This is a genomic window from Microbacterium sp. bgisy189 (genome assembly GCF_057707225.1).
In genome coordinates this window covers 222,413-334,655 of the sequence record NZ_JBYIPT010000001.1, presented here as the reverse complement: position 1 = coordinate 334,655, position 112,243 = coordinate 222,413, and the positions used below count along the sequence as shown (strand labels likewise).

Annotated in this window: 108 protein-coding genes, 4 tRNA genes, 1 other RNA gene, 1 pseudogene and 1 riboswitch (2 of these 115 cut by a window edge); of the genes and pseudogenes, 44 read left to right on the top strand and 70 right to left on the bottom strand. The window is 69.2% G+C overall.

Annotated elements, in window-relative coordinates; all coding sequences use genetic code 11:
- The 5 genes from AC3ENX_RS01705 to AC3ENX_RS01685 all read right to left on the bottom strand — a co-directional run.
- A protein-coding gene (locus AC3ENX_RS01705) for a DNA polymerase Y family protein (protein WP_434810111.1) crosses the window boundary here: on the bottom strand, nt 1–448 show its start. Its footprint begins 1,118 nt before the window's first position; only the first 448 of its 1,566 coding nucleotides appear in the window; it begins with the start codon at nt 446–448; the stop codon falls past the left edge of the window.
- Between the two features lie 5 nt (nt 449–453).
- The gene (locus AC3ENX_RS01700) at nt 454–1,146 is read right to left on the bottom strand and encodes a hypothetical protein (protein WP_434810110.1); all 693 of its coding nucleotides are present in this window, start codon (nt 1,144–1,146) and stop codon (nt 454–456) included.
- Nucleotides 1,147–1,394: 248 nt separating this feature from the next.
- Nucleotides 1,395–1,892 carry an HNH endonuclease gene (locus AC3ENX_RS01695; protein WP_434810109.1) on the bottom strand — a complete coding sequence of 166 codons (498 nt, stop codon included), beginning with the start codon at nt 1,890–1,892 and terminating at the stop codon, nt 1,395–1,397.
- 327 nt (nt 1,893–2,219) lie between these two features.
- On the bottom strand, nt 2,220–3,104 hold the full coding sequence (locus AC3ENX_RS01690) for a M23 family metallopeptidase (protein ID WP_434810108.1): 885 nt from the start codon (nt 3,102–3,104) through the stop codon (nt 2,220–2,222).
- Between the two features lie 248 nt (nt 3,105–3,352).
- Complete coding sequence (locus AC3ENX_RS01685; RefSeq protein ID WP_434810107.1) at nt 3,353–4,051, bottom strand: iron-dependent transcriptional repressor DtxR; 699 nt, start codon at nt 4,049–4,051, stop codon at nt 3,353–3,355.
- Between the two features lie 100 nt (nt 4,052–4,151).
- Here AC3ENX_RS01685 and serC point away from each other — a divergent pair, with 100 nt between their 5' ends.
- Nucleotides 4,152–5,270, top strand: coding sequence for a phosphoserine transaminase (serC, locus tag AC3ENX_RS01680; protein ID WP_434810106.1), 1,119 nt, complete (start codon nt 4,152–4,154; stop codon nt 5,268–5,270).
- Nucleotides 5,271–5,272: 2 nt separating this feature from the next.
- On the opposite strand, the gene AC3ENX_RS01675 is transcribed toward serC, so the two are convergent.
- Nucleotides 5,273–5,815 (bottom strand): DUF3027 domain-containing protein, encoded by a 543-nt coding sequence (locus tag AC3ENX_RS01675; protein WP_434810105.1) that lies wholly within the window; start codon nt 5,813–5,815, stop codon nt 5,273–5,275.
- Entirely contained in the window at nt 5,799–6,182 is a 384-nt protein-coding gene (locus AC3ENX_RS01670) for a cold-shock protein (RefSeq protein ID WP_434810104.1), read from the bottom strand. Before AC3ENX_RS01670 ends, AC3ENX_RS01675 begins: the two co-directional genes overlap by 17 nt.
- Nucleotides 6,183–6,304: 122 nt before the next feature.
- Between AC3ENX_RS01670 and AC3ENX_RS01665 the strand changes: the two genes are divergently transcribed.
- From AC3ENX_RS01665 to AC3ENX_RS01655, 3 genes are read left to right on the top strand one after another with little or no spacing between them, the layout of a single operon-like run.
- Nucleotides 6,305–6,580 carry a multidrug ABC transporter ATPase gene (locus tag AC3ENX_RS01665; RefSeq protein WP_434810103.1) on the top strand — a complete coding sequence of 92 codons (276 nt, stop codon included), beginning with the start codon at nt 6,305–6,307 and terminating at the stop codon, nt 6,578–6,580.
- A 1-nt stretch (nt 6,581) separates the two neighbouring features.
- Complete coding sequence (locus AC3ENX_RS01660; RefSeq protein ID WP_434810102.1) at nt 6,582–8,258, top strand: helicase-associated domain-containing protein; 1,677 nt, start codon at nt 6,582–6,584, stop codon at nt 8,256–8,258.
- A 51-nt stretch (nt 8,259–8,309) separates the two neighbouring features.
- Nucleotides 8,310–9,950, top strand: a complete 1,641-nt coding sequence (locus AC3ENX_RS01655; RefSeq protein WP_434810101.1) for a DNA repair helicase XPB — start codon at nt 8,310–8,312, stop codon at nt 9,948–9,950.
- 15 nt (nt 9,951–9,965) lie between these two features.
- Here the strand turns inward: AC3ENX_RS01655 and AC3ENX_RS01650 are convergent, their stop codons facing one another.
- A complete protein-coding gene (locus AC3ENX_RS01650; protein WP_434810372.1) occupies nt 9,966–10,811 on the bottom strand; it encodes an alpha/beta fold hydrolase in 846 nt (281 codons plus the stop codon).
- Nucleotides 10,812–10,930: 119 nt separating this feature from the next.
- Here AC3ENX_RS01650 and AC3ENX_RS01645 point away from each other — a divergent pair, with 119 nt between their 5' ends.
- Entirely contained in the window at nt 10,931–11,479 is a 549-nt protein-coding gene (locus tag AC3ENX_RS01645; protein WP_434810100.1) for a TetR/AcrR family transcriptional regulator, read from the top strand.
- 189 nt (nt 11,480–11,668) lie between these two features.
- Here AC3ENX_RS01645 and AC3ENX_RS01640 read toward each other — a convergent pair.
- Nucleotides 11,669–12,061 (bottom strand): annotated as a pseudogene (locus AC3ENX_RS01640) (CPBP family intramembrane glutamic endopeptidase); the annotation flags it as partial.
- 489 nt (nt 12,062–12,550) lie between these two features.
- Here AC3ENX_RS01640 and AC3ENX_RS01635 point away from each other — a divergent pair.
- The 3 genes from AC3ENX_RS01635 (at nt 12,551) to AC3ENX_RS01625 (ending at nt 15,400) form a co-directional block, all read left to right on the top strand.
- Entirely contained in the window at nt 12,551–13,237 is a 687-nt protein-coding gene (locus AC3ENX_RS01635; protein ID WP_434810099.1) for a response regulator transcription factor, read from the top strand.
- A 147-nt stretch (nt 13,238–13,384) separates the two neighbouring features.
- Nucleotides 13,385–15,001, top strand: a complete 1,617-nt coding sequence (locus tag AC3ENX_RS01630) for a sensor histidine kinase (protein WP_434810371.1) — start codon at nt 13,385–13,387, stop codon at nt 14,999–15,001.
- Nucleotides 15,002–15,112: 111 nt separating this feature from the next.
- A complete protein-coding gene (locus AC3ENX_RS01625) occupies nt 15,113–15,400 on the top strand; it encodes a WXG100 family type VII secretion target (RefSeq protein WP_434810098.1) in 288 nt (95 codons plus the stop codon).
- Nucleotides 15,401–15,469: 69 nt separating this feature from the next.
- Here AC3ENX_RS01625 and groL read toward each other — a convergent pair whose 3' ends face one another.
- The 5 genes from groL to AC3ENX_RS01600 all read right to left on the bottom strand — a co-directional run bounded on the left by groL (nt 15,470) and on the right by AC3ENX_RS01600 (nt 19,452).
- On the bottom strand, nt 15,470–17,089 hold the full coding sequence (gene groL, locus AC3ENX_RS01620; RefSeq protein WP_434810097.1) for a chaperonin GroEL: 1,620 nt from the start codon (nt 17,087–17,089) through the stop codon (nt 15,470–15,472).
- Nucleotides 17,090–17,258: 169 nt separating this feature from the next.
- Nucleotides 17,259–17,462, bottom strand: a complete 204-nt coding sequence (locus tag AC3ENX_RS01615; protein WP_434810096.1) for a cold-shock protein — start codon at nt 17,460–17,462, stop codon at nt 17,259–17,261.
- Nucleotides 17,463–17,592: 130 nt separating this feature from the next.
- Nucleotides 17,593–18,171 (bottom strand): LytR C-terminal domain-containing protein, encoded by a 579-nt coding sequence (locus AC3ENX_RS01610; protein WP_434810095.1) that lies wholly within the window; start codon nt 18,169–18,171, stop codon nt 17,593–17,595.
- A gap of 9 nt (nt 18,172–18,180) precedes the next feature.
- Nucleotides 18,181–18,441: a DUF3263 domain-containing protein gene (locus AC3ENX_RS01605; protein WP_434810094.1), complete on the bottom strand. Its 261-nt coding sequence runs from the start codon at nt 18,439–18,441 to the stop codon at nt 18,181–18,183.
- Nucleotides 18,442–18,450: 9 nt separating this feature from the next.
- Nucleotides 18,451–19,452 (bottom strand): DUF2332 domain-containing protein, encoded by a 1,002-nt coding sequence (locus AC3ENX_RS01600; RefSeq protein ID WP_434810093.1) that lies wholly within the window; start codon nt 19,450–19,452, stop codon nt 18,451–18,453.
- A gap of 66 nt (nt 19,453–19,518) precedes the next feature.
- Here AC3ENX_RS01600 and msrB point away from each other — a divergent pair, with 66 nt between their 5' ends.
- Both msrB and AC3ENX_RS01590 read left to right on the top strand, forming a co-directional pair.
- On the top strand, nt 19,519–19,923 hold the full coding sequence (msrB, locus tag AC3ENX_RS01595) for a peptide-methionine (R)-S-oxide reductase MsrB (protein ID WP_434810092.1): 405 nt from the start codon (nt 19,519–19,521) through the stop codon (nt 19,921–19,923).
- Nucleotides 19,920–20,468, top strand: a complete 549-nt coding sequence (locus tag AC3ENX_RS01590) for a nitroreductase family protein (protein WP_434810091.1) — start codon at nt 19,920–19,922, stop codon at nt 20,466–20,468. The genes msrB and AC3ENX_RS01590 overlap by 4 nt, the downstream gene beginning before the upstream one ends.
- 6 nt (nt 20,469–20,474) lie before the next feature.
- Here AC3ENX_RS01590 and AC3ENX_RS01585 read toward each other — a convergent pair whose 3' ends face one another.
- The 3 genes from AC3ENX_RS01585 to AC3ENX_RS01575 form a co-directional block, all read right to left on the bottom strand.
- The gene (locus tag AC3ENX_RS01585; RefSeq protein ID WP_434810370.1) at nt 20,475–21,413 is read right to left on the bottom strand and encodes a DMT family transporter; all 939 of its coding nucleotides are present in this window, start codon (nt 21,411–21,413) and stop codon (nt 20,475–20,477) included.
- Nucleotides 21,414–21,477: 64 nt separating this feature from the next.
- Nucleotides 21,478–21,550 (bottom strand) — tRNA-Thr (locus tag AC3ENX_RS01580).
- 32 nt (nt 21,551–21,582) lie between these two features.
- Entirely contained in the window at nt 21,583–22,545 is a 963-nt protein-coding gene (locus AC3ENX_RS01575; RefSeq protein ID WP_434810090.1) for a DsbA family protein, read from the bottom strand.
- Between the two features lie 224 nt (nt 22,546–22,769).
- Between AC3ENX_RS01575 and AC3ENX_RS01570 the strand changes: the two genes are divergently transcribed.
- Entirely contained in the window at nt 22,770–23,873 is a 1,104-nt protein-coding gene (locus AC3ENX_RS01570; protein WP_434810089.1) for an ABC transporter ATP-binding protein, read from the top strand.
- An 85-nt stretch (nt 23,874–23,958) separates the two neighbouring features.
- On the top strand, nt 23,959–25,272 hold the full coding sequence (locus AC3ENX_RS01565) for a DUF4032 domain-containing protein (RefSeq protein ID WP_434810088.1): 1,314 nt from the start codon (nt 23,959–23,961) through the stop codon (nt 25,270–25,272).
- On the opposite strand, the gene AC3ENX_RS01560 is transcribed toward AC3ENX_RS01565, so the two are convergent.
- The 3 genes from AC3ENX_RS01560 to cysS all read right to left on the bottom strand — a co-directional run bounded on the left by AC3ENX_RS01560 (nt 25,273) and on the right by cysS (nt 28,401).
- The gene (locus AC3ENX_RS01560; RefSeq protein WP_434810087.1) at nt 25,273–25,911 is read right to left on the bottom strand and encodes an NAD(P)-dependent oxidoreductase; all 639 of its coding nucleotides are present in this window, start codon (nt 25,909–25,911) and stop codon (nt 25,273–25,275) included.
- A 74-nt stretch (nt 25,912–25,985) separates the two neighbouring features.
- Nucleotides 25,986–26,975, bottom strand: a complete 990-nt coding sequence (rlmB, locus tag AC3ENX_RS01555) for a 23S rRNA (guanosine(2251)-2'-O)-methyltransferase RlmB (RefSeq protein ID WP_434810086.1) — start codon at nt 26,973–26,975, stop codon at nt 25,986–25,988.
- A complete protein-coding gene (gene cysS, locus AC3ENX_RS01550; protein WP_434810085.1) occupies nt 26,959–28,401 on the bottom strand; it encodes a cysteine--tRNA ligase in 1,443 nt (480 codons plus the stop codon). Before cysS ends, rlmB begins: the two co-directional genes overlap by 17 nt.
- A gap of 174 nt (nt 28,402–28,575) precedes the next feature.
- Between cysS and AC3ENX_RS01545 the strand changes: the two genes are divergently transcribed.
- A complete protein-coding gene (locus AC3ENX_RS01545; protein ID WP_434810084.1) occupies nt 28,576–29,493 on the top strand; it encodes a DMT family transporter in 918 nt (305 codons plus the stop codon).
- Nucleotides 29,494–29,527: 34 nt separating this feature from the next.
- On the top strand, nt 29,528–30,010 hold the full coding sequence (locus tag AC3ENX_RS01540; RefSeq protein ID WP_434810083.1) for a GNAT family N-acetyltransferase: 483 nt from the start codon (nt 29,528–29,530) through the stop codon (nt 30,008–30,010).
- A gap of 12 nt (nt 30,011–30,022) precedes the next feature.
- Here AC3ENX_RS01540 and ispD read toward each other — a convergent pair whose 3' ends face one another.
- Both ispD and AC3ENX_RS01530 read right to left on the bottom strand, forming a co-directional pair.
- On the bottom strand, nt 30,023–31,213 hold the full coding sequence (gene ispD, locus AC3ENX_RS01535; protein ID WP_434810082.1) for a 2-C-methyl-D-erythritol 4-phosphate cytidylyltransferase: 1,191 nt from the start codon (nt 31,211–31,213) through the stop codon (nt 30,023–30,025).
- 39 nt (nt 31,214–31,252) lie between these two features.
- Nucleotides 31,253–31,735 carry a CarD family transcriptional regulator gene (locus AC3ENX_RS01530; protein ID WP_434810081.1) on the bottom strand — a complete coding sequence of 161 codons (483 nt, stop codon included), beginning with the start codon at nt 31,733–31,735 and terminating at the stop codon, nt 31,253–31,255.
- 144 nt (nt 31,736–31,879) lie between these two features.
- On the opposite strand from AC3ENX_RS01530, the gene AC3ENX_RS01525 reads away from it, so the two are divergent.
- On the top strand, nt 31,880–32,350 hold the full coding sequence (locus AC3ENX_RS01525) for a DNA modification methylase (RefSeq protein WP_434810080.1): 471 nt from the start codon (nt 31,880–31,882) through the stop codon (nt 32,348–32,350).
- 8 nt (nt 32,351–32,358) lie between these two features.
- Here AC3ENX_RS01525 and AC3ENX_RS01520 read toward each other — a convergent pair whose 3' ends face one another.
- Together AC3ENX_RS01520 and AC3ENX_RS01515 are read right to left on the bottom strand one after the other, a co-directional pair.
- On the bottom strand, nt 32,359–33,042 hold the full coding sequence (locus AC3ENX_RS01520; protein ID WP_434810079.1) for a response regulator: 684 nt from the start codon (nt 33,040–33,042) through the stop codon (nt 32,359–32,361).
- Nucleotides 33,039–34,238 carry a sensor histidine kinase gene (locus AC3ENX_RS01515; protein WP_434810078.1) on the bottom strand — a complete coding sequence of 400 codons (1,200 nt, stop codon included), beginning with the start codon at nt 34,236–34,238 and terminating at the stop codon, nt 33,039–33,041. The genes AC3ENX_RS01520 and AC3ENX_RS01515 overlap by 4 nt, the downstream gene beginning before the upstream one ends.
- Before the next feature lie 177 nt (nt 34,239–34,415).
- Here AC3ENX_RS01515 and phoU point away from each other — a divergent pair, with 177 nt between their 5' ends.
- A complete protein-coding gene (gene phoU / locus AC3ENX_RS01510) occupies nt 34,416–35,099 on the top strand; it encodes a phosphate signaling complex protein PhoU (RefSeq protein WP_434810077.1) in 684 nt (227 codons plus the stop codon).
- A 68-nt stretch (nt 35,100–35,167) separates the two neighbouring features.
- On the opposite strand, the gene AC3ENX_RS01505 is transcribed toward phoU, so the two are convergent.
- Complete coding sequence (locus tag AC3ENX_RS01505) at nt 35,168–35,917, bottom strand: phosphoglyceromutase (protein ID WP_434810076.1); 750 nt, start codon at nt 35,915–35,917, stop codon at nt 35,168–35,170.
- Between the two features lie 40 nt (nt 35,918–35,957).
- Between AC3ENX_RS01505 and AC3ENX_RS01500 the strand changes: the two genes are divergently transcribed.
- Nucleotides 35,958–36,770 (top strand): class I SAM-dependent methyltransferase, encoded by an 813-nt coding sequence (locus AC3ENX_RS01500; protein WP_434810075.1) that lies wholly within the window; start codon nt 35,958–35,960, stop codon nt 36,768–36,770.
- Between the two features lie 22 nt (nt 36,771–36,792).
- On the opposite strand, the gene AC3ENX_RS01495 is transcribed toward AC3ENX_RS01500, so the two are convergent.
- From AC3ENX_RS01495 to AC3ENX_RS01480, 4 genes are all read right to left on the bottom strand, one after another.
- Entirely contained in the window at nt 36,793–37,884 is a 1,092-nt protein-coding gene (locus AC3ENX_RS01495) for an FUSC family protein (RefSeq protein ID WP_434810369.1), read from the bottom strand.
- A 2-nt stretch (nt 37,885–37,886) separates the two neighbouring features.
- Nucleotides 37,887–38,963 (bottom strand): CAF17-like 4Fe-4S cluster assembly/insertion protein YgfZ, encoded by a 1,077-nt coding sequence (gene ygfZ / locus AC3ENX_RS01490; RefSeq protein ID WP_434810074.1) that lies wholly within the window; start codon nt 38,961–38,963, stop codon nt 37,887–37,889.
- Between the two features lie 5 nt (nt 38,964–38,968).
- Nucleotides 38,969–39,574, bottom strand: coding sequence for a nitrobindin family protein (locus tag AC3ENX_RS01485; RefSeq protein ID WP_434810073.1), 606 nt, complete (start codon nt 39,572–39,574; stop codon nt 38,969–38,971).
- A gap of 169 nt (nt 39,575–39,743) precedes the next feature.
- Nucleotides 39,744–40,034, bottom strand: a complete 291-nt coding sequence (locus AC3ENX_RS01480) for a hypothetical protein (RefSeq protein ID WP_434810072.1) — start codon at nt 40,032–40,034, stop codon at nt 39,744–39,746.
- A 101-nt stretch (nt 40,035–40,135) separates the two neighbouring features.
- On the opposite strand from AC3ENX_RS01480, the gene AC3ENX_RS01475 reads away from it, so the two are divergent.
- The 8 genes from AC3ENX_RS01475 to AC3ENX_RS01440 all read left to right on the top strand — a co-directional run bounded on the left by AC3ENX_RS01475 (nt 40,136) and on the right by AC3ENX_RS01440 (nt 49,662).
- Complete coding sequence (locus AC3ENX_RS01475) at nt 40,136–40,846, top strand: response regulator transcription factor (RefSeq protein WP_434810071.1); 711 nt, start codon at nt 40,136–40,138, stop codon at nt 40,844–40,846.
- A 43-nt stretch (nt 40,847–40,889) separates the two neighbouring features.
- On the top strand, nt 40,890–43,058 hold the full coding sequence (locus tag AC3ENX_RS01470) for an RNA degradosome polyphosphate kinase (protein ID WP_434810070.1): 2,169 nt from the start codon (nt 40,890–40,892) through the stop codon (nt 43,056–43,058).
- On the top strand, nt 43,055–43,993 hold the full coding sequence (locus AC3ENX_RS01465) for an NUDIX hydrolase (RefSeq protein ID WP_434810069.1): 939 nt from the start codon (nt 43,055–43,057) through the stop codon (nt 43,991–43,993). Before AC3ENX_RS01470 ends, AC3ENX_RS01465 begins: the two co-directional genes overlap by 4 nt.
- A 138-nt stretch (nt 43,994–44,131) precedes the next feature.
- Nucleotides 44,132–45,247 (top strand): phosphate ABC transporter substrate-binding protein PstS, encoded by a 1,116-nt coding sequence (gene pstS, locus AC3ENX_RS01460; RefSeq protein WP_434810068.1) that lies wholly within the window; start codon nt 44,132–44,134, stop codon nt 45,245–45,247.
- Nucleotides 45,248–45,320: 73 nt separating this feature from the next.
- A complete protein-coding gene (gene pstC / locus AC3ENX_RS01455) occupies nt 45,321–46,280 on the top strand; it encodes a phosphate ABC transporter permease subunit PstC (protein WP_434810067.1) in 960 nt (319 codons plus the stop codon).
- Nucleotides 46,280–47,374 carry a phosphate ABC transporter permease PstA gene (gene pstA / locus AC3ENX_RS01450; RefSeq protein ID WP_434810066.1) on the top strand — a complete coding sequence of 365 codons (1,095 nt, stop codon included), beginning with the start codon at nt 46,280–46,282 and terminating at the stop codon, nt 47,372–47,374. Before pstC ends, pstA begins: the two co-directional genes overlap by 1 nt.
- A gap of 43 nt (nt 47,375–47,417) precedes the next feature.
- Nucleotides 47,418–48,197 (top strand): phosphate ABC transporter ATP-binding protein PstB, encoded by a 780-nt coding sequence (gene pstB, locus AC3ENX_RS01445; protein ID WP_434810065.1) that lies wholly within the window; start codon nt 47,418–47,420, stop codon nt 48,195–48,197.
- A gap of 370 nt (nt 48,198–48,567) precedes the next feature.
- Nucleotides 48,568–49,662: a TerC family protein gene (locus AC3ENX_RS01440; protein ID WP_434810064.1), complete on the top strand. Its 1,095-nt coding sequence runs from the start codon at nt 48,568–48,570 to the stop codon at nt 49,660–49,662.
- A 48-nt stretch (nt 49,663–49,710) separates the two neighbouring features.
- Here the strand turns inward: AC3ENX_RS01440 and AC3ENX_RS01435 are convergent, their stop codons facing one another.
- Entirely contained in the window at nt 49,711–50,244 is a 534-nt protein-coding gene (locus AC3ENX_RS01435) for a hypothetical protein (protein WP_488184903.1), read from the bottom strand.
- Between AC3ENX_RS01435 and AC3ENX_RS01430 the strand changes: the two genes are divergently transcribed.
- A complete protein-coding gene (locus AC3ENX_RS01430; RefSeq protein WP_488184902.1) occupies nt 50,218–50,958 on the top strand; it encodes a hypothetical protein in 741 nt (246 codons plus the stop codon). The two genes, AC3ENX_RS01435 and AC3ENX_RS01430, sit on opposite strands and share 27 nt — an antisense overlap.
- 156 nt (nt 50,959–51,114) lie before the next feature.
- On the opposite strand, the gene AC3ENX_RS01425 is transcribed toward AC3ENX_RS01430, so the two are convergent.
- The 5 genes from AC3ENX_RS01425 to sigK form a co-directional block, all read right to left on the bottom strand.
- Complete coding sequence (locus AC3ENX_RS01425; RefSeq protein WP_434810061.1) at nt 51,115–51,999, bottom strand: aminodeoxychorismate lyase; 885 nt, start codon at nt 51,997–51,999, stop codon at nt 51,115–51,117.
- 181 nt (nt 52,000–52,180) lie between these two features.
- A complete protein-coding gene (locus tag AC3ENX_RS01420; RefSeq protein WP_434810060.1) occupies nt 52,181–52,819 on the bottom strand; it encodes a DNA-directed RNA polymerase subunit beta in 639 nt (212 codons plus the stop codon).
- Complete coding sequence (locus tag AC3ENX_RS01415; protein ID WP_434810059.1) at nt 52,816–53,397, bottom strand: anti-sigma factor; 582 nt, start codon at nt 53,395–53,397, stop codon at nt 52,816–52,818. Before AC3ENX_RS01415 ends, AC3ENX_RS01420 begins: the two co-directional genes overlap by 4 nt.
- A gap of 113 nt (nt 53,398–53,510) precedes the next feature.
- Nucleotides 53,511–54,242, bottom strand: a complete 732-nt coding sequence (locus AC3ENX_RS01410; RefSeq protein WP_434810058.1) for an anti-sigma factor — start codon at nt 54,240–54,242, stop codon at nt 53,511–53,513.
- Entirely contained in the window at nt 54,239–54,838 is a 600-nt protein-coding gene (sigK, locus tag AC3ENX_RS01405) for an ECF RNA polymerase sigma factor SigK (RefSeq protein ID WP_434810057.1), read from the bottom strand. The genes AC3ENX_RS01410 and sigK overlap by 4 nt, the downstream gene beginning before the upstream one ends.
- A gap of 111 nt (nt 54,839–54,949) precedes the next feature.
- Here sigK and AC3ENX_RS01400 point away from each other — a divergent pair, with 111 nt between their 5' ends.
- Both AC3ENX_RS01400 and AC3ENX_RS01395 read left to right on the top strand, forming a co-directional pair.
- Nucleotides 54,950–55,609 carry a fasciclin domain-containing protein gene (locus AC3ENX_RS01400; protein ID WP_434810056.1) on the top strand — a complete coding sequence of 220 codons (660 nt, stop codon included), beginning with the start codon at nt 54,950–54,952 and terminating at the stop codon, nt 55,607–55,609.
- A 114-nt stretch (nt 55,610–55,723) separates the two neighbouring features.
- Nucleotides 55,724–55,796, top strand: a tRNA-Lys gene (locus tag AC3ENX_RS01395).
- A gap of 8 nt (nt 55,797–55,804) precedes the next feature.
- On the opposite strand, the gene AC3ENX_RS01390 is transcribed toward AC3ENX_RS01395, so the two are convergent.
- Entirely contained in the window at nt 55,805–56,554 is a 750-nt protein-coding gene (locus AC3ENX_RS01390) for an EI24 domain-containing protein (protein WP_434810055.1), read from the bottom strand.
- A 113-nt stretch (nt 56,555–56,667) separates the two neighbouring features.
- On the opposite strand from AC3ENX_RS01390, the gene AC3ENX_RS01385 reads away from it, so the two are divergent.
- Together AC3ENX_RS01385 and AC3ENX_RS01380 are read left to right on the top strand one after the other, a co-directional pair.
- Nucleotides 56,668–57,951 carry a S1C family serine protease gene (locus tag AC3ENX_RS01385; RefSeq protein ID WP_434810054.1) on the top strand — a complete coding sequence of 428 codons (1,284 nt, stop codon included), beginning with the start codon at nt 56,668–56,670 and terminating at the stop codon, nt 57,949–57,951.
- 98 nt (nt 57,952–58,049) lie between these two features.
- Nucleotides 58,050–59,570 carry a serine/threonine-protein kinase gene (locus AC3ENX_RS01380; protein ID WP_434810053.1) on the top strand — a complete coding sequence of 507 codons (1,521 nt, stop codon included), beginning with the start codon at nt 58,050–58,052 and terminating at the stop codon, nt 59,568–59,570.
- Here the strand turns inward: AC3ENX_RS01380 and AC3ENX_RS01375 are convergent.
- Together AC3ENX_RS01375 and AC3ENX_RS01370 are read right to left on the bottom strand one after the other, a co-directional pair.
- Nucleotides 59,479–60,054, bottom strand: coding sequence for an isochorismatase family protein (locus AC3ENX_RS01375; protein WP_434810052.1), 576 nt, complete (start codon nt 60,052–60,054; stop codon nt 59,479–59,481). The two genes, AC3ENX_RS01380 and AC3ENX_RS01375, sit on opposite strands and share 92 nt — an antisense overlap.
- A complete protein-coding gene (locus AC3ENX_RS01370) occupies nt 60,051–62,300 on the bottom strand; it encodes an MMPL family transporter (protein ID WP_434810051.1) in 2,250 nt (749 codons plus the stop codon). The genes AC3ENX_RS01375 and AC3ENX_RS01370 overlap by 4 nt, the downstream gene beginning before the upstream one ends.
- Nucleotides 62,301–62,359: 59 nt before the next feature.
- On the opposite strand from AC3ENX_RS01370, the gene AC3ENX_RS01365 reads away from it, so the two are divergent.
- A complete protein-coding gene (locus tag AC3ENX_RS01365) occupies nt 62,360–63,325 on the top strand; it encodes an EamA family transporter (protein ID WP_434810050.1) in 966 nt (321 codons plus the stop codon).
- 4 nt (nt 63,326–63,329) lie between these two features.
- Here the strand turns inward: AC3ENX_RS01365 and AC3ENX_RS01360 are convergent, their stop codons facing one another.
- The 11 genes from AC3ENX_RS01360 to AC3ENX_RS01310 all read right to left on the bottom strand — a co-directional run bounded on the left by AC3ENX_RS01360 (nt 63,330) and on the right by AC3ENX_RS01310 (nt 73,047).
- Entirely contained in the window at nt 63,330–63,725 is a 396-nt protein-coding gene (locus AC3ENX_RS01360) for a hypothetical protein (RefSeq protein ID WP_434810049.1), read from the bottom strand.
- Nucleotides 63,726–63,787: 62 nt separating this feature from the next.
- Nucleotides 63,788–63,860 (bottom strand) — tRNA-Thr (locus AC3ENX_RS01355).
- A 74-nt stretch (nt 63,861–63,934) separates the two neighbouring features.
- A complete protein-coding gene (locus AC3ENX_RS01350; RefSeq protein WP_434810048.1) occupies nt 63,935–65,482 on the bottom strand; it encodes an alpha/beta hydrolase in 1,548 nt (515 codons plus the stop codon).
- A 5-nt stretch (nt 65,483–65,487) separates the two neighbouring features.
- A complete protein-coding gene (locus AC3ENX_RS01345) occupies nt 65,488–66,639 on the bottom strand; it encodes a DNA polymerase III subunit delta' (RefSeq protein WP_434810047.1) in 1,152 nt (383 codons plus the stop codon).
- Between the two features lie 105 nt (nt 66,640–66,744).
- Nucleotides 66,745–67,365, bottom strand: coding sequence for a dTMP kinase (tmk, locus tag AC3ENX_RS01340; protein ID WP_434810046.1), 621 nt, complete (start codon nt 67,363–67,365; stop codon nt 66,745–66,747).
- The gene (gene topA / locus AC3ENX_RS01335; protein ID WP_434810045.1) at nt 67,362–70,052 is read right to left on the bottom strand and encodes a type I DNA topoisomerase; all 2,691 of its coding nucleotides are present in this window, start codon (nt 70,050–70,052) and stop codon (nt 67,362–67,364) included. The genes tmk and topA overlap by 4 nt, the downstream gene beginning before the upstream one ends.
- A 75-nt stretch (nt 70,053–70,127) precedes the next feature.
- Entirely contained in the window at nt 70,128–70,445 is a 318-nt protein-coding gene (locus AC3ENX_RS01330) for an Rv3654c family TadE-like protein (RefSeq protein WP_434810044.1), read from the bottom strand.
- A complete protein-coding gene (locus AC3ENX_RS01325) occupies nt 70,445–70,798 on the bottom strand; it encodes a TadE family type IV pilus minor pilin (protein WP_434810043.1) in 354 nt (117 codons plus the stop codon). Before AC3ENX_RS01325 ends, AC3ENX_RS01330 begins: the two co-directional genes overlap by 1 nt.
- A 34-nt stretch (nt 70,799–70,832) precedes the next feature.
- Complete coding sequence (locus AC3ENX_RS01320; RefSeq protein ID WP_434810042.1) at nt 70,833–71,048, bottom strand: DUF4244 domain-containing protein; 216 nt, start codon at nt 71,046–71,048, stop codon at nt 70,833–70,835.
- Between the two features lie 77 nt (nt 71,049–71,125).
- The gene (locus AC3ENX_RS01315) at nt 71,126–72,034 is read right to left on the bottom strand and encodes a type II secretion system F family protein (protein ID WP_434810041.1); all 909 of its coding nucleotides are present in this window, start codon (nt 72,032–72,034) and stop codon (nt 71,126–71,128) included.
- A complete protein-coding gene (locus tag AC3ENX_RS01310) occupies nt 72,031–73,047 on the bottom strand; it encodes a TadA family conjugal transfer-associated ATPase (protein ID WP_434810040.1) in 1,017 nt (338 codons plus the stop codon). Before AC3ENX_RS01310 ends, AC3ENX_RS01315 begins: the two co-directional genes overlap by 4 nt.
- A 414-nt stretch (nt 73,048–73,461) precedes the next feature.
- Between AC3ENX_RS01310 and acs the strand changes: the two genes are divergently transcribed.
- Nucleotides 73,462–75,426: an acetate--CoA ligase gene (acs, locus tag AC3ENX_RS01305; RefSeq protein WP_434810039.1), complete on the top strand. Its 1,965-nt coding sequence runs from the start codon at nt 73,462–73,464 to the stop codon at nt 75,424–75,426.
- 4 nt (nt 75,427–75,430) lie between these two features.
- On the opposite strand, the gene AC3ENX_RS01300 is transcribed toward acs, so the two are convergent.
- Both AC3ENX_RS01300 and sp36 read right to left on the bottom strand, forming a co-directional pair.
- A complete protein-coding gene (locus tag AC3ENX_RS01300) occupies nt 75,431–75,898 on the bottom strand; it encodes a RidA family protein (RefSeq protein WP_434810038.1) in 468 nt (155 codons plus the stop codon).
- Nucleotides 75,898–76,113 carry a Sp36 family protein gene (gene sp36, locus AC3ENX_RS01295; protein WP_434810037.1) on the bottom strand — a complete coding sequence of 72 codons (216 nt, stop codon included), beginning with the start codon at nt 76,111–76,113 and terminating at the stop codon, nt 75,898–75,900. Before sp36 ends, AC3ENX_RS01300 begins: the two co-directional genes overlap by 1 nt.
- A 78-nt stretch (nt 76,114–76,191) precedes the next feature.
- Between sp36 and AC3ENX_RS01290 the strand changes: the two genes are divergently transcribed.
- From AC3ENX_RS01290 to AC3ENX_RS01275, 4 genes are all read left to right on the top strand, one after another.
- Nucleotides 76,192–78,756, top strand: a complete 2,565-nt coding sequence (locus AC3ENX_RS01290) for a transglycosylase domain-containing protein (RefSeq protein ID WP_434810036.1) — start codon at nt 76,192–76,194, stop codon at nt 78,754–78,756.
- 32 nt (nt 78,757–78,788) lie between these two features.
- Nucleotides 78,789–79,715, top strand: coding sequence for a metallophosphoesterase (locus AC3ENX_RS01285; RefSeq protein ID WP_434810035.1), 927 nt, complete (start codon nt 78,789–78,791; stop codon nt 79,713–79,715).
- A gap of 49 nt (nt 79,716–79,764) precedes the next feature.
- Nucleotides 79,765–79,841, top strand: a tRNA-Pro gene (locus AC3ENX_RS01280).
- Between the two features lie 71 nt (nt 79,842–79,912).
- The gene (locus tag AC3ENX_RS01275; protein ID WP_434810034.1) at nt 79,913–80,677 is read left to right on the top strand and encodes an HAD-IIB family hydrolase; all 765 of its coding nucleotides are present in this window, start codon (nt 79,913–79,915) and stop codon (nt 80,675–80,677) included.
- A gap of 107 nt (nt 80,678–80,784) precedes the next feature.
- On the opposite strand, the gene AC3ENX_RS01270 is transcribed toward AC3ENX_RS01275, so the two are convergent.
- The 7 genes from AC3ENX_RS01270 to AC3ENX_RS01240 form a co-directional block, all read right to left on the bottom strand.
- Nucleotides 80,785–82,035 (bottom strand): alpha-hydroxy acid oxidase, encoded by a 1,251-nt coding sequence (locus AC3ENX_RS01270; protein WP_434810033.1) that lies wholly within the window; start codon nt 82,033–82,035, stop codon nt 80,785–80,787.
- 24 nt (nt 82,036–82,059) lie between these two features.
- Nucleotides 82,060–82,764 carry a FadR/GntR family transcriptional regulator gene (locus tag AC3ENX_RS01265; protein ID WP_434810032.1) on the bottom strand — a complete coding sequence of 235 codons (705 nt, stop codon included), beginning with the start codon at nt 82,762–82,764 and terminating at the stop codon, nt 82,060–82,062.
- Nucleotides 82,765–82,826: 62 nt separating this feature from the next.
- A complete protein-coding gene (locus AC3ENX_RS01260; protein WP_434810031.1) occupies nt 82,827–83,480 on the bottom strand; it encodes a thymidine kinase in 654 nt (217 codons plus the stop codon).
- Nucleotides 83,481–83,497: 17 nt separating this feature from the next.
- Nucleotides 83,498–85,411 carry a DUF2207 family protein gene (locus AC3ENX_RS01255; protein WP_488184901.1) on the bottom strand — a complete coding sequence of 638 codons (1,914 nt, stop codon included), beginning with the start codon at nt 85,409–85,411 and terminating at the stop codon, nt 83,498–83,500.
- A 23-nt stretch (nt 85,412–85,434) separates the two neighbouring features.
- A complete protein-coding gene (locus AC3ENX_RS01250; protein ID WP_434810029.1) occupies nt 85,435–86,910 on the bottom strand; it encodes a malate:quinone oxidoreductase in 1,476 nt (491 codons plus the stop codon).
- A 91-nt stretch (nt 86,911–87,001) separates the two neighbouring features.
- A complete protein-coding gene (locus AC3ENX_RS01245; protein WP_434810028.1) occupies nt 87,002–88,075 on the bottom strand; it encodes an aspartate-semialdehyde dehydrogenase in 1,074 nt (357 codons plus the stop codon).
- Nucleotides 88,076–88,252: 177 nt separating this feature from the next.
- Nucleotides 88,253–89,539 carry an aspartate kinase gene (locus tag AC3ENX_RS01240; protein WP_434810027.1) on the bottom strand — a complete coding sequence of 429 codons (1,287 nt, stop codon included), beginning with the start codon at nt 89,537–89,539 and terminating at the stop codon, nt 88,253–88,255.
- Nucleotides 89,540–89,670: 131 nt separating this feature from the next.
- Here AC3ENX_RS01240 and AC3ENX_RS01235 point away from each other — a divergent pair, with 131 nt between their 5' ends.
- Both AC3ENX_RS01235 and AC3ENX_RS01230 read left to right on the top strand, forming a co-directional pair.
- Nucleotides 89,671–90,072, top strand: a complete 402-nt coding sequence (locus AC3ENX_RS01235; RefSeq protein ID WP_434810026.1) for a DMP19 family protein — start codon at nt 89,671–89,673, stop codon at nt 90,070–90,072.
- Nucleotides 90,072–91,466, top strand: a complete 1,395-nt coding sequence (locus tag AC3ENX_RS01230; protein ID WP_434810025.1) for a threonine/serine exporter family protein — start codon at nt 90,072–90,074, stop codon at nt 91,464–91,466. The genes AC3ENX_RS01235 and AC3ENX_RS01230 overlap by 1 nt, the downstream gene beginning before the upstream one ends.
- A gap of 11 nt (nt 91,467–91,477) precedes the next feature.
- On the opposite strand, the gene AC3ENX_RS01225 is transcribed toward AC3ENX_RS01230, so the two are convergent.
- The 3 genes from AC3ENX_RS01225 to AC3ENX_RS01215 are packed head-to-tail and all read right to left on the bottom strand — an operon-like array spanning nt 91,478 to nt 95,198.
- Nucleotides 91,478–92,395 carry a DMT family transporter gene (locus AC3ENX_RS01225; RefSeq protein WP_434810024.1) on the bottom strand — a complete coding sequence of 306 codons (918 nt, stop codon included), beginning with the start codon at nt 92,393–92,395 and terminating at the stop codon, nt 91,478–91,480.
- Nucleotides 92,396–92,423: 28 nt separating this feature from the next.
- The gene (gene recR / locus AC3ENX_RS01220) at nt 92,424–93,017 is read right to left on the bottom strand and encodes a recombination mediator RecR (RefSeq protein WP_434810023.1); all 594 of its coding nucleotides are present in this window, start codon (nt 93,015–93,017) and stop codon (nt 92,424–92,426) included.
- A 3-nt stretch (nt 93,018–93,020) separates the two neighbouring features.
- Entirely contained in the window at nt 93,021–95,198 is a 2,178-nt protein-coding gene (locus tag AC3ENX_RS01215) for a DNA polymerase III subunit gamma and tau (protein ID WP_434810022.1), read from the bottom strand.
- A gap of 87 nt (nt 95,199–95,285) precedes the next feature.
- Nucleotides 95,286–95,380: riboswitch (TPP riboswitch) on the top strand.
- On the opposite strand from AC3ENX_RS01215, the gene thiM reads away from it, so the two are divergent.
- From thiM to thiD, 3 genes are all read left to right on the top strand, one after another.
- A complete protein-coding gene (thiM, locus tag AC3ENX_RS01210) occupies nt 95,372–96,187 on the top strand; it encodes a hydroxyethylthiazole kinase (RefSeq protein ID WP_434810021.1) in 816 nt (271 codons plus the stop codon). (Overlaps the previous riboswitch by 9 nt.)
- On the top strand, nt 96,184–96,849 hold the full coding sequence (gene thiE, locus AC3ENX_RS01205; protein WP_434810020.1) for a thiamine phosphate synthase: 666 nt from the start codon (nt 96,184–96,186) through the stop codon (nt 96,847–96,849). Before thiM ends, thiE begins: the two co-directional genes overlap by 4 nt.
- Nucleotides 96,846–98,291, top strand: a complete 1,446-nt coding sequence (gene thiD, locus AC3ENX_RS01200; RefSeq protein ID WP_434810019.1) for a bifunctional hydroxymethylpyrimidine kinase/phosphomethylpyrimidine kinase — start codon at nt 96,846–96,848, stop codon at nt 98,289–98,291. The genes thiE and thiD overlap by 4 nt, the downstream gene beginning before the upstream one ends.
- Before the next feature lie 12 nt (nt 98,292–98,303).
- On the opposite strand, the gene AC3ENX_RS01195 is transcribed toward thiD, so the two are convergent.
- The 9 genes from AC3ENX_RS01195 to ffs all read right to left on the bottom strand — a co-directional run bounded on the left by AC3ENX_RS01195 (nt 98,304) and on the right by ffs (nt 108,159).
- Complete coding sequence (locus tag AC3ENX_RS01195; protein WP_434810018.1) at nt 98,304–100,859, bottom strand: glycoside hydrolase family 65 protein; 2,556 nt, start codon at nt 100,857–100,859, stop codon at nt 98,304–98,306.
- Between the two features lie 31 nt (nt 100,860–100,890).
- Nucleotides 100,891–101,628, bottom strand: a complete 738-nt coding sequence (locus tag AC3ENX_RS01190; RefSeq protein ID WP_434810017.1) for an HAD family hydrolase — start codon at nt 101,626–101,628, stop codon at nt 100,891–100,893.
- 66 nt (nt 101,629–101,694) lie between these two features.
- Entirely contained in the window at nt 101,695–102,939 is a 1,245-nt protein-coding gene (locus AC3ENX_RS01185) for an acetate/propionate family kinase (RefSeq protein ID WP_434810016.1), read from the bottom strand.
- A complete protein-coding gene (pta, locus tag AC3ENX_RS01180; protein WP_434810015.1) occupies nt 102,936–105,050 on the bottom strand; it encodes a phosphate acetyltransferase in 2,115 nt (704 codons plus the stop codon). The genes AC3ENX_RS01185 and pta overlap by 4 nt, the downstream gene beginning before the upstream one ends.
- A 40-nt stretch (nt 105,051–105,090) precedes the next feature.
- On the bottom strand, nt 105,091–105,954 hold the full coding sequence (gene panB / locus AC3ENX_RS01175; protein WP_434810014.1) for a 3-methyl-2-oxobutanoate hydroxymethyltransferase: 864 nt from the start codon (nt 105,952–105,954) through the stop codon (nt 105,091–105,093).
- Nucleotides 105,951–106,343, bottom strand: coding sequence for an aspartate 1-decarboxylase (gene panD, locus AC3ENX_RS01170; RefSeq protein WP_434810013.1), 393 nt, complete (start codon nt 106,341–106,343; stop codon nt 105,951–105,953). Before panD ends, panB begins: the two co-directional genes overlap by 4 nt.
- 33 nt (nt 106,344–106,376) lie before the next feature.
- Nucleotides 106,377–107,225, bottom strand: coding sequence for a pantoate--beta-alanine ligase (gene panC, locus AC3ENX_RS01165; RefSeq protein WP_434810012.1), 849 nt, complete (start codon nt 107,223–107,225; stop codon nt 106,377–106,379).
- A complete protein-coding gene (locus AC3ENX_RS01160; RefSeq protein WP_434810011.1) occupies nt 107,222–107,974 on the bottom strand; it encodes a DUF2520 domain-containing protein in 753 nt (250 codons plus the stop codon). The genes panC and AC3ENX_RS01160 overlap by 4 nt, the downstream gene beginning before the upstream one ends.
- An 88-nt stretch (nt 107,975–108,062) precedes the next feature.
- An RNA gene (gene ffs, locus AC3ENX_RS01155) (signal recognition particle sRNA small type) lies at nt 108,063–108,159 on the bottom strand.
- A 146-nt stretch (nt 108,160–108,305) separates the two neighbouring features.
- Between ffs and AC3ENX_RS01150 the strand changes: the two genes are divergently transcribed.
- The 3 genes in view from AC3ENX_RS01150 to AC3ENX_RS01140 are tightly spaced (at most 45 nt apart) and all read left to right on the top strand, a layout consistent with a single transcriptional unit that may run on beyond the window.
- Complete coding sequence (locus AC3ENX_RS01150) at nt 108,306–109,295, top strand: AAA family ATPase (RefSeq protein ID WP_434810010.1); 990 nt, start codon at nt 108,306–108,308, stop codon at nt 109,293–109,295.
- A gap of 45 nt (nt 109,296–109,340) precedes the next feature.
- Nucleotides 109,341–110,588 carry a DUF58 domain-containing protein gene (locus AC3ENX_RS01145; RefSeq protein WP_434810009.1) on the top strand — a complete coding sequence of 416 codons (1,248 nt, stop codon included), beginning with the start codon at nt 109,341–109,343 and terminating at the stop codon, nt 110,586–110,588.
- Nucleotides 110,578–112,243, top strand: partial view of a transglutaminase TgpA family protein gene (locus AC3ENX_RS01140; protein WP_434810008.1) — the 5' portion only. The gene runs 605 nt beyond the window's last position; 1,666 of the gene's 2,271 nt are visible here — the first part of the coding sequence; it begins with the start codon at nt 110,578–110,580; the stop codon falls past the right edge of the window. Before AC3ENX_RS01145 ends, AC3ENX_RS01140 begins: the two co-directional genes overlap by 11 nt.

The window sequence follows — 112,243 nt, the reverse complement described above, 5'->3', positions numbered from 1 at the left end:
ACGGACCGTCTGCGACACCGGCACGCACATCGACGATCCCGGCATCTTGCAACGCACCGGTCAGCACCGTCACCGCGGCCGCCTCGCCACCGTAATAGCGGGCGGGACCCTTGGCGTGCAGCACGCACAGCCCCGGTTCGACCAGTTGCACGCCCGGTGCGAGTTCTTCGAGGCGGGCGATCAACGGTGCGAACACCCGGTTGTCCCGCACCTCATCGGCATCGGCGACGACTACCTGCGGGCACCGCGACTGCGCATCACGGCGACGCTGCCCCACCCGCACCCCCTCGGCGCGGGCGGCCGGCGAGCACGCGATGACCGTGCCCTTCGAGAACACCGCGATCGGCAGCGCCGGATCGGGCGGATCATCACCGTCGCGAGTGAGCGCGACGACCGGCCAATCCGGCATCCACACCACGAGACTGCGGGTGAGTGCTGCGGCATCCATCGCCATCAGCCCACCGCCCGCATCGGCACCGGCTCAATCGGCACCGGCTCAACCGACCGGCGCTCCCGCACCGCCGGCATCCGCGCCACGACGCCACCGTCGGGTGCGGGCAGCAGCATCCGCTCGCTGCGCGGCACTGGAAAGCGGCGACTGGTCACGGTGACCGTCAGCTCGCGCTCCGACAGCACACCGTGTCCGTGCCCCAGCCCATCCCACCGAGGATCGGCGACGTCGATCATCGCCTCGGTCTGCGGCCACGGCCCCTGCACGAGCAGCACGGCACCACGGTCACGCAGGTGTGCCGCCAGGCGCGAGATGTCGGCATGCTTCGCACGCGCAGGCGGGCGCACCGCCACCACCGGCAGCACGTCGGCGATCGTCGCGGTCACCGCCAGCCAGCGCTCCCCCGGATCGGGGATCAGCACGAGCCGCGAGAGATCGACGCCGATCTTCTCGGCCGCCTCGACCCCGAGCCCCGGCATGCCGACCACACCGCACCACGACCCCGCCTGCGACGGCTGGGCGAGCAACGCCAGCAGCAGCGACATCGACCGACCGAGCGAGTACGCCGCACCGGGCCGCAGTCCACGCCCCGGCAGCAGCCCCGCCAGCGCCGGATGGGTCGGCAGCACGGGCGCATCCATCCGCCGCCCCTGCACGCGCTCGAGCTGCGCGCGCAGTCGCTGCACCTCTGCCATGGTGGTGGACCTGGCAGAGGATGCGTCGGCAGCATTCCGCACGATCGACCTCACTTCAACAGATTAGAACAGATGTTCTATTCTCTCAATGTCAGGTTCGAAGATACAGACGACCTCCGACATGCGGTGAGTCCGCGATTTCAGACTGAGTCAACACACCACAGCATCCGATTCAGCCTCGAATCACGGACTCACCGAAAGGGGTGGATGCCAGGGCGCCAAGAAGCGCGAGCACAGCGCGAGAGCGATCAGGCGGCGAGGGCCAGATAGGGCTCCCACGTCGGGTCGGTGCGGTCGGTTCCCCGCACCGTCCACTGCGCGCCGCGCGGCGGCTGGGGCAACCAGCGCAGCTCCCAGTTCATCTCCTGCGGCGTGCGGTCGCCCTTGATGTTGTTGCACCGCAGGCAGCACGCGACGAGGTTCTCCCACGAGTCGGCACCACCGCGGGAGCGGGGCAACACGTGGTCGATCGTCGTGGCGCCCTTCTCGCAGTACGCGCAACGGTGCCCGTCGCGGCGCAGCACGCCGCGTCTGGTCACCGGAACACGGCGCCCGCCGGGCACGCGCACGTAGCGGCTGAGCAGGATGACGGCGGGGCGGTCGTACACGTCGCTCGTGCCCCAAACCGGATCCCCCTCCACATGCTCGATGACGGTGGCCTTGTCGTTCATCACGAGCACGAGGGCTCGCTTGAACGACACGATGGCCAATGGTTCGTATCCTGCATTCAGCACCAAGGTGCGCATCGAGTGTCCTCTCGAACGGCCGGTGACGGCTTCAGCGGTTGTTCGGCTGTGACGACGTGCGCGAAGAGGCGGGATGCGGGCACGAAAAAAGGCGCTGTCATGAAGACAGCGCCTTGATTCCACGACCGAAGACGTGGCATTCGTGCACACGATGCCGCAGGACGTAACGACCGCACACCGTGCGGCCCCTGGCATTCACGGATTGAATGCGGGGTGTGACATCCATGGGCTCTCCCCCTCAGCTCGAACGAGCGTCGGGATCAGGCTAATGCACGCCACGGCACACGAGGCGGAACGAGACGTGAACGTTGTCGCGTGTCCAGGCGATCAGCCGGCGTTGGCGACGAGCCAGCCCTCGGCGTTCTGGTACGTGCCGCCCACGACGATCTCGAGGTGCAGGTGCTTGCCGAAGGCACGGCCGGTGTCACCGACCTGACCGATGAGCTGACCGGCCGAGACCGTGTCGCCCACCGAGACACGACGCGTGCCGTAGGTCATGTGCGCGTACAGCGAGGTGACGCTCTGACCGCCGATGTTGTGGGCGATCTTGACGTAGACGCCCCAGCCCGGGCCGCTCTCGGTCGAGGCGACGACGACACCGTCGGCCATGGCGTAGATGGGCGTGCCGCCCTCGACCATGTAGTCGGTGCCCTTGTGGCCCGCGTACGGGGTTCCGAAGTTGTTGAAGTACGGGAGCGGGCGCACGACGTCGCCGGCTGCGGCGATCGAGCTGGGCACCGACATGCTCACCGATGCCGAACTGCCACTGGATGCCGAGGCCGCCAGACGGGCCGCGAGTGCAGCCTTGGCCGCCTCTTCGTCCTTCTTCTTCTGGATCTCTTCGGGCGTCGTGGCCGAATAGCTGCCGCGCTCGAGGGAGTCGGTCTCGGCTTCGGAGGCGACGACGAGTGACTGCGCGTTCTCCTGTGCGACCTGCTCGACGGTCATGGCCTCGGCAGATACACCGCGCGCAGCGGCGAACGCGGGGATCGCGACGGTGGCGACCATGCCGGCGACGGCGGTGACGGTGAGGAAGCTGCGTACCGGGTGCGGCTTTCCTGCGGCGCGGCGCGAGCGCTTCGCGACGGCGGTCGAACGGGTCGAGGGGGTCTTCACCGCCGGGCGACGCAGCGCGAAGCGGCGTCCGCCATCGGCGGGACTCGTCGGGGTGAGATCGGGCGTCTCCGTCGACGAATCGTTGTGTTCAGCCAAGCTATCCTCCGGCGCCTCCGCATCGGGGGATGCTGGTTCGTCGAACGTTCAGTGTCGGGCACAGACGGGCTTCACCGCGCGAACGACGAACCGATGAGGCAATTCGTGCGGCGGTCCGGGGCGGGCTTCTCGCCGTTGGACCATCCGAGGCTACCGGAAGGTAACGAATATGTCACGTAAGGGCGATCGCTCCCAGGCTGTTCCCCGGTGATGTCCAGGGTCGCGGGCCCCTCGACCGGCGCGCCGGATCAGCGCGGATCGACGAGGAAGATGTGCGATGCGACCTCGACGGGCAGCTCCAGCCCCTCGTCGCTTCCGTCCATCTGCACGAGCACGTAGCCCTCGCTGAAGCGGTACGAACCGCTCGCGCCGGGCACGACACCGGCACCGCGCAGCTGCCCGAGCAGCTCGGGATCGACCTGCACCGGCTCGGCCAGGCGACGCACCGTGCCCTCGACCGGAGCGCCCGTCTCATTGAGCAGACGGACGAGTCCGATGACACCCTCGTCGAACGTGCGCGCGGGCACATCGCCGAGCTGGTCGAGCCCGGGAATCGGGTTGCCGTAGGGCGACTCGGTCGGGTGATCGAGCAGTTCGAGCAGGCGTCGCTCGACGAGCTCGCTCATGACGTGCTCCCAGCGGCAGGCCTCTTCGTGCACGTACGCCCAGTCGAGTCCGATGACATCGCTCAGCAGGCGCTCGGCGAGCCGGTGCTTGCGCATGACGTCGACGGCCTTCTGCCGACCCGATCCGGTGAGTTCGAGTGTGCGGTCGTCCGAGACCACGACGAGGCCGTCGCGCTCCATGCGCCCGATCGTCTGCGACACCGTCGGGCCGGAGTGACCGAGGCGCTCCGAGATGCGCGCGCGCAGCGGCGTGATGTCCTCTTCTTCGAGCTCGAGGATCGTGCGCAGGTACATCTCGGTGGTGTCGATCAGATCGGTCATTTCCAGCCTCGGTACGGGGTCTGACAAGTCCTTTCCAGCCTATCTGCTCGCGACGACACACGGACGGGGCCCCTCCCCCCGCCGCCCTACAATCGGACACATGGCCCATGTGACGCTGCCCCGCGAGATCCTGCCCACCGACGGACGCTTCGGATGCGGCCCGTCGAAGGTCCGAGGCGACCAGCTCGCCTCGCTCGTCGGCCCCGGATCGGTGCTGATGGGCACCTCGCACCGCCAGGCCCCGATCAAGAGCCTCGTCGGCGAGGTGCGCAGCGGCCTGTCGGACCTGCTCCGCCTGCCCGATGGATACGAGATCATCGTCGGCAACGGCGGTTCGACCGCCTTCTGGGATGCCGCATCGTTCGGCCTCATCGAAAAGCGCGCGCAGAACCTCGTGTTCGGCGAGTTCGGCGGCAAGTTCGCCGGCGCCGCTGCCGCACCGTGGCTCGAGGCGCCCGACGTGCGCAAGGCAGAGCCGGGTTCGAGCATCGCGGCCGAGCCCGTCGAGGGTGTCGACGTGTACGCGTGGCCCCACAACGAGACCTCCACCGGTGTCGCGACTGCGATCACCCGCGTGGTGGGTGACGAGGGCGCCCTCACGGTGATCGACGCCACAAGCGCGGCCGGCGGCATCAACTTCACGGTCTCGGAGAGCGATGTCTACTACTTCGCGCCGCAGAAGAACCTCGGGTCGGACGGCGGCCTGTGGTTCGCCGCCGTCTCGCCGGCCGCCATCGAGCGCATCGAGCGCGTCGCCGCGTCGGGCCGCTACATCCCCGAGTTCCTGAGCCTGAAGAACGCGCTCGACAACTCGCGCCTCAACCAGACGCTCAACACACCGGCCGTCGCGACCCTGCACCTGCTCGATAAGCAGCTCGAGTGGATCAACGGCAACGGCGGACTCGCCTGGGCCGGCGCCCGCACCGCGGAGTCGTCGAGCGCCCTCTACGAGTGGGCAGACGCATCGTCGTTCGCGACCCCGTTCGTCGCCGACGCCGCAGACCGCTCCCCCGTCGTCGTCACGATCGATTTCGACGAGACGGTGGATGCCGCGGCTGTCGCGAAGAGCCTCCGCGCCAACGGCATCGTCGACACGGAGCCCTACCGCAAGCTCGGCCGCAACCAGCTGCGCATCGCGACGTTCGTGTCGATCGAGCCCGAAGACGTGCGTCAGCTCATCAAGTGCATCGACTTCACGATTGATGGCCTGAAGGGCTGAGGCTAGTCCTCGTCGTCGGCTTCGTCGGCGTCGAGTTCGTCGATGTCGACACCGTCGACGTCGCCTGCGTGCAGGATCGACGAGCCGTCGTCGTCGAAGTCGGCGGCGTCGAGGTCTTCGACGTCACCGAGTTCGTCGGCGTCGTCCTCGGCATCCTCTTCGTCTTCGTCGTCCGCCTCGGCGTCTTCGTCGGCCGCGGCGGCTTGGGCAGCCTGATATTCGGCCAGGCGCACGGCCCACGGCACCCACTCGGGGGCGAGCAGCGACGCCTCGCCGGGCAGCAGTTCGACCTCGAGCACGGTCGGCTCGGCACCCTCGACCACCGCGAGGCTCACCGTCCAGAACCAGCCCGGGTACCCCTCGAGCCGGTTGAGGAACCGCAACGACACCACGCCGTCGGGCTCGACGCTGTGCCCCGCCGGAGCACCCACGGTCGAGGCCGGAGTGATCTCGTGGAGCGCCGCGAGCGCGAGGTCATGCGCGTGGAGCAGCCGCTCGTCGGGGACGACCGCTGCAGCGGACTCGGGCTCAGGCGTCGAGGTCATCGGCCACCTTGCGCAGGATCGCAGCGACCTTCTTGCCGTGCGACGCGCTGGGGTAACGCCCGTGGCGCAGATCGCCGCCGATGCCGTCGAGCAGCTTCACGACGTCTTCGACGATGACGGCCATGTCGTCGGCCTTGGGACGGTTGCGCTTGCTCATCGTGACGGGCGCGTCGAGCACCCTCACCGACAGGGCCTGCAGCCCGCGGCGACCGTCGGCGACGCCGAACTCGAGCCGCGTGCCGGCCTTGACACTCGTCGTGTCGGCGGGGAGGGCCGTGGCGTGCAGGAAGACGTCCTGGCCGTCATCGGTGGTGATGAAGCCGAACCCCTTCTCGTCGTCGTAGAACCTGACCTTGCCGGTGGGCATCGCTATACCTCGCTGATCGGCCCGCGCGCGGGCATGAAAGAACCGGGACCGTACAGCCCCGCAACCAGCCTACGGTACCCGCGCGCCTGTCGAGCGGAGTGCGACACAGTAGGCTGAAGCGGATGAGCACACGCACCCCGGGCGAGGACCTTCCGGTCCGACGGATCGACCGCATCCTCGCATTCATGTCGTTGGGCCTGCTGGCCCTGTCGGTCGTGTGCTTCTTCGCGATCATGATCGGCTCGGCCACCGGCATGGAGCAGGCCGACTTCGGAACGGGCATCTGGCCCGTCGTCGGCGCGACCGTTTACATCGCGCCGATCCTCGCGTTCGCGATGCTGATGACGGTGCTGATCATGACCTTCGTGCGACGGGCCAAGGCGAACAAGGGTCGGTGACGTGGCCGCGTCGGACGCCCGCGCGCTCGCGAACAGCCTCGCCGCGTTCGACGACGCGCAGCTGGCCCGCCTGCTCACCGAGCGACGCGTCCCAGCCTCGGCGACGTGGGGCGACTTCTTCGACGCCGCCGATGCCCTGCTCGACCCCGCCTCCATCCTCCGCGGACTCGCCGCACTGACCCGCGACGAAGTCGACGCCCTTGATGCCGTCGACACCGATCACACCGCCCTTCGCGACCACGGCATGGCCTCGGCCGACGGCGAGCTGCTCGCGGCGGTCGTCGACGTACGACGCACGCTGGATGCCGCCGCCCCGCAGCCCGCGGTGCACACCGAACCCACCGGTGACGAAGTGCTCGCCGAACGCGCATTCGACGCCGCGGCATCCCTCGCCGACATCCTCGATCTGACGACGGTCTCGCCGCTCGGGCGCATCGGTTCGGGTGCGCTGAGCGCAGCCGACCGCCGCCGCCTCATCGATCTGCGCGCGGCCCGCGACCCCGACGACGCCGACGAACTCCTCGCGATCGCACAGCGCGCGGGCCTGCTCGTCGCGCACGAACGCGAGTGGCGCGTCACCGGCGAGGGCGCCGCCTGGCTGCACTCGTCGACCGTGACCAGGTGGCAGGCCGTCGCCCGCAGGCTGCGGGCGACACTTCCCGACGGCGTGCGCGATGGCGCAGGGTGGCTGCATCCCGACCAATGGCCTGACGCCTACCCCCTCGATCCGCAGTGGCCCGCACAGGCGGACCATCTGCGTGCGCTGCTGCGCCGATGGGGCATGATCGGCGCCGACGGCGCGCCGCCCGCGTGGGGCGCGGGCCTCGCCGCGGGAACCGACGCCGACCTCGACGCACTCCAGCTGCTCCTGCCTGCCGAGGTCGACAAGGTCTTCCTGCAGAACGACCTGACCGCCATCGCCCCCGGCCCGCTCGAACCGCAGCTCGACATGCGCCTGCGCTCGATGGCCCGCCGCGAGACGCGCGCACAGGCATCCACCTACCGCTTCACGTCGGACTCGCTCGGCGCGGCGCTGACCGCCGGTGAGACGGCGGCATCCATGCGGGCGTTCCTTGAGACGCTCTCGCTCACCGGGTTGCCGCAGCCGCTCGCCTACGAGATCGATCGCAGCGCGACACGCCACGGCGGCATCCGCATCGGCCCGGACTGGTCGGGCCGCACGCGCATCACGAGCGACGACCACGCCCTGCTCGAGGCCGTCGGCGTCGACCAGGCCCTGCGTCCGCTCGGGCTCGTCCGCGACGGCGACGCCCTCATGACGGGCACCTCGCCCGACACCGCGTTCTGGATGCTCGCCGACGCGCGCTACCCCGTGCTCGCCGTCGACGCCGACGGGCAGCCGCGGCGTCTCGATCGGCAACGCCTGGCCGACCCGCAGCCGGTGGATGCCGGCGGCGACTACGCCCCGCTGATCGCGCGGTTGCGCGCGGCACACGCCCAGGACGCGGACGCCGCCTGGCTGGAACGCGAACTCGAGCAAGCGGTGCGCGCCCGCGCGACGCTCGTCATCACGGTGCAGCTGCCCGACGGCTCGTCCCGCGATGTGACCCTCGAGGCGACCGGTCTCGGCGGCGGCCGTCTGCGCGGACGCGATGCCGCCGCCGACGTCGAGCGCACCCTGCCGGTGCGCAGCATCTCCGCGGTCCGCCCCGCCTGACGCCCACGAAGACAGCGCCCACCGTCCGCGCGCCCGGTAGACTGATCCGCTATGGCTGACGGCCCCCTCATCGTTCAGAGCGACCGCACGGTGCTCCTCGAAGTCGCGCATCCGAAGGCGGAGGACGCGCGGCACGAGCTTGCGATCTTCGCCGAGTTGGAGCGTGCCCCCGAGCACATCCACACGTACCGCATCACGCGGTTGGGGCTCTGGAACGCCCGTGCCGCCGGCCACGACGCCGAAGACATGCTCGCCACTCTCGACCGCTGGTCGCGCTTCCCCGTGCCACCGTCGGTGTCGATGGACATCCGTGAGACGGTCGGCCGCTACGGGCGCCTGGTGATCGAGCGCGATGACGAAGGCACCCTCATCCTGCGATCGACGGATGCCGCGGTGCTCGCCGAAGTGTCGAAGAACAAGCGCATCCAGCCGCTGCTCATCGGCCACCCGGCCCCCGACACCTATGTCGTCGACGCGTGGGCGCGCGGCCACATCAAGCAGGAGCTCCTGAAGATCGGCTGGCCCGCCGAAGACCACGCCGGGTACACGCCCGGCACCCCGCACGAGATCGACCTCGCCGAGGACGGCTGGACGCTGCGCCCGTACCAGCGCAAGGCCGTCGACATCTTCAGCGAGGGCGGATCCGGCGTCGTCGTGCTCCCCTGTGGTGCCGGCAAGACGCTCGTCGGCGCCGCCGCGATGGCCGACACCAAGACCACGACGCTGATCCTGGTGACGAACACCGTCAGCGCCCGCCAGTGGCGCGACGAGTTGCTCAAGCGCACCTCGCTCACGCCCGAAGAGATCGGCGAGTACTCCGGGCAGTCCAAGGAGATCAAGCCCGTCACGATCGCGACCTACCAGATCCTCACCGCGAAGCGGAAGGGCGAATACGCGCACCTGGCGCTGCTCGACGCGCTCGATTGGGGCCTCATCGTCTACGACGAGGTGCACTTGCTGCCCGCACCGGTGTTCAAGCTCACCGCCGACCTGCAGGCCCGCCGTCGCCTCGGCTTGACCGCGACGCTCGTGCGCGAGGACGGGCGCGAGGGCGACGTCTTCAGCCTCATCGGTCCCAAGCGGTTCGACGCGCCGTGGAAGGAAATCGAGGCGCAGGGGTTCATCTCCCCCGCCGTCTGCTACGAAGTGCGCATCGACCTGCCGGCATCCGACCGACTCGAATACGCCGCCGCGACCGACGAGGACCGGTACCGGCTCGCCGCGACCGCGCACGCGAAGATCGGGGTGGTCCGAGATCTGGTCGCCCGCCACAAGGGAGAGCAGATCCTCGTGATCGGGCAGTACCTCGACCAGATCCAGGTGCTCTCCGACGCCCTCGACGCCCCGCAGATCACCGGCGCGACCCCGGTCGACGAACGCGAGGAGCTGTACGGCGCGTTCCGCGAGGGCCGCATCCCGGTGCTCGTGGTCTCGAAGGTCGCGAACTTCTCGATCGACCTGCCCGAGGCATCCGTGGCCATCCAGGTGTCGGGGTCGTTCGGCTCACGCCAGGAAGAGGCGCAGCGCCTCGGACGCCTGCTGCGCCCGAAGCAGTCGAACCACACCGCAAGCTTCTACACGCTCATCGCACGCGACACCGTCGACCAGGACTACGCGCAGAACCGGCAGCGGTTCCTCGCCGAACAGGGCTACAGCTACACGATCTTGGACGCGGACGAACTCGCCGCCTGAGGCGACCCGTGCGGCTCACCCCACCCGATCGAAGAAGTCGCGGACGAGCGCTTCGACGACTTCGGGCGCGTCCTCGGTCATGAAGTGGGCGGCATCCGGCACCGCGGCGATCTCGAGGCGGTCGGCGAAGCGCGAGGTGTCACCACAGTGCCGGCGAACGAAGTCCGGGGTGAGCGGTCGGTCTTGCTCACCGAATGCGTAGAGGCTCGGCACGTGCAACCGCTGCCTGCGGTAGGCGCCGCTCATCAGCCTCGGCACCTCCCCACCAACGAGTCCGCGGTACACCTCCCGCACGGCCGCGTCGACCTCGGGACGCCCCAGCGGCGCGAGATACGTCGCCACCACGTCCGGTGGCAACTCGGACACGACGTACGGCGGGCGGAAGATGAAGGCCAGTGAGGCGCCTCGCCGGTGGAACCGGAATCGCGGCATGTGTCGGAACGCCGGCATCATTCCGACCGTAACCGGCATGAACGGGGGCGGAACGGCGAGCACGACCATCGCGTGCACGCGATCGGGATGCTGATACGCGAGGTGCGAGGCGACGACGGCGCCCATGTCGTGCGCCACGATGCGCACTCGATCGATCCCCAGCGCGTCCAGCAGCCCGATCATGTCCCCGCGAATGGCGTCGTGCGAGATCTGCGGCGAGGCGGCTCGGGTCCAGCCCGATCCGCGCAGATCGGGACAGATGACCCGATAGCTGTCGGCCAGGGCCCCGCCGATCGCCCGCCATTCCCACCAGTGCTGTGGAAACCCGTGCAGCATCAGCACCGGATCGCCTTCGCCGGCCTGCGCGACATGGGTCCGCAGCCCCGGAGTGTCGACGAACTCGTGCGTGAACCCAGCCACCTCGGGCATCGTTATCGCGCTCGTCGGGACCGCATCATTGCTCGTACCGTCCATGGCACGAGAATACTACGCTTATAGTGTTGTGTCACGACCTCTCTCGGAGAGGCGTCCGCGTCTACCGTGGAACCATGGCAGCAACACGCACCCGTGCGCTCGACGCAGCGCTCTCCCTCGTCGGCGAGGAGGGCATCCGCGCGCTCACGCACGGACGCGTCGACGAACGCGCCGATCTGCCGAAGGGGTCGACATCGAACTGGTTCCGCACCAGAGACGCCCTGGTCGCGGGCGTGGTCACGCACTTGGCCGACCGAGAGCGGGCTGACCTGCGCGACGCGCCCGATACGGTGATCGACACACCGGACGATCTGATCGAAGCCTTCACCGGGATGATCGCCGCAGAGACCGAGCGATTCGCGGGGCGCAGCAGGGCACGCTTCGCGCTGTTCTTGGAGGGCGCGCACTCCCCCGATCTGCTCACACCACTGCTGACGCAGCGCGCGGTGTTCCTGACGTGGGTGACCCAACTCCTGCAGCAGGTCGGCGCGACGTCGCCGTCAGAGGCCGCGCGCACCTTCATGGCCGCCGCCGACGGGCTGGTCCTGCACCGCCTGACCGTCGACCCGAACGCCGAGATCCGGCCCGTGCTGGAACGCACCGTGCGCGCGTGCCTGGATTGACGCATCAGCCACGGGCGGAGTGAGCACGAGCGTGCGCGGCAGATTGCGTTTCGGGAACACCCACTCGATCGCCGCGACGTACCCGACGATCATCACCGTCGACACCACGAGCCCCACGATGCTGCTGCCGCTGTCGTTCACATCGACGAGCCCCGCGAGTCCAAGCAGGAAGACAGTGAGGTTGTTGACCACGTGGATGGCGATCGCCGCCTCCAGGCCACCGGTGCGCCAGGTCAGCCACCCGGCCGCCACCGCGAAGATGCCGACACTGATCTGACCGGCCACGTCGTACAGGTGCCCAAGGACGAACAACGGCACCGGCAACAGCATCGCCCACAGCGGATGCCGCAGCCATCGTCCGATCGCCTGCATCAAGTAGCCGCGGAACACGTACTCCTCCGCCGCGGCCTGCACGGGAATCACCAGCACGATCGCCAGCAGGCTCCAGAGCAAGGCCGGGTTGTCGGACGGGCTCAGCACCTCGCCACCGCCGGAGCCACCGCTCCACGCCGGCGGCAGCAGCAACGACAGCCCCTGCACGATGGCGTACACGACGACCGCGATCGCGGTGCACAACAGCATCCAGCGCCACCGCAAACGACCAGCGGCAGACGAGATGTGCCCGACGCGGCGGCCGTTCACGATGCGAGAGGCGGCGAGGTAGGCCGGGAGCATGAGCGCGATCGACCCCAACAGGATGGTCAACATGATCGGATCCGCCAGATCGAACCGAACCGTCGACCCCATCGCGATCATCTCGTCCGCGAACCCGGGCGTGAACAGTGCGATGACCACGAGCGGCACCAGCAAGACGACCAACATCACCGCGTAGAACGCGGCCCCGAGCACCCCGGTCAGCAGGGGGGTCCACCACGCACGGCGCTGCCGAGCGAACACGAGGCGGTGGAAGGCGAGCCCCGTCCGCGCGTCCTCCGGCAGCCGTGCGGGCGTACGCAGCGGGGCTGGAACGGGCTGAGCGATCGCGACTGACGCATCCGAAGTCATGCCTCCATCTTCGCCCGACGCGCCGATATCCAGCGAACCGATCAGAACCGGTGCCAGTATGGGCCTATGACCGCACCGCGCATCCTCGTCGTGGACGACGAACCGAACATCCGTGACCTCCTGGTCACGAGCCTGCGATTCGCCGAATATCAGGTGCGCGCCGTCGCCAACGGCGCCCAGACCATCTCGGCTGTGCTCGAAGAGGAACCCGATCTGATCATCCTCGACGTGATGCTGCCCGACATGAACGGGTTCAGCGTCACCAAGCGTCTCCGCAGCGCCGGCTACACCGCCCCCATCCTGTTCCTCACCGCGAAGGACGAGACCGAGGACAAGATCGAGGGCCTCAACGCCGGCGGCGACGACTACGTCACCAAGCCGTTCAGCCTCGACGAGATCGTCGCCCGCATCCAGGCGATCCTGCGCCGCACGATGCAGGCTGACGAAGAGTCGATCATCAAGGCCGGCGAGCTGACGATGGACCAGGACACCCACGACGTGCTCGTCGGTGACGAATCCATCGACCTCAGCCCCACCGAGTTCAAGCTGCTGCGCTACCTCATGCTCAACCCCAACCGGGTGCTCAGCAAGGCGCAGATCCTCGACCACGTGTGGGAGTACGACTTCAACGGCGACGCCGGCATCGTCGAGAGCTACATCTCCTATCTGCGACGCAAGATCGACCCGCACTCCTCCGAGCCCCTCATCCAGACCAAGCGCGGCTTCGGCTACATGCTCAAGGTCGGCAAGTAACGCAGTCAGGGGGCGACCCTGAACGGCGCAGCGAGCAAGAACGACAAGGTCACCGCGTGGTGGCGCAGCGTCAGCCTGCGCGCGAAGATCACCGGGGTCACCGTCGCCGTGCTCGCGATCGGCCTCGTCGTCGCCGGCGTCGGCACGATGGTGTTCCTGCGAAACGCGCAGCTCGCCGCGATCGACGAGCAACTGCGCGCGATCGTCTCGACCGACCTGGCGAGCACGCTGATGACCGTCGAGGTCGACGACGGCGTGCCGACGTTCACTGTCAACGAGTCGGCCGCACCGACACAGTTCTTCGTCGCCGTGTACGACCCTCAAGGCGAACTGCTCGCGAGCGCCGGCGGCAGCGGTGGGTTGCCGCCCGCGTTCCCCGACTCGTATCCGCTCGAGAAGACCGTGACGCGCGGCATCGACCCCTTCCCGCTGATCGCCGTCGAGGGTTCGAGGCAGTTCGTCGCCAGTGTCGACGTGCTCACCGTGGCGGGCGCGCGCGACAACTACACGCAGATGGTGGCGCTGCCCCTCTCGCCCGTGAACCAGACGGTCACCAACTACGTCGGCATCTACTCGATCCTCGCCGTGCTGACGATCATCGTCGGTGCCCTGCTCACCCGGTGGCTGGTGACGCTCGCCTTCCGCAGTCTCGGTCAGGTCGAGGAGACGGCCATGTCGATCGCGGCGGGCAACCTCAGCCAGCGCATGGGAGAGATCTCACCGGGCACCGAGGTCGGCAAGCTCAAGATCGCCCTCAACGCCATGCTCGACCGTGTCGACCGCGCGCTCGGCCAGCGCGACGCCTCGGTGCAGCAGATGCGGCGGTTCATCGGCGATGCGAGCCATGAGCTTCGTACGCCGCTGGTCACCGTCCGCGGGTACGCCGAGCTGTACCGGATGGGTGCTATCTCGGGCGACGAGCAGACCGCGCAGTCGATGGAGCGCATCGAGAAGGAGGCGATCCGCATGGGGGTGCTCGTCGAAGACCTCCTGGCCCTCGCCCGCCTCGACGAACGGCGTGACATCGCAGTCTCCCCCGTCGATCTGCGTCCGATCGCACGGGATGCCGCCCTCGACGCGCGGGCGACTGCCCCCGACCGCACGGTGACATTCGTCGACACGACGGCCGGCAGCGCGCCACCGGCACGCATCACAGACGACGCGGCGTCGCCCGAGCCGCCCGCAAAGCGCCCGGGTGCCCTCGCCGCCGCAGGTCGGTTCATTCCGCGTCGGCGACGCCCTGTGGCCGACCCGGGTGTCGCGCTGACCGCCCCGATCTCGGTGCCATCAGACGACGACCCGGCCGCCGTCACGTCACCGCCGCTCGTCGTGATCGATCCGGTCGTGCTGGGCGATGAGAACCGCATCCGGCAGGTCATCGCAAACCTCCTCGGCAACGCGCGCCGCTACACGCCCGAGGGATCGCCGATCGAGCTGTCGGTGGGCGTCGACCCGACCATCGGCATGGGGTGGATCGCGGTCATCGACCACGGCGAGGGTGTGCCGGTGCAGATCCGCGACAAGATCTTCCAGCGGTTCTGGCGGGCCGACACCTCACGCACGCGCGAGACCGGTGGTTCGGGGCTCGGCCTGTCAATCGTCGCCTCCGTCGTCGAAGCGCTGCACGGGTCGATCGAGGTCACCGAGACGCCGGGAGGCGGCGCGACCTTCCGGGCGTCGTTCCCGCTCGCCAGGGAGCGGGACGCGGCCGAGCACCTGCTCATCGAGACGCAGCCCATCCCGCGCCTGCAACTTGACGACTGACTCCTCCACAATCGGCCATACCGACCGGTTATCCACCGATGCGGCCTCCTCGCCGATCGTGGGGATGCCGCGTGCGTAGCGTGGCCGACACATCAATCAGAAGGAGTTCTCATGGCCGTCTTCTCCGTCGACAGTGACGCCGTCCTTTCGGCCACCGCCGCGATCCGCGCGACCGGTGACCGCGTGCAGTCCGAGACCGCATCGATGCTCGGACAGCTCACGCAACTGCAGGGCATCTGGACCGGCACGGCGTCGGTCGCGTTCCAGTCGGTCGTCGACCGTTGGCGGGCCGCGCAGCGCGAGCTCGATGCGGCCCTCGCCGACATCAGCACCGCACTGTCGGTCACGGGCCAGCAGTACGCCCAGACCGAGCTCGCCGCCGCCGGGATGTTCCGCTGATCCACCCGGTCGCGGAACGACGAAGGCCCCCAGCAGGTGCTGGGGGCCTTCGTGCGGTTTGGGACTGGATCAGAAGTCCATGCCGCCGGTCGGGTCTGCCGGAGCAGCCGCCGCCTTCTCGGGCTTGTCGGCGACGACGGCCTCGGTGGTGAGGAACAGGCCGGCAATCGACGCAGCGTTCTGCAACGCCGAGCGGGTGACCTTGGCCGGGTCGATGATGCCCGCGGCGAACATGTCGACGTACTCGCCGGTGGCCGCGTTCAGGCCCTGGCCGGCAGGCAGCTCCGAGACCTTGTTTGCGACGACGCCGGGCTCGAGACCCGCGTTCAGCGCGATCTGCTTGAGCGGGGCCTCGATGGCGACCTTGACGATGTTCGCACCGGTGGCCTCGTCGCCGACGAGCTCGAGCGAGCCGAAGGCCTTCTGGCCGGCCTGGATGAGCGCGACGCCACCACCGGGGACGATGCCCTCCTCGACGGCTGCCTTCGCGTTGCGGACGGCGTCCTCGATGCGGTGCTTGCGCTCCTTGAGTTCAACCTCGGTCGCCGCGCCCGCCTTGATGACGGCGACGCCACCGGCGAGCTTGGCGAGGCGCTCCTGGAGCTTCTCGCGGTCGTAGTCGCTGTCGGTGTTCTCGATCTCCCGGCGAATCTGGGTCACGCGACCCTCGATCTGCGCGTGGTCACCGGCACCCTCGACGATGGTGGTCTCGTCCTTGGTGATGATGACCTTGCGAGCACGGCCGAGCAGGTCGGTGGTCGCGTTCTCGAGCTTGAGGCCGACCTCTTCGGTGATGACCTGGCCGCCGGTGAGGATCGCGATGTCCTGCAGCTGCGCCTTGCGACGGTCGCCGAAGCCGGGAGCCTTGACGGCAGCCGACTTGAAGATGCCGCGGATCTTGTTGAGCACCAGCGTCGCGAGGGCTTCACCCTCGACGTCCTCAGCGATGATGAGGAGCTCCTTGCCCTCCTGGATCACCTTGTCGACGATGGGCAGAAGATCCTTGATGTTCGAGATCTTCTGGTTCGCGATGAGGATGTACGGGTCCTCGAAGACGGCCTCCTGGCGCTCCGGGTCCGTGACGAAGTAGGGGTTCAGGTAGCCCTTGTCGAAGCGCATGCCCTCGGTGAGCTCGAGCTCGGTGCCGAAGGTGTTGGACTCCTCGACGGTGACCACACCCTCCTTGCCGACCTTGTCGATGGCCTCGGCGATGAGCGCGCCGATCTCGCCGTCTGCGGCAGAGATCGAAGCGGTCGCGGCGATCTCGTCCTTGGTCTCGACCTCCTTGGCCGAAGCGAGCAACGCGTCGGAGAGGCTCTTGACGGCCTTCTCGATGCCCTTCTTCAGCGAGATGGGGTCGGCGCCGGCGGCGACGTTGCGCAGGCCCTCGCGCACGAGCGCCTGGGCGAGCACGGTGGCGGTGGTGGTGCCGTCACCCGCGACGTCGTCGGTCTTCTTGGCGACCTCCTTGACGAGCTCCGCGCCGATCTTCTCGTACGGGTCGTCGAGCTCGATCTCCTTGGCGATCGAGACACCGTCGTTCGTGATCGTGGGGGCACCCCACTTCTTCTCGAGCACGACGTTGCGACCGCGCGGGCCCAGGGTCACCTTGACGGCGTCGGCCAGCGTGTTCAGGCCGCGCTCGAGGCCACGGCGGGCCTCCTCGTCGAAAGCGATGATCTTTGCCATAAGTGTGTCGTCCCTCCCGGACGTGACGTTCAGTCTTTAGCACTCATCAGTCGTGAGTGCTAACCCATTCTGGCACTCGACCATGGCGAGTGCAAGCCGCGCGAAACGGGTCTCCGAACGGAGACGGCGCGGGCTGCTGGGAGGGAGGCGGCGACAGGCGGCGCAGGCGTCAGGCGACGACGCGGACGGCCTCGGCCTGCGGGCCCTTCTGGCCGGAGCCGACGGTGAACTCGACCGCCTGCCCCTCTTCGAGCACCCGGAATCCGGTCATCTCGATGTTCGAGTAGTGGACGAACACGTCCTGCCCCTCGCCGGAGGTGATGAAGCCGTAGCCCTTCTCCGCGTTGAACCACTTCACGGTGCCCTGGGTCATGTGTTTCTCCTGATGCGTTGGGACGTCGCAATGCTAACCAGCGCACACAGCCGCATTCCGCCGCTCGGAGAAGTATTGACACGCCCGCATCCAAGTGTTCACACGCGTGAAACACGGCGACGAAACGGGGTCAGTCGGTGCCGGCCCGGTCGAGTCCGACCACGATGACGAGCTGCTTCACGTCGGCCTCGTCGGTGTCGGTCGTGTCAGGGTCGTCGAGCGGCTGATAGACGTCGTTGAGCGCCACCTCCGCGCCCCCGATCGTCTCGGCCAGTCCGCGCGCGGCGGCCTCGTCTTCGGGCGCCGCGTAGTAGACCGTCGTCAGCGCGAAGTCGTCGGTGCCGGCTTCTCCCGCCGAGACCGCGTCCTCGGTCCAGTCGGCCGCGACGACCTCTTCGGCCAGGGCGTTCGCAAGGCCGGCGTGGCCGGTCGCGTTGAGCACGAGCACGCTGTACGACGTGTCGACGACCGCCTCCACGGGCGCGAGGGCGCTGCTGCTGGCCACGGCTGCGGGCGTCAGGCTCAGTCGTCCGGTCGCCCAGAGCACCCCGACGATGCCGACCACGACGATCACGACGGTCGCGACGGCGGACCACAGCACGAGACGTCCCATGCGGATGCGGGGGTGCTCGGCGCGGTGGGCTCCGACTCTGCGTCCGTCGTCGGGAAGGTCGTCGAAGCGGTCCTTCGATGCGGGCGGGTTCGGCACCAGAGAATGCTACCGGGCAGAGCCTGAGAGAACCGCGGCGCGACGGCGGCCCTCGGCCTCTCCGGCGTGGCGCGCGCGACGCAGCCGGTGCACGAGCATCGGGTCGTACGCGAGGGCGTCCTCCGAGTCGATGAGTCGCTCGAGCAGCTGGTAGTAGCGGGCGGGGGTCAGGTCGAGCTCGACGCGGACCGCCTCCTCCTTCGCGGCACCGTGGCGCTGCCAGCGGGACTCGAAGTCCAGCAGGGCGAGATCGCGGTCGGAGAGGGGCACGTCCCCACGCTAACGCCCCTTCGGCCGCGTGCCGTCGTGCCACTCCCACCAATGCCCGAGTGGGTCCACGGCCGCGAGCACGTCGCCGTCGAGCGCCAGCGCGAAACCGTCGCGGATGCCGTCGACCGAGCCGTTCCAGCCCGTGTGCAGCCCTGGCGCATCGAGGGTGATCCAGCGGCCCGACGATCGCGCCGTCTCGATGACGCGGGTTCGGTTCGCCGCCGGGATGTGCGCGAGCACCCCGGGTGTCGTCACCACCAGGGTCACGCCGCTCGGCGCCGCCTCGGCGAGCGTGCGCAGCGCGTCGGCCGCGTCGCCTGCGACGAGCAGCGGCGGTTCGGCAGCCGCGATGTCGACGGCGGCTTCGATGCGGGCGGTCCGCCCGGACTCCCCCGGCCAGACCAGCGCCGTCAACCAACGCTTCGTCTCGGGGTCCCGCGGATCGAGCGGATTGAGGTCGATTCCAGCACGCCACACGACTTCAGGAACCCGCACCCGCGGCATCCGCTCCCCTCGCACCCGACACTCCAGCACCACGGTGGACGCTCCGCCGGTCGGGTCGAGCGCAAGCACCCGCCCGTCGTCGTGCGTGTATCGGTAGCTGTACCGGTCGGGAAAGAGGCACAGGCCACCGCTCGCACCCACTTCGAGCAGGGCGATCGGCCCCTCGATCCGACTGAGCGCGGGCAGCAGCGCCGCGCAGCGTTGCGGCTCGTTGGTCTGCAGGGATCGGCGGCCGGTCTCGTCGACGAGCGCGTCGGCGTGCGTCAGCATCCAGTTCGCCCACGCGTCGAGATCGTCGGTCTCGGGCGCGCCGAGCAGCCGCGCCACCGCGAACACGAGCGGTGGCTGCCGTCGCTGTGGGCGCACCCTCGCGAGCACAGCGCACAGCGCCGGGTCGTCCGCGACCCTGCGCGCCCACGCCGCGTACAGGTCGGAGCGTCCGGGCGCCTCGTCGCACGCGAACCTGTCGTAGCGCTCGGCGACTGCCGCAGCCTCGTCGATGTCCATCGGCCTCATTCTCGCGGAACACGCAGCCCGCCGGTCGGGTTGAATAGAAGCGGGAAGGAGTCACCCATGACCTACCACGTCGACAAGACCGAGGCGCAGTGGCGCGAGCAGCTGACGCCCGAGCAGTATGCCGTGCTGCGCGAAGCCGGCACCGAGCGACCCTGGACGGGCGAACTGCTCGATGAAGGGCGCGCGGGCCTCTACACGTGTGCCGCGTGCGGCGCCGAACTGTTCCAGAGCGGCACCAAGTTCGACTCGCACTGCGGGTGGCCGAGCTTCTACGAGTCGGTGCGCCCTGAAGCGGTCGAACTGCTCGAAGACAACTCGCACGGCATGGTGCGAACCGAGGTGCGCTGCGCGAACTGCGGCTCACACTTGGGCCATGTCTTTCCCGACGGGTTCGGCACCCCCACCGGTGACCGTTACTGCATGAACTCGATCTCCCTCGCGTTCACCCCCGAACAGCAGTGACCGCACTCGAGGCCGCACGTACGCGTCGGTCCTATTCGAAGGTGACCGACGACGCACCGACCCGTGAAGAGCTGCTGCGACTCGTGTCCGCCGCGGGCCGCGTCGCCGACCACTCGTCGCTGCGCCCCTGGCGGCTGATCGAGTTGCGGGGAGCCGACCGCGAGACACTCGGCCGCGCCATCAACAAGGCGAACGGCGACAAGGGGGCTTCGTCCAAGCCGCTGCGTGCGCCACTGCTGATCGCCGTCGTCGCGCACTATCGCAAGAGCGACAAGGTGCCCCGCTGGGAGCAGGAGGCCGTCGCATCCGGCGTCGCCCACATGCTGAGCCTGCTGCTGGACGAGGCCGGTTGGGGTGTCATCTGGCGCACCGGCGGCTACACCCGCTCGAAGGCGGTCGCCAAGGCCCACGGGCTCGGCAAGAACGAAGAGCTGCTGGGCTGGCTGTACGTCGGCGGCAAGCCGGCCAAGGCCAAGGGCGGCAGGCGAAAGGCCGTCGACGCGCGTCCCCTGGTCACCCGGATGCCGGGCAAGAAGCCGGCCTGATCCTGCTCAGCCGCGTCGGCGCCGACGGCCCCACGGCACAGCCGCGACGGCCACGGAAGCGAGCGCGACGATCACGGTGAGCAGCTCGACGAGCCAGCCGGGACTCGCCGCGGCAGGCCACAGCAGATCGAGCACGAAGGCCGCGACGAGCTGGCCCGTGACGGCGCCGAGCCCCAGGAGCAGCACACCGGTATGCGCGACGATCGCCGCCGACAGCATGATGTAGGCCACCCCGAGCGCGCCGCCGCTGTACAGCCACAGGTCTGTGGGCGCCGAGTCGGGCATCCCGCGCACCACGACGGACACGACCGCAGCCACGACGAGGATCGCGGTGCCGCCGATGAAGTTGACCAGGGTCGCCGTCAACGGCGTTCCCACGCGCTGCCGCAGCCGGCCGTTGGTGGCCTGCTGCCACGCGATGCCGACACCCGCCACGAACGGCAGCACGAGCATCCACCACGGGATCGTGGCCAGCACATCGCCGGTGCCCACCGAGAAGAAGACGGCGGCCAACATGAGCGCGCCACCGACCACGCGAGGCACCGTCACCGCGACCAGGCCGGACGGCCCGTAGCCGACGCGGTCCAGCACGAGCCCGTTCAAGGTCTGCCCCGCAACGGCCCCGACCGTGTACAGCGAGACGCCGATGATCGCGACGGTCAGGCCCTGCGTCGCCACCGACAGCGCCCCTGCTGCGCCGCCCAGCAGCATCCACCACGGCAGGGTGCGGCCCCGAATGCCGTCGGCCAACCGGCGCGCACCACGGCGCCCGGCAGGGAGCGCGATCGACAGCACGATCAGGATGATCAGCCCCGACCCGAACGAGATGGCCGCCGCGACCAGCCCGTCATCCAGGCGCGCCCCGAGCTGGCCGTTCGCGCGGGCCTGCACGGCCGTCAAGACACCCACGAGCACGGCACTCGACAGCGCCAACCACGCCGGCATCCGTGCAGGAGCGTGGGCGTCGGCGGTCACCAGACGAGCCTACGCGCGCCGGAAGAGGAAACTGTGCCGGCTACAGGACTTGAACCTGCAACCCCCGTATTACAAGTACGGTGCGCTACCAATTGCGCCAAGCCGGCGGGGCTGCCGCAAGTCTAGCCCGCGGCTCCGGTCACTCCGACGGCGTCGGGGTGGCGGTCGGCGTCGGGGTCGCCTCTTCGAGCTGCTGCTTGTAGAAGGCGCCGCTCGCGGTGGTGGAGACGAACTGCGAGAACTCCGCCGGGTCATCGAGTGCACCCACGTACGGCTGCCCATTCACGAGCACCATCGGCGTGCCGGTCAGCGCCAGGTCGTCGGTTCCGTCGATACCGGAGACGGCCCGTTCGGTGACCTCCTTGGCCCACGAGATGTAGTCGCCGTTCTCGATGCACTTGCGCACCGTCTTCGGGTCGTCGACACCGGATGCCTGGGCGAGGTCGGCCAGCTGCACGTCGGTCATGCCGTCCGAGTCGACCTCGGGCTGGTTCGACAGCAGCTCGTTGTTGTACGTGTAGAACGTGTCGGGGGCGTGGGTCGCCACGCACGCGGCCGCGCCGGCGGCACGCAGCGAGTACTTCGTGCCGTTCGACTTCGCGGTGAGCATCGACACCGGGTGGTAGGTGAGCGTCGCGGCGCCCTCGTTGACCCAGCTGGTCAGCTGCGGCGCATTGGCCAGCTGCCACTCCCGCGCGCCCGGCGACAGGTAGTCGACATACACATGGATCTCGACCTGCGGCAGCGCTGACGGCGTCGCCGTGGGGGTCGTGTCGGTCGCGTCGCCCTCTTCGACCGACTGGTTCGCTTCGGCATCCTCGACCGTGCCGGGCGCATTGACGGCACCCGTGATCGAGGCGACCGCGAACCCGTCACCCGACATGTTCGACGGGGACAGTTGCGGACGAGACACCGTCGAGGCGACCGCCCAGGTCACCGCGACCGCGACGACGGCGACCGCGGCGACAGCGCTGAGCGTCAGCAGCGAACGACGCACCACACGCGCGCGGGACTGACGGGCGTGCACCTGCTGCGCCTTCTCGCGGACGGCCTCACGGCGGTCTCGCGCCACCGGCGCGTTCGGGGTCTCGTCGCTGGACATGGAACCTCTCGACAGTCAGGGCGTGCAGATGCACGGATGTCGCACGGGCGTTGCGACCAGACGATGCTAACGACCTCCCCTGAGAAATCCCCAGATACTCGCGCGAACTCGGCGCCGCGCCGTGGCATACTGATCGGTACGCCCAATGGTGGGCGCGCGGGCAGCGTCTCGCATCCATTCACTACGGATCGTCCGGCACGTACCTGCCGGTGAAGGAGAAAATCATGGCGTCAGTCACGTTCGACAACGCAACCCGTCTGTACCCCGGTGGCACTCGCCCCGCGGTCGACAAGCTCAACCTCGAGGTCGGTGACGGGGAATTCCTCGTTCTCGTCGGCCCGTCCGGTTGTGGAAAGTCCACCTCGCTGCGCATGCTGGCCGGCCTCGAAGAGGTCAACTCCGGCGCCATCCGCATCGGCGACCGCGACGTCACCGACGTCCCGCCGAAGGACCGCGACATCGCGATGGTGTTCCAGAACTACGCGCTCTACCCCCACATGACCGTCGCCGAGAACATGGGCTTCGCCCTGAAGATCGCCGGCGTCAACAAGGAAGAGCGTGCGCAGCGCGTGCTCGAGGCCGCCAAGCTGCTCGACCTGGAGCAGTACCTGACCCGCAAGCCGAAGGCCCTCTCGGGTGGTCAGCGTCAGCGTGTCGCCATGGGCCGCGCGATCGTGCGTCAGCCCCAGGTGTTCCTCATGGACGAGCCGCTGTCGAACCTCGACGCCAAGCTCCGTGTGCAGACCCGCACCCAGATCGCGTCGCTCCAGCGCCGCCTCGGCGTCACGACCGTCTACGTCACGCACGACCAGACCGAGGCGCTCACGATGGGTGACCGCATCGCCGTGCTCAAGGACGGCCTGCTGCAGCAGGTCGGCACCCCGCGCGACCTGTACGAGAAGCCGCAGAACGTGTTCGTCGCCGGCTTCATCGGCTCGCCTGCCATGAACCTGTTCCCGGCCGCGCTGGTGGAGGGCGGCGTGCAGTTCGGCAACAAGGTCGTTCGCATCGAGGCCGACACGCTGGGCAAGGCGCACGGCTCCGAGGTCACGGTCGGCATCCGCCCCGAAGACCTCGTGGTCAACCCGGCCGACGGCCAGGGCCTCACGGTCGACGTCGACCTCGTCGAAGAGCTCGGCGCGGACGGCTACCTGTACGGCCACACCGAGATCGAGGGCAAGCGCACCGACATCGTGGCGCGCGTCGACGGCCGCAACCACCCGAACGCCGGCGAGAAGGTCGTGCTGGCTCCGGTTCCGGACCACGTGCACGTCTTCGACCAGGAATCGGGCGAGCGTCTCACCGACAAGGCCATTGCTTCGGCCTGACCGAAATTCCACGCACCGCGGCGCGGGCGGGTCGCAAGACCCCCTGCGCCGCGTTGCATTCCGCCCCCTGCTCCCCGGAGGATTCGTGCCCGCTTCTCTGACGATCACCGCCAGCAGCGTGGATGCCGGGCTGCTGGCGCTGCCCTGGTCGACGCCGCTCGGTGAATGGACCAACGACATCGTGGTGAGCCTGCCGAAGGGCATTTCACGACACCTCGTCCGCTTCGCGAACCTGTCGGGCAGCGTCGTCGCGGTCAAGGAGACGACTGCCGAGATGGCCCGACGCGAGTACGAGATGCTCGGCTCGCTCTCACGCCTCGACGTGCCCTGCGTGAGCCGGGTCGCCGCGATCGACGGACGTCGTGACGCCGCCGGAAACCCGCTGCCTGCGGCGCTCGTCACGTCGCACCTGAAATTCTCACTCCCCTACCGTGCGCTGTTCACGCAGGTGCTGCGTCCCGACACCGCCACCCGTCTCGTCGACGCGCTCGCGGCGCTGCTGGTGCGGCTGCACAACGTCGGGTTCTTCTGGGGTGACGTCTCGCTGTCGAACACCCTGTTCCGTCGTGACGCCGGGGCGTTCGCCGCTTACCTCGTCGACGCCGAGACCGGTGAGTTGCATGAAGGCGGCCTGACCCGCGGGCAGCGCGAGCACGACCTCGACATCGCTCGCACGAACATCGCCGGCGAGATCATGGACCTCGAAGCCGGCGGCAGGCTCGAGGGCGGTGTGGATGCCCTCGCCATCGCGGACGGCATCCTCACGGCGTACTGGTCGCTGTGGAGTGCCCTCAAGGACCAGGAGTCCTTCTCCGCCAACGAGTCGTGGCACATCACCGAACGCGTGCACCGCCTCAACGAGCTGGGCTTCGACATCGGCGAAATGGCGATCCAGACGACCGACGACGGCACGACGCTCTCGATCCAACCGAAGGTCGTGGATGCCGGGCATCACCAGCGCCGCCTCATCCGCCTCACCGGGCTCGACGTCGAAGAGAACCAGGCCCGCCGCCTGCTCAACGACATGGACGAGTTCAAGGCGCGCGTCTCACGCCTCGGCTCCGACGAGGAGATGGTCGCCCACGAGTGGTTGACGCGCATCTTCGAACCGGTGGTGAAGGCGATCCCGTGGGATCTGCGCGCCAAGCTCGAGCCCGCCGAGGTCTTCCACCAGGTGCTGGAGCACCGCTGGTACAAGTCGCAGGCACTCGGCCGATCAGTCCCCCTCGCCGAGGCGCTGGGGTCGTACGTCGAAGAGGTGCTGCGCCACCGCCGTGACGAGGCGACCGTCATGGGCCCGCCCACCGAGACGACCGCGGTGCCGGTCATCGAGTCCGACGACGACGTGCCCGAGCCCGGCACCGAGACCCAGGCGCTGGACTGGCGCGACCTCGTCTGATCAGTAGCCGACGGTGAAGCGCGCGCGGTGGTGCGCGGGCTTCTCGATCTCGTCGAGCACGGCGACGGCCAGGTCGGCGCCGGAGATGAAGGATTCGCCGGCCTCGTCGGTGACGATCACGTCGCCGCCGATGCGGTAGGTGCCGGTGCGCTCGCCGGGCGCCCACGCGCCGAAGCCGCCGGCGGGGTGCACGAAGAACCAATCGCGGCCCGTGGTGTCTGCCTGCAGATCATCGAGGATGCCGATGGCCTCTTCGGCCTCGGGCTTGAACTCGTCGGGGAAACCGCTGTCGATGACGCGCGGGCCGCCCTCGGCGACGAGGCTGCCGCCGGCGCCGCCGATGACGCCGACGCGCACCGACTCCGGCAGCACCGACAGCAGCGCGTGCAGGTTCGGACGAACCTGCCCGAGCATGTCGCCGCGCGGCGCGATCGCCGAGATCAGCACGTCCACGCCCTCGAGCTCAGCAGCCAGCGCCGGAACGTCGAGCAGCGTGCCCTCGATGTACGTCACACCTTCCACCCGTTCACCGGGGATGCTCCGCGCCACCGATACGATCGTGTGCCCGCGCTCTGCGGCCTCCGCGATGATGTGACGGCCGGCGTAGCCGGTGCCTCCGAGTACAGCGATGCGGGTCATGGGGTGTCCTTTCGTAGCGGCTCTGCTGGGACGCAACCGGTCACGCTGCGAGATTCTTCCCGAAACGGCTCAGTTCATTCCGCGGCGGCGCGGATCGTCGAGACCTGATAGAGCGCGACGGACGCCGCGATCCCCGCGTTCAGCGACTCGGTAGCCGACGAGATCGGGATCGAGACGATCTGGTCGCATGTCTCGGTGACCAGGCGCGAGAGGCCCTTGCCTTCCGAGCCGACGACGATCACGACGGGGCGGTCGGCGAGCTCGAGCGCCGGCAGCGAGACGTCGCCGCCTCCGTCCAGGCCGAGCACGAAGACGCCCTGCTTCTTGAACTCCTTGAGCGTCGTCGTGAGGTTCGGCGCGATCGCGACCGGGATGCGGGCGGCTGCGCCCGCGCTCGTCTTCCACGCGGCCGAGTTGACGCCCGCCGAACGACGCTGCGGAACGATGAGGCCCTGCCCGCCGAACGCCGCCGTGGAGCGGATGATCGCACCGAGGTTGCGCGGATCGGTCACGCCGTCGAGGGCCACGAGCAGCGGGGTCTCCCCCGTCTCGATGATCTCCTCGAGCAGGTCCTGCGGGTGCGCGTACTCGTACGGCGGCACCTTGAGCGCGACGCCCTGGTGCACGCCGTCGAACCCGGCCATGCGGTCGAGCTCCTGCCGGGTGACCTCCAGCACCGGGATCTCGCGGTGCGTCGCGATCGACAGCATCTCTTTGACGCGGTCATCCATCTCGACGCGCTGGGCGATGTAGAACGCGGTCGCGGGGATCTTCGCCCGTAGCGCCTCCAGCACGCTGTTGCGCCCGGTGACGTTCTCGGTGTCGTCGCCGGCCTTCGCCTTGGGCGCCCGGTTCACGTTCCCCTGCTTCGGGCGCGGCTTGCCACCGGATGCCACATAGCGCTCCTGGGCGGCCTTGCGCTTGCCGGCCGGATGCCAGGCGCGGTCCTCCGCCTTCGGCGTCGGGCCTTTGCCCTCCAGCGACCGGCGTCCCTTGCCGCCAGAGCCCTTCGTCGGGCCCTTCTTCTTGCCCTTGCCCGCGGACGGGTTACCGAACTTCGCCATGGTTCACACTCCAATGGGTCCCGTCGGGACCGTCTTCAAGGGCGATGCCGGCCGCCGCGATCGCGTCGCGGATGCGGTCGGCCGTCGCCCAATCCTTGCTGGCGCGCGCCTCGGCGCGCTGATCGATCATGGTGCGCACGAGGACGTCGAGGGCGCCCATCCCCCGCTGCACGCCAGCCTTCCAGCGGGTGGTCGAGGTCATCGGGTCGATGCCGAGCACCGCCGTCATCGACGCGACGGCCGTGAGGGCCGCGCGTGCCGCATCGAGGTCGCCGGCATCGAGCGCGATGTTCCCGGCGCGGACCGTCTCGTGCAGGGCGGCGAGCGCCTGCGGTACGCCGAGGTCGTCATCCATTGCCGCGCCGAACGCCGGCGGGTACTCGCTGCCGAAGAATCCGAACGCGCCCTCGTCGGTCGGGAACACAGCGCGCACCGCTCGCTGCTGGAAGGCCGAGATGCGCTCCAGCGACGCCTCCGCCTCAGCGAACGTGCTGTCGCCAATGTCGAGGCTGGACCGGTAGTGCGCCGCGAGCAGCGCATAGCGGACCACGAGCGGGTCCCGGCCCTCGAGCACATCTGCCGCAAGCACGTAGTTGCCGAGCGACTTCGACATCTTCTGGTCGCCGACGGTCACGAGGCCGTTGTGCACCCAGTAGCGCGCGAAGCCGTCACCGGCGGCGGTCGACTGGGCCAGTTCGTTCTCGTGGTGCGGAAAGCGCAGGTCGAGTCCGCCGCCATGGATGTCGAACTCAGCGCCGAGGTAGCGGCGACTCATCGCCGAGCACTCGATGTGCCACCCCGGCCGCCCTTGACCCCACGGCGACGCCCACGTGGCGTCGGCCGGTTCGGACGCCTTCGCGGCCTTCCACAGGGCGAAATCGCGCGGGTCGCGCTTGCCGGCATCCGTGTCGGGCGATGCGTCGAGCGTGCCGGCCCGCTGATTGGTCAGCGCGCCGTACTCAGGCCACGACGGCACGTCGAAGTAGACGCTGCCCGCGGCGGCATACGCGTGCCCCTTCGCGATGAGCGTCTCGATGAGTTCGATCATCTGCGGGATCGAACCCGTCGCGCGCGGTTCGTACGTCGGCGCAAGGATGCCGATGGCGGCATACGCCTGCGTGAACTCCTGCTCGATGCGGTACGCCAGGCCCCACCACGGCTCGTCGAGCCACGGTTCGTCGGGGTGGACGGCGTTCGCGAGCACCTTGTCGTCGATGTCGGTGACATTGCGGACGAACGTGACGGTGCCGAAGCGGTGCTCGAGCCAGCGCCGCATCACGTCGAACGCGAGCGCCGCCCGGAGGTGACCGATGTGCGGACCCGACTGCACCGTCGCCCCACAGACGTACATCGTGACGTTCGACGGGTCGAGCGGCGCGAAATCGCGCAGCGCCTGCGCCTTGGTGTCATAGAGCCGGACCGTCACCAGAACAGCCTACCGGCGGCCCGCGCGCTTCAGCGGGTGGTGACGGTCAGCATTCATGACGTCGGGCCGCTCAGCAGGTCTCGACAGCGGCCAGGCCCGAGCGGGTGACGGGTGCGGGAATCGGCATCCCTCAACCGTACGGGCAGCACGCGGAGGGCGTGTAGAACTGGAAGCGTGATCCCCGTCCTCGCCGTGCTGGCAGCCGCCGTGCTCTTCGGCACGACGGGGACGGCGCAGGCCCTCGGCCCGGGCGACACGACGCCCCTGTCGGTCGGCGTCGCCCGGCTCGTGATCGGCGGCACGGCGCTCGCGGCGATCGGACTCGGAATCGGCCGTCGGCAGCGTGCCCGACAGTCCGCACCGCCCCGGCTGACACGCCGTGCGTTCGCGCTCATGGCCGTCACCGGCGTCTGCCTCGCCGCCTACCAGCCGCTGTTCTTCCTCGGCACCGAACGCAGCGGGGTCGCCGTGGGCACCGTCATCGCGCTCGGGTCGGCGCCGGTGCTGGCGGGACTGCTCGAATGGGCGATGACCCGGCGCCTGCCGAGCCGGGTGTGGATGACCGCGACGGCACTGGCGACGGTCGGGGTCGCGGTGCTCGCCATCAGTGGTGGCGGCGCAGGGGGCGCCGATCCGCTCGGCATCGTCGGGTCGCTGGGCGCCGGGGCGGCGTTCGCCGTGTTCGCGAATGCGCAGCGGCGGCTCATGGATGACGGCTGGGACCCGTTCACCGTCGCGGGCGCGATGGGAGCCGGTTCGGCCATCTGCGGCGCACTCGCGCTGCTGTTCGTGGATCTCGGCTGGCTCGCCTCGCCGGGCGGGCTGACGGTGGCGCTCTGGCTGGGCCTTGCGACCATCGCCGTCGCCTACACCCTGTTCACCTGGGGACTGCAGCGGCTCACGGCCGCGACCGCCGCCACACTGACGCTCGCCGAGCCGCTCACGGCAGGGATGCTGGGGGTGCTCCTGCTCGGCGAGACCCTCACGGGCGGCGCCGTCATCGGCATCCTCGTCCTTGCCGCCGGTCTCGTGCTGCTCGCCGTCTTCTCGCGGCAACCGCGAGACCCCGCGCCGTACGCCGCCGAAGCGTGATGTGCGCGAAACCTGCGCGCGCTACGGTGTGCGCATGACCGGAACCTCCGATGCGCCCGTGCTCGACGTGCGTGCCGACGACCTGTCGGGTGCGGCGACGCGGGCGCTCATCGCCGCCCACCACGCCGACATGCGGGCGACGTCACCGATCGAGAGCTGCCACGTGCTCGACGTCGATGCGCTGCGCGAACCCGGCGTGCGGTTCTGGTCGGCCTGGAGCGATGACCGGCTCGCTGGCATCGGGGCGTTGAAGGATCTCGGCGACGGCAGCGGCGAGATCAAGTCGATGCGGGTGGATGACGCCTTCCGCGGAACCGGTGTCGGCCGCGCCGTGCTCACCCGCATCTTGGACGACGCGCGCGAGCGCGGCATGACGCGGCTCTGGCTCGAGACGGGCAGTCAGGCGTCGTTCGCGCCTGCTCGCGGGCTGTACGCCTCGGCCGGCTTCGAGCTGTGCGAGCCGTTCGGCGACTACCGCCCGGACCGCCACTCGGTCTTCATGACGATGGCGCTCTGACGACGGTCGCGCTCACGCGGGGAGCACGACTGCCACGGCGAACGCCGCTACGCCCTCGCCAGCGCCGGTGAACCCCAGCCCGTCGGTCGTCGTGGCCGACACCGCGACCGGTGCACCGAGCGCCGTCGAGAGCACCTGCTCCGCGTCGACGCGGCGTGCCGCGAACCGCGGACGATTGGCCTGCACTTGCACCGACACGTTGCCGATCCGGTAGCCCGCGGCTTCGACGAGTTCGCGCGTCCGCCCGAGGAACGCGTCGGCGTGCGCACCCGCGTACTCGGGGTGGTCGGTGCCGAAGTGCGTGCCGATGTCACCGAGACCGGCGGCCGCGAGCACCGCGTCGACGATCGCGTGTGCGACGGCGTCGCCGTCGGAATGCCCGTGCAGCGCCACCTCGCCGGGCCACTCCAGCCCGGCGAGCCAGAGCGCGCCCTCACCGCCGAAGGCGTGCACGTCGGTGCCCACCCCGACCCGGGGCGCGGCGACACGAGGGAACGGATGCACCGGCGTGACGGGCGTTGCGAGCAGCGCGGCGCGCTGGAGGTCGGCCGGCGTCGTGATCTTGAACGCGCGCTCGTCGCCCGGGACGGTGAACACCGGAAAGCCCGCGTGCTGCACGAGCGCCGCGTCGTCGGTGAAGTCCGCTCCCGCAGCGCCGTAGGCGGTGTCGAGGATGTCCCGGCGAAACCCCTGCGGGGTCTGCGCAGCGGCGAGGTCGGCGCGGTCGACGGCGGCGACGACGGTGGATGCCGCGACCTTCTTCAGCGTGTCCACGACCGGCAGCACGGGGAGTACAGCATCCTGCCCCGAGCGCACCGCCTCGATCACCCGCGCGAACACGTCGGGTGGCGTCAAGGCGCGCGCCGCATCGTGCACGAGCACGATCTCGACGTCGGGCCACACGGCATGCAGGCCCGCCGCGACCGACGCCTGTCGCGTCGCGCCACCGGCGACCACCGAAACGAGGTCGCGTCTCGAACCAGCAGCCTCGTCGGCGTCGGTGCGGGCGTCACCGAGTCGATCCTCGGGCGCGACGATCACGACTTGCGCCTCCGGGCCCGCGAACACGCCCGCGAGCGCGTGGCGGAGGATCGTGTGCGCACCGAGACCGACGAACGCTTTCGGCATGTCGGCGCCCAGACGCGTTCCGGATCCCGCCGCGACGACGATGACGGCCACGCGCGGTGCGGCGATGATGCTCATGCGTTCGAGGCTACCGATCGCACGGCCCTCCGGGTCGGGTCAGGAAGCGAGGACGTCGTCCAGAACGGAGGACGCGTGCTCCTCGTCGGACTTCAGCGCGAGCGCGATCTCGGAGACGAGGATCTGGCGTGCCTTTGCAAGCATGCGCTTCTCCCCGGCCGACAGGCCGCGGTCCTGGTCACGGCGCCACAGGTCGCGCACGACCTCGCTCACCTTGATGACATCGCCCGAAGCGAGCTTCTCGAGGTTCGCCTTGTAGCGGCGCGACCAGTTGGTCGGCTCCTCGGTGAAGGGAGCACGCAACACATCGAAGACCTTCTCAAGGCCGTCCTTGCCGATGACATCGCGAACGCCGACCAGATCGACATTCTCTGCCGGAACCTCGATGACCAAGTCGCCCTGGGTGACGTTGAGCTTCAGATACTTCTTCGTCTCACCCTTGATGATGCGGTCCTTGACCTCGATGATCGTCGCGGCCCCGTGGTGCGGATAGACGACCGTCTCGCCAACCTCAAAAAGCATGCAGTTATGTCCTTTCGGCAACCTCCAGAATACCACAGGCGACATACGCTAAGGTTCTCCGGCGCAGGGGCCCACCGCATCCCGCACGCACGCGCGCGCCCGTTAGGATGGACACGTCGTCGTCTGCACTTATCTGGAGGATCCGTGAACAAGCGCGCCATCGCCTCGCTCGCCCTGGGACTGGCCGTCGTGCTCGGCGCATCTGGATGCGCCATGATCTCGCCGCAGGCGACCACGATCCCCTACTCTCCCGCCGAAGGCGTCAACGTCGCCGACTCGTCGGGCCCGCTCAAGGTGCGCAACGCACTGATCGTCTCCGACCCCACCGGGGATGTCGGCAACTTCATCGCCGCCGTCGTCAATGACACCGACACGTCCGAGACGCTCATCGTCGGTGTCGCCGGTCAGACGCAGACGGTCAACGTTCCCGCTCGCAGCACCGTGAGCCTCGGCGTCGACGGCGCCGCGCCGCTGCTGTTCGAAGGACTCGGCGCCGAGGTCGGCGGCGGCGTCGACGTGTCATTCCAGTCAGGCGACGGCACCGCCGTCGAGACCGCAGTGCCGGTGCTCGACGGCAAGCTGCCGTACCTCAGCGAGTTCGTCCCCGCTGCCTGAGCGGGCGCTCAACCCTCGAAGCGGTAGCCGAGCCCGCGTACGGTCAGCAGCATGACCGGCTCGCTCGGGCTCTTCTCGATGCGCGATCGTATGCGCTTGATGTGCACGTCGAGCGTCTTTGTGTCACCGAAGTAGTCACTCCCCCACACGCGATCGATCAGCTGGCCGCGGGTCAGCACGCGACCCGCGTTGCGCATCAGCACCTCGAGCAGTTCGAACTCCTTCAACGGCATCGAGATCTCTGCGCCGTCGACGGCGACCGTATGGCGGTCGATGTCGATCGTGACACGGCCGCCCTCCAGCACGCGCTCCTCGACGTCGAGCTCGGGGGCGTCGGATCGGCGCAGTACCGACCGCATCCGCGCGAGCAACTCACGCGACGAGTACGGCTTGGTCACGTAGTCGTCGGCACCGAGTTCGAGTCCCACGACGATGTCGACCTCGGAGTCCTTCGCCGTGAGCATGATGATCGGCACCTTCGAGGTCGTGCGGATGATGCGGCACACCTCGGTGCCTGCCATACCGGGGAGCATGAGGTCGAGCAGCACGATGTCCGGTCCGTGCGCGGCGAACGCCTCGAGTGCGGTGGGCCCGTCCTCGGCGATCTCGACCTCGAACCCTTCGCGACGCAGCAGGTACGCAAGCGGGTCGGCCAGATCAGGCTCGTCCTCGACGATCAGCACGCGGGTCATTGCTTCTCTCCCTTCGCCCGAGTCTTCGACCGGGCGGATTTCTTCTTCTTCTTCGTGGACCCCGCCGAGGGCGGCGCCGGCACGGCAGGCAACCGGACCGTGAACGTGGAACCACGACCGGGGCGGGACCACAGCACAACCTCACCGCCGTGACGCTGGACGGCGTGCTTGACGATCGACAACCCGAGCCCGGTCCCGCCGGTTCGACGGCTGCGGGCCTGATCGGCCCGGTAGAACCGCTCGAACACGCGTTGCTGGTCGCCCTCCGGGATGCCGATGCCGCGATCAGTCACGGCGATCTCCACGGTGCCGTCACCGTCTTTGACGCCGATGCCGACCTGACCACCCTCGGGCGAGTACGCGATCGCATTCGCGATGAGGTTCGCGATCGCATCGGTGAGAATCTGCGCGTCGCCGCGCACGAACAGCCCCTTGGTGCCACCGCGGACGACCGTGATGCCGGCCGCCTCGGCGGAGACGGCCTGCGATTCGATCGCGGAGCCGACGAGCTCGTCGACCGAGATGTCGCGCAGCTCCGACAGCTCGGGCGCCGACTGCAGGCGCGAAAGGTTCATGATGCGGCTCGTGAGCTGACCGAGTCGCCCTGCCTCCGCCGACAGGCGACCGGCGAAATGGCGCACCTGCGCCTCGTCATCAGCCGCCATCTCGATCGCCTCGGCGAGCAGCGTGATGGCGCCGACGGGGGTCTTCAGCTCGTGGCTCGTGTTCGCCACGAAGTCACGCCGCATCTCCTCCACCCGCTCGCGCTCGGTGATGTCACGCAGCAGCAGCAGGATCAGTCGCGGTGTGATGACGTTGGCGCGAGCGGTGACGAGGCGATCATCTGCGGGGAGCGTGCCGCGCGTGAGGCGGAGGGTCTCCGATTCGGCTCGCCCGCTCCCTCGCGCCGCCCGCACCAGCGCCCGTAGTTCGTCGCCGACGAGGGTCTCACCCTCCGTCATGCCGAATGCCGCCGCCGGCCCCGAAGCCGCGACCACCTTGAAGGATCCGTCCACGACGACTGCGGCGTCGTCCATGCCCAGGAGAACGGCGGCAGCACCGTCGGGCACGTCCAGCGACGACTCCTCATGCACGCGGTCGCGCGCACGCAGGGCGATCATCACGAGTCCGACGACGGCCGCTCCGATCACCACGCCAAGCGTGAGCGCCAGCAGCGCCAGCAGCGTCGGTTCCATGGCTCTCAGCGTACGGTGGGTGACGACCTTCGAAACGACCGGTTCGGCCCCGTACGGCCGATCACCGCCCGATGTTCACCGATGCGGCACCGTTCGTTAACCTTCGAGGGGGATGATCTCGGAGGCCGCGCGCGGACAGTGCCGCGCGCCCCGGGACGAGACAAGTTAGGACCATCCATGCGCGAAGTGTTCCACCAGTCGCTCGAGGACGTGCGTTCACGTCTGGTCGAGATCGCCGACCTCGTGACGGTCGCCATCGACAAGGCCACACGCTCGTTCGCGACCAGTGACGTCGGCCTGGCCGAAGAGGTCATCGAAGCCGACCAGATCATCGACGTCAAGGCTGTCGAACTCGACGAACTCGCCATCGAGATCCTCGCCCGCCAGCAGCCGGTCGCCCGCGACCTGCGCATCGTCGTCGCCGCCCTCCGCGTGAGCACGTCGCTCGAGCGCATGGGCGACATCGCCGAGCACATCGCGCAGCTCACGCGGATGCGCTTCCCCGAGCGGGCCATCCCCAAGGGACTCAAGAACACCTTCACAACGATGGGCGAGCTCGACGTCGAGGTGGCTCGCACGCTCAGCGAACTGCTGCGCACTGAGAACCTCGCGCTCGTCGAGACGCTGCGCAACCTCGACGACGAACTCGACGACAAGCACATCTCGGTCTTCGAGAAGGTCCTCAGCGACAACTGGAAGGGCGAGGCCGCCGCAACCGTCGACGCGACGCTCGCCAGCCGCTACCTCGAGCGCTTCGCCGACCACGCCGTGTCGGTGGCCAAGAAGGTCGCCTACCTCGCGACCGGCGACTGGACGCCCGACACCGACGCGATCACCGTCGTCGACGCCGACGCGCGCTGACACCGGCCGCAACGAGCAGCGAGCCCGGATGCCGATCGGCATCCGGGCCCGCTGCTTTGTCGTGCGTGTCAGTGCTTGCCCTGGTTGGCGACGGCGGCGGCACCCGCCGCGGCCGCTGCCGGATCGAGGTACTCGCCGGCGCCGATCGGCGCGAAGTCCGCATCCAGCTTGTATACGAGCGGGATGCCGGTGGGGATGTTCAGCTCTGCGATGTCGGCGTCGCTGATGCCTTCGAGGTGCTTGACGAGGCCGCGCAGCGAGTTGCCGTGGGCCGTGACGAGCACCGTCTTGCCGGCGGCGAGGTCGGGCTTGATGTCGGACTCCCAGTAGGGCAGCATCCGGTCGATCACGATCTTGAGCGACTCGGTCGCGGGCACCTCGCCGTCGATCCCGGCGTAGCGGGGGTCGCCGACCTGGCTGAACTCGGCGTCGGCCGGCAGCGGCGGGGGCGGCACGTCGAACGAGCGACGCCACAGCATGAACTGCTCCTCGCCGAATTCCTCGAGCGTCTGCGCCTTGTCCTTGCCCTGCAGCGCACCGTAGTGGCGCTCGTTGAGGCGCCATGAGCGCTTGACGGGGATCCAGAGGCGGTCGGCGGCGTCGAGCGCGATGTTCGCAGTCTGGATCGCGCGGCTGAGCACCGACGTGTGCAGCACGTCGGGCAGGATGCCCGATTCCTTGAGCAGCTCACCTCCGCGCTGTGCCTCGGACCGGCCCTGCTCGGTCAGGCGCACGTCCACCCATCCGGTGAACTGGTTGGTCTTGTTCCACTCGCTCTGCCCGTGGCGGAGGAGAATCAGCGTGTAGGGGGCACTCATGCCGCCATCCTATCGACGTCACCCCTGGCATCATGGGCTCATGACGCCAGGACCGGTCGGGCAGATCACGCGCGGCACGACCGGCACCAACCGGCTGCGGCGCATCGATCGGTGGATCGCACGGCATCCTGTGCTGCGTCGCACCGATGACCCGCTCGTCGTCGACCTCGGATACGGCGCGAGCGGGGTGACCGCCCTCGAACTCGAGGCCCGGCTGCGGCGGAGCAGGCCCGATGTCGAGGTGCTCGGGTTGGAGATCGACCCCGAGCGGGTCGAGCGCGCCAGGCAGCAGCTCCGGCTGGTGCGCGAGGGCCTCACCGACTTCGCCACAGACGCCCGGGTGCGGTTCGCCCGGGGCGGCTTCGAGGTGCCGAGCGACCGTGCGCCGGCGGTCATCCGCGCCTTCAACGTGCTGCGGCAGTACGACGAGGCGGACGTCGCAGGGGCGTGGCGCCGCATGACGTCGAGACTGCAGCCCGGCGGCATGCTCGTCGAGGGCACGTGCGATGAGCTCGGTCGCATCTGCACCTGGATCGAGGTGGGCGCCGATGCGGCACCGCGCACGCTCACCGTCTCACTGCGGTTGACCGGCCTGGACGCCCCCGCGATCGCGGCCGAGCGACTGCCGAAGGCGCTCATCCATCACAACGTCCACGGCGAACGCGTCCACGCCTTCTTGAGCGCGCTCGATGCTGAATGGACCCGCGCGGTCGCTGCCTCCGCCTTCGGACCGGTCCAGCGGTGGCGCACCGCCCTCGATGCCCTTGCATCGGCGGGGTGGCCGGTGTCGGGGCGGTCCCGCTGGCGGCTGGGTGAAGTCACCGTGCCATGGGATGCCGTCCGCCCGGACTGATCGGCACCGCACAGCGGCGAGGTCACAACGACGGCAGGATGCCGCGGGCGTCGGCGGGCTCCATGCCCGTCGCGACCAGCAGGTCGACCGCGAGCGGACGGAGGGCGGCGACGAGGTTCTGGTCGCCCGAGCCCGCGCCGATCTCGGGGTCGAGTCGTGCCGCGACGGCCCGGATCGCCTCTCGAGCCGCAGGCTGCAGCGAGATGTCGGCGAGCGATCCGCCGAGCAGCGCCGTCCCGACGCGCAACTGGATGAGGAGGTCCGCAGCCACCGGTCGGTGTTCGCCGTCGCCGATGAGGTAGACGCAGCGACGGGCGATGACGCGGAGATTGCGGGTCGCGAAGTCGGCGTGCGTGAGCATGCGCTGCTGCCGGGCCAGCTCTGAGCGCTGCCGCCGGAGGAACGGTGAGATGCGGGCGATCGCCGCACCGGCTTCGACCGATCCGCGCCACTGGTCCAGCGGCGCCTGCAGCGCGCGGGCCTTCTCGAGCGCCCGTTCGGCGCGCACACGGTCACCGCGCAGCAGCGCCTGCGCGACGGTGCCCATCGCGTTGTCGAGGCCCGTGAACAGCGCTTCACCGTCGGCGACGGCCCGTCGCAGCGGACTGCGCGGGATGAGGGCCGTGACGACGAGCGCGACGACGCCGCCGATCGCGCCGTCGACCAGACGCAGCCCCGGCGCGCTGGCGGGCAGGACCATCACGATGAGCGACTGGATGGCCGCCGCGATCGCGAATCCCGACTGCGACGACAGCACGCGAGCGACGAGCAGCGTCGCCGCCAGCGCGACGCCGAGTTGCCACCATCCCGCGCCGAGCAGCACCAGCAGCAGCTCTGCGACGAGGATGCCGACGACCATGCCGACGACCGTCTCGAGCACCCGCAGCGGACGGGCATCACGCGCGAGCCCGAGACTGGAGATCGTCACGGTCGCTGCCAGCAGCGGCGCCTCGTGACCGAGGCCGATGTGGGCGATGAGGTAGGCGAGCGTCGCGGCGACGACCAATTGCGCGATCGCAGGCAGCGAGTCGCGCACGCGGTGCAGGCGCGCGGCGAGGTCGAACCGGGAACGCCATCCCGTCGGAACCGGCGCCGTGGGCGGCACCTCGCTCATGCTCACCGGCGGCGTGAGAGTCGCGGCATCCGTGGGATCGATGCCGTCCGGCCGGCGTCAGGCGGCACGATCTGCTCTTGGGCGGCGGCGACCTCACCCTCGCCGTCCAGGGCAACCGTCAGCGCGGCGTCGACCGGCACGGTGCGCTTGAGCAGTGCAAGCGCGATCGGCCCCTCTTCGAAATGGCGCGCCACCGAGGTGATGGCGCCGACGGCTTCGCCGTCGCGGCGGACTTCTGCACCCGGCGACGGAAGCTCAGCATCACTGCCGTCGAGGTGCAGCGCGGCAAGGCGACGGGGCGGGTGGCCGAGGTTGTGCACCTTGGCGACCGTCTCCTGCCCCCGGTAGCACCCCTTCTCGAGGTGGATGGCCGTTCGCAGCCAGTCAACCTCGTGCGGCAGCGTCCGTTCGTCTGCTTCAGCGGCGACGCGCGGACGCCATGCCGCGATCCGCAGCGCGTCGGCCGCGAGGCGCCCGGCGATCGACTCAGGCGCTCGTGACGCGGCGAGCACCTCATACGCGGATGCCGTGATCACCGCCTCCGACCAGTCGCGCTCGGCACCCGGGTGCGGGTCGGTGGCGGCGTAACCCCACCCTCCGGTGCGCACCGCGGGCCATGGATCCTGCCACACGGCGACCGCGTCGAGTGATGCGGTCGCGTCGGCCGTTCCGCCGATCACGCGATGAGCCGCCGACACGTCCTGCGGGTCGACGCGAAGTCGGAACCGCATGCGGGTGAGGAAGGTCAGCAGGCCCTCGGCGTCCGTCTCATCGACGATGAGCCACGTGCGGGTGCCGTCGTCGACGACGGCCGCGGCGTGCTCGACGTGACCGTGCGGATCGAGGACGAGCAATTCCGAACTCTCACCCGGCTGCAGCCGCGCGACGGCCTGCGACGTGATCGAGTCGAGCCACGTCAACCGGTCTTCACCGGCCACCGTCAGCACGCGTCGGTCGGACAGCGGCGCGACGGCGGTGCCTGCGGCAAGGGCGCGCTGCTCACGCATCGGCGAACCGAGGTGGACGAGCCCCACCTCATCGAAGACAGCGCCGGGGAGCGCGACGAACGCGTCTGCCACGATGCTCACTCCGCCCGGGCCAAGCGCGCAGACGCGTGCGACGCGAGCTCGCCGCCGAGCGCCGCGATGTCCCACGCCCACAACAGGTGCGCGTCGACCAGCCCGAACAACCGCGTCGCCGCTGCGTAGTGCTTGGCACCGGCGGTGCGGACGACCGCATCGGTGGCGAGGTCGATGCGCGGGCCCTTTACCTGACCGAGGTACAACTCGCTCACGCCGTCGGAGTGCACGAGCGAGACCTCGATATCGAACCCGCCGTCGGCGTTGCGCAGTGTCTCGACATCGTCGGCCGTGCGCGGCGCCGAGGCCTCGACCATCGCCGGCAACAGGCCGGGACCCGGGTCGTGGTCGGCGGACGGCCGCGCCAGCCGCCAGAAGCCAGTCTCGGCCACGAGAGGCGTTCGGGCCTCGCCGTCGCCGAGCAGCCAGGCGCCGGCGGAATAGTTCAGGAAGTCACCGCCGTCGTGACTGAAGCTCACACGATGCGCGAACTCGCCCGTGAAATGGTGACCACTGGCCTCGTAGTCGATGACCCCGGTGCCCTCCCAGACGCCCAGCAGCCATGACAGCGGAACGAGGTCCGCCGGCAGATCGGTCGGAATCTCGATCACGGTGCTCAGCGCTGGCCGCGGTAGAGGTTCTTGATCACCACGCCGGAGACGAAGAGGATCGCCAGCGACGCGAGGCCGAGGAGCCCAACGAAGAAGAGTTCGAGCGCGAACAGGTCCATGCCCCCCACTCTACGCCGCCCGCGGCACCCCGCGGCCCAGACCTCGCCGATCAGGCCGGGAACAGCGTGGCCAGCCCGAAGCCGATGCCGATGAACCCCATCACGGCGATCGCGCCGAGCACGCTCGCTGCGACGCGCTGGATGAATCCCTGCGACGTGCCGTAGGACAGCTGGATGCCGAAGGCGAGGAAGAAGCACGCACCCAACCCGAGCGGCATCCAGGCGGCGCGCCAGTCGGCGGGCGCGACCATGCCGATCACCAGCGCGAGCACAGCGGCTGCGACCCAGACGACGACGACACCGATGAAGGTGTTGCGCGGAGCGAGTTCGGGCAGGGCCATGCCTCCATTGTGACGTAAGCGAGCGCCCGCCGCGCGAAGCAGGCCGTCGGCGACGGCCTAGGATAGGGGCACGTTCGGCCATCCCGTGGAGGGATCCCCCTTTGGCGCAGCTCCTCGTTCTCAGTTCCGCTCCCAGCGGCGACTCCGTTCTGCCTGCGCTGGAGCTGCTGAGCCACCGTGTGCGCCAGATTCCCGCAGAGCCCGCGCAACTGGTCAACGCCCCCAACGCCGACGTCATCTTCCTCGACGCCCGCACCGACCTGGTCGGCGCGAAGTCGCTGTGCAAGATCCTCAACACGACCGGACTCGATGCCCCGCTCGTCCTCGTCGTCACCGAGGGCGGGCTCACGGCGGTCTCGACCGACTGGGGCATCGACGATGTCATCCTCGTCGGCGCCGGGCCCGCAGAGGTCGACGCCCGCATCCGTCTCGCGATCGGCCGTCAGAACGCGGAGCAGGTCTCGACCCGCATTCAGACCTCGGGCATCACGATCGACGAATCGTCGTACTCAGCGAAAGTGCACGGCAAGCCCCTCGACCTCACCTACAAGGAGTTCCAGCTGCTGCATTTCTTCGCGACCCACCCCTCCCGGGTGTTCACGCGCGAACAGCTGCTGAGCGAAGTATGGGGCTACGACTACTTCGGCGGCACCCGCACCGTCGACGTGCACGTGCGACGCCTGCGGGCGAAACTCGGCGACCTCGAACAGCTCATCGGCACGGTGCGCAACGTCGGCTATCGCTTCAACGTGTACGAGGACGACCAGGTACCCGAGCCGCAGGGCGCGCCGGCACCGTCGTCGCAGTCCTGACCGCGTTCACACACTCGTCACCTCACCCTGCAATGATGAGGGGATGATCGATACCGATGTCATCGACTCCGGTCTGGGCGACGCGGACGACGACGACTTCGATGAAGCCGTCGAAGCGCCCGACGCCCAGCTTCCCGAACACCGCTACCAGGATCGCGAGCTGAGCTGGCTCGCCTTCAACCAGCGTGTGCTCGAGCTCGCCGAGGACGAGACGCTTCCGGTGCTCGAGCGGGCCAACTTCCTGGCCATCTTCGCGAGCAACCTCGACGAGTTCTTCATGGTGCGCGTCGCGGGCCTCAAGCGTCGCATCGTGACCGGGCTCGCCGTCCCCACGAACGTCGGGCGTGCACCGCTGGACGTCCTCGGCGACATCTCCACCGAGGCGCATCGCCTGCAGCTTCGTCACGCGCGCGCCTGGGCTGACCAGGTGAAGCCCGCCATGACCGAATCCGGCATCGAAGTCGTCGGCTGGGACGATCTCAGCGACGACGAACGCAGCGACCTGTACGACTACTTCCAGGCGCAGGTGTTCCCGGTGCTCATGCCGCTCGCGGTCGACCCGGCGCACCCCTTCCCCTACATCTCGGGGCTGTCGCTGAACCTCGCGATCCGCATCCGCAACGCCAAGACGGGCCGGCAGGAATTCGCCCGCCTCAAAGTGCCGCCCATGCTCCCCCGCTTCGTCGAGGTGCCCGGCGGCGCCGCGCGGTCGCGTTACCTGCCGCTGGAATACCTCATCGCGAACCACCTCGGCGACCTGTTCCCCGGCATGGAGATCCTCGAGCACCACGCGTTCCGGCTCACCCGCAACGAGGACGTCGTGATCGAGGAGGACGAGACCGAGAACCTCATCCAGGCCCTCGAAGCAGAGCTGCTGCGGCGACGGTTCGGCCCGCCGATCCGCCTCGAGGTCACCGAGGACATGGACGACGTGACGCTCGAGCTGCTCATCGACGAGCTCGACATCACCGAGCAGGAGGTCTACCGCCTCCCCGGCCCGCTCGACCTGCGCGGCCTGTTCGACCTCGCCCGCATCGACCGCCCCGAGCTGCACTACCCGGCGCACGTGCCGTCGACCGCGCCGGCGTTCCAGCCCGCCGAGCAGAACGGTCGCGCCGACCTGTTCGCGGCGATCCGCAAGCACGACGTGCTCGTGCACCACCCGTACGAGTCGTTCACCACGAGCGTCGTGGCGTTCCTCGAGCAGGCCGCGAACGACCCGCACGTGCTCGCCATCAAGCAGACCCTCTACCGCACCTCCGGTGACAGCCCCATCGTGCAAGCGCTCATCGACGCGGCCGAGAAGGGCAAGCAGGTGCTCGCCCTCGTCGAGGTGAAAGCCCGGTTCGACGAAGCAGCCAACATCGTGTGGGCGCGCAAGCTCGAAAAGGCGGGTGTGCACGTCGTGTACGGCCTCGTGGGCCTGAAGACCCACTGCAAGCTGCTCCACGTGATCCGCGAAGAAGACGGCATGCTTCGCAGCTACAGCCACATCGGCACCGGCAACTACAACCCCAAGACCAGCCGTCTCTACGAGGACTTCGGCCTGTTCACCGCCGACGAGCAGGTTGGGCGCGACCTCACCCGTCTGTTCAACGAACTGAGCGGCTACGCGATCGAGAAGAAGTTCAAGCGCCTGCTCGTCGCGCCACTGCACCTGCGCAAGGGACTGCTGCGCCACATCGACGCCGAGCGTCGCCACGCACTCGACGGAAAGCCGGCCCACATCCGCATCAAGGTCAACTCGATGGTCGACGAGCAGATCATCGATGCGCTGTACCGTGCCAGCCAGGCGGGCGTCCGGGTCGACGTGTGGGTGCGCGGTATCTGCTCACTGAAGACCGGCATCCCCGGGGTGAGCGAGAACATCACGGTGCGTTCCATTCTCGGGCGCTACCTCGAGCACTCGCGCATCTTCGCGTTCGGAGCCGACGAGGACGCCAACGTCTACATCGGCAGCGCCGACATGATGCACCGCAACCTCGACCGCCGCGTCGAAGCACTGGTGCGCGTGAGCGATCCCGTGCACAAAAAGGAACTGCTGGACCTCTTCGACCTCGCGATGAGCGACGACACGAGTTCATGGCGCCTCGGCGCCGAGGGCGAGTGGACCCGTCACAGCACGGATGCCGCAGGCAAGGCACTCGTCGACATCCAGGAGAAGACGATGAACGCGGTGCAGCGGCGCCGTCGGGCGCGGGCGGTGCGATGACCGACACCGCCGTCTACGCCGCGGGCGGCGTCGTCTGGCGCATGGTCGAGGGAAAGCTGCACATCCTCGCCATCCACCGCACCGCCTATGCCGACGTCACCCTGCCCAAGGGAAAGGTCGACCCGGGTGAGACGCTCGCCGAGACGGCCGTGCGGGAGATCTTCGAAGAGACCGGCATCCGGGGCGCGCTGGGCGTGCCGGTGGGCGTCTCGCGGTATCGTCTGCCGGGCAAGAAGCAGAAGATCGTCCACTACTGGGCCGTCGAAGCGACCGACGATGCGATCCGCGCGTCGGCGTTCGTGCCCAACAAAGAGATCGCGGCGCTGGAGTGGATGACCGCCAAGAAGGCACGCGCGCAGTTGAGCTATCCGGTGGACGTCGAGATCCTCGACGCGTTCCTGCGCCTCGTCGACGACGGTGTGCTCGAGACGTTCCCCATCGTCGTCCTGCGGCACGCCAAAGCGACCGCGCGCGAGGACTGGGACGGCGAAGACGCCGCGCGCCCCCTCACCGGGCGCGGCACGAAGCAGGCCGCCGCACTCGTCGGCCCACTGCAGGCGTTCGGGGTGCGAAAGATCATCACGAGCGACGCCGTCCGATGCGTCACCACCGTCACCCCGTTCGCGGCGGCGCAGGGGCGCAGCCTCACCCGCACGCCACACCTGGGCCAGGACGCGTGGGAGGCAGGCGACGGCGACGTGCGCGCCATCGTCGGCAAGCGCGTGCGGGCACGCAAACCCGCCGTGCTGTGCAGCCACGGACCGGTGCTGCCCGACATCCTCGCCGAGCTGGCGCTCGCCACCGGCACGATGCGCGGGTCATACCTCGGCAGCGCGTCCGCCCTGCCCGTCGGCGCCTTCTCTGTGGTGCACCTGTCGGCCACCAACCCCGGTTCGGGGATCGTGTCGATCGAGACCCACGAACCCAAGATCTGACCGATCAACGCCGCCCCAGCGGGATCGAAGCCGTTCACCTTCCGTTCACCCGGACAGCGCACTCTGGTAAGAGTCGATGTCTACCGTCATGGCGAGCCCTGCACCAAGGGCATGACCCTGACACCCGAAGGAATTCACGTGAAGCTCACCCGCATCGCCCAGTTGGGCGCTGTCACCGCCGTCGCTGCGCTCGCCCTCACCGCTTGCGCCGCGAATGAGCCCACCGGCAACACGAACACCGACCCCGCCACGGACACGACCGAGACGCTGTCCGGTGAGATCGCCGGCTCCGGCGCCTCGTCGCAGGAAGTGGCCGTGCAGGCATGGACTGCCGGCTTCCAGACCGCCAACTCCGGCGTCACCATCGCCTACGACCCGGCCGGCTCCGGCGCGGGCCGCGAGTCCTTCCAGGCCGGTGCCGTCGCCTTCGCGGGCTCTGACCGCGCCTTCAAGACCGAAGAGCTCGAGGCCGGGTTCGCCGGCTGCGTCGAGGGCTCGGGCATCATCGAGCTGCCGACCTACATCTCGCCGATCGCGGTCATCTTCAACATCGAGGGCGTCGACTCGCTCAACCTCGACGCCGACACGCTCGCGAAGCTGTTCGCCGGCGAGATCGCCAACTGGAACGACCCGGCGATCGCCGCGCTGAACGAGGGCGTCGAGCTGCCGGACCTGGCCGTGAACCCGGTCCACCGCGCCGACGACTCCGGCACCACCGAGAACTTCACCGACTACCTGTTCCAGGCAGCGCCTGACGCATGGACGAGTGAGCCCGACGGCGTCTGGCCGTTCTCCAGCGGCGAGGCTGCACAGGGCACGTCGGGGGTCGTCTCGGCCGTCTCCGGTGGCAACGGCACGATCGGCTACGCCGACGCGTCGCGCGCCGCCGAGGAGGGCCTGTCGACCGCCGCCATCCAGGTCGGTGAGGAGTTCGTGTCGTACTCGCCCGAGGCCGCAGCGGCGATCGTGGACGCCTCGGCATTCGAAGAGGGCCGCGGCGAGGGTGACCTCGCCATCGAGCTCGACCGCACCTCGACCGAGTCCGGCGTCTACCCCATCGTCCTCGTGAGCTACATGATCGCCTGCGAGGAGTACCAGGACGCATCGGTTGCCCCCATCGTCAAGGGCTACCTCGAGTACATCGCCAGCGCCGAAGGCCAGGACGCCGCCGCCGCCGCGGCCGGCAACGCGCCGATCTCGGACACGCTGCGCGAGAAGGTCAACGCCGCGATCGAGCTCATCGTCGCAGAGTGACCCCACGCCGCCCGGCGCGACCCTCGAGTCGCGCCGGGCGGCCTCTGCATCATCCACACGAAATCAGGGACGCATGACCACCACGACCACGTCGGCCCCGAAGGCCGAGCAGGCCGCCAAGCCCCCACAGCGCCTGGGGGACAAGTGGTTCTCCGGTACCGCGCTGGCGGCCGGGACCATGATCCTCGTGACGCTCGCCGCCGTCGCCATCTTCCTGGTCGTCCAGTCCATTCCTGGCCTGGGTGCGACGAGTGAGACCGCATCGCTGCTGTCGTCCAACTTCTGGGACTACGTGTGGCCTCTCGCGTTCGGCACGATCTGGGCGTCGTTCCTCGCGCTGCTGATGGCGGTGCCGCTCTCCGTGAGCGTCGCGCTGTTCATCTCGCACTACGCGCCGCGCCGGCTCGCCCAGGGCCTCGGCTACATCGTCGACCTGCTTGCAGCGGTCCCGTCGGTCGTCTTCGGTCTGTGGGGCATTCTCGTGCTTGCCCCTGCCGTTCAGCCCGTCTACTCGTGGTTCGTCGAGCACGCCGGCTGGTTCCCGCTCTTCGCGGGCCCCGTCTCTTCGACCGGCCGCACCATCTTCACGGCGGCGATGGTCCTCGCGGTCATGATCGTTCCGATCATCACCGCCATCTGTCGCGAGATCTTCCTGCAGACACCGCGCCTCCACGAAGAAGCAGCCCTTGCGCTGGGCGCGACCCGCTGGGAAATGATCCGGATGGCCGTCTTCCCCTTCGGTCGTTCCGGCATCGTGTCCGCATCGATGCTGGGCCTCGGTCGCGCCCTCGGCGAGACCATGGCAGTCGCCATGGTGCTGTCGGCCACCGGCGTCGTGACACTGCGCCTGTTCACGCCCGAGAACCCGAGCACGATCCCGGCCAACATCGCCCTCACCTTCCCTGAGGCGTACGGCACCAACATCAACGTCCTCATCGCGACCGGTCTCATCCTGTTCGTCGTGACCTTCGCGGTAAACGCGGTCGCACGCTGGATCGTCAGCCGCCGCAAGGAATTCTCGGGAGCCAACTGATGACTGCCACGATCGCTCCCTCGCCTTCGGCGAAGCGCCAGGCGCAGCGACTGACGAGCGGACGCCTGCCCGGCTGGGCGCCGTGGGCCCTCCTCGGCGGCTCCGCAGTGGTCTCGGCTCTGCTGTTCGCGCTCGTCGCGGTCTCCGCGGGTGCCGCGTTCAACCCCGGCGGCTGGGCCGTTGTGACCGGTGCGCTCTACCTCGTGCTGATCACGGTGATCTCACGCATCGTCGAGGGCGGCCGCAAGGCCACTGACCGGCTCGTCACCGGTGTCGTCGCGATCGCCTTCGCGATCGCGATGGTTCCGCTGGTGTCGGTGGCCATCACGGTGGTGTCGAACGGCGTCGCCGGTATCTCGGCGGAGTTCTTCTCCCACTCGATGCGCAACGTCGTCGGCGAGGGCGGCGGCGCGCTCCACGCCATCACGGGCACGCTGCTGATCACCCTCGCAGCCGCCATCATCTCCATCCCGATCGGGATCTTCACTGCGATCTACCTGATCGAGTACGGCAACGGCAACCGCATCGCCCGGGGCATCACGTTCCTCGTGGACGTCATGACCGGCATCCCCTCTATCGTTGCCGGACTGTTCGCGTTCGCGCTGTTCGCGCTCTTCTTCGGCCCGGGGGCCCGGATGGGCATCATGGGCGCAGTGGCACTCTCCGTGCTCATGATCCCGGTCGTGGTGCGGTCCACCGAAGAGATGCTGCGGCTGGTCCCGAACGAGTTGCGCGAGGCGGCGTACGCACTGGGCGTCCCCAAGTGGCGCACCATCGCCAAGGTCGTGTTGCCCACCTCGATCGCCGGCATCACGACCGGCGTCATGCTCTCGATCGCACGTGTGATCGGCGAAACGGCGCCCCTGCTGATCACCGCAGGTGTCGCGACCTCGATGAACTACAACCTGTTCGAGGGGCGCATGGCCTCACTGCCCGTTTTCGTTTACTCCCAGTACATGAACCAGGGCATCCCCGCATCCGCCTACGTCGACCGCGCCTGGGCCGGCGCACTCGTCCTCATCCTCATCGTCATGGTGCTGAACCTCGTCGCGAGAATCATCGCGAAGGTCTTCGCCCCCAAGACGGGCCGCTGAACCGGCTCGCAAACGCTTTCCGCAGAACCCGAAGGAACACCAGATGTCCAAGAGCATCGAAGTCAACGACCTCCACGTCTACTACGGCGACTTCCTCGCCGTCGAAGGCGTTTCGCTCCAGATCGAGCCCCGCAGCGTGACGGCGTTCATCGGCCCGTCCGGCTGCGGAAAGTCGACCTTCCTGCGCACGCTGAACCGCATGCACGAGGTGATTCCGGGTGCGTACGTGCAGGGTGAGGTACTGCTCGACGGCGAGAACCTGTACGGCGCCGGTGTGGATCCCGTGCTGGTTCGCAGTCAGGTCGGCATGGTCTTCCAGCGCCCCAATCCGTTCCCGACGATGTCGATCAAGGAGAACGTGCTCGCCGGCGTCCGCCTGAACAACAAGAAGATCTCCAAGTCCGATGCCGATGCGCTGGTCGAGCGTTCACTGCGAGGCGCGAACCTGTGGAACGAGGTCAAGGACCGTCTCGACAAGCCCGGCTCCGGACTCTCGGGCGGGCAGCAGCAGCGCCTGTGCATCGCGCGTGCGATCGCGGTCTCGCCGCAGGTGTTGCTGATGGATGAGCCCTGCTCGGCCCTCGACCCGATCTCGACGTACGCGATCGAAGAGCTGATCGAAGAGCTGAAGCAGGACTACACGATCGTCATCGTGACCCACAACATGCAGCAGGCATCGCGCGTGTCCGACCGCACGGCCTTCTTCAACATCGCCGGCACCGGAAAGCCCGGCAAGCTCATCGAGTTCGACGACACGAAGACGATCTTCACGACCCCGTCGGTGCGGGCCACCGAAGACTACGTCTCCGGCCGCTTCGGCTGAGTTCGAACGAGCGCCGCCCCTCTCGCCCCTCTCGCCCCTCCCGCTTCTGGCGCTTCTCGTGCGAGCACAGCTGCGGGGATTTTGGTCGACGCGCCGGAAGGTGGCCGGCATCCATGGCGTGTCATCGAGAATCCCCGGAGTTGTGCACGCCCGTCGGCTTTCGCAGGCGCGTAGCTGGGAATCTCCGCGCGTATCCTCAATTCGATTTGTGCGGAACGTATGAGATCTGTTTCACTCATTCACGGAGGGGAGTACCCCCACACCCGCGCGTCATCGTCATGACGAGCCGCCATCGGCTCCGGTGACGCGGGATCGGCCAAAGGCCGGTCTGGGAGAGACCTCCTGATTTCGACCAATCAGGAGATCCCCCATGGACGCACCTCTGTGGCTCTGGCTCGCCGTGATCAGCGGCATCCTCGTGATGCTCGCCATCGACCTCGTCGCGCACCGCAAGGCGCACGTCATCAGCGTGAAGGAGGCCGCCGCCTGGTCGGCCGTCTGGGTCGCGCTCGGCGTCGGCTTCGGCGCGTGGCTGTGGGCGACCTACGGCGCCGAGATCGGCCAGCAGTATTACGCCGGCTACCTCATCGAGAAGTCGCTCGCCGTCGACAACGTCTTCGTCTGGGCGATCATTTTCAGCTTCTTCGCCGTGCCGCGCGAGCTGCAGCACCGCGTGCTGTTTCTCGGCGTGCTCGGCGCGCTCGTCTTTCGCGGCATCTTCATCGCCGCCGGCGCCGTGCTGATCGACCAGTTCTCGTGGATTCTCTACCTGTTCGCCGCGTTCCTGCTCTACACGGGCTACCGGATGATCCGCACCCGCAACGAGCACATCGACGTCGAGAACTCGAAGGTGCTGAAGACCTTCCGCCGCTTCGTGCCGATGACTGACGCGTACCACGGGCAGAAGTTCCTCATCCGCCGCGCCGGCATCATCGTCGCCACCCCGCTGCTGGCGGTGCTCGTGCTCGTCGAGATCACCGACATCATCTTCGCCGTCGACTCGATTCCCGCCATCTTCGGTGTGACCAGCGAACCGTTCATCGTGTTCACGGCCAACGCCTTCGCGATCCTCGGCCTGCGCGCCATGTACTTCCTGCTCGCCGACCTGATTCACCGCTTCACCTACCTGAAGCTGGGCCTCGCGTTCGTGCTCATCTGGGTCGGCATTAAGATGCTGCTGCTCGACGTCTACAAGATCCCGACCTCGGTGTCGCTCGCGGTCGTTGCCGTCATCATCACCGTGTCGATCGTCGCGAGCCTGCGGGCCACCCGCGGGCAGGAGCGCCACGCGATCGAGCTCGAAGGTGCCCCGCCGTTCCGCCAGGCGACCCCGGAGGAGCTTGCGAGTGCCGAGCCGGTGTGGGGACGACGCGGTCGCGAGGCAAAGGCCCGGGCGCGGGCCGCGGCAGCCGACGACGGCGACGGCGCCCCCGCGGGCGACAAGCAGCCGACTACGACCAACTAGCCGAGCGCGAGAGCGCCGCGACCTGCCCCGGGCCGCGGCGCTCTCCCCTCACCACCCGAAGCGGGCGGCGATGACGTCAGCGGCCCTGCTCGGAAACTCGGGCCAGCCCGGCTCAAGCTCGCGGCGCATCAGCGCGAACAGGGCTCGCGCCGCTGGCTCGACCGGCTGCGCGACCGCCTCGGCGAGCGCCGCCGCCGGCCCCGGCAGCACGCGCTCGAGGCGCCGAGTCGGCTCGAGGATGTCGCGCAGCGGCTCATCGGGGTCGAGCAGCCGACCGCGCAACGCCCGCACCAGGTGCTGCAGCGCCCAGGTGCGCACGAACAGTCCGCCGCTGACCACCTCGCCGCGGCGGTCGCGACCCACACCGATGCGCAGCTTGATGAGCGCGAGGCCCGCCTCGAGCGCCGGGTCGATCGCGATACTCGCGGCGGCCCGCGCCTGCGACTCGTCAATCAGCGTCGCAACAGTGCCCGCCTCGTCGTCGACGGTCACGGTGGTGAGTCCCGCGAGCGCCCTCTCGAGCTCTGCGGGGTGCGCGGCGGCGAACTCGAGCAGGTGCCCGTCCTCGTACAGCACCACCACGCCCGCGCCCCCCTCGGGCAGCGCGAGCACAATGTCTTCCTGCCGCGGCAGCCACGACAGATCGGCCCGCTGCGTGCATCCGGATTGTCACGCCGCCGCCTGGCTGACGAACTCGCCGCGGGGAGCCTCGTCAGGGCGCGGCGCGGCGTCTATGTCGCTGAAGGCGCGTGCGAAGACCTGCGTGCTGCCGCGATGCACGGAGGCGTGCTCGCGTGCACGTCCGCCGCGCGCCATCTCGGCCTGTGGGTGCTCGGCGATGAGCGTACGCACGTCTGGATGCGCGGCGGAGGGTACCGATACGCGCATCCTGGATGCCGATGCGTCGAGCACTGGGATGCATCCGACCTGCCGCGTCTCACCCAGCCGGACGTACCACGGGTGCTTCGGCAGATTCTGGTCTGCGATGGCGTGGAAGCGTTCTTCGTCGCCCTGGAGTCAGCGCTGCGCCAGGGGATGCTGACGACCGCGGCGCGCCGATGGCTCGAGCACCACGTCAACGAGGAGGGTCGCGACGCCATCGGGTTCGCGAGAGACGATGCGGACAGCGGACTCGAATCCCTTCTGCGCTGGCGGCTGCGCCGATACGGCCTCACGGTGCGCACACAGGTCGACGTGTTCGGTGTCGGCTGCGTCGACGCGCTGATCGACTACGCCCTGGTCCTGCACGACTGGCCCGCGGTCGAAGCAGCCATCCTCGCCGCACTCCAAGACTGACCGCACGGCGCTCGCTCGCATCCACGCCACGTCCCGCGCGTGCACAACTGCGGGGATTCTGGCTGACACCCCGCGGCGGCGGCCGGGTATCCGGCGTGCCGCCGAAGATCCCCGCAGTTGTGCACGGCGGGCGACAGGTCCGTCGTCTCGTTCGAGTCAGTCGCGCGGACTCAGCAGGTAGTCGTTGAGCGAAGCGGTGAACGCGGCATCCATCGGGATCTCGTTCGCGTCGATCGCGACGACCGGCGCCGCCAGGCGGACGGACGAGACGAGCCAGGCTCCGTCGACCGCAGACAGGTCGGATGCCGGAATCGTATCGTACGCCACCTCGAAGCCGCGCGACTCGAGGTGGTCGAACAGACTCAACTGCGTCGTGCCGTGCAAGATGCCGCCGTTCGGCGCCGGCGTGACGAACGTGTCGCCGCGCCGCAGGATGAGCGACGCCGTCGGCGCCTCGAGCACGAACCCGTCGCTCGAGACGAAGACCGCATCGTCGGCGCCCCGAGACTTCGCTTCGCGGATCGCTGCCATGTTCACGGCGTACGAGAGCGTCTTCGCGCCCAGCAGCAGCCACGGCGCCCTCGCGGGCACGTCGATCGCGTAGCCGCGGTCGAGTGTGACGACACGGATGCCGTCACGCCGCGCAGCCGCGAAGTCGGACGCTTCAGCGGCCGTGACCCATGCCGTCGGGGCGGGGCCATGCTCGACGCCTCGACTCAGGATGAGCTTGATGACCGCCTCGCCGGCGCCGCATGCTGCGGCTGCGTCGGTGACCGCCTGCCGCCACTGCTCCAGGTGCGGGGTCGGCAGGTCGCACAGTTTCGCGGAGTGCGCGAGGCGTTCAAGGTGCGCCTGCACCTCCTGCGGGTGCCCGTCGACGACGCCGATCGATTCGAAGATGCCGTCGCCGCGCTGCGTGCTGAGCTCTCCGACGGTCAACGCGGGCGCGGACGGGTCGATCACCGTGAAGGTGTCGGCGAAGTCGGTGCGGTCGTCTTCGACTGCCACGGGATCGATCATGAGCGCGAAACGCCAAGCCATGAGCAGAGCCTACGCCGGGAATACCGCCGCGGCGGGCTCCGTTAGACTTGAGCGTGCCGGGCCGCAGCAAACCCCGGGCTCCAACTTCTGCCGCTGCGAGCGGCCTCGCGCCGAGAGGCGTTTCTGCGGCCCGGCACTTTCTTTGCCGCGAGTATTGCAGCGAGCCCGCGCAGGTGACCGATCAGGCCAGTGCGTCGCGGCGCCAGAGGCCCGCGCACGCCGAGAGGTCTTCTGCGTAGGTCGACAACCGCAGGGCGCGTGTGGTCAGCACGCTCGCGCGCTCGGGTTCGGTGTCGTCGTAGTCGTCGGCGAGGTCGGCGGCGCCCGATGCCTGCACACGGCAGAAGGATGCCGCACGATCCAGCGCGACCGCGAAGTCCCCCTCGAAGACACCCCGCAGGATCGTGTCGATCAGCTGCACCAGTTCGTCCGGGCCCGCCGGATTCGGCGCGCCGGCTACCAGGTCATCGGCCGATGCGACCGCGTCCCTGCCCCGCTCGTACAGCAGGGCGGAGGTACGTGCATCGTCGTGGATCATCAGTTGCAGCAGGTACAGCCGCCACAGCGCGCCCGGCAGCGACCGCGCCGGGGATCGCGACCACAGTTCGGCGATCGTGTCGATGCCGTGGGCATCGGTGAAGCCGACCAGGCGTTCGAGCACGTCATCCGACGGCTCCGTGCGAACGCGCGTGAGCAGGGCGGATGCCGTCGCGTGCGCGACTCGCGAAACCTCGGCGGGATCCTCTGCGGCGAACGCCCGATCGAACGTCTCGCCCGGGCGCCGGACCGGCTTGTGGAAGTCCCGGGATGCTGAGCTCACCCGTCCAGGGTATCTTCCTCGGCGGGCTCGTCCTCGCCGGTCGCGCTGTCGATCGAGATGAGCACCTCCCCCTCGGGCGCACCTGACGACAGGCCGGCGGACGCCTCGGTCGTCACCTGCAGCACATCGCCCTCCTGCCAGACGGCGTCGAGTTCGACGGTGGCGGAGCCCGCTTCGGCGCCTGACGCGGTCTTGAAGGCGCCGACCTGGCGGGGCGTCTCCTCCGTGAAGTACCAGGCCGCGAACTCCTCGCCGTCGCCGAGTTCCGGAAGCCCCTTCACGGTCAGCACGGCCCGGTCGAGCGACTCGGACCAGTACACCGTGCCCTCGGGGCCGCCCTGGGTCTCGGCGGGCTGCTCCCTGGCATCCGATGCCGCCTGGATCTCGGCCAGCGCCACCTCGGATTCGGGCGTCGCGAACTGATTCGCGATCATGCCCGCACCCCATCCCAGTCCGATCAGCACGATCGCGGACACGACCGCGATCGCGATGTTGCGGGTCCAGTTGCGGTGCTGGATGGTCTGCAGCGCCTCGGTCGACGGCGCTGGTTCCGTCGGGCGTGCCGGAGTCTCGTCCACGGGTTCCTCCTCGTCGCGGGACGCCATCCAGCATGCCCCATCCGAGAGGGATGCGGGAGCGCAGCGCGCTCAGGCAGGCTCGGCAGCGCGTTCCGACAGTCTGCGCAGGTCGCTCAGGCGGTCTCGATCGCCATGATCGGATCGCTCGTCGGGACGCCGTCGGGAGCACCGCCGGCCGGCTCGACCGTGACGGCGATGAGGTCTCCGGCGTGCATCTCGCCCTCCAGCAGCGCGGTCGCCGCACCGTCCCGCGCCGCGAACGTACCCGCGGAAATCGCGGCACCGTCGCGGACGAACCACAGTTCGAACGTCTGATCGTCGCGGAGCACGGGCAGCCCGTCCGTGACGAGGACGGCGTCGCCCACGGACTCCGACCAGTGCAGGGTCGCCTCACCGTCTCCCATGTCGACGGTCGCTTCTCGCGCGTCATCGGAGGCTTCGATCGCCGTCAGGGCGGTCATGGCGGGGTCTGCCGCCAACCGGTCGATGAGGGTGCCGGCGCCCCAACCGATGCCGACGAGCAGCGCGAGCGAGGCGGCGAGCGCGAAGGCGATGCGCCGCCACCTACGGGTGGGCGGTGCGGACTGCGCAGGCTCGGGAGCGTCCCGGTTCGCTTCCTGCGGGAGGTCACCGATCGCGGCGAGCAGACGGTCTCGGACGGCCGGCGGAGGGGTCTGCTCGACGACGGCATCGCCCAGGCGCCCCGCAGTGTCGAGGTCGATCTCGACGTTCCGCTCCCACTCGGGATGCTGCTCCCTCGCGATGCGGAACGTCTGTGCATCGTCGGGCGACAACGAACCGAGCGCGAATCCGGCTGAGAGCACGCGGAATTCCTCTTCGTTCACGATGTCACCCCCATTTCGGTGCGCAGGCGACGCAGTCCGTCGCGCATTCTCGTCTTGATCGTCCCCAGTGGTGCTCCCACGAGCGCCGCTATCTCACTCTGGCTGTAACCGCCGTAATACGCGAGCGTGAGCGCTTCACGCTGCGCCTCCGGCAACACGGTGAGGGCCTGCGCCACGCGCCTCCCCTCGATCCGCAGTTCGACCGCCTCGGCGACCGATTCGACCGGGGTGTTGAGCTCTCGCATCCCCACGCGCACGTCGCGGTCTCGGCCCGACTGCGCGGACCGCACCCTGTCGACGGCTCGACGGTGCGCGATCGTCAGCACCCACGATCGTCCTTGCCCCTTATTCGGAGCGAACTTGGATGCGGATTGCCACACCTCGAGGAAGACCTCCTGCAGCACTTCTTCGCTCTGCGATCGATCGCCGAGTACCCGGAGGATGAGTCCGAACACGCGGGACGACAGCATGTCGTAGAGCCCCGCGAACGCCTGCTGGTCGCCGTCGGCAATGCGAACGAGGAGGTCGGCCGCGTGATCGCTCGCGGGCCCGTCCTCCGGTACGTCCACCCCGTCGATGACCATCCGTCCTAGCATGCCGCATGTGGGCGCAGAACCGGCATCCGCGAATCAATCCCATCCGATCCGTCAGGTGCTCCGAAGTACGTGTCGAGGCCGCAACCGCGGCACGTCACCCAGGAGGACATCATGCTCACGACCCGCAAGACCACAGCCGCACTGACGCTGATGCTGGCAGGCGCCTTCGCCTTCTCGGCATGCTCGTCGGGAACGTCCACGACTCCCGAGGAGTCGACCGAGCCCAGCGCTCCCTCGATGGAAGAGACCACCGAACCCGACACGATGGACCCGATGGCGAACCTCGTCGGCCCCGGTTGCGCCGACTACGCCGAAGCGGTGCCGGACGGTGCCGGATCGGTCGAAGGCATGGCGATGGACCCGGTCGCGACGGCCGCGTCGAACAACCCGCTGCTCACGACCCTCGTCGCGGCGGTGAGCGGCCAGCTCAACCCCGACGTCGACCTGGTCGACACGCTCAACGGCGGCGAGTTCACGGTCTTCGCACCGGTCGACGACGCCTTCGCGAAGCTCGACGAGGCGACGATCGAAGCGGTCTCGACCGACGCCGACCTGCTGACCTCGGTGCTCACGTATCACGTTGTCGAGGGCCAGATCGCTCCCGCCGACATCGCCGGGATGCAGACGACGCTCAACGGCGCCGACGTTGAGGTGTCCGGTTCTGGCGACGAGTGGATGGTCAACGACGCCAACGTCATCTGCGGTGGCGTGCAGACCGCCAACGCGACCGTCTACCTCATCGACACGGTGCTGATGCCGCCGGCAGAGTGACAGACGGCCCGGGCTGGGTGCCCGGGATGTGGGGACGACGAGGCCGCCGACGTGCATGAGCGTCGGCGGCCTCGTCGCGTTCCGGGGTCCGCACGCCGGTAGGCTGGATGCCGCGGGCCTCTAGCTCAGTCGGTAGAGCATCGGACTTTTAATCCGCGGGTCGTGGGTTCGAGCCCCACGGGGCCCACCGCATCGTCACCTTCCCGGGTGACCGATTCTGCCCTCCGCCAGCAGCGAGCGCGCCAGGAGAGTCGACCCGGCAACAGCGGCCGGCATCGACGCGACGGCGCCGAACGGCACCAGAACGCACAGCTGCGTCGCAACCCCGAATCCGAGCACGCGCGCACGGTGCCGGCGGCGCAGCGCTCGGCGCTCGGCACCGCCCAGTCCCCGCGCCGTGAACGCCCGCGAGGTGAGTTCGTCGGCAAGCAGCCAACCGGTGAAGGCGACCGCGAACACCGTGCTGAGCAGGCCACCGACGACCGGCACGAGGCCGACCAGCACGGCGAGGACGGCGACGAGGATGCCCCGCAGGAACAACGACAGCGCATCGGCGCCGGCACGCCAGAACCCGTACTCGACCTCGAACTCCCGGTCGCCGTGCTCGGCCTCGACCGACCGCCAGATGCGCTCGTAGAACGGCTCACCGACCATGAGCGTGACGGTGGTGAACAGCACGACGCCGAGCACGATCGCCACCCCCAGCAGCGCCGCGCCGATCGCGACGCGCAGTGCGCCGGCCCAGAACTCCGGCCACGCCGACGTGGACGCGGTGAACGCCTCGGTGATGCCGGGCAGCGAGATCACGAGCGTGACGAGCCCGGCGAGCAGCACAAGCCCCACGATGAACGCGGGGATCAGCCCGAACGCCATAAGGCCCGGGCGATGCCGCCGATGCCCGAACCCGCGCAACAGCAGGCCTGCACCTCGCAAGAACTCACGCATCGCTCCAGCGTAGATCGACGTGAACGCCGGCCTCATGGACACCGCATAGCCGACGCAGGTCGGGCGCACCAGCCCCGATGGTGACATGGGGACATCGCAGGAGAGGACCCGCAATGTCGAACATCACCCCCGAAGCCACCGACGTCGCCGCCGGCACCGGAGCATCGACGAAGCCGACGCCCCAGCCGTGGTACCGCCGGCGGCTCCCCTTCGCGTGTGCCGCAGGCGCCCTCGTGATCGCGGGGGCGGCGATCGCGATTCCGCTCACCGCCAGTGCGTCGTCGGGATCGAGCACGAGTTCGGCCGTCGCTGTGCCGTCTGCTGTCGAGGACAGCACGACGGCGGAAGAGGTGCCGTCGTTCGACGACCAGCGCGCATTGCCCGGATCCGGTGGACCCGGATCGCAGCAGGGTGGCACCAGCGGATCGACCACGACCGAGGCGACCGCAGCGGATGCCGAGGAGTCGGTCGGCGTGGTCATCATCGAGACCGTCCTCGGCTATCAGGAGGCCGAAGCGGCGGGCACCGGCATGGTCCTCACGAGCGACGGCCTCATCCTCACCAACAACCACGTCATCGACGACTCCACCGAGATCACGGTGACCATCGCCAGCACGGGCGAGACGTACACGGCGACGCTCGTCGGCGCAGACGCCGAGAACGACGTCGCGTTGCTGCAAATCGACGATGCGTCCGGACTTGAGACCGTGACACTCGACACCGACGCCGAGTCGATCGGCGACGCCGTGACCGCCGTCGGAAACGCCGACGGGGGCGGTGTGCTGATGGCCGCGGACGGCGAGATCACCGATCTCGAATCGACCGTCACGACCTCTTCCCCTGCCACGACCGAGGGCGAGTCGCTCGACGGGATGATCGAAATCGTCGCGGACGTCGTCTCGGGCGACTCCGGCGGCGCGCTGCTCGACAGCGACGGCGAGGTCATCGGCATGACCACGGCGGCATCCGTCGGCAGCGCGACGACCGTCGCCTATGCCGTCCCGATCGAAGACGCCCTGAGCATCGTCGAGCAGATCCTCGCCGGCGACGAATCGGGCACCGTCACGATCGGCGCGCCCGCCTTCCTCGGCGTGCAGATCGCCGAGCAGGCCACCGCGGGGCCGGGATACGGACGCGGACCATCGTCGGACCAGCAGAGCACCGAGTCGAGCGGCGCCGAGATCGGGGGCGTCATCGACGGCACACCCGCCGCCGACGCAGGGCTCGAAGCAGGCGATGTCATCACGGCCGTCGACGGCACGAGCGTCACCGACGGGGACGCGCTCTCGACCCTCGTCGCTGGCTACGACCCCGGCGACACCGTCACGATCACCTGGACCGACACCGCCGGCGAGACCCACACCGCGGATGTGACCCTCATGGTCGGCCCCGCCTGAGCGGGATCTCCTGCAGCTGCGCGGGATCGGAGACCGGTCCCGCGCAGCTGTGACGGGTATCGTGGCGGGATGCCCACGAACGCACGCCGTCACCGATGATGTCCGACGCGCCCGGCGACGACGACATCACCACCGGCACGGTTCTCGATGACCGGTACCGGCTCGTCGAACGCATCGGTGCGGGCGGGATGGCTCGGGTGTACAGGGCAGACGACCTCGCACTCGGGCGCACGGTCGCCGTCAAAGTCATGCACGTCGACGCCGAACTGAGCGCGGCCGACCGGGTGCGAATCGAGACGTCGCTACTGGCCACGCTGAGCCACCCCTCGTTGGTGACGCTGTTCGATGCCCACGTCGCCGCAGGCGGCGCGGACTATCTGGTGATGGAGTATGTCGAGGGTCCAACGCTCGCCGACCTCATCCGCTCAGGCCGCATCAATGGAGACGAACTGGCACGCATCGCCGCGGAGATCGCGGAGGGACTGCATGTCGTCCACGCCGCCGGTGTCGTGCATCGCGACATCAAACCGTCGAACATCCTCATGCGTCCCGCCGTGGTCCCCGGGCGCGCACACCATGCGAAGCTCGCCGACTTCGGCATCGCACACCTTCTCGAATCAGAGCGCGTCACACAACCCGGGACGGTCGTCGGCACCGCCGCCTACATCGCACCCGAACAGGTACGAGGTCTCCCGCCGACACAGGCGGCCGATATCTACGGGCTCGGCCTCGTGCTGCGTGAGGCACTCCTCGGCATCCGCGCCTTCCCCGAGGCCGAAGGCAACGCCCAGTTGTTCGCACGCCTCGAACACGCACCTACGCTCCCCGAAGATCTGGACACCGGTTGGCGCGCGTTGCTCACGTCGATGACCGCGACTGAGCCGGAAGCGCGACCCACCGCGCTGGAGGTCGTCGCGGCGACGGCCACACTCTCGACCAAGCATTCCGCCGCGCCGCTCCAGGCGGGCCAGGACGACCTCCCGACGACCGCCACGACGGCGATCGTCCCCGGTGAGACCGTTGCGACAGCTGTCTTGCCACCGCCGCTGCCGCCGATCGACGCCGCTCTTGCAGCGCAAACGCGCGCGCGGCGCGCCACGGTCGGTGCACCGCGACGACGCACCGTCATGCTTGCCTCGGCGGCCATCCTCGCGGTCGTCGTCGCGGCCAGTGTGTGGGCAGCGACCGACCAGACGGCGTGGTCGGGCTCCTCGACCCCCCGCCCGAGTGCAACGACTCCCGCCGCCACCCCGAGCGACACGCCGACAACCGCGACGACACCACGCGAGCCGACCGTCGACACCGACACCGACACCGACACCGACACCGACACCGGCGGCAACGGCAACGGCAACGGCAACGGCAACGGCAACGGAAACGGAAACGGAAACGGAAACGGAAACGGAAACGGAAACGGAAACGGAAACGGAAACGGTAACGGGAACGGGAACGGCGGAGGGAGGGAACGGGAACGGGAACGGCGGCTGAGCCGCACCGTCGGCTCAGCCGATCAGCCGTCGATGAGCATCAGCCCTCGACGAGCTCCGCACCTGCGTGTGCGAGTTCGGCGAGGGCTGCTTCGCTGGAAGCGGGAGCGACCCCGGCAACGAGGGACGTGAGCACCCGGACGCGACGACCGTGTTCGATCGCGTCGAGCGCCGACGCGCGAACACAGTAGTCGGTGGCGATGCCGGTCACATCGACGTCGACGACACCGTGGGCCGTGAGCAGATCGGCCACCGACTCCCCGGCATCCGTCGTGCCCTCGAACAGCGAGTAGGCGGGAATCCCCTGCCCCTTCTTCACGTGGTGCGTCACGGCGGACACATCCAGACCCGGGTCGTACTCGGCCCCGGGAGTCCCCGCGACGCAGTGGACCGGCCAGGTGTCGACGAAGTCGGGCTCACCGGCGGCGAAGTGGCCGCCGTTGTCGCCGTCGGCGTCATGCCAGTCACGCGACGCGACGATGATCGCATACTCCGACGCGTGGGCGGCCAGGTGCGCCGTGATCGCTTCGGCGACCGCGTCACCGCCGTCGACCCCGAGCGCACCGCCCTCGGTGAAGTCGTTCTGGACGTCGACGATGAACAGCGCGCGGGTCATTCCTCGAGCGTACGCCGGTACTCGGCGCGGGTCATCTCCTCGACGTCCTCGGTGTGGGCGTGTTCGGCATGCGCCACCGCGGTGTCGTTGCGCCACAGCTTGGACGGCCACCAGATCGCACGCCCGATGTCGTACGCGACCGCAGGCACGAGGAGCGAGCGCACGACGAACGTGTCGAGCAGCACACCGAACGCGACGATGAACGCCAACTGCGCGAGGAACAGGATCGGGATGACACCGAGCGCGGCGAAGGTCGCAGCGAGCACGAGCCCCGCCGAGGTGATCACTCCCCCGGTCGCCACGAGCCCTCGGAGGATGCCGGAGCGTGTGCCGTGGCGCAGCGACTCCTCACGCACCCGCGACATCAGGAAGATGTTGTAGTCGACGCCGAGCGCCACCAGGAAGACGAAGCCGTACAGCGGCACGGCCGGGTCTGCGCCCGGAAAGTCGAAGATGCCGTTGAAGACGAGCGCGCTCACGCCCAGTGCCGCACCGAACGAGACGATGACGCTCACGATGAGCAGGACGGGTGCCAGGACGGCCCGCAGCAGCAGCATGAGGATCAGCAGGATCACCGCCAGGATGACCGGGATGATCACGGTGCGGTCGCGGATGGATGTCGTGTTCGTGTCGAGATCGATCGCGGTCGACCCGCCCACCTGCGCGTCGATGCCGTCGCCCGCGAAGGTCTCGCGCAGGCTCGAAATCGTCTCCTCTGCTTCGAGGGAGTCCGCGGCGTCGGCCAGCGTCGCCACGAGCATGACGTCACCATCGACGACGGTCGGCACGGGCGCCGCCGCACCAGGCGGCCCTGCGACGGTGTAGACGGGCTCCCCGCCCTCCACCTCGACACCGACCTGTCCCGTCGCGGAGTCCTGCGACACCGCGGCGACCGAATCGATGCCGTCCGCACCGGTCAGCCCCGTCACCGCCGCCGCGACATCTTGTTCGGCGATGATCACGTATGCGGGACTGCCGGAACCGGCTGGAAAGTGCTCGGCGAGCACCTCCTGCCCGTCGCGGGCCTCCGACGCGCCCAGGACGAGATCGCTGGAGGCGACCCCGTCGGCCTTCAACTGCAGCGCGCCGACGGTGGCGATCAGCAGCACGATCGTCGACACGATCCACACCGGCCGTGCGTGACGTGCGACGAGTCGCGCCTGCCTCGGCCAGAACCCCTTCACCGATGCGCCCGTGAAGTCGGCGGGCAGCGCGCCCTGGCCCTCCTTCGGCATGAACGGCCAGAACGCGGCCCTGCCGAAGACCGCCAGCAGCGCGGGAAGGAAGGTGAGTGCCGAAAGCACCGAGAAGGCGATGCCGATGGATGCGATCGGCCCGAGCGCCCGGTTGCTCGCGAGATCGCTCAGCAGCAGGCACAGCAGCCCGGCGATGACCGTGCCGCCGGAAGCGAGGATCGGCTCGAACGCGCCGCGCCAGGCGGTCGTCGTGGCCCGCCACCGGCTCTCGCCCGCACCGATCGCCTCTCGGAACCTCGCGACGTACAGCAACGCGTAGTCGGTCGCCGCACCGATCACGAGGATGAAGAGGATCCCCTGCACCTGCCCGTTGAGGACGAAGATCTCCGCCTTGGCGAGCCACCACACCGTGAGCAGCGCAACGCACAGCGCGAACGTCGAGGTCATGAGCACGAGGATCGGCAACAGCGGCGAGCGGTACACGATCACGAGGATGATGAAGACGGCGCCGAGCGCGACGGCCAGCAGCAGCCCGTCGATGCCGAGGAAGCCCTTCACGAGGTCGGCCGTGAAGCCCGCTGGCCCCGTCACCCACGACGAGTACCCCTCGGGCAGTTCGTCGGCGAGGGTCGTCCGCAGTTCCTCGACGGTGTCGCGCACCTCTCCGTCGGAGTCGATCGGCACGAAGACCTGCGCCGCCTCGCCGTCCTCCGATGCGATCGCAGGCGAAAGCTCCCCGACACCGTCGAGGTCGGCCAGTGCGTCCACGGCTGCCTGCACCTCCTGGAGGGCATCGGCATCCATCTTGCCCTCGGCCGTCACGACGACCACCGCGGGGATCGTGTCGCCGCCGGTGAAGTCGGTCAGCCGCTCCTGCACCTGTGTGGATTCGGCGGTCGACGGCAAGAAGGTGGACTGGTCGTTGGTGGCGACTTCGTCGACCTTGCCGAAGTACGGACCGCCGATCGCACCGCCGACGAACCAGACGGCGATGAGCAGGATCGGGATTCCGAGACGGAGCCACCGGGACGGTGTGCGAGGGGTGGTCATATCGCTAGCTTATCTAGCAATATCGGCATCGGCCAACCCCGCCCTATGCTGTGATCACCATGCTCGCTGCCGCACTGGCGCTCTTCGGCGCATTCGCGTACGGGGCCGCCGATTTTCTCGGCGGCCTCGCCGCTCGCAGGCTGCGGGCGATCGTCGTGACCGCGACCGCCGCCGCGAGCGGCCTCGTGCTGCTCGCCCTGCTCTTCCCTGTGCTCGGCGGCAGCTGGATCGCGGCGGACGTGTGGTGGGGCGCGCTGTCAGGGGTCACGGGTGCCATCGCGATCGGCCTGCTCTACGCCTGCCTCGCACTCGGCCCGATGAGCGTCCTGTCGCCTGTCACCGCGGTCGTCTCGGCGATCGCGCCGATCGTGTGGGGCCTGTTCGTGTCGGGCGAGCGACTCTCGCTCGTCGGCTACCTCGGACTGCCGGTCGCGCTCGTCGCGATCGTGCTCGTGGCATTCCTCCCCGGCGAGAAGGTCAGCCGCCCATCGGGTCGGGGCCTTGCGATGGCCGTCGGATCGGGGCTCGCGATCGGCGCCTTCTTCATCCTGATCGATCAGACCTCGGCGGAGAGCGGGATCGTGCCGCTGCTGATGAACCGCGCCGTCAACGCGCTCATCACCGGCTCGATCGTCGGCCTGTTGGTCATCTCGGCGATGCGTCGCGGAGAACGCGGCACCACCGCACTGACGGCGGACGACAGTCCCGTCGCCGCCAGCCCCTCGGGGCACGCCGATCTCGAGACGCACACGGTGACGGTCGTGGCCGAGACGCGATCGGCGACGCTGCGTGCCGGGTGGACGCTGGCGATCGCGTGCGGGGTCGTCGACGCCGTCGCGAACATCGTGCTGCTGCTCGCGCTGCGCTCAGACGGCGACCTCGCCATCGTGTCGGCGCTGACCGCGCTCTATCCGGCCGGCACGGTCCTGCTCGCGGCGATCGTGCTGCGCGAGCGCATCGCCTCCGTGCAGTGGGCCGGCCTCGCACTCGCGCTCGTCGCCGGGGCGATGCTCGCGCTGGGGTGACCCGTCAGCCCCGGACGAACATCACGACGAGCGACGCGGCGAAGCTCAACATCGACATCGCAGCGAACCCGAGCGCCATCCACGTCGCCGCGCGCAGTGCCGGATGCCGCCGCGTCAACCGCATCTTGCCCCGCCACCCGAGCCGGTAGTAGATGTCGGCGCGATCGAGGCCGGCGAGCCGCGCCGCGTCGTGGTCACTCGCGACCGCACTGTTCGCATCGCCGTCTGCGTCGAACCAGCGCACCCAGGTGGCGTCTTCTTCGTGGTCGACGAGCGCCTCAGCGCGAAGCCACGTGCCGTCGACGGCCCACACGATCAGCGCGATCACCGCGAGCAGGAGCGCGGCCCCCAGGCCGACCCACGTGAAGATCTCGAGGACCGCGTCGAGGGGGCCGTCCATGGACCCTCACTCTCGGGATGCGATTCGCGGACCCCCGATCGAAGGAGCCGCCAGTCGAAAAGAGCCACCTAAGGGAATCGAACCCTTGACCTATTCATTACGAGTGAATCGCTCTGCCGTCTGAGCTAAGGTGGCGCATGCTCGCCGGGGGCGTGCACGATGAACGATCTTACAGGGTCGTGAACGGTGTCGCGAACCATCGCACCGCGTCAGCGACAGGTGAGTCCGTCTTCAGGAACGACACCGTCGATGAGGTAGTCCTCGATGGCCTCGTCGACACAGTCGTTGCCCTTGTTGAAGCCGGTGTGGCCTTCGCCCTCACGCGTGACGAGCACGCCCGACGTCAGCTGCTCGGCAAGCGAAACCGACCACTCATAGGGGGTTGCAGGGTCGTTGGTCGTCCCGAGCACGACGATCGGATCGGCCCCGTCGGCGGTGAGTTCGCCGCGCGTGCCGGACGGCGGGTACGGCCACGATGCGCACACGTCGACGCCGTACCAGTACGGCGCGACCGTCGGGGCTTTCGCTTCAATGAGCTGCTCCGCCGCCGTCTCTGCCGCGGGGTCGTACTCCTCCGGGTAGTCCATGCAGTTGTACGCCGTGAACGCCTCGGTGGAGTTGTCACCGTAGCCCCCGTCCGGTTCGCGCGCGTAGTAGAAATCGACCAGCTCGAACGCGATGCTCGCGTCTCCCTCGAGCACGGCCGTCAACGCGGCTGACAGGTAGGACCAGCTGTCTTCGGAGTACAGGGCCGCGACGATCGCGGTCATCAGCGAGTCAGCCCCCAGCATCCGCCCGTCGCCGCTTTGCAACGGCTGTGCATCGACCGTCTCGAGCATGGTGCTCAGGTCGGCCATCGCGTCGTCGACCGTGCCCCGGAACGGGCAGTCACTGTACAGCAGGCAGTCTTCGGCGAACGCGCGCAACGCGGATTCGAAGCCGAGCGCCTGGGTCGTCCCGACCTGCACACCCGGCACCGCCGGATCGATGCCGCCGTCCAACACGAGTCGCCCGGCGCGATCGGGGTACAGATCGGCGAACATCGCGCCGAGGAACGTGCCGTAGGAGTAGCCGATGTAGTTGAGCTGGGTGTCGCCGAGCACGGCGCGCAGAAGATCGAGATCGCGTGCCGCGTTGACGGTCGTGATGTGGGGCAGGATGCCGTCGCTGCCGGCCTCGCACGCCTCGGCGAAACGGTCGTTGCGGGCGATGAGGTCATCGTCCCACTCGTCCGATCCCCGCTCCCCCGGCGGAATGTCGAAGAGGTACGCGTCCATTTCTGCCGCGTCGAGACACGTGACCGCCGAGGAGCGCCCCACGCCGCGCGGATCGAACCCGATGACGTCGAACTGCTCGGCAAGCGGATCGGTCACCGCGTACGACGCGGATTCTGCGACGAGGTCGAACCCGCTCGCACCGGGACCACCCGGATTGATGAGCAGCGAACCGATCGGCGATCGCGCGTCGGAGAGTCTGCGGACCAGGGCGAGTTCGATCTCGCCTGCACCGGGGTCCTCCCAGTCGAGCGGCGCGGTGACCGTCGTGCAGTCGTACAAGCCCTCTTCGAAGCCACGGCAGTATTCCCACTCGAGATCCTGTGAGTAGAACGGCAGCAGCTCGTCGGACACGCCGGATGTGTCGGGCGCCTTGCTCGCACGCGGAGCCGGGATCGCCGCCGACAGGCACCCCGTCAGCGCGACGGCGGCCGCCACGAGGATCGCGACCACCGAGAACGACCGCGCGCGGCGTTGCAGCACGCCCGTCACGGTGTGCGTCCGCTCGCGACAGTGATCAGCAGGCTTTCGAGGGCGAGGGCGGGCGCCGCGTTCTGCTCCAGGTTCTCTCGCGTCGCCGAGATGCGGTCGAGCACCGTCAGCGTGCGTGGGGCCTCCCACGCCTGCGCGAGGGCACGAAGGTCCGCATCGAGCTCACGGTTGATGAGGTCGACGTCGCGGTCGAACTGCAGCATCAGGGTGTCGCGGTACAGCGACTCCAGGTCGGTCAGCACGCGGTCGACCCCGTCTCTCAGGCTGCGCGTCGCGCGGCGCTTCTGGTCGTCTTCGAGGGCGTTCACCTGACCGCGGACGGCCGGCGGCACGGCGGTGCCCGGGGCGACGCCGAGCGTGCGCAGTAGCGCCTCGCGCTCGGACTCGTCGCGTTCGGCGGTGAGTGCCTTGGCGTCATCGGTGGCGAGCTGCACGATGCGCGCAGCGACCTCAACGGCGTCTCCGACGTTGCGCACCCGCAGCACGGACCGAAGGGTCTCATCACGACGTTCCCGGGATGCAGCATCGGTCGCAAGCCGCTGCGCCATGCCGATGTGGCGCTGCGCGTGCCGCGCGGACTGTTCCGCCACGGCATCATCGACCCCGGTTCGCTGCGCGATGAGGCGTGCGACGTCGGCGACATCGGGCTCGCGGAGCCGCAGCGTGCGCACGCGCGATCGGATCGTCGGCAGCAGGTCGGCCTCACTCGGTGCGCACAGCACCCACACGGTCTTCTCGGGAGGTTCTTCGAGCGCCTTCAGGAGCACGTTGCTGGTGCGCTCGACCATGCGATCGGCGTCTTCCATCACGATCACGCGATACCGGCCCAGCGAGGGACTGAAGTACGAACGCTCGACCAGTGCACGGGCATCTTTGATCGAGATGATGACGCCCTCGGTGCGCAGCGCCGTGAGGTCAGGATGGGTCCGGGCGATCACCTGCCGCATCGCAGCCTCGTCGCCCGGTTCTGCGATGAGCGCAGCCGCGAACGCATAGGCGAGCGTCGAGCGGCCCGAGCCGGGCGGACCCGTGATGAGCCACGCGTGCGCGAGGTGGTCGGCGTCGGTCGCCGCACGACGCAACTGCGCGACCGCATCGTCTTGCCCCCACACCTCATCCCACGGCAGGGCGGGTGCGGCGACGGTCATGCCCCCAGCCTACGGCGGGATGCCGACACCGCCGTCTTCGGCATCCCCAGGGCGCGTTTCGTCTCGCTGCGCTCGCTCAACGACCGGTGGTGCGATGAACGCGCGTCAGGCGAGGCGGCCTGCGACCCGTTCGCGCACGGCCGCGGCGAGCTCCGCCGGGGGCAGCGTGGCGTCGAGCACGAGGAATCGATCGGGTTCGGCCGCCGCGAGCGCGAGGAACGCGGTGCGCACCCGTCCGTGGAAGTCCGCCTTCTCGGCCTCGAGGCGGTCGAACGGCTTGTCGTCGGCATCCAGCCGGGCGCGAGCCGCTGCGGGATCGAGGTCGAGCAGCACCGTCACATCGGGCAAGGCGCCTTCCGTCGCCCACAGCGAAAGGTTACGGATTTCGTCGGCATCGAGCACACGGCCTTCACCCTGGTAGGCGACCGACGAGTCGAGGTAGCGATCCTGGATCACGACCTCGCCACGCGCGAGCGCCGGGCGGACGAGCGTCGCGACGTGGTGTGCCCGGTCTGCCGCGTAGAGCAGCGCCTCGGCCCGCGGCGCGATGTCACCACGATGGTGCAGCACGATGTCGCGCACGAGCATTCCCACCTCGGTGCCGCCCGGCTCACGCGTGCGCACGACGGTGCGCCCGGACGCGCGGAGCCATTCCTCCAGGAGCGAGGCCTGCGTGGTCTTGCCCGAGCCGTCACCGCCCTCGAACGTGATCCACAGACCGCTCACTTCTTCTTCGCCGCAGGCTTGCGGGTCGTCGTCGTCTTGCGGGTCGTCGTGCGCTTCTTGACGGGCCCCTTGGCACGCTTGTCGGCCAGCAGCTGCACGGCCCGCTCGAAGTCCACGTCGTCGACGCTCTCGCCCCGCGGAATCGTCGCGTTCGTCTCACCGTCGGTGACGTACGGCCCGAATCGGCCGTCCTTCAGCTTGATGGCCTTGCCGCTGACCGGGTCGGCCTCGAACTCCTTCAGGGCGCTGGAGGCGCCGCGTGCGCCGTACTTGGGCTGCTTGTACACCTCGAGTGCTTCGTCGAGCGTGATGTCGAGCAGCTGCTGCTCGCTCTGCAGCGTGCGCGAGTCTGTGCCCTTCTTCAAGTAGGGCCCGTAGCGGCCGTTCTGGGCCGTGATCTCGACGCCCGTTTCGGGGTCGGCGCCGACGACGCGCGGAAGCGACAGCAACTGCAACGCCTGCTCGAGGTCGACGGTGTCGACGCTCATGCTCTTGAACAGCGACGCGGTGCGCGGCTTGGGCGCGGCGGCCTTCTTCTTCGTCGCCTTCTTCGCGGCGGTGACCTCGCCGGTCGACTCGTCGACGGCGTCCTCGTCGGAGGTCGGCTCGACCTCTTGGATGTACGGACCGAACCGGCCGTCCTTGACGACGATGAGCTTGCCGTTTTCGGGGTTCTCGCCGAGCACGCGGTCGCCCGCGATCGGCGCGTCGATGAGTTCCTGCGCCTTGGCGGGGGTCAGCTCGTCGGGCGCGAGATCGTCGGGAACGTTGACGATGCGTGATGTGCCGTCTTCGTTCGGCACATCAAGGTAGGGACCGTACTTGCCGAACCGCAGCGTCGCGACCTCGCCGATCTTCGTGGCGTTGAGTTCGCGGGCGTCGATCTCGCCGAGGTTGTCGACGATGTTGCGCAAGCCGACCTGCCCCTCGGAGCCGAAGTAGAAGTCCTTGAGCCACGCCACCCGCTGCTGCTCGCCGCGCGCGATTGCGTCGAGGTCATCCTCGAGGGCTGCGGTGAAGTCGTAGTCGACGAGGTCGGAGAAGTGCTGCTCGAGCAGTCGCACGATGCTGAACGCGAGCCAGCTGGGCACGAGGGCCTGACCGCGCTTGGTGACGTACCCGCGGTCGAGGATGACGTCGATGATGCTCGCGAACGTCGACGGCCGGCCGATGCCCTTCTCCTCGAGCGCCTTGACGAGCGACGCTTCGGTGTAGCGGGGCTTCGGGCTCGTGGCGTGTCCCTTGGCCTCGATCTCACGCAGGTCGAGCGTGTCGCCGACGGCGAGCGCGGGCAGTGACTGGTCTTCGGCCTTGTCGGCGTCGCCGCGCTTCTCGTCGCGCCCCTCTTCATACGCCTCGAGGAAGCCCTTGAAGGTGTAGACGGTGCCGGATGCCGTGAACGAGGCGGTCTGGCCGGCGGCATCCACGTCGAGGATGACCGTCGTGGTTTCGTACTTCGCGTCGGCCATCTGGCTGGCGATGGTGCGCTTCCAGATGAGGTCGTACAGGCGCTGCTCGTCGCGATCGAGATCGGAGGACACCGACGCGGGGGTGCGGAAATCCTCACCCGAGGGACGGATCGCCTCGTGCGCTTCTTGCGCGTTCTTGCTGTTGTTGCGGTAGCTGCGCGGGTTCGGCGGGACGGCCTTGTCGCCGTAGAGGGCGACCGCCTGCGTGCGCGCCGCTGCGACCGCCTGCGTCGACAGGGCGGTCGAGTCGGTGCGCATATAGGTGATGTACCCCTTCTCGTAGAGTCGCTGCGCGACGCTCATGGCGTGCTTGGCGCTCATCGAGAGCTTGCGTCCCGCCTCCTGCTGCATCGTGGAGGTGGTGAACGGGGGCTTGGGGCTCCGGGTTCCGGGCTTCGCTTCGACCGAGACGACCGAGGCGGTACCGGCCTGTTCGATCGCGGTCGCCAGTGCCGCGGCCTGCTGCTCGGTGAGGACGACGACGGCCTTTTTCAGCGTGCCCTTGTCGTCGAAGTCGGTGCCGCGAGCAAGCGGAGCGCCGTCGAGCCGGGCGAGTCGGGTCGCGAACGAGGACTCGGCCTTCGCTGCGAGCGCTTCGATGTCCCAGTACGAGGCGGACACGAACGCCATGCGCTCGCGCTCACGGTCGACGACGAGGCGCGTCGCGGCGGACTGCACGCGACCCGCAGAGGTGCCCTGACCGACCTTGCGACGGGTCACGTCGGAGACATCCCACCCGTACAGACGGTCGAGGATGCGTCGGGTCTCCTGCGCGTCGACGAGCGCAAGGTCGAGGTCACGGGTCTTGTCGACCGCGGCGCGGATGGCGTCCTTGGTGATCTCGTGGAACACCATGCGCTTGACGGGCACCTTTGGCTTGAGGGCTTCGAGCAGGTGCCACGCGATGGCTTCGCCTTCGCGGTCTTCATCGGTGGCGAGCAGGAGCTCGTCGGCGTTCTTGAGGGCGCGCTTGAGTTCGGCGACGGTCTTCTTGCCGCGGTCGCTCTCCACATACAGAGGAGTGAAGTCGTTCTCGATGTCGATCGAGTACTTGCCGACCGAGGTCTTCTTCAGGTCGGCGGGAATGTCCTGCTTGCTCGCGAGGTCACGGATGTGCCCCACCGAGCTGAGTACTTCGTACCCGTCGCCCAGATACCCCTGGATCGACTTCATCTTCGTCGGCGACTCGACGATGACGAGCTTCTTGCCGTCTGCCACGTGGCGTCCCTTCTTCGATGCACACCATACACACCGCTGGAGGGGGAGGATGCTGGGAACCCGCACCGTTCGCGATCAGCGTGGTGGCCCCGCCCGTGCCCGGGCGCGGACGGTGAACGCTCCAGCCGACACGCTCACTTCGACGATCGCGTCGTGTCCTTCGAGCACGCAGTCCCCGAGCGCGGCTCCTCCTGCCGCAGCGACGTCGGCTGCCCTCTCGCACGGGACGCCGGGCAGATACCCCGACGCGGCATCGGCTGCGGCGAGGGCAGCGGCATCGGCCACCCCCGCCGCGTGCGCTGCTCGCCCTGCGACCACGCCGGCCGCGCCGTAGCCGATCGCGAGTGCCGCCGTCACGGCGACGACCCCGACGCTGAGGACCGACCCGGCCATCAGCGCCCCTCACCGAGGGCGCACGATGTGGCGCGCAGCGGCGGCAGCGGCAGCGCGAGACCGGGGTCGGCACTCGTGGTCACGCAGACGAGATCGCCACGCTCGCCGATGTGCACGGATGCCGCGCCTGCGACGTGCGAGACGATCTCGTCAACGCGAGCACCCGACTCACCCCGCGCCGCTGCCCGGGCACCCTGCGCGGCGGCGTGCTCGAGCCGCACCTGCAGCCCGCCCGCCCCGAGGGCCGATGCGGCCAACGCGATGAGCAGCACGACCACCGGGAGCGCGATCGCGAACTCCGCGGTCACCGAGCCTCGATCGGTCTCGTGCTCGCGCGTCGGTCGCGTGCGCATCAGCGACGTGTACATCGGCCCTGTGCACATCGGTCTAGGGCACCGACAGTGCGCGTCGGACGAGGTCGGTGAGGATGCCGCGCACCTCATCGCTGCGCATGATGATGACGAGGAGCCCGGCGAAGGCCACGGCGGCCATGGTGGCGATCGCGTATTCCGCGGTCGCCGCTCCGGTGTCGTCGGCCAGTTCGTCGCGGAAGAGCCGGGCGGCGCGACGCGCGGTCAGGCGTGGCAGGTCGTTGGTGGTCATGTCGTCTCCTTCTGGTCGGCGCCGACCGCACGAGGGCGGCGACGCGGTGTTGGTGGGCACGGCTGGTGGGGTCGTCATCAGAACGCGGGGGCGGAACCGGAAAGCACCGATAGGAGCATCGGGCCGACGCCGAGCAGCAGGAACGCCGGCAACGTGCACACCCCGAGCGGGATGAGCAGCGTGCTCGAGAGTTTCGCCGCCCGCAGCTTGCCTGCCGTCCTCGCATCGGCGCGCGCCTCGGCAGCCGACGCGCGCAACAGCTCGACGGCGGGCGCACCCGCGGTCTCCGAGAGCGCGAGGACGCGCCGGCTCGCTTCGTCGGGCTCCCCCGCATCGCTCGCGGCGAGCACATCGCACGCGCGGCCGATCGACGCGCCGCCGGACAGCGCGATCGCCAGGAGTTCGGCGCGCAGCCCCGGAAGTTGTTCGACGGGTTGCGCGGCCGCGACGAGGCGCCGCGTCCATCGATGCGCGACGAGCATGAGCGCACCACCACCGACGAGGCACGCCAGCCCGAGCGGGTGCGTGAGCGTCGCGACGATGTCGAACCCGAACGCAAACCCGAGGGCCACGGCGATCAGCGGGAGCCACGACACGAGTCGCGCGGTGGCTGCCGGTTCGGCGAGCGCGACCCTCACGTCGTCGCGCGCGGCGACGGCGTCACCATGCGCGGCCGCGATCGCCCTGAGGCTCGGGGCCATCGGCGCGCCGACGACCTCGGCGATGCGCCATGCCTGTGCGACCGGGCGCCAATCTCCGCCGACCTCGGCGAGCGCGTCAGCCACACCCCGCCCCGTGGGCGCCGCGAGGACGGACGCCGCGGCCTCGTCACCGCCGGCGGCGAGGTGTCGCCACGCCTGGACCGGTGCCACGCCCGCTTCGAGGAGGACGGCGAGTGCGCGGACGGTGCTCGCGACGGAGTCCGCCTGCGGCGTCCGGTCGGGTTCGACGCGGTCGCGGTGTCGCCTCGGCAGCGCAATGCTCACACCGCCACCTCCTCGATGCCGAGGCGGTCGCCCACGATGACGGGGCGCGCGAGATCTGTCACGACACGCGTGCCGTCGGATCGCCGTGCAACATGGACGATCGCGCCGATCGCGCTGGCGACCTGTCGCGCGACGACCCGGTCGTCCCAGCCCGCGAGCGCGCCGAGGGCCTCCAGTCGGGCGGGAACGTCGGCGACACCGCTGGCATGCACGGTGCCGGCGCCGCCGTCGTGACCGGTGTTGAGCGCGGTGAGGAGTTCGCGCACTTCCGCGCCACGGCACTCCCCGACCACGAGTCGATCCGGGCGCATGCGGAGCGCTTCACGCACGAGTCGCGGCAGCGCGATTTCACCGGCGCCCTCGAGATTCGCCTGGCGCGCCTCGAGCGACACGTGATGCGGATGCTCCAGTCGCAGCTCGGCGACGTCTTCGATCGTGACGATGCGTTCCCCGCCCGGTACGCGCGAGAGCATCGCCCCCAGCAGCGTCGTCTTTCCGGCGCCGGTCGATCCGGACACGAGCACGTTCACCCGATCAGCGATCAGACGCTCGAGCTGCGCGCGCATCCGGGGGTCGATGCTGCCTCGACGCTCGAGATCGTCGAGGCTCAGCACCTGCGGCGACGGCAACCGGATCGAGATGACGGTACCCGAACGTGCGACCGGTGGAAGCACCGCATGCACCCGCGCGCCGTGTTCCCAACGCACGTCGACGCAGGGCGTGGCATCGTCCAGGTGTCTGCCGCCGATACCCACGAGCGCGACGGCGAGCGCCCGCACCTCGTCTGGCTCGCACCGCCACCCTTCGACCGCTTCGGCACCGCGCCCGCGATCGACATAGAGGCCATCGGTGCCGTTGACGAAGACGTCGGTCACCTCTGGGTCGATCAAGTGCGCACGCAGCGGCGCGATCGCCGGATGATCGGGCAGGCTGCGCGGAATGCCGGCGACGCCGGCTCGGCGGCGTAGGCCAGTGGCGGTGATGCGGGGCAGGGCGACGAACGCTTCGGACATGGCCTCGAAGGTAGGTGGCCGGATCCGGTCGGGACCGCGCCGCAGGGCGATCGGTGGACAACTGCCCGCGGAAGCGTTCCGTGGAGGAGGCGGCGACCGTGGGACTGCGCCGGAGAAAGAGAAGGGCGGCATCCCATGGGGGGGAATGGGATGCCGCCTCACGCAGCACTCCGTGTCTGGGGGTGACGGAGGTGCCGCGATGCCAGAATCGATGTTCGGCCGGAACGAGTGTACGTTCCGGTGGGAACGCATCCAAACGAATACGGCTGTGTCGAACAGATATATCGAGTCACGGAAACCAATGGACTCCCCACTATCGGCGGTGGTGCCGGGCGATGCCCACGGCTAGATTTGCCCGCATCCTCACGCCGTCTGCGCCGTCGCAGCCGGCGACCGACGCAAGGGAGCGCCACGATGAGCAGCCAGATCGACCACCTGCTGAACGAAGACCGCCGATTCGCACCGTCAGCCGACTTCGCCGCAAATGCCGTCGCCGACGCCTCGCTCTACGCGCAGGCGACCGAAGACCGTGAGGCGTTCTGGGGCGAGCAGGCTCGGGCGCTGCACTGGCACACGCCGTTCACGAAGGTGCTCGACTGGTCCAACCCGCCGTTCGCCGAATGGTTCGCCGACGGCGAGCTCAACGTCGCATACAACTGCCTCGATCGTCACGTCGAGGCCGGCAACGGCGATCGCGTCGCGCTGCTGTGGGAAGGCGAGCCCGGCGACGAGCGCCGCGTCACGTATGCCGAACTCACCGACGAGGTCAAGCGCGCCGCCAACGTCCTCACCGATCTGGGCGTCGAGGCGGGAGACCGCGTCGCGATCTACATGCCGATGATCCCCGAAGCGATCGCCGCGATGCTCGCCGTGGCGCGGATCGGCGCCATCCACTCCGTCATCTTCGGCGGCTTCTCCGCAGACAGCCTGCGCTCGCGCATCGACGACGCCGGCGCCAAGCTCGTCATCACTGCCGACGGCGGCTACCGCAAGGGCAAGGTCTCGCCGCTGAAGACCGCCGTCGACCAGGCGCTCGCAGACCGCGGCAACGGCCCGCAGGAAAGCGTCGAGCACGTCCTCGTGGTGCGCCGGGGAGAGAACGAGGTCGCCTGGACAGAGGGTCGCGACCACTGGTGGCACGACGTCGTTCCCGCCGCGTCGGCCGACCACGAAGCGCAGCCGTTCCCCGCGGAGAACCCGCTGTTCATCCTGTACACCTCCGGCACGACAGGAAAGCCCAAGGGCATCCTGCACACGTCGGGCGGCTACCTCACACAGGCGGCCTTCACGAACAAGGTCGTCCACGACATCCACCCCGAAACCGACGTGTTCTGGTGCACCGCCGACATCGGCTGGATCACGGGCCACTCCTATGTCACGTACGGCCCGCTCGCGAACGGTGCGACGCAGGTGCTGTACGAAGGCACGCCCGACACCCCCCACCCGGGGCGCTGGTGGGAGATCGTCGAGAAGTACGGTGTGACCGTCCTGTACACGGCGCCGACCGCGATCCGTTCGTTCATGAAGCAGGGTCGCGCCATCCCGAAGAAGTTCGACTTGTCGTCGCTCCGCCTGCTCGGTTCTGTCGGCGAACCCATCAACCCCGAAGCCTGGATCTGGTACCGCGAGATCATCGGGGCCGGTGTGGCACCGATCGTGGACACGTGGTGGCAGACCGAGACCGGCTCGATCATGGTCTCCGCCCTCCCCGGCGTCACCGAGACCAAGCCCGGATCGGCGCAGGTACCGCTGCCCGGCATCGGCGTCGACGTGGTGGACGAATCCGGCGAGCACGTCGGCAACGGCAACGGCGGCCTGCTCGTGCTCACCCAGCCGTGGCCGAGCATGCTGCGGGGCATCTGGGGCGACCCGGAGCGCTTCAAGGAGACGTACTGGGAGAAGTTCGAGAAGCAGGGCTACTACTTCGCCGGGGACGGTGCCCGCCTCGACGACGACGGCGACGTCTGGTTCCTCGGTCGCGTCGACGACGTCATGAACGTCTCAGGACACCGACTGTCGACCACCGAGATCGAGTCCGCCCTCGTCGCGCACGAGGCGACGGCCGAGGCGGCCGTCGTCGGCGCATCGGACGAGACGACCGGTCAGGCCGTGGTGGCGTTCGTCATCTTGAAGCAGAGCTTCCTCGACGCGCACTCCCCCGAAGGCCTCGCCGACGCACTGCGCACGTGGGTGGGCGAGCAGATCGGACCGATCGCGCGCCCCCGCGACGTCTACATCGTGGGAGAGCTGCCCAAGACCCGCTCGGGCAAGATCATGCGCCGTCTGCTGCGCGACGTCGCCGAGGGCCGCGAGGTCGGCGACACGACGACCCTGGCCGACACCGCCGTCATGAGCATCATCAGCACCCAGGTGAAGTAGGGCGTCAACGGGTCGCGAAGACGACCTCGACCTCGACCGGGCTGTCCAGCGGCAGCACCGGCACACCGACGGCGGAGCGGGCGTGGCGTCCCGCTTCGCCGAAGATCTCGCCGAGCACTTCGCTGGCACCGTTGATGACGCCGGGCTGCCCGGTGAACTCGGGAACGGATGAGACGAAGCCGGTGACCTTGACGACGCCGATGAGGTTGTCGACGCTCCCCGCAATGTCGGCGGCAGCGGCGATCGCGTTCAGCGCGCACTGGCGTGCGTACGTCTTCGCATCGGCGGGCGTGACGAGCCCCTCGCCCTCACCGACCTTGCCGGTCGCGGGCAGGGCGCCGGCGATCATGGGCAGCTGCCCGGAGGTGTAGACGAGATCGCCGTGGGAGATGGCGGGAATGTAGGCCGCGACCGGGGGAACCACCGCCGGAAGTTCGATGCCGAGTTCGGCCAGGCGCTGCGAGGCGAGCATCACGCCTCCCCGAACTGCTGCGCGGCCTGCGCGGCGGCACCGAGGCCGGCGTTGGCGGCACCGGCGCCGGACGGGCGCTTGAAGTAGCCGACGAGGCCGCCTTCCGGGCCGGGCACCACCTGCACGAGTTCCCACCCTTGCTTGCCCCAATTGTTGAGGATCGCGGCGGTGTTGTGGATCAGCAGAGGCGTGGTCATGTACTCCCACGTGGTCATCGCGGCTCCTGTTTTCTCTGTCGCGGCATGCGGGAGCGCACCAGGCTTCGCCCAGCAATCTCCCCTACCATCAAGCCTATGCCCCACAAGAAACGGACGGCCAGCGGTGTGCTCGGAGGTCTACTCGGTCTGACCGCGCTCAGCGCGATCGCCGGTGTCCTCGTCACCGCAACGGTCACCCCCGCCCTGGCCGTCTCGGGCTACGCGGCATCCAGCGCCATCACGATGTTCGACAAGATGCCGAGCTACCTCGAGATCGACAAGCTCATGCTGCCGACCGAGATCTACGTGCTGGACGAAGACGATGAGTACGTCAAGCTCACCGAGTTCTACGACCAGAACCGCATCCCCGTCACGTTCGACCAGGTCAACCCGGTCATGTACGACGCGATCCTCTCCAGTGAGGACAAGAACTTCTACTCGCACGGCGGCGTCGACCTCGTCGGCACCCTCGGCGCGCTTGCCGAGGGCGAAGGTCGCGGTGGTTCGTCTATCACGCAGCAGTACGTGAAGAACGTGCTGCAGCAGAACTGCGAGTTCCAGGCGGTGAACCAGGACGAGGTCGACGCCTGCTTCGCGCAGACGACCGTCTCGGTGGGCGCCGACGGCTACAAGCGCAAGCTGCAGGAGATGCGCTACGCGATCCAACTCGAGAAGGAGTACTCGAAGGACGAGATCCTCATCGGGTACCTCAACATCGCATCGTTCGGCGGCAGCGTCTACGGCATCGGCGCGGCGGCCCAGTACTACTTCAGCAAGAGCGCGAAGAACCTGACGATCGCCGAAGCGGCCACGATCGCGGGCATGGTGCAGGAGCCGAACAAGTTCCGCATCGACATCGAGGACAGCGAAACCAACGGCGCTGAGAACGGCTATGCGCTGACCACGGATCGTCGCGACTACGTGCTGCGGCGCATGCTCGAAGACGGAAAGATCACGCAGGAAGAGCACGACGAGGCTCGAGCGAGCGAGATCACCCCGAAGATCACCGAGCGCGAGCAGGGGTGTGACCAGGCCGACGGCGCGAAGTTCTTCTGCGACTACGTCACGTCGATCATCGCCAGCGACACTGCCTTCGGCGAGACAGACGACGACCGCAAGGCGGCCCTCCGTCGTGGCGGCCTGAAGATCTACACGACGCTCGATTACGACCTGCAGAAGACCGCGAACGAGGCGATCGACATCGTCCCCGCCAACCGCGACGACATCAACCTCGGCGCCTCCGGCATCCAGGTCGAGGTCGGCACCGGCCGCATCCTGTCGATGGTGCAGAACCGGCCGTACGAGGCTGCGGCAACGGAGGATGACGGCAAGACGACGGCTGTCAATTACAACGTCCGCCGGCAGAGCAACGGCGGTGGCCACTCGGCCGGGTCGACGTACAAGCTCTTCAGCCTGCTGAACTGGATGGAGCAGGGACACTCGGTCAACGAGTTCGTGAACGGCCGCGTCGGCACGAAGACCGTCGAGACCTGCGACGGCGCGACCGCCACCGTCGAGGCGAACAACAACGGCGGCATCGGCAACTTCGAGAGGAACCCCGGCTACACCGGCACGGTCGCCCGCTTCACGAAGGACTCACTCAACTCGGGCTTCTTCGCGATGGCCGAGCAGATCTCCGTCTGCACCACGAATCAGCTCGCGATGAAGCTCGGAGTCAGGCTCGACAACGGTGGAGCACTCGACCAGAACAACTATCCGTTCAACGTGCTCGGTGACCAGGCGGTCGCCCCGCTCGACATGGCGCAGGCCTATGCGACGGTCGCTTCAGGCGGCATCTACTGCGAGCCGAAGTCGATCGACCGGGTCGTCAACGCGCAGGGCGAAGAGCAGGCGATCCCTGAGACGAAGTGCGAGCGCGTGCTGAGCGAAGCCGTCGCGAACACCGCGGCCTTCGTGCTCGAAGACGTCATGAACGGCACGGCTGTCGGCGCCAAGACGTACGACGGCACCCCGATCTTCGGCAAGACCGGCATCCACGAGTACATCCATACCTGGATGGACGGATCATCGACCGAGGTCACGACGGTCGTGTGGGTCGGCAACGTCATCGGCACCAAGAAGCTCAACAACTACTACGAGGCTGGCTGGACGCTCTCTCGCATCCGTAACGCCATCTGGCCCGACATGCAGCGCGCCGCCAACGCCAAGTACGGCGGCGACAGCTTCCCCGAGCCCGACGCGACGCTCACCAAGCGCACCTACGTCACGCTGCCGAGTGTCATTGGCATGTCGACCGAGGATGCCGAGCGCACGCTCGAGAACGCCGGATTCAGCGTGAACGTCGGCGCGGCAGTGGATGCCACCGAGAGCGCCGGCACAATCGTCGAGCAGAGCCCGGGCGCCGGGCGTGTCGCGGCCGGCACGAGCGTGACGATCCGGCCGTCGAACGGCAAGGGCTCGACCGTCCCTGCGGTGAGCGGTTCACCGCAGGACGCGGCGAACCAACTGCGGTCCGCCGGGTTCACCAACATCGACTCCTCCTGTTCCGAGAGCGACGGCGCCCCACAACAAGGCGCGGTCACGGGCACCGACCCGGCCGCGGGCCAGACGGTGAGTCGCGATCAGAAGATCACCATCCAGTACCAGGCGAAAAACTGCGACGGCAACGGCAACGGCAACGGCCGGGGCGACGACGATTGACCTGCGAAGCTGATCGGCGAGCGACGGCCCAGGTGAACCCCTGGGCCGTCGCCGCGCTGGGCACCCTCGGCGCGTGCGCAGCCGGGGCGGTGTGGGGTGTCGGCATCGAGCGTCAACTGTTCACCGTCCGACGCCACGACATACGCGTCTTGCCCGCCGGCAGCCCGTCATTGACGGTGTTGCACATCTCTGACGCGCACATGGCTCCGTGGCAACACCGCAAGCAGCGCTGGATCGCGGAGACCGCGGAGCAGGTGCAGCCCGACTTCGTGATCAACACCGGCGACAACCTCGGCCACGCCGACGGCCTCATCGGCATCCGCGCCGCCTTCGCGCCGTTGCGAGGTGTGCCCGGCCTGTTCGTGCACGGATCGAACGATGTCGTGGGCCCGAAGATGCGCAACCCGTTGAAGTACTTCTCCGGCCCCTCGAGCGGACACATGCGCGCCGAACGCCTCGACACGCAGGCGATGGACGACTGGTTCACGGACGAGATCGGCTGGACCGACCTCAACAACACCGCGGCACGTCTCGTGGTGGATAGCCTGCGCATCGACGCGTTCGGCGTTGACGACGCCCACCGCGATTGGGATGACCTCGACGCGCTGCCACCGGCCATCGCGCGACTCCGTCCCCGTCGACGACACACCGATCTGACGCTCGGCGTCACGCATGCGCCATACACGCGTGTGCTCGACCGCTTCGTCGAACTCGGCGCCGACGCGATCCTGGCGGGACACACGCACGGCGGGCAGGTGCGCATCCCGTTCTCGAAGAAGGCGCTCGTCGCGAACTGCGACATCCCGCTCGATCAGGCGCGCGGCCTCAGCCGCTGGACCCACGCGGGGCGGCACGTGCCGCTCAACGTGAGCGCCGGACTCGGCCACAACATCTACACCCCGGTTCGGTTCGCGTGCCGCCCCGAACTGTCGGTACTCACCCTGCGTGCCGCGCCGTGACCCGATTCGCGGGAGCGCCCCTCAACGGGTAGACTCGGAGGGTTGCCACCGGGGTGTGGCGCAGCTTGGTAGCGCGCTTCGTTCGGGACGAAGAGGCCGCAGGTTCAAATCCTGTCACCCCGACCAGAGAAAGGCTCCGCCACGATGACGAATCGGGCGGAGCCTTTCTGTATCACACACGAGAGGACCACCTTCGAATGACCATTCCTCGCCTGGTCGCGTTCGACCTCGACGACACGCTGGCCCCGTCGAAGACTGCGATCGATCCCCGCATCGGCGACCTGCTGCTCGCGCTCGCCGAGCGGGTCGAGGTCGCGATCATCTCCGGCGGACAGCTGCAGCAGTTCCAGACCCAGGTCGTCGAACGCCTCCCCCAGACCGATGCCGAGACCCTCGCGCAGTTCCACCTCATGCCCACATGCGGCACGCAGTACTACCGGCTCTCCCCCGATGGCGTCTCCACCGTCTATGCGCACAAGCTGACCGACGACGAGAAGGAACGTGCGCTCACCGCCGTCCGCGAAGAAGCTGAACGGCTGGGCCTGTGGGAGGCCGAGCCGTGGGGCGACATCCTCGAAGACCGCGGCTCGCAGATCACCTTCTCCGCGCTCGGCCAGCGGGCACCGCTCGACGCGAAGACCGCCTGGGACCCGACCGGCGAGAAGAAGAACACGCTGCGTGACGCCGTCGCCGCCCGCATTCCCGACCTCGAGGTTCGCTCGGGCGGATCGACGTCGGTCGACATCACCCACCGGGGCATCGACAAGGCGTACGGGATGCGTCAGCTTGAGCAGGAGACCGGCATCGCCCTCGACGACATGCTCTTCGTCGGCGACCGGCTCGACGAACACGGCAACGACTACCCGGTGCTCGCGATGGGCGTCACCTGTCACGCCGTCGACGGCTGGGAGGACACCGCCGCGTTCCTCGACGAACTCATCCCGACGCTCCCGCGGCGCTGAGGTCTCGATACACCGGCGCTACGCGCCGGCACTCGACCACCGGAGTGATACACCGGAGTCGACCCGGTGATCGAGTGCCGCGGCGACGCCGCGGTGTATCGAGATCCCTAGACCCGTGCGCGATCCGCGGCGACGGGCGTGAGTCGCTGCAGCTGCGTGACGTGGCGCGGTTCCAGCTCTGCCAGCGACGAGACACCGAGCAGCTGCATCGTGCGCTCGATCTCGGTGCGGAGGATCTCGATCGCGCGGTCCACGCCGCGCCGGCCGCCCGCCATCAGGCCATACAGGTACGCGCGGCCGATAAGGGTGAACTTCGCGCCGAGCGCGACGGAGGCGACGATGTCGGCGCCGTTCATGATGCCAGTGTCGACCATGATCGTGGCATCCTGACCCACTTCACGCACGACCTGCGGCAGCAGGTGGAACGGCACGGGCGCGCGGTCGAGCTGGCGACCGCCGTGGTTGGAGAGCACGACGCCGTCGACGCCCAGATCGACGAGCTTCTTCGAGTCGGGCACGTTCTGCACACCCTTGACGACGATCTTGCCGGGCCACAGGTCGCGGATGACCTGCAAGTCCTCATAGCTGATCGTCGGGTCCATGGCGGAGTTCAGCAGCTCTCCGACGGTGCCGCCGGTCGTCGTCAGCGACGCGAACTCGAGCGACGGCGTGGTGAGGAAGTCGATCCACCACCACGGCCGCGGGATCGCGTTGATGATCGTGCCGAGGGTCAGCTGCGGCGGGATCGAGAACCCGTTACGCTTGTCGCGCAAACGCGCACCCGCAACCGGGGTGTCCACGGTGAACATGAGCGTGTCGAACCCGGCGTCCGCGGCACGCTTGACGAGGCCGTAGGAGATCTCGCGCTCGCGCATGACGTACAGCTGGAACCAGTTGCGCCCGTGCGGGTTGGCGGCGCGCACGTTCTCGATCGAGGTCGTGCCGAGCGTGGAAAGAGTGAAGGGGATGCCGGCGGCCCCCGCCGCCCCGGCACCGGCGATCTCGCCCTCAGTCTGCATGAGCCGTGTGAAGCCCGTGGGTGCGATACCGAACGGCAGCGCCGAGCGGCCGCCGAGGATCTCGCACGACGTGTCGACACGTTCGGCCGGACGCAGGATGTCGGGGTGGAACTCGATGTCTTCGAACGCGTGCCGGGCGCGCGCCAGCGACAGTTCACCCTCGGCTGCGCCGTCGGTGTAGTCGAACGCCGCCTTCGGGGTGCGGCGCTTGGCGATCGTGCGCAGGTCGTCGATCGTGAGTGCCGCGCCGAGGCGCCGCTTGGTGCCGTCGAGCTCGGGCTTCTTGAACTGCATGAGCTGGAGCAGCTCGCGCACATCGGGGAGTTGTCGCTGGACCATGGTGGACTTCTTCCTGGGTTGCGGTCAGGCGTCGCCGAAGCCGGCGGCGGCGTAGTAGCCGGTGATGTGGGAGGCGACGAGTGCGCGGGCGCGTTCGGCGTCGCCCGCTTCGATCGCCGCGAGGATGTCGGTGTGCTCCTGCACGAGGTGGGCGGCGGTCACGGGCCAGTCGGGGATGCGGTGCGATCCCTCACGGACGTAGCCCTCGATCGCGGTCCGCAGCCCACCCATGGTCGCTGCAACGATGACGTTGCCGGTCGCTTCGCTGAGCCCCAGATGGAATCGGGCGTCGAGCGCGAGGAACTCCTCGATCGACAGGGCGGGGTCTGCCATCGCCTCGAGCGTCGTGTGCACGTCGGCGAGGTCCAGCCCATCCGCTTGCGCGAGCTGACCGGCCGTCCAGTCCTCGAGGATGAGTCGGGTCTGCACGACATCCGCGATCGGAAAGCCGTGTGCGGCGACCTGCAGGCGCAACAGTTGCGAAAGGCCCCCGCGAGGCGTGGCGATGATGATCGCCCCTGAAGTGGGCCCTGAGCCCGTTCCGGTGCGGATGAGGCCCATGACCTCGAGCACGCGCAGGGCTTCGCGGACGCTGGAGCGGCCGACCGAGAGCGTCGCGGCGAGTTCGCGCTCGGGCGCGAGCCGGTCGCCGGGTTTCAGGGTGCCGTCCAGCAGGTCACGCTCGATCTTCTCGAGCACGACGCGCCACGCGCGCGTGGTTTCCGGCATCCGGACCTCCTTTGGTCTGACCACAGTACGCCTGTGTGGTCAGACCATGCAAGTCGGCCGGGTCAGCGCAGGCGCCCGCCCGACTCGCGCAGATAGCACTCGGCGCACATCGACTCGTATGTCACGCGGTCGGCGCTCAACTCGTCGATCGCGACCTGGTCGCCGTCGAAGACGAACCGGCCGCCGACCAGGCGTGCGTTGAACAGCGCTTTGCGTCCGCACCGGCAGATGGTCTTCAGCTCTTCGAGGCTGTGCGCCAGTTCCAGCAGTCGCGCCGAACCGGGAAAGGCGCGCGTCTGGAAGTCGGTGCGGATGCCGTAGGCGAGCACGGGCACGTCGTCCTCCACGACGATCCGCAACAGGTCGTCGACCTGTTCGGGGGTGAGGAACTGCGCCTCGTCGACGAGGAGGCACGCGACGTCAGGCCGAGCACCTGTCGCGGCAGACTCCGGGATGAGCGCCTCCTCGGCGAGTTCCTTCACGCGGGCGCGATGCTGCCCGAACAGCACGCGAAGGTCGTCACCGGGCCGGATGAGGAAATCGACCTGCCGCGCCACGCCGAGGCGGCTGGAGATCTGATCAGCGCCCTTCGTGTCGATCTCGGGCTTTGCGAGCAGAATGTGCTGCCCGCGCTCCTCGTAGTTGTAGGCCGCCTGCAGCAGCGCGGTGGACTTGCCGGAGTTCATCGCGCCGAAGCGGAAGTACAGTTTGGCCACCAGAGGATCCTAGCGATTCAGCGCCCACCGATCCCGCCGCCGCCCCCTCCGCCACCCGAGAAGCCGCCACCGAACGACCCGCCCGAAGACGACCAGCCGCCCGAGGAAGACGACCCGCTCCCCCGCCCCGACGACACCGGCGCGGCGGCGGCGCGGCCGACGCTGTTCGACGCCGCCACCAGCACGCGGGTGCGCAGCAACGGATACACGTCGACGTGGAGGTCGGCGCCGGCCGGTGCAACCGATCGGATGACCTCGGCCCACTCACGCTCCAGCCCCCACAGCACCGCATACGGCAGGAGTCGCTCGTAGACGTTGACGACGTCGCCCGGTGCGTCATCGCCGAACGCGCGACGACCCGAGGTCACGAGCTCTGCCGTCGCGGGAGCCTGCGCGGCCGCGAGACGCTCCCGCTCGGCGACACGGAGATACAGCTCGATCCCCTCGAGCTCGCGCGCGTGCGCGCCGCCCTGGTCGGTGAGCACCGTGTTCGGCAACGGCCACGCCCACGAGGCGACGAGACCGACCAGACAGAGGATGACACCCGCGCCGAACAGCACTCCACCCGCCGGGCCTTCGGCGTGCGCCAAGAGATCCTCGGCGTTGAACCACAGGGCACCCGCCACCACGAGCGATGCGGCACCCACCGCGAGGCGCGCGACTCCCACCCATCCGGGCCGGATACGGCGCAGCCCGGCCTTCACGGTCTCCGGGTCGATGCGCCGCACGTACTGCTGCAGCTTCTTGGTCGGCTTGTACCGGAGCACCGCGAGTTCGCGTCGCGCACCGGCAGACGCCTTGCTGCCGAACAGCGCGTTCACGAGCGCAAGGTCATCGCCGTCGAGGCCTTCGCGGTCGGTCAGCACGAGCGCGAAGTCACGCGCCTGGGCGCGTTCCCCGCTGCCGTGGATCTCGATGCGGTCGCGCACTGCGAGGTCGACGATGTGCGCGGCGAGCGCGCGCCGCGGTCGATCGAGCACGCCGGCCGACCGGGTGAGCGAGATCTTCAGCGGCGTGTAGTGGGCGATCACGGGCGTGCGATCGGGGTTGCGACGAAGGCGACTGCCGATCACCGCGAGCGTCGGGATGCCGGCGAGTCCGACGAGCAGGCCGGCGCCGCCGAGGATCCAACCGCCCCAGCTCACGCCGCCCGGCGGCAGCGACGGCGCCACGAACGCCCCTCGGCGGAAGGGGACGGCGACGGTCACGTTCTCGTAGGCGCCCTGTGCGCCGGCCGAGACCGACAGTGCGACAGCACCCTCCCCCGGTTCGTCGGCGGCGATCGGCCATGCGCCGTCCGGCTGCGGCCCGATCAGGTCGCAGGTGTCGGTCGAGCCCTGCACGCCCTGATAGCAGCTGACGCCCTCGGTGAGCAGCTCGGCGGCGAGATCACCCGCGACGTGCACCGTGACGTCGACAGCGCCGAACGGTTGGGCGTGGTCGGTGCCGATCGTGTCCCAGAAGAACTCGTCGACATCGGTGTCGTCGTACGAGATGACGACATCGCTCATGCGATACGTGATCGTGTAGGTCTGCTCGCCGTGCACGAAGTCGTCGCTCCCGGTCAGCACGAAGACGTATTCGTCGTCCTCTTCGGTCCACCACGGGATGCGGGCGCCGTCGGCGTCGCGGACGTCGTACACCAGCGTGTCGAAGTCGATGCCGTCCTGATGCTGCGGCAGTGCGCGCACCATGCCGCGGTTCTGGTCGAACTCGGGGAACAGCGCGACGAACGTCTCCTGCACGTACAACTGGGCGACCCCGTCGTCGTCACGGGCCAGGTAGTAATCGCCGGTGAACGACGAGAACTCGAAGTCGTCGACGTCGGCCTGTGCCGCCGGTGCGGGTGCGAACGGTGCGAGCGCGAACAGAAAGGCGACGACGACACCGACGACCGAGGCTGCACGCCGCGGCATCCGTCGTCGTCCCATCGCTCCCCCTGCGTCGATGCGTCTCAGACGTTGATCTGCAGGGCCTCTGCGGTCGCCGCCAGCGACGCCTTCGCCGCGTCGGGGCGCGGGTTGAGCGTCTGACCGTAGCTCGGGATCAGCTTCTTCAGCGTCGGCTGCCACTGCTCGATGCGATCGGGGAAGCACGTGCGCAGCAGGCCGAGCATGATGGATGCGGCGGTCGATGCACCCGGGGAGGCACCGAGGAGCCCTGCGATCGTTCCATCGGCCGAGGTGACGACTTCGGTGCCGAACTGCAGCACGCCGCCCTTCTCAGGATCCTTTTTCATGACCTGCGCGCGCTGACCGGCCTGGATGAGCTCCCAGTCCTCGTCCTTCGCAGTCGGCATGAACACGCGCAGCGAATCGACCTTCTTCCGGTGGTTCTTCATGAGTTCGCCGACGAGGTACGTGATGAGGCTCGGGTTGTCGATGGCGACCTTGAGCATCGGCAGGATGTTGCCGGGGCGCACCTGCGCGACGATGTCGGTGATCTTGCCCTGCTTGAGGAACTTGGGGCTGAACGTCGCGAACGGACCGAACATGAGCGACGCTTCGCCGTCGACGACGCGCGTGTCGAGGTGCGGCACCGACATCGGCGGCGCGCCGACCGAGGCCTGCGAGTACACCTTCGCCTTGTGCTGGGCGACGACGGCGGGGTTCGTGGTCTTCAGGAACTGCCCGCCGATCGGGAACACCCCGTACCCGTTGATCTCGGGGATGCCGGAGCGCTGCAGCAGCTTGATGGCCCATCCGCCGGCACCGACGAACACGAAGCGCGCCGAGACCGAACCGGGGGTGCGCCCGAGCGCGTTGCGGTAGGCGACCTTCCAGCTGCCGTCCCGCTGCTTCGTGAGATTGCGCACCTCCATGTTGGTGCGCACCTCCACGCCCTGGGTCTCGAGGTGGGCGAACAGCTGTCGCGTCAGCGCGCCGAAGTCGACGTCGGTGCCGGCGGGCACACGGGTCGCCGCGAACGGCTCGCCCTTGCGACGCTGCTGCATGAGCAACGGCGCCCACTGGTTGATGACGCGGGAATCCTCGGAGTACTCGATCCCGGCGAACAGCGGCTGCTCACGCAGCGCCTCATAGCGCTTCTTGAGGTAGGCGACATCCTTCTCGCCGCGCACAAAGGTCATGTGCGGCGTTGCATTGATGAACGTCGACGGACCGTCGAGGATGCCGGCGTCCACCCAGCTCGCCCACAACTGGCGGCTCTGCTGGAACTGTTCGTTGATCGAGACGGCCTTGGCCGGATCGACCGAACCGTCGCCCGCCTCAGGCATGTAGTTCAGTTCGCACAGCGCGGCGTGGCCGGTACCGGCGTTGTTCCACGCGTTGGAGGACTCCTGCGCGACCTCCGACAGGCGCTCGGCGACGAGGATCTTCCAGTCGGGCTGCAGCTGCTTCAGGAGCGTGCCCAGGGTGGCACTCATGATGCCACCGCCGATCAGCACGGCGTCATAGGTCTGGGTAGTCACAATCACCCAGTTTATCCCCGCCGTCCGGGCAGTCCCGCCGCTCGAGCCATGCCCAACCGGCAAAGACCGGGCTTCTTGCCGCCCGCGAAACTCAGACGGCGGCGGTCGCGAGGCGCTCGGCCACGACCTCGGCGATCTGCACCGCGTTCAGCGCCGCACCCTTGCGCAGGTTGTCGTTGCTGATGAACAGCACGAGCCCCTTGCCCGCCGGCGCCGACTGGTCTTCACGGATGCGGCCGACGTAGCTCGGGTCGTTGCCCGCGGCCTGCAGCGGCGTCGGCACCTCTTCGAGGCTCACACCGGGTGCCGACGCGAGGATCTCGCGGGCGCGGTCGGGCGTGATGTCGCGGGCGAACTCGGCGTGGATCGACAGCGAGTGACCCGTGAAGACCGGCACGCGCACGCAGGTACCCGCGACGCGGAGGTCAGGCAGTTCGAGGATCTTGCGGCTCTCGTTGCGGAGCTTCTTCTCCTCGTCGGTCTCGTTCTGACCGTCATCGACGATCGACCCCGCCAGCGGGATGACGTCGAATGCGATCGGCGCGACGTACTTTTCGGGCTGCGGAAAGTCGACCGCCGAACCGTCGTGCACGAGGTCGAGGGTGTTGCCCTGCGCGAGCACGCCTTCGACCTGGCCGAGCAGTTCCTGTGCCCCGGCGAGGCCCGAGCCGGAGACGGCCTGGTAGGTGCTGACGATGAGCCGCTCCAGGCCCGCCTCTGCGTCGAGGGGCTTCAGCACCGGCATGGCCGCCATCGTGGTGCAGTTCGGGTTCGCGATGATGCCCTTGGGCGGATTCAGCGTCGCGTGGGGGTTCACCTCGCTGACCACGAGCGGCACGTCGGGGTCCATGCGCCACGCGCTGGAGTTGTCGATGACGACGGCGCCCGCCTCCGCGAAACGCGGCGCGTGTGCGCGCGAGCCGGTGGCACCGGCAGAGAACAGCGCGATGTCGATGCCGGCGGGGTCGGCGGTCGCGACGTCTTCGATCACGATCGTCTCGCCGGCGAACTCGACCGCCGTGCCCGCCGAACGTGCGGTGGCGAACAGGCGCAGTTCGCGGATCGGGAACCCGCGCTCGGCGAGAATCTCGCGCATGACCGTGCCGACCTGGCCGGTGGCGCCGACGACGGCGACGGAGAGTCCGGAATCGGAGATGCGAGTCATGGCGGTACCTCGGGTGGTTCGACGCGCGGCCAGAGGCTCGCACGAGTGATGTGGAGCGCTACGGTGCGCGGATGCCCGGACGGGCGGTTGCCGCGATTCTACCCGCGCGCGTGCCGCGGCATCCGCCGTGTTGCGCTGCGCGACCGCCGGTGGTCGCAGGAATCCTGCCAGATGCGGTCAGCGACCGGTGCCGGCGTGCACAACGGCGTCGGCGTCACCGTCGAGGCCGTACGCGGTGTGCACGACGCGAGCAGCCTCGGCCAGGTCGTCGCCGCGGACGACGACCGAGATGCGGATCTCGGACGTCGAGATCATCTCGATGTTGATGCCGGTCGTCGACAGCGCCTCGAACAGGGTCGCCGAGACACCCGAATGGGTGCGCATGCCGGCACCGACGACCGACAGCTTGCCGATCTGGTCGTCGTGCACGAGGTTGTGGAACCCGACCTCCTGCTGCTCGGCGGTGAGCGCACGCAGCGCCGTGGCGGCGTCGCCCTTGGGGAGCGTGAAGGAGATGTCGGTGCGGCCCGTCGAGGCGGCCGAGACGTTCTGGACGATCATGTCGACGTTCGCGCCCGACTTCGCCACGATCTTGAAGATCTCGGCGGCCTTGCCCGGCACGTCGGGGACGCCGATCATCGTGATCTTGGCCTGGCTGAGATCGGTGGCGACCCCTGCGACGATCGGCTCTTCCATCTGTCCTCCTTCGATCCCCGCCGGCGGCGTCATGCCCGGGCCGAGCACGAACGTGCCCTGCGACGAGCTGAACGTCGAGCGGGAGTTGATCATGACACCGTGGCGGCGGGCGTACTCGACGGCGCGGATGTAGAGCACCTTCGCGCCGTTGGCGGCAAGCTCGAGCATCTCTTCTGCGCTGATGACATCGAGCTTGCGGGCCTTGGGCACGACCCGCGGGTCGGCGGTGTAGATGCCGTCGACATCGCTGTAGATCTCGCACACGTCGGCCTCGAGCGCGGCGGCCAACGCCACCGCGGTCGTGTCGGAGCCGCCGCGGCCAAGCGTCGTGATGTCGCGGGTGTCGCGGTTGAAGCCCTGGAACCCCGCGACGATGACGATCGCACCCTCGTCGAGCGCTTCGCGCAGACGGATCGGGGTGACGTCGACGATGCGGGCCGCGCCGTGGGTCGCGTCGGTGATCATGCCGGCCTGGCTGCCGGTGAACGAACGGGCCTCGAAGCCCATCGAGTGGATCGCCATCGCCAGCAGCGCCATCGAGATGCGCTCACCGCTGGAGAGCAGCATGTCCATCTCGCGAGGGGCCGGAATCGGCGCGACCTGCGACGCGAGATCGATCAGCTCGTCGGTCGTGTCACCCATGGCACTGACGGCGACCACGACATCGTGCCCCGCGCGACGGGCATCGACGATGCGCTTCGCGACGCGCTTGATGCTCTCGGCGTCGGCGACGGACGAACCGCCGTACTTCTGGACGATCAGCGCCACAGTGGAACTCCCGGGAGACAGCCGGCGACCGGTGGCCGGCGGGCGGGCGGATGCCGCAGCCCACCGTCCATCTTAGGGACGCGCTCAACACCCGGATGCCATATGACCGCGCCCCGCGTACCGTTGATGCCATGCGCTCCCCCGCCGAAGCCGTGTGGAACCGGGCCCTCGAGCTGCCGACGCCGGCAGCGGCCTCGCATCCCGGTGACGCCGCCCTGCTCATCGTGCTGACGTTCCATGGTCTCGTCACCAACGGCGGCCTGTTCAATGCCGTCGAACTCCACGGTCACGACGATGTGTATCCCATCGACGCGGTCGTCGAGGCCTACCACGCGCTCGGCCTGGAAGACGCCGCGGGCGCGATCGACAACGCCGCCCTCGAAGAGCGCGACATCGACGATGACGACGACGAGGCACGACGCGACGCCGAACGTCGCATCGACGCCACCTACACGGTCGATGAAGCCACCATCGAGTCGGCGCTGGCCGCGCAGCTGCGTGAGTCGCCGGGCGCGTTCGCTCCGCTGACCTGATGGGACGCCGCGACAAGGTGCTGCGGTCGCTGCGCGGCCTCGTGCAGCCGTCCGATACGGCCGCTCCGGCGACCGAACTGCTGCCGGTGATCGATGACCGGCTGACCGTCCGGGTGCTCGACCTCGCCATCCGCATCGGCGAGACGATGCTCGTCGCCGGCGCCCCCGCGAGCGAAGTGACGCTCACGATCGTGCGTGTCGCCGCCGCGTACGGCCTCGACCCCGTGCACGTCGACGTCACGTACAACTCCATCACTGTGGCCCATCACCGCAGCGGCGCCGACCGCCCCATTACCCTCATGCGCGTCGTGCGCGGTGCCGTGCCCGACCACACACGGCTGCAGCGGCTGCAGTCGCTCGTGACCGCCGTGCGCGCGGGGCTCCCCGTCGACGACGCCGTCGAGCAGGCACGCGCGATCCGTCGCGCACCGTTCCGCTACGCGCCACCGGTGGTCGTGCTCGCGCAGGCGATGCTCGCGGTCGGCGTGGCGATCATGTTCGGCGGCAACTGGCTCGTGCTCGCGCTGTCGTTCGTGGCCGCAGCCCTCGCCGCGACAACCCAACTGCTGCTCGGGCGGGCGCACGTGCCGTTCTTCTTCAGCCAGATCGCCGGCGCGTTCGTGCTCACGCTCGCAGCAGCCGCGGCATCCCTGCTGTCGGCGACCGGTTGGCCGGCGGCCGAGGGCATCAAACCCTCGGTGATCGTCGCGGCCGGCATCGTCATCATGCTCGCCGGCCTCACGGTCGTCGGGGCCGCACAAGATGCCATCGACGGGTTCGCGCTGACCGCGGGCGGGCGCATCCTCGAGCTCGTCACGCAGACCGTCGGCGCCGTGGTCGGCATTCTCGCCGGACTCGAAACGGCACGCCTGGTGGGGCTCGGCATGACGCCGCCGAGCGAAGCGCTCCCCTTCGGCCCCGTGCCGCTGCAGTTCGTCGGCGCCGCGCTCATCGCCGTGGCCGTCGCCGTCTTCAACGGCGCGGGTCTGCGCATCGTGGTCGTCAGCATCGTGCTGAGCGTCGTCGCGTGGGCCGTCTACGTCGCGACGTCGGCGGCGGGCCTCGAAGTCGCCGCCGCGAGCGGCGCCGGCGCCTTCGCCGGCAGCCTGGTCGGCATCATCGCGGCGTACCGCCTGCACGTGCCGTCGGTCGCGATCACCACCGCCGCGATCCTGCCGATGGTGCCGGGGGCAGCGGTGTTCCGCGGACTGCTGGGCGTCGTCGAATCGGGTGACGGCACCGCCGTGATGCTCGCCGGCTTCGCGACGCTCGCCGGAGCCGCGACGATCGGCATCAGCCTGGCGGTCGGCGCGTCGCTCGGCATCTACGTGGGCCAGCCGCTGCGCGCGTCGCTCGGCTCGTTCGACCGGTCGCGGGCACGCGTTCGCACCTGACCCCGACCGGATCAGGGGGCGGGGATGCCGACCGGACGTCGCGGTCGCAGGCGGCCGCCGGTCGCGGCGAGCCAGCATCCCACGATCACGAGCGGGAACCCGGCGAGCAGTCCGCCGGTGAGGTGCTCGCCGAGCACGACGACACCGAGCAGGATCGCGACGATCGGGTTCACGTAGGTGAACAGTGGCGCGCGAACCGGGCCGACCTCACGGATGAGCGCGAAGAACGCGATGAAGGCGACGGCGGTGCACAGGATGCCGAGCGCCACCAGCGAACCGGCGCTGCGGAGGCTCGGCACCTCGTGCTGAGTCAGCAGTCCGATCGGCAGGTAGACGATGCCGACCACCAGCAGCGAGAGGGTGATGGTGCCCAGGGACGGTACGTGCTTGAGTTTGGTCGCGATGATGAACGGGGCGATGGCGTAGAGCAGCGCGACCAGCAGCACCTCACCGACCGCGAGCAGGGCTGCGGGGTCGGATCCGACTGCGAGCCCGGGACCCGAGACGATGACGGCAACACCGGCGAACCCGATCAGCAGGCCGATGGCGCGCACCGGCGACAGCGCCGAACGATCACCTCGCAGCAGCGCGATGACCGCAGCGAACAGCGGCACGGTCGCCACCAGCAGCCCGGTCGTACCCGACGGAAGCGTCTGCTCGGCGTGCCCCAGCAGCAGGAACGGCCCGGCCATCTCGATCGCGCCGAACGCGAGCACCCACGGCCACACGCGAAGCGCCGGCCTCAGGGCGCGTCGACGCAGGGCGAGCGGCAGCAGAATGAGCGCACCCAGCAGCGTGCGCCCGGCCACGATCGCCGGCGGCGAGATCGTGTCGACCGCCTCTTTGATGAACAGGTAGGGCATGCCCCACAGCAGCGCCATCGCGGCGTACAGCACCCACCCGCGGGCAGACACCCCGCCGGTGCTCATGGCGCACTCGTGCGGGCGGATGCCGACATCACACGCTCCGGCGGCCCTCGAAAGCGCGGCCGAGGGTGACCTCGTCGGCGTATTCGAGGTCACCGCCGACGGGCAGGCCGGATGCGAGGCGGGTCACCGAGATCTCGAGCGTATGGAGGAGTCTGCTGAGGTAGGTCGCCGTCGCCTCGCCCTCGAGATTCGGGTTGGTCGCGATGATGACTTCCTGCACCGTGCCGTCGGCGAGCCGTTGCATGAGCTGCGCGATGCGGAGGTCGTCGGGGCCGATACCGGCGATGGGACTGATCGCGCCGCCGAGCACGTGGTACAGCCCTCGGAACTCGCGGGTGCGCTCGATCGCGGCGACGTCCTTCGCGTCTTCGACGACGCAGATGAAGGTCTGGTCGCGGCGCGGGTCGCGGCAGATGCCGCAGCGCTCCTGCTCGGACACGTTGCCGCACACCTCGCAGAACCGCACGCGCTCGCGCAGCTCGCCGAGGAGGTGCGACAGGCGCGACACGTCGAAGGTGGGCGTCTGCAGAATGTGGAATGCGATGCGCTGAGCGGACTTGGGCCCGATGCCGGGGAGACGCCCGAACTCGTCGATCAGGTCTTGGACGATGCCGTCGTACATGGGCTAGTTGAACCTCGTGGGCGGGGTATGGGGCTCTTCGCGGACGAATCGCGCGTCGAGCACCTGCCGAACGACCGCTTCACCGACCCGCTCGATGCCACCCGGCCGTGCTGTGCGGCCACTCGGTGTTGAGACGGCACGTTCGACGGCGACGGGTGCAGTGGGCGGCAGCGGGGCGTCGCCGTCGACCGGAGGAATCTCGTCTTCCTCTTCGTCGCCGTCATCGTCGGGGCGATGATCGGCAACGGCGGCAGGGCCCGTGATGACATCGCCGTCGCGGGGCGCCGTGAGCGTGCGCACCGGCACGGTCGCCGCCTCCTCCGGTTCGTCATCGACCGCGAACTGCGCCGACGCTCCCGGCTCGTCGGCGGGAATCGCGGCGACGGCCCACTCGGTGACCGGCGCGGTCTGTGCAGGTGCGCTTTCGCGTTGGGAGGTGGGCTGGGCTGTCGGTGCCGGGCCGCGCTGGGGAGCCGCGGGCCGCGCCGGTGCACCGCCGGCCGGACCGGATGCGGGGCGCTCGGGAGCGGGCTCGGACGGCCCCGGATCGTACGGGTCGGAATCAGACGGCTCGTACGGCGCCGGGTCGGGGTCGGGCGGCACGTCGTCCGAAGGTGCTGCGGTGCCGCCGGGCTCGCGCGTGGACGCGGCATCGCTCGGCTCGTGACGCGCAACGTACTTCACGCGGACGCCGAGGACCGATCGGATGGCGCCGCGCAGGTCTTCGCTCGGCCCCTTGCCAGCGGCGAGCTTCTTGAACGCCGCGACGTCGCTCTGCGTGCCGAACGCGAGCGTGAGCACGTCGTCATCGGAGTACGCGACCGCCCGCGCACCGGTCGCGAGCATCCACGACGACCGGCTGATCGGTTCGAGCTGTTTCAGGATTTCGGGCCAGGCCGCACGCACCTGCTCGAGCGTGACGGGGCCGGTCGGCGTCGGCGGTGCGGGTGGTGCGGGCGTTTCGTCTCGCTGCGCTCGCTCAACGACCGGGGGCTGCGCTCGCTCAACGACCGGGGCCTGCGCCGGGGCCTGTGCCAGCGGCTGCGCGGTCGCGGCAACGGCAACGGCAGCGCCACCGGCGAGGACGCGCGCGACGAGGAGTTCGAGCTGCAGGCGGGGCGAGGTGGCGCCGTTCATCTCGTCGAGCGTGGTCACGACGAGGTCGGCGATGCGCGAGAGCCGGTCGGTGCCGAAGGCGGCGGCCTGCCGGCCCATGCGTTCGAGTTCGTCGGCGGGCACGCCGCGCAGCACGGCGGTCGCGCCCTCGCCCGTCGCCGCGACGATGATGAGGTCGCGCAGACGCTCGAGCAGGTCGTCGACGAAGCGACGCGGGTCCTGACCGGTCTGCACGACGCGGTCGACGGCGCCGAACGCCGCACCCGCGTCGCCGCCCGCGAACGCATCGACGACCTCGTCGAGGAGCGCCCCATGCGTGTAGCCGAGCAACGCGACGGCGCGCTCGTAGCGGACGACCGTTCCCTCGGCGGAGTCGTCGGACCCGGCGATCAACTGATCGAGCAGCGAGAGCGTGTCACGGGGCGATCCGCCACCCGCGCGGACGACGAGCGGCAGGACACCGGTCTCGACCTGCACACCCTCGGCACCGCAGAGCTGCTCGACGTATTCGAGCATGGCGGCCGGCGCCACCAACCGGAACGGGTAGTGGTGGGTGCGCGAACGGATCGTGCCGATGACCTTTTCGGGCTCAGTCGTCGCGAAGATGAACTTGACGTGCGCGGGCGGTTCTTCGACGAGCTTGAGCAGGGCGTTGAAGCCCTGCGCGGTGACCATGTGCGCTTCGTCGAGGATGAAGATCTTGAAGCGGTCGCGCGCGGGCGCGAAGATCGCGCGCTCGCGCAGGTCTCGGGCATCGTCGACGCCGTTGTGGCTCGCTGCGTCGATCTCGACGACATCGAGCGATCCGCCGCCGCCGCGGCTGAGTTCGACGCAGCTGTCGCACTGCCCGCACGGGGTGTCGGTGGGGCCCTGGGCGCAATTGAGGCAGCGCGCCAGGATGCGCGCAGACGTCGTCTTGCCGCATCCGCGGGGCCCGGAGAACAGGTAGGCATGACCGACCCGATCACCGCGCAGTGCCGTCATCAGGGGCTCGGTCACCTGCGACTGACCGATCATCTCGCCGAAGGTCTCCGGACGGTAGCGGCGGTACAGGGCGGTGGTCACCCGAACAGCCTATGGTGTGGGCCCGACATCGGGGGTGCCGATGCGCGACGCGGTTGGACGCACGTCCGCGATGACGCTACGGTCGAGCACAGTGACACGGGGTGCCCGCACGGCGGGCTGAGACCACACCCGTCGAACCTGATCTAGTTCGTACTAGCGAAGGGATGTCGCGAATGAGTGTTCGCACGCCTGTCCATCCGTCCCCCGGCGCGGCGCTCGATGCGCTGCGTGCCGCACACCCGCTCGTGCAGTGCATCACGAACGCGGTCGTCACCGGCTTCACCGCGAACGCGCTGCTCGCCCTCGGCGCATCGCCCGCGATGTGCGATCTGCCCGGCGAGGCCGGCATGTTCGCCCGTGTCGCAGACGGCCTGCTCGTCAATCTCGGCAGTCCGCGCGCCGAACAGCGCGACGGCGCCCGCGAGGCGGTCACCGTCGGCACGCCGTGGGTGCTCGACCCCGTCGCGGTCGGCTCGCTGCCGGTGCGCACGGCGCTCGCGCACGAACTGCTCGAGCATTCCCCCGCAGTGATCCGGGGGAACGCATCCGAGATCCTCGCGCTCGCGGGGCGCTCGGCGGGCGGCCGGGGCGTCGACGCGCTCGACCGCCCCGAGGATGCGGCGAACGCGGCGCGCGATCTCGCGCGGCGCACCGGCGGCACCGTCGCGGTCAGCGGCGAGGTCGACCTCGTGACCGACGGCGAGCGCGACGCGTGGATCCACGGCGGCGATGCGCTGCTGACCCGCGTGACCGGCGGCGGCTGCACGCTGGGCGCGACGACGGCCGCATTCCTGGCCGTTGCTGCGCCGTTCGAAGCGGCCGTCGCGGCCTGCGCCGTGCATGCCGCGGCATCCGAACGTGCAGCGTCGCACTCGCGCCGGCCCGGCTCGTTCGCGGTCGCGTTCCTCGACGCACTCGACGCGCTGACGCCCGACGACCTCGCCGGCGACCGCGTGCGCATCGCCGGCCTGATCGGGGCGGCCTCGTGAGCGCGTTCGACCCGAGCCTGCACCTGGTCACCGATCACCGCCTCGAGGTCGACCGGCTCGTGGAGGTCGTCGAGGCGGCCGTCGACGGCGGGGTGCGCATCGTGCAATTGCGCGCGAAGACCGCTTCGGCCCGCGAACAGATCGAGCAGGCACGCCGGCTCGATCTCGCGATCGCAGGCAGGGCGCTGTTGCTGATCGACGATCGCGTCGATGTCGCGCTCGCAGCCCGCGACGCCGGTGCGCGAGTCGACGGCGTGCACCTGGGACAGAGTGACGTGCCGCCGCTGACGGCGCGTCGACTGCTCGGTGCCGAATCGATCGTCGGCTGGACGGCGAACCGGCCGGAGCACCTCACAGCCGCCGACGCGATGCCGGCCGGCACGATCGACTATCTCGGCGTCGGCGTCATCCGCCCCACGTTGACCAAGGCCGATCATCCGACACCACTCGGCCACGACGGGTTCGCGCGACTGGCATCCGCGACGACGCTGCCCTGCGTCGCGATCGGCGGCATCGGGGTCGACGATGTCGCACCGCTGCGCGCGGTCGGCGCCGCCGGCGTCGCCGTCGTCACCGCGGTCAGTGGCGCGAGCGATCCGCGTGGGGCTGCCGCCGCGCTGCGTGCGGCATGGGACGACGCCCGATCGGAGGTGGCGGCATGAGCCGGGCACGCGTGCTCAGCATCGCCGGCACCGACCCGACGGGCGGTGCAGGGCTGCAGGCCGACCTGAAGACGATCGGCGCACTCGGCGGCTACGGCATGGCCGTCGCGACCGCACTCGTCGCACAGAACACCCGGGGCGTGCGAGAGGTGCACGTGCCACCGGTCTCGTTCTTGCGCGCACAGCTCGACGCGGTCTCCGACGACGTGCGCATCGACGCCGTCAAGCTCGGCATGCTGCACTCGGCACCGCTGATCGACACCGTGCGCGAGTGGCTCGACCGCGTCGACCCGCCGATCGTCGTGCTGGACCCGGTCATGGTCGCCACCAGCGGTGACCGGCTGCTCGACGAAGAAGCCGTCACGGCACTGCGCGAGCTGTGCCGACGCGCCGACCTCGTCACGCCGAACCTGCCCGAGCTCGGCGTGCTGACCGATCGCACCTGGGCGACGACCTGGGACGAGGCGGTGGAGCAGGCACGCAGGCTGGCCGTCGACACCGGCGCGACGGTACTGCTCAAAGGCGGGCACCTCGCTGGCGGTGAGAGCCCGGATGCCGTCGTCGACGCAAACTCCGTGCACACCGTCGCCGGCACCCGCGTCGCGACCAGCAACACGCACGGCACGGGCTGCTCGCTGTCGTCGGCGATGGCGGTGCTGCGCGCCCAGGAGCTCGCCTGGCCCGAGGCGTTGACGCGGGCGAAGGCCTGGCTCACCGGCGCGCTGCTCGCGGCCGACGCGCTCGAGGTCGGCGGCGGCAACGGCCCCGTCGACCACTTCCACGAAGCGGTGCCCGCCGCGGGGTGGGCAGACCGCGCGTGGCGGGCGGCAGAACCGGTGCGCGCCGCAACCGACCGCTGCCGGTTCGTGCGCGGCTTGCGCGAGGGCACACTCGACCGCGACGCGTTCGACTGGTACCTCGCGCAAGACGCGCTCTACCTGCACGAGTACTCGCGGGTGCTCGCGCAGCTGTCCGCGACCGCACCGACCCGCGATTCACAGGCGTTCTGGGCGGAGTCGGCGCGCGGCGCACTCGCCGAGGTCGACCGGCTGCACGCACACCACATCGACGGCGACCTGCCGGCTGCAGCCCCCGCGACAACGGCCTACACCGACCACCTGCTCGCCGTCGCCGCCCGCGGCGACCACGCCGAACTGCTCGCCGCCGTCCTGCCCTGCTTCTGGCTGTACCAGGACCTGGGGCGGCGTTGGCGCGAGATCCCCCGCGACGGGCACGCCTTCGCGGACTGGCTCGACGCCTACGGCGATCCGGCGTTCGACGTGAGCACGCGGCGCGCGATCGAATTCGCCGACGCCGCCGCCCGCGCGTCGTCGGCTGCCGGTCGGGCACGGATGGATGCCGCCTTCGCCAGATCGATGCGACTCGAACTGGCGTTCTTCACGGCCCCGTTGCAGGACCGCGTCGACGTGCTGACGGGGTGATGCTCCGCGGTCTCACCTGCCGGAGTCGTGGTCGTCGGGCGCACGGACGTCGGCGACCGTCTCGACCGGGCTGAGTCCGTCGTCGATCGTCGGGATCGCCGTCGTCGCGGTGCTCGTTGGCACCGACGCCGACAGGCGGGAGCCGTCATCACGACGCGACTCGGCGAGCATGCCGAGCGTCGGACGCCCCGCGATCACCGGGCCCTGGCCGTCGAGCGGGACGGTCAGGGTCTGACCGGCGACCGCGGTGTAGGCGGTGCCGCGCACGCTGAGCTCGACGTCTTCGCCCTCACCCGCCGCGATCGACAGCTCGTCGGCTGTGAGCGATACCTTCAGCTGGGTGCCGCGCCAGTGCAGCGTGTAGGCGAGCGAGTCCCATCCGGCAGGCAGACGCGGGTCGAACGACAGCTCGCCGTAGTGGTCGCGCATGCCGCCGAAACCACTCACGAGCGCCGTCCACACCCCGCCCGCACTCGCGACGTGCACACCGTCGGACGCGTTGTGGTGCAGGTCGCCGAGGTCGACGAAGATCGACTGCTCGAAGTAGTGCTCCGCGAGCTCCTGATAGCCCACCTCCGCCGCGAGGATCGCCTGCACGACCGCCGACAGCGTCGAATCCCCCGTGGTCAGCGGGTCGTAGTACTCGAAGTCGTTGAGCTTCTCGATGGGCGTGAAGTGGTTGCCCTGCAGGAACAGCGCCAGCACGACGTCCGCCTGCTTGAGCACCTGGTAGCGATAGATCACCAGCGGGTGGAAGTTCAGCAGCAGCGGGCGCTGCGAACGCGGCGTGTTCTCGAGATCCCACACTTCGCGCTCGAGGAACACCGCATCCTGGGGGTGGATGCCGAGGGCCTCGCTGTACGGGATGTGCATCGCCTCTGCCGCAGCATCCCACGCATCCGCTTCAGCGGGGTCGAGCGAGAGCCGGTCGAGCATGGCGACGTACTCGTCGGGCGCGTCCGCCGCCATCTCGCGCACCGTGCGCGCTGCGAACCGCAGGTTGAAGCGAGCCATCACATTCGTGAAGAGGTTGTCGTTGACGACCGTCGTGTACTCGTCGGGGCCGGTGACGCCGTGGATGTGGAACGTCTCGGGGTCGCCGTTCTCGGTGAAGCGCCAGAAGCCGAGCGTGGCCCACAGGCGGGCGGTCTCGACGGCGATGTCGACGCCCTCCCGGTACAGGAACTCGGTGTCGTCCGTCGCCCGCACGTACTTCGCGAGCGCGAAGCTGACGTCGGCGTTGATGTGGTACTGCGCGGTGCCGGCGGCGTAATAGGCCGACGCCTCCTCGCCGTTGATCGTGCGCCACGGGAACAGCGCACCGGCCTCGTTCAGCATCGCCGCGCGGCGGCGGGCGGCAGGCAGCATGAGGTACCGCATGCGCAGCGCGTTGCGCGCCCACTGCGGCGTCGTGTACGCGAGGAACGGGAGGACATAGATCTCGGTGTCCCAGAAGTAGTGCCCGCTGTAGCCCGAGCCGGACACACCCTTGGCGGACACACCCAGGCTGTCGGCGCGCGCGGCAGCCTGCGCAAGCTGGAACAGGCACCAGCGGGTCGCCTGCTGCAGATCGTCGCGACCACCGATCTGCACGTCGGAACGCTGCCAGAACGCTTCACACCAGGCGGCCTGCCGCTCGAACGGCGTGTGCACGCCCTCGCCGAGCACGCGGTCGAGCGTGCGGCGCCCCCGGTCGACCAGTTCGCGTGCGGGCACGCCGCGCGACGTGTGATAGCTCACGAGCTTCGTGACGGTGACCGGCACGCCCGCCTTCGCCTGCACGCGGAACACGTTCTTGGCGATGTCGGGTTCGACGAGGGTGCGGGCCGAGTACTCGTTCTCGGTCTCGATGACGTGGTCGGCGACGAGCGCGAGGGTCATGCCCGACTCGGCGACGCGGTACGCGAGCGCGGAGCGCAGGCCGTCTTGCCAGTACTCCTGCGGTTGCAGCACCCGCTCGTGGAACTTCTCGGTCTTGCGGGGGTCGAAACCCGCCGCCGCATGCGGCTTGGGCGTGCCGCCGTAGACGTCTTCGCCGTCCTGACGGTTGATGAGCTGACAGTTGACGGTCACCGGCGCGTCGGCGTTGAGCACCGTGACGGTCACGCGCATGACGGCGAGGTGCTTCTCTTCGAACGACACCATGCGGTCGAAGTCGATGACGACGTCCTTGCCGCTGGGGGTCATCCACCGCACGTGCCGGGTGAGCACGCCGGTGCGGAAGTCGAGCACGCGCTCGTACTCGCGCACATCGGCGACGTCGAAGGCGAGCGGTTCGTCGTCGACGTAGACGCGCATGACCTTGGCATCCGGCGCATTGACGATCGTCTGGCCGGTCTCGGCGAACCCGAACGCCTGCTCGGCGTGGCGGATCGGGAACACCTCGTGGAACCCGTTGATGAAGGTGCCGTGCTCGAGGGCATGGCGACCTTCGGGGTGATTGCCGCGCAGACCGAGGTAGCCGTTGCCGACGGCGAAGATGGTTTCGGTCACACCGACGTCGTCGAGCGAGAACTCGGTCTCGACCAGACGCCACGGGTCGACGGGGAAGCGATCGCGATCGATCATCACAGGCCTCTCGAGTGGTGACGGGGGCGGGTCACGCCACGTAGGCGGACAGGTCGTCGATCACGACATGCGCGCCACTGGCGATGAGCGTATCGGCACCGGCGCCACGATCGACACCGACGACGAGACCGCAGCCTGCGGCGGCGGCCGACTGCACACCGGAATGGGCGTCCTCGAAGGCCGCGACGCGGGCAGGGTCGAGCCCCAGTCCGCGGGCGCCCGCGGCGAACATGTCGGCGGCGGGCTTGGAGGCGAGGCCGTCGCGCTCGGCGACCGCACCGTCGACGACCACCGGGAACCTTTCGCGGATGCCGGCTGCCCGGAGCACCTCTTCGGCGTTCTTCGAGCTGGAGACGACACCGACCGGCATGCCGGCACGCTGGAGCATGTCGAGGAGCGCCAACGACCCCGGGTAGGGCTGGATGCCTTCGCTGCGCAGCACTCGCGTGAAGACCTCGTTCTTGCGGTTGCCGATGCCGCACACCGTGTCTTCGGCGGGCGCGTCGGACGGGTCGCCCCACGGCACCTCGATGTCGCGGGAGCGCAGCAGGCTCGCGACCCCGTCGTAGCGCTTCTTGCCGTCGAGGTACTCGAAGTAGTCGCGTTCGGTGTAGGGCGGCGAGACGTCCCACGCAGTGAACAGTTCGGTGAACATCGTCTGCCACGCGTGCATGTGCACGTCGGCCGTTGGGGTGAGTACGCCGTCGAGGTCGAACAGCACGCCGTCGAAGGTCAGGAGGTCAGGCAGGTCGGTCGGATCTGAAGACACCTGGCCACTGTAGCCGTGTGGTGTTTCGTGTGTGTGAGCGTGCTGTTCCCCGGGCGCGTCGCGGGCTCAGCCGGCCACCTCGAGGGTCTGGCGGGCGATCTCGAGCTCTTCGTCGGTGGGTACGACGAGCACCGTGACGGGCGAGTCGTCGGTCGAGATGACGCGGATGCCCCGACCGCGCTCATCGTTGCGGGCCCGGTCGAGGTGGATGCCGGCGAATCCGAACGTCTCGAGCGCCGCTGCGCGCACGGGAGCGGAGTTCTCTCCCACTCCCGCGGTGAACGAGACGACGTCGACGCCGCCGAGCTGGGCGAGGTAGGCACCGAGGTACGCGCGGATGCGGTGGATGTAGACGTCGAAGGCGAGCGTCGCGAACGGCTCCATGTCGCCGCGCCGCTGCACGATGTCGCGCATGTCGGAGACGCCGGCGAGCCCCTGCAGACCGCTGTTCTTGTTCAGCAGCGCGTCGAGATCGTCGATCGACATCCGTGCGCGGCGGGCGAGCTGGATCACGACCGCCGGATCGAGGTCACCCGAACGGGTGCCCATGACGAGGCCCTCGAGGGGCGTGAGCCCCATCGACGTGTCGATCGAGCGGCCGCCGTCGATCGCCGTCATCGACGCACCGTTGCCCAGGTGCAGCACGATCTGCCGGAGGCTCTCGAGCGGGCGACCGAGATGCGCCGCGGCGGCTTCGCTGACGAACTTGTGGCTCGTGCCGTGGAACCCGTACTTGCGGATGCGGTGCGCCGCGGCCAGTTCGCGGTCGATCGCGTAGGTGTATGCCTCGGGCGGCATGGTCTGGTGGAAGGCGGTGTCGAACACGGCGACGTGCGGCACATCGGGGAACGCGGCGCGCGCGGCGCGCATGCCCTGCACGGCACCCGGATTGTGCAGCGGCGCAAGACGGGCGAGGTCTTCGATGTTGATCTCGACGCCGTCGTCGACGAGCGTCGGTTCGAAGAAGCGCACGCCACCGTGGACGACACGGTGCCCGACGGCGACCGGCGCATGGTCTGCGAGCGACGGCCCTGCCTCGTCGAAGGCGCGGAGCATGAGCGCGAAGCCCGCCGTATGGTCGGCGATCGGCTCGTCCCACGAATACTCGGCATCGGTCACCGTCGGCGCGGGGCCCTCGCCGGTCGAGCCCTCACTGGCGAAGGCTGCGGCGTGCACCGTGTGATGGGCGGCACCGTGTCGCTGCCCGATGCGTTCGACGAGGCCCGACGCGAGCACCTGCTCGGTCGCCATGTCGAGCAGACGGTACTTGAACGACGACGAACCGCTGTTGACGACCAGGACGATGCTCATGCGGCACCCGCCGAGGTCTGCGCCTGGATCGCGGTGATCGCGATCGTGTTGACGATGTCTTCCACCAGCGCACCGCGGGAGAGGTCGTTGATGGGCTTGTTGAGGCCCTGCAGCACCGGTCCCATCGCGACGGCGCCGGCAGAACGCTGCACCGCCTTGTAGGTGTTGTTGCCGGTGTTCAGATCGGGGAAGACGAACACCGTCGCCCGTCCAGCGACCTGCGACCCCGGCATCTTCGCCTTCGCGACGGCGGCGTCCGCCGCGGCGTCGTACTGGATGGGGCCCTCCACGAGCAGTTCGGGCGCACGTTCGCGGACGAACGCGGTCGCCTCGCGAACCTTGTCGACGTCGGCACCCGACCCGGACTCGCCCGTCGAGTACGACAGCATGGCGATGCGCGGATCGATGCCGAACTGCGTCGCGGTCGCCGCGGATGAGATCGCGATGTCGGCGAGCTGCGTCGAGGTGGGATCGGGGATCACAGCACAGTCGCCGTAGACAAGCACGCGGTCGGCGAGCGCCATGAGGAAGACACTCGAGACGACCGAGACACCGGGCCGGGTCTTGATGATCTCGAACGACGGCCGAATCGTGTGCGCCGTCGTGTGCGCCGCCCCCGAGACCATGCCGTCAGCCAAGCCCAGGTGCACCATCATCGTGCCGAAGTACGACACGTCGGTGACGGTGTCGGCGGCCTGGCCGAGCGTCACCCCCTTGTGTGCCCGGAGCCGGGCATACTCTTCGGCGAACTTGTGCACGTGGACCGCGTCGAACGGGCTCAGCACCTGCGCAGCACGCAGGTCGAGGCCGAGTTCGAGTGCGCGGTTTCGCACCTCGATCTCTTCGCCGAGGATCGTGATGTCGGCCACACCACGTGCGAGCACGGTCGCCGCGGCGCGCAGCACACGGTCATCGCCGCCCTCGGGCAGCACGATGCGCTTGCGGTCACCGCGGGCGCGCTCGACCAACTGGTACTGGAACATGAGCGGCGTGACGACGTCGCTCGTCGCGACGCCGATCGATCGCACGAGCTCGTCGGTGTCGACGTGCTGCTCGAACAGGCTCAACGCGGTGTCGTACCGGCGTTGCGAATCGGCGGCGAGCCTTCCCCGCGTGTGGACGATGCGTCGGGCCGTCTCGTAGGTGTCGAGGTCGCACGCGAGGATGGGCAGCGACGAAGTGAATCCGTCGATCAGACGGTCGACGGGTTCGGGGAGGGCGAATGGTCCGTTGAGCACGATGCCGGACAGCGCCGGGAAGGTTCCCGACGCGTGCGCGAGCACGGTCGCCACGAGCACATCGGTGCGGTCGGCGGCGATCGTCACGATCGCGCTCTCCGACAGTCGCGGCAGCACATTGTCCATGCCCATGCCTGCGACGACGACGTGCAGCACCTCACGTGAGAGCAGCGCCTCATCACCCTTCAGCAGTCGGGCATCGAGCGAACGCATGACGTCGCGCACCGACGGCGCGACGAGGTAGTCGTCTTCGGGCACCGCCCACACGCCGACGCCGCGGTCGGCGGCATCGGCATCGACGACCGCGCGGACGGCGGCGACGACGGCATCCGTTTCGTCGGGCGCCGCCCGATTGACGATGACGGCGAACAGGCCGGCCCGCTCATGCGCGATCTCGCCGAGTGCGAGCGACGTGAGGTGCCCCATCTGTGCGGGCGTGCGCGCACCCTCGCCCTCGGAGCGCTGCCCGCTGAGCACCAGCAATACCGGTGCGCCGAGGTTCGCGGCGATGCGCGCGTTGTAGCCGAGCTCTGCGGGACTGCCGACATCGGTGTAGTCGCTGCCGACGATGACGACCGCGTCGCACTGCGCCTCGACGGCCTTGTAGCGCTCGACGATGCGGGCGAGCGCCGCGTCGGGGTCTGCCCGCACTTCGTCATAGGTGGCACCGATGCAGTCGTCGTACGCGAGGTCGACACCGTCGTGGTCGAGGAGCATCTCGAGCACGTAGTCGCGCTCCTCGGTCGAGCGGGCGATCGCCCGGAACACGCCGACGCGGGGCGTGGCGCGGCTGAGGGAGTCGAGCACGCCGAGCGCGATCGTGGATTTTCCCGAGTGACCTTCTGCCGACGTGAGGTAGATGCTCTGTGCCACGGTTCCAGTTTAGGGCGACCTCATCGGGACGCGCCCGGGACTATTCGCCCAGCACCTCGCCGAGCCGGTCGGCTTCGCCCGGGCGCATCGCGTAGGTGTGCTCGGATGCCGGATAGCGACGCTCGCGTACGTCCGCGGCGTACGCTGCGACGCCGGCGATCATGTCGGCGCGCAGGTCGGCATAGCGGCGCACGAACCGCGCCTGCGGGCCTTCTCCGAGCCCCAGCAGGTCGTGGAAGACGAGCACCTGACCGTCGGTCGCCGCGCCCGCGCCGATGCCGATCACGGGCACGCGCATGACGGGCATGATCGCCTCGGTGACTTCTGCGGGGATCGCTTCGAACACGATCGCGACGCACCCGGCATCCTGCAGCGCGAGCGCATCGTCGCGCACTCCTCGCGCGTCTTCGGCGGTGCGACCCTGCGCGCGGTAGCCGCCGAGCGCGACGGCCGTCTGCGGTGTCAGCCCGACGTGTCCGACGACGGGAACACCCGCCCGCACGATCGCGCGGGCACGGTCGACGGTGGCACCACCGCGTTCGACCTTGACGGCGTCGCAGCCGGTCTCCTTCGCGAACCGCAGCGCCGTCGCGACCGCCTGCTCGTCGCTGGCTTCGTACGAACCGAACGGCAGATCGGCCACCAGCAGCGGCGTGGACAAACCGCGCCGCGCTGCGCGGGTCAGCATGATCATCTCGTCGACCGTGACCGGGACGGTGCTGTCGTACCCGAGCACAGTCATGGCCGCGGAATCGCCCACCAGGACGACATCGACCCCGGCGGCCTCTGCGACCCGCGCACCCGGATGATCGTAGGCGGTCACCATGACGATCGGCTCGCCGCGCGCTTTCAGCGCCGCCAGATCGCCCAGCGACCGGCGCTGCGGCGCCCCGTGCGTGCTCATCGCGCTCCCGCCAGGGCGAGCTCGGCGACCGCATCGTCGACGGCCACGATGCAGTTGTTGCGGTCGACGTGTACCACGACAGGCTCGTAGCCCTCGAGGTCTTCGGCGGAGTAGTCGGCGTAGGAGATGACGATGACGGTGTCCCCCGGGTGCACGAGGCGTGCGGCCGCACCGTTGACCTGTACGGCGCCCGAGCCCCGCACGCCCTCGATCGTGTACGTCTCGAAGCGAGAGCCGTTGTCGACGTCGACGACGTGCACCTGCTCGTGGGGCAGGATGTCGGCGGCTTCGAGCAGGTCGGGGTCGATCGTGATCGATCCGACATAGTTCAGGTCGCTCGCCGTGATCGTGGCGCGGTGGATCTTCGACTTCAGCATGGTGCGTCGCATCGGGCGGTCCTCTCAGGTGGTCGTCTGTGGCGGTCAGTTCGGCCGCAGCACGCAGTTGTCGATGAGGCGTGCGCCGCCGACGCGAGCGGCGACGGCCAGCAGCCCCTCTTCCTCGACCCGATCCAGCAGTCGCAGGTCGTCGGTCGCACGCAGTTCGAGATATTCGGGCTCGATGCCGGCGTCCGCCAGGACAGCGGCGGCCGCGGCGACGAGCACTGCGGCATCCCGCTCCCCCGCCTTCGCTGCGGCGTCTGCGGCGGCGAGCGCCCGCTGGAGCGCGGTGGCCTGCACACGCGCAGCCGGGTCGAGGTAGACGTTGCGGGAGCTCATCGCGAGTCCGTCGGGCTCACGCACGATCGGGCACGCCTCGATGCGCACGGGGATGTCGAGGTCGCGCACGAGTCTGCGCACCACGAGCACCTGCTGTGCGTCCTTCTGCCCGAAGAAGGCGACATCGGGGGCCACCATGCCCAGCATCTTGGCGACCACGGTCGCCACCCCGTCGAAGTGCTGCGGTCCGCGGGTCGCACCGCACAGCACGTCGGTGATGCTCGAGACGTGGATCGTCGTCGAGAATCCGTCGGGGTACACCTCGGCGGGTTCGGGCGCGAAGAGGATGTCGACGCCTTCACCCCGCGCCATATCGGCGTCACGCTGCTCGTCGCGCGGGTATGCGCTCAGGTCTTCACCGGCGGCGAATTGCGTCGGGTTGACGAACAACGACACCACGACGAGGTCGGTCTGCGTTCGGGCGACCTGCATGAGGGACAGGTGTCCGGCATGGAACGCACCCATCGTGGGGACCAGGCCGACGATGCGCCCCGCTGCGCGCGCCTCGGCGACCGCGACGCGCACCTCGTGCACCGTGCGGATGATCCTCATCGTGTGTCCCTCTCAGCCGCAAGGACTCGCATCCGTGTCGTCAGTTCGTCGAAGAGCGGCACGAGGTCGGGGGTCGAGTCCTGCAGCGCGGCCCGCTGGCGTGCCACCGTCCTCTCGTCGCCACGAACGACCGGGCCGGTCAGTGCGGCCGCGCCGGTCGCGATCCAATTCTCGACGGTTCGTCGCACGAGCGGGGCGAGCGCCGTCCGCGAATCCGGAACACCCGCCGCGTCGGCCGCGCGCTCGGCGGCGTCGAGCAGCGCGACGAGCGCGTTCGACGCGAGCGAGGCGGCCGCGTGATACCCGGCGCGCTGCTCGTCGGCGATCTCGAACGGGTGGGCGCCGATCATCCCCGCCACGAGCACGGCGGCCTGGAGGGCCGCATCGGTTCTTCCGGCGACGGCGCACGCGGCACCTGGGAACGCGTCACCGGACTCGTCGCCGGTGATCGTCTGCAACGGGTGGATGCCGAAGTCGACATCGTCGAGTCCTGTCGCGCCCGAGGTGTGCCCCACCAGCGCGCCGGGCACCTGCCGGGCCTTGGCCGCGGCTGTCGTGATCTGCTCGTCCGGCACACAGAGGAGCACGACGTCGGCAGCCGGTACCGCGTCGGTGCGTCCGACAGGCCCGTGCACCTCGCATCCGGACGCGGTCAGGGCGCGCGCCAGCACCCGACCGAGACGGCCGGGTCCGACCAGGGCGATGCTTCCGGTCGAGGTGCTCGTGGACTGCGGCGAAGAGGTGCTCATGGCGGTGTGGCGGCGACGCCTCCCCGAGTCTGGATCCTGCGGCCCACGAAGGCAACTCCGTGACGACACGATCCGGGACTCGGGGCAAAAAGAAGACTCTCCGCGAACCCGGCAGAGCCCGGTTACCCTTGCTACGTTTCCGTCCTGGGGGAGTTGGCCTGGATGCCGCCTCGCGGAGAGCTGCGACCAGTCTAACAAGATCTCGAGGCCTCCTCCTCCCGGCGATCACCCAGCCGGCGACACCCCGCTGCCACGGGCCCCGGGCTACGATCGAGCCAGCGGGGCATCGACGCGCCGCAACCCGAACGCACGGCTGACCCGAGGGGGACGCATGTCAGACCCGTCCGCAACGTCGATCACGAGGGACTCGTTCGCCGAGGCGACCGACGCCATCGTCGAATCCGTCACCCGGGTGATCGACGGCAAGCCGGATGCCGTGCGGGCCGCGCTCGTGTGTCTGCTCGCGGAGGGCCACCTGCTCATCGAAGACGTGCCGGGCGTCGGCAAGACGATGCTCGCGCGTGCACTGGCCGCATCGGTCGAAGCGACCGTGCGCCGCATCCAGTTCACGCCAGACCTGCTGCCGGGCGATGTCACCGGCGTGAGCGTCTACAACCCCGTCGACCGCGAGTTCGAGTTCAAGGCGGGCGCGATCTTCGCGCACATCGTGATCGCCGACGAGATCAACCGCTCCTCCCCCAAGACGCAGTCGGCGCTGCTGGAGGCGATGGAAGAGCGGCAGGTCACCGTCGACGGCACGAGCCACGTGCTGCCCGAGCCGTTTCTCGTCGTCGCGACGCAGAACCCGCTCGAGATGGAGGGCACCTACGCCCTGCCCGAAGCACAGCGCGACCGCTTCATGATGCGCATCTCGATGGGCTACCCGGATGCCGCCGACGAAGCGCTCATGCTGCGCCAGCGCGACACCGTCAACCCGCTCTCGCAGCTCTCGCCCGTCACGACGTCGCCGCGGGTTCGCGAGATGATCGCCTTCGCGCGCAGCGTGCACGTCTCCCCCGCGGTCGAGGAGTACGCCGTCGCGCTCGCCCGCGCCACGCGCCAGCATCCCGACCTTCGCCTGGGCGCGAGCCCCCGTGCGACGCTGCAGCTCGTGCGTGCCGCGAAGGTGTGGGCGGCCCTCGACGGACGCGAGTTCGTCATTCCCGACGATCTCGCAGACCTGCTCGAACCGGTGCTGGCGCACCGCATGATCGCCGCACGCGGCGCGGGTGTCAGCCGTGGCCGTTCGGGGGCCGACACGATCCGCGCAGCGCTCGAATCGATCGCCTCGAGCGTGCGGGTGCCGCTGGCGACGCGATGACACGCTGATCGGCGGCCAGCACAGACGAGGACTGGGGACGAACGCATGAGATGGCTGAAGTCGTGGCCGCTGACCCTTCGGGGCACCGGCGCCGTCGCGCTCGCCGTCACCGCGTTCGTGCTCGCCCACGAGTTCAACGTGACCGAACTGCTCTATGTCGCGGTGCTGCTGCTCGCGGTGACGGCGGCGAGCGTCGCGACGCTGTATCTGATCCGGCGCACCGAGAAGATCATCCGCGCGTTCCACCCCGACGTGGCCACAACGGGCGAAGACGTCGATGTGCGCGCACGGGTCGAGATCCGCTCCGCGCTGCCCATGACACAGGGACTCTGGGAAGACCGCATCGATGCCGGACTCAGCGGTGACGCGACCGGCGTCCTCCCCGCGATCGGGTCGGGCATGGGATCGGATCGTGTCGTCGAACTGCGCTACCGCATGCGCGCCGTCCGCCGAGGCGTGCGCATGGTCGGCCCGCTTTCGGTGTCGGCGACCGACCCGTTCGGATTCGCCCGCCGCCGCCACACGATCGGCGAGCCGACGCCGCTGACGGTCGCGCCCGCCATCGTCGACCTCGGGCCGCTCACCGAACTGCCGGGTGAAGCCGGGGGCAGTCTGCACTCCGAGACCAACGAGCTGGGCCAGGGATCTGACAACCTCATCCCCCGCGCGTACATGTCGGGCGACTCGATGCGCCGCATCCACTGGCGCGCGAGCGCCCACCGCGACGAATTGATGGTGCGGCAGGAGGAGCAGGAATCCACACCCGAGGCGATCGTCGTCTTCGACCGCAGCCGCAGGCGATTCGCGCCGGTCGCCGCGCAGACCCCCGGTGAGGACCCCGCCTTCGAAACGGCGGTCTCGGCGTTCGTCTCGGCCGTCTCGCGCCTCGTCCACGAGGGATACCTCGTGACCGTCATCGACGCCGACGGGACCGAGTTCGCCCCGGCGATCGACAGCGGCGACACGATCGAAGTCGAAGGGCTCGCCGTCGCCGCCGCGACGATCGTCAGCCGCGGTGACACAGCCGCAGAAGACCTGCTCCGGCTGTTCGCCGGCACCATCACGGGCCCGCTCGTCCTCGTCACCGGCTCGCTCGACGACCGCGACGCCGCCGTCCTGCCCGCACTCGCGCACCACAGCACACTGCCGATCATGCTGGCCGTGGGCGCCGCCGACGCACAGATCGCCAGGCAGCACGAAGGCGGCTGGCACGCGGCATCCGTCCCGGCCGGCGCCGACCTCGCCGCCGCCTGGGATGCCGCCCTCGACCGGAGGTTCTCCCGTGTCCGCTGACGGCAGTCCCGACCGCCGCGCACCGACCCGTGGCGGCACGACGCGACTCGCGATCGGCCTGTTCGCAGCGCTGGCCGCCGCGATCGTGCCGCTCACCGGCGTCATCGAGGTCGCCGGCTGGCTGTGGCAGTCCGTCTTCGTCGCGGGCGGACTGCTCGCGGCCGGCTGGGTCGCGCGCCGCCTGCGTGTGCCGACGGCGGCCGTGACGATCATCGAACTGGCACTGTGGGTCGTCGCGATCACGTTCATGTACTTCCGCGACACCGCCTGGTTCGGTCTGGTTCCCACCGTCGACACGCTCCGCGAAGTGCCCACGATGGTCGAAGTGGCCACGACGCAGATCATCATGGGCACCGCCCCACTCGAACCGACGGCACCGATGACGGCCCTCATCGTGACGGCCGTCGGCATCCTCACGATCGCGCTCGACCACGTCGTCATCACCGCGCGGATGCCGCTGCTGGCGACCGTGGCCCTCATCGCGGTGTGGGTGATTCCCGCCGTCGCCGTGCCCTCGGGCGTGAACGTCCTGTCGTTCGCGCTGTTGTCGGCGGCCGTGCTCTACACGATCCGGGCCGAGACCCGCACGAGGGAAGCACCCGGAACGGGCCGCGGCGGTGTCACGGCGCTCGCGGCGGGCATCGGCGTCGTCGCCATCACCGGATCGCTCATCACGACCCCGATCCTGCCCGAACCCGTGCTGAGCGCGACCGGCCCCGGCACCCTCACCACGATCGATCCGACCCTCGAGCTGGGCGATGATCTGCGCCAGCCGGCCGAGACGCCGGTGCTGCGCTACCGCACCAACGCGACCGACCTGCCGTATCTGCGCATCGCCACCCTGTCGACGTTCGACGGCGAGGTGTGGCAGCCCGATCGTCAGCGCACCGCCCAACTCGAAGACAGCGCGTTCGAGGAGGTGACGGCCGACGAAGGCGTGCGGGTCACCGAATACGAGACGACGATCGAAGTCACCCAACTGTCGTCGGCGTGGGCTCCGATGCCGTTCCCGGCCGTCAGCGTCGACGGCCTCGAGGGATTCTGGCGCACGATGGCCTACAACCGCACCGTGCTGACCTCGCAAGGCAACATCCGCGGCCAGGCCTACACCGTCACGACACATGTGCCGCGCCCCACGCGCGAGCAGATCCAGGACAGCGAGGCGGGCATCACCGAGACCCGCCTCGACCTCACCCAGTTGCCCGGCGACACCCCGGCGATCATCGAAGAGCTCGCGCGCGAGGTGACCGCAGACGCGACGAACGACTACGACCGGCTGCGCGCACTGCAATCGTGGTTCCGCGGACCCGAGTTCACCTACTCGCTCACGGCCCCGGTGCAGGAGGGATTCGACGGCACGGGTGCCGAGGCGCTCGAAGCGTTCCTGCAGGTCAAGGCCGGCTACTGCGTGCACTTCGCCGCGGCATTCGCGACGATGGCACGGTCGCTCGACATGCCGGCGCGCGTGGTCATCGGCTTCCTGCCCGGCGGCTACACCGGCGAGATCGAAGAGGGGCAGCGGGTCGCCGAGGCGACCACCGCGCAGCTGCACGCGTGGCCCGAGGTGCACTTCCGGGGCATCGGCTGGGTCGGCTTCGAGCCGACGAAGAGCCTCGGCAACGAGACGACGTTCCTGCCCGAGTCGGTGACCGCTC

Excerpts from the sequence above, each read along its gene's own strand:
- AC3ENX_RS01700 (WP_434810110.1), bottom strand. The coding sequence starts at position 1,146 with ATGGCAGAGGTGCAGCGACTGCGCGCGCAGCTCGAGCGCGTGCAGGGG.
- AC3ENX_RS01695 (WP_434810109.1), bottom strand. The coding sequence starts at position 1,892 with ATGCGCACCTTGGTGCTGAATGCAGGATACGAACCATTGGCCATCGTG.
- AC3ENX_RS01685 (WP_434810107.1), bottom strand. The coding sequence starts at position 4,051 with ATGACCGATCTGATCGACACCACCGAGATGTACCTGCGCACGATCCTC.
- serC (WP_434810106.1), top strand. The coding sequence starts at position 4,152 with ATGGCCCATGTGACGCTGCCCCGCGAGATCCTGCCCACCGACGGACGC.
- AC3ENX_RS01675 (WP_434810105.1), bottom strand. The coding sequence starts at position 5,815 with ATGACCTCGACGCCTGAGCCCGAGTCCGCTGCAGCGGTCGTCCCCGAC.
- AC3ENX_RS01670 (WP_434810104.1), bottom strand. The coding sequence starts at position 6,182 with ATGCCCACCGGCAAGGTCAGGTTCTACGACGACGAGAAGGGGTTCGGC.
- AC3ENX_RS01665 (WP_434810103.1), top strand. The coding sequence starts at position 6,305 with ATGAGCACACGCACCCCGGGCGAGGACCTTCCGGTCCGACGGATCGAC.
- AC3ENX_RS01655 (WP_434810101.1), top strand. The coding sequence starts at position 8,310 with ATGGCTGACGGCCCCCTCATCGTTCAGAGCGACCGCACGGTGCTCCTC.
- AC3ENX_RS01650 (WP_434810372.1), bottom strand. The coding sequence starts at position 10,811 with ATGCCCGAGGTGGCTGGGTTCACGCACGAGTTCGTCGACACTCCGGGG.
- AC3ENX_RS01645 (WP_434810100.1), top strand. The coding sequence starts at position 10,931 with ATGGCAGCAACACGCACCCGTGCGCTCGACGCAGCGCTCTCCCTCGTC.
- AC3ENX_RS01635 (WP_434810099.1), top strand. The coding sequence starts at position 12,551 with ATGACCGCACCGCGCATCCTCGTCGTGGACGACGAACCGAACATCCGT.
- AC3ENX_RS01630 (WP_434810371.1), top strand. The coding sequence starts at position 13,385 with ATGGTGTTCCTGCGAAACGCGCAGCTCGCCGCGATCGACGAGCAACTG.
- AC3ENX_RS01625 (WP_434810098.1), top strand. The coding sequence starts at position 15,113 with ATGGCCGTCTTCTCCGTCGACAGTGACGCCGTCCTTTCGGCCACCGCC.
- groL (WP_434810097.1), bottom strand. The coding sequence starts at position 17,089 with ATGGCAAAGATCATCGCTTTCGACGAGGAGGCCCGCCGTGGCCTCGAG.
- AC3ENX_RS01615 (WP_434810096.1), bottom strand. The coding sequence starts at position 17,462 with ATGACCCAGGGCACCGTGAAGTGGTTCAACGCGGAGAAGGGCTACGGC.
- AC3ENX_RS01600 (WP_434810093.1), bottom strand. The coding sequence starts at position 19,452 with ATGGACATCGACGAGGCTGCGGCAGTCGCCGAGCGCTACGACAGGTTC.
- msrB (WP_434810092.1), top strand. The coding sequence starts at position 19,519 with ATGACCTACCACGTCGACAAGACCGAGGCGCAGTGGCGCGAGCAGCTG.
- AC3ENX_RS01585 (WP_434810370.1), bottom strand. The coding sequence starts at position 21,413 with ATGCCGGCGTGGTTGGCGCTGTCGAGTGCCGTGCTCGTGGGTGTCTTG.
- AC3ENX_RS01575 (WP_434810090.1), bottom strand. The coding sequence starts at position 22,545 with ATGTCCAGCGACGAGACCCCGAACGCGCCGGTGGCGCGAGACCGCCGT.
- AC3ENX_RS01570 (WP_434810089.1), top strand. The coding sequence starts at position 22,770 with ATGGCGTCAGTCACGTTCGACAACGCAACCCGTCTGTACCCCGGTGGC.
- AC3ENX_RS01560 (WP_434810087.1), bottom strand. The coding sequence starts at position 25,911 with ATGACCCGCATCGCTGTACTCGGAGGCACCGGCTACGCCGGCCGTCAC.
- rlmB (WP_434810086.1), bottom strand. The coding sequence starts at position 26,975 with ATGGCGAAGTTCGGTAACCCGTCCGCGGGCAAGGGCAAGAAGAAGGGC.
- AC3ENX_RS01540 (WP_434810083.1), top strand. The coding sequence starts at position 29,528 with ATGACCGGAACCTCCGATGCGCCCGTGCTCGACGTGCGTGCCGACGAC.
- ispD (WP_434810082.1), bottom strand. The coding sequence starts at position 31,213 with ATGAGCATCATCGCCGCACCGCGCGTGGCCGTCATCGTCGTCGCGGCG.
- AC3ENX_RS01530 (WP_434810081.1), bottom strand. The coding sequence starts at position 31,735 with ATGCTTTTTGAGGTTGGCGAGACGGTCGTCTATCCGCACCACGGGGCC.
- AC3ENX_RS01520 (WP_434810079.1), bottom strand. The coding sequence starts at position 33,042 with ATGACCCGCGTGCTGATCGTCGAGGACGAGCCTGATCTGGCCGACCCG.
- AC3ENX_RS01515 (WP_434810078.1), bottom strand. The coding sequence starts at position 34,238 with ATGGAACCGACGCTGCTGGCGCTGCTGGCGCTCACGCTTGGCGTGGTG.
- phoU (WP_434810077.1), top strand. The coding sequence starts at position 34,416 with ATGCGCGAAGTGTTCCACCAGTCGCTCGAGGACGTGCGTTCACGTCTG.
- AC3ENX_RS01505 (WP_434810076.1), bottom strand. The coding sequence starts at position 35,917 with ATGAGTGCCCCCTACACGCTGATTCTCCTCCGCCACGGGCAGAGCGAG.
- AC3ENX_RS01500 (WP_434810075.1), top strand. The coding sequence starts at position 35,958 with ATGACGCCAGGACCGGTCGGGCAGATCACGCGCGGCACGACCGGCACC.
- AC3ENX_RS01495 (WP_434810369.1), bottom strand. The coding sequence starts at position 37,884 with ATGAGCGAGGTGCCGCCCACGGCGCCGGTTCCGACGGGATGGCGTTCC.
- AC3ENX_RS01480 (WP_434810072.1), bottom strand. The coding sequence starts at position 40,034 with ATGGCCCTGCCCGAACTCGCTCCGCGCAACACCTTCATCGGTGTCGTC.
- AC3ENX_RS01470 (WP_434810070.1), top strand. The coding sequence starts at position 40,890 with ATGATCGATACCGATGTCATCGACTCCGGTCTGGGCGACGCGGACGAC.
- AC3ENX_RS01465 (WP_434810069.1), top strand. The coding sequence starts at position 43,055 with ATGACCGACACCGCCGTCTACGCCGCGGGCGGCGTCGTCTGGCGCATG.
- pstC (WP_434810067.1), top strand. The coding sequence starts at position 45,321 with ATGACCACCACGACCACGTCGGCCCCGAAGGCCGAGCAGGCCGCCAAG.
- pstA (WP_434810066.1), top strand. The coding sequence starts at position 46,280 with ATGACTGCCACGATCGCTCCCTCGCCTTCGGCGAAGCGCCAGGCGCAG.
- pstB (WP_434810065.1), top strand. The coding sequence starts at position 47,418 with ATGTCCAAGAGCATCGAAGTCAACGACCTCCACGTCTACTACGGCGAC.
- AC3ENX_RS01440 (WP_434810064.1), top strand. The coding sequence starts at position 48,568 with ATGGACGCACCTCTGTGGCTCTGGCTCGCCGTGATCAGCGGCATCCTC.
- AC3ENX_RS01425 (WP_434810061.1), bottom strand. The coding sequence starts at position 51,999 with ATGGCTTGGCGTTTCGCGCTCATGATCGATCCCGTGGCAGTCGAAGAC.
- sigK (WP_434810057.1), bottom strand. The coding sequence starts at position 54,838 with ATGCTAGGACGGATGGTCATCGACGGGGTGGACGTACCGGAGGACGGG.
- AC3ENX_RS01400 (WP_434810056.1), top strand. The coding sequence starts at position 54,950 with ATGCTCACGACCCGCAAGACCACAGCCGCACTGACGCTGATGCTGGCA.
- AC3ENX_RS01390 (WP_434810055.1), bottom strand. The coding sequence starts at position 56,554 with ATGCGTGAGTTCTTGCGAGGTGCAGGCCTGCTGTTGCGCGGGTTCGGG.
- AC3ENX_RS01385 (WP_434810054.1), top strand. The coding sequence starts at position 56,668 with ATGTCGAACATCACCCCCGAAGCCACCGACGTCGCCGCCGGCACCGGA.
- AC3ENX_RS01380 (WP_434810053.1), top strand. The coding sequence starts at position 58,050 with ATGTCCGACGCGCCCGGCGACGACGACATCACCACCGGCACGGTTCTC.
- AC3ENX_RS01375 (WP_434810052.1), bottom strand. The coding sequence starts at position 60,054 with ATGACCCGCGCGCTGTTCATCGTCGACGTCCAGAACGACTTCACCGAG.
- AC3ENX_RS01370 (WP_434810051.1), bottom strand. The coding sequence starts at position 62,300 with ATGACCACCCCTCGCACACCGTCCCGGTGGCTCCGTCTCGGAATCCCG.
- AC3ENX_RS01365 (WP_434810050.1), top strand. The coding sequence starts at position 62,360 with ATGCTCGCTGCCGCACTGGCGCTCTTCGGCGCATTCGCGTACGGGGCC.
- AC3ENX_RS01360 (WP_434810049.1), bottom strand. The coding sequence starts at position 63,725 with ATGGACGGCCCCCTCGACGCGGTCCTCGAGATCTTCACGTGGGTCGGC.
- AC3ENX_RS01345 (WP_434810047.1), bottom strand. The coding sequence starts at position 66,639 with ATGACCGTCGCCGCACCCGCCCTGCCGTGGGATGAGGTGTGGGGGCAA.
- AC3ENX_RS01330 (WP_434810044.1), bottom strand. The coding sequence starts at position 70,445 with ATGGCCGGGTCGGTCCTCAGCGTCGGGGTCGTCGCCGTGACGGCGGCA.
- AC3ENX_RS01325 (WP_434810043.1), bottom strand. The coding sequence starts at position 70,798 with ATGCGCACGCGACCGACGCGCGAGCACGAGACCGATCGAGGCTCGGTG.
- AC3ENX_RS01320 (WP_434810042.1), bottom strand. The coding sequence starts at position 71,048 with ATGACCACCAACGACCTGCCACGCCTGACCGCGCGTCGCGCCGCCCGG.
- AC3ENX_RS01310 (WP_434810040.1), bottom strand. The coding sequence starts at position 73,047 with ATGTCCGAAGCGTTCGTCGCCCTGCCCCGCATCACCGCCACTGGCCTA.
- acs (WP_434810039.1), top strand. The coding sequence starts at position 73,462 with ATGAGCAGCCAGATCGACCACCTGCTGAACGAAGACCGCCGATTCGCA.
- AC3ENX_RS01300 (WP_434810038.1), bottom strand. The coding sequence starts at position 75,898 with ATGCTCGCCTCGCAGCGCCTGGCCGAACTCGGCATCGAACTTCCGGCG.
- sp36 (WP_434810037.1), bottom strand. The coding sequence starts at position 76,113 with ATGACCACGTGGGAGTACATGACCACGCCTCTGCTGATCCACAACACC.
- AC3ENX_RS01290 (WP_434810036.1), top strand. The coding sequence starts at position 76,192 with ATGCCCCACAAGAAACGGACGGCCAGCGGTGTGCTCGGAGGTCTACTC.
- AC3ENX_RS01275 (WP_434810034.1), top strand. The coding sequence starts at position 79,913 with ATGACCATTCCTCGCCTGGTCGCGTTCGACCTCGACGACACGCTGGCC.
- AC3ENX_RS01270 (WP_434810033.1), bottom strand. The coding sequence starts at position 82,035 with ATGGTCCAGCGACAACTCCCCGATGTGCGCGAGCTGCTCCAGCTCATG.
- AC3ENX_RS01265 (WP_434810032.1), bottom strand. The coding sequence starts at position 82,764 with ATGCCGGAAACCACGCGCGCGTGGCGCGTCGTGCTCGAGAAGATCGAG.
- AC3ENX_RS01255 (WP_488184901.1), bottom strand. The coding sequence starts at position 85,411 with ATGGGACGACGACGGATGCCGCGGCGTGCAGCCTCGGTCGTCGGTGTC.
- AC3ENX_RS01245 (WP_434810028.1), bottom strand. The coding sequence starts at position 88,075 with ATGACTCGCATCTCCGATTCCGGACTCTCCGTCGCCGTCGTCGGCGCC.
- AC3ENX_RS01235 (WP_434810026.1), top strand. The coding sequence starts at position 89,671 with ATGCGCTCCCCCGCCGAAGCCGTGTGGAACCGGGCCCTCGAGCTGCCG.
- AC3ENX_RS01230 (WP_434810025.1), top strand. The coding sequence starts at position 90,072 with ATGGGACGCCGCGACAAGGTGCTGCGGTCGCTGCGCGGCCTCGTGCAG.
- AC3ENX_RS01225 (WP_434810024.1), bottom strand. The coding sequence starts at position 92,395 with ATGAGCACCGGCGGGGTGTCTGCCCGCGGGTGGGTGCTGTACGCCGCG.
- recR (WP_434810023.1), bottom strand. The coding sequence starts at position 93,017 with ATGTACGACGGCATCGTCCAAGACCTGATCGACGAGTTCGGGCGTCTC.
- thiM (WP_434810021.1), top strand. The coding sequence starts at position 95,372 with ATGAGTGTTCGCACGCCTGTCCATCCGTCCCCCGGCGCGGCGCTCGAT.
- thiD (WP_434810019.1), top strand. The coding sequence starts at position 96,846 with ATGAGCCGGGCACGCGTGCTCAGCATCGCCGGCACCGACCCGACGGGC.
- AC3ENX_RS01195 (WP_434810018.1), bottom strand. The coding sequence starts at position 100,859 with ATGATCGATCGCGATCGCTTCCCCGTCGACCCGTGGCGTCTGGTCGAG.
- AC3ENX_RS01185 (WP_434810016.1), bottom strand. The coding sequence starts at position 102,939 with ATGAGCATCGTCCTGGTCGTCAACAGCGGTTCGTCGTCGTTCAAGTAC.
- panB (WP_434810014.1), bottom strand. The coding sequence starts at position 105,954 with ATGAGCACGCACGGGGCGCCGCAGCGCCGGTCGCTGGGCGATCTGGCG.
- panD (WP_434810013.1), bottom strand. The coding sequence starts at position 106,343 with ATGCGACGCACCATGCTGAAGTCGAAGATCCACCGCGCCACGATCACG.
- panC (WP_434810012.1), bottom strand. The coding sequence starts at position 107,225 with ATGAGGATCATCCGCACGGTGCACGAGGTGCGCGTCGCGGTCGCCGAG.
- AC3ENX_RS01160 (WP_434810011.1), bottom strand. The coding sequence starts at position 107,974 with ATGAGCACCTCTTCGCCGCAGTCCACGAGCACCTCGACCGGAAGCATC.
- AC3ENX_RS01150 (WP_434810010.1), top strand. The coding sequence starts at position 108,306 with ATGTCAGACCCGTCCGCAACGTCGATCACGAGGGACTCGTTCGCCGAG.
- AC3ENX_RS01145 (WP_434810009.1), top strand. The coding sequence starts at position 109,341 with ATGAGATGGCTGAAGTCGTGGCCGCTGACCCTTCGGGGCACCGGCGCC.